At 39.6% G+C, this 115,343-nt stretch carries 105 protein-coding genes and 1 tRNA gene (1 of these 106 running past the window's edge); 41 read left to right on the plus strand and 65 right to left on the minus strand.

From position 1 onward, the window contains the following. Positions 1 to 84: 84 nt before the first annotated feature. From R2Q94_RS10365 to R2Q94_RS10430, 14 genes are all read right to left on the minus strand, one after another. Positions 85 to 164 (minus strand) — tRNA-Leu (locus tag R2Q94_RS10365). A gap of 60 nt (positions 165 to 224) precedes the next feature. Further along, positions 225 to 509, minus strand: coding sequence for a DUF3817 domain-containing protein (locus R2Q94_RS10370; protein ID WP_316821385.1), 285 nt, complete (start codon positions 507 to 509; stop codon positions 225 to 227). A gap of 81 nt (positions 510 to 590) precedes the next feature. Next, positions 591 to 1,127: a Fe-S protein assembly co-chaperone HscB gene (gene hscB, locus R2Q94_RS10375; RefSeq protein ID WP_316821386.1), complete on the minus strand. Its 537-nt coding sequence runs from the start codon at positions 1,125 to 1,127 to the stop codon at positions 591 to 593. 4 nt (positions 1,128 to 1,131) lie between these two features. Beyond that, on the minus strand, positions 1,132 to 2,466 hold the full coding sequence (rseP, locus tag R2Q94_RS10380; protein ID WP_316821387.1) for an RIP metalloprotease RseP: 1,335 nt from the start codon (positions 2,464 to 2,466) through the stop codon (positions 1,132 to 1,134). Positions 2,467 to 2,503: 37 nt separating this feature from the next. Further along, positions 2,504 to 3,655, minus strand: coding sequence for a 1-deoxy-D-xylulose-5-phosphate reductoisomerase (locus R2Q94_RS10385; protein ID WP_316821388.1), 1,152 nt, complete (start codon positions 3,653 to 3,655; stop codon positions 2,504 to 2,506). Then, entirely contained in the window at positions 3,656 to 5,185 is a 1,530-nt protein-coding gene (locus R2Q94_RS10390; RefSeq protein WP_316821389.1) for a GH3 auxin-responsive promoter family protein, read from the minus strand. Positions 5,186 to 5,194: 9 nt separating this feature from the next. Continuing rightward, a complete protein-coding gene (locus tag R2Q94_RS10395; protein WP_316821390.1) occupies positions 5,195 to 6,073 on the minus strand; it encodes a hypothetical protein in 879 nt (292 codons plus the stop codon). Continuing rightward, a complete protein-coding gene (locus R2Q94_RS10400; RefSeq protein ID WP_316821392.1) occupies positions 6,070 to 7,038 on the minus strand; it encodes a glycosyltransferase in 969 nt (322 codons plus the stop codon). The genes R2Q94_RS10395 and R2Q94_RS10400 overlap by 4 nt, the downstream gene beginning before the upstream one ends. Before the next feature lie 3 nt (positions 7,039 to 7,041). After that, a complete protein-coding gene (locus R2Q94_RS10405; RefSeq protein ID WP_316821393.1) occupies positions 7,042 to 7,995 on the minus strand; it encodes a glycosyltransferase family 2 protein in 954 nt (317 codons plus the stop codon). A gap of 99 nt (positions 7,996 to 8,094) precedes the next feature. Next, positions 8,095 to 8,637 carry a DUF4199 domain-containing protein gene (locus tag R2Q94_RS10410; protein ID WP_316821394.1) on the minus strand — a complete coding sequence of 181 codons (543 nt, stop codon included), beginning with the start codon at positions 8,635 to 8,637 and terminating at the stop codon, positions 8,095 to 8,097. 17 nt (positions 8,638 to 8,654) lie between these two features. Next, positions 8,655 to 9,326 carry a hypothetical protein gene (locus tag R2Q94_RS10415; RefSeq protein WP_316821395.1) on the minus strand — a complete coding sequence of 224 codons (672 nt, stop codon included), beginning with the start codon at positions 9,324 to 9,326 and terminating at the stop codon, positions 8,655 to 8,657. Then, positions 9,319 to 10,578 (minus strand): dihydroorotase, encoded by a 1,260-nt coding sequence (locus tag R2Q94_RS10420; RefSeq protein ID WP_316821396.1) that lies wholly within the window; start codon positions 10,576 to 10,578, stop codon positions 9,319 to 9,321. The genes R2Q94_RS10415 and R2Q94_RS10420 overlap by 8 nt, the downstream gene beginning before the upstream one ends. After that, entirely contained in the window at positions 10,575 to 12,623 is a 2,049-nt protein-coding gene (locus R2Q94_RS10425) for a BatA domain-containing protein (RefSeq protein ID WP_316821397.1), read from the minus strand. The genes R2Q94_RS10420 and R2Q94_RS10425 overlap by 4 nt, the downstream gene beginning before the upstream one ends. Positions 12,624 to 12,644: 21 nt before the next feature. Continuing rightward, positions 12,645 to 14,222, minus strand: coding sequence for a L,D-transpeptidase family protein (locus R2Q94_RS10430; RefSeq protein WP_316821398.1), 1,578 nt, complete (start codon positions 14,220 to 14,222; stop codon positions 12,645 to 12,647). A 293-nt stretch (positions 14,223 to 14,515) separates the two neighbouring features. Between R2Q94_RS10430 and hisG the strand changes: the two genes are divergently transcribed. The 10 genes from hisG to R2Q94_RS10480 all read left to right on the plus strand — a co-directional run bounded on the left by hisG (position 14,516) and on the right by R2Q94_RS10480 (position 23,064). Next, positions 14,516 to 15,367, plus strand: a complete 852-nt coding sequence (gene hisG, locus R2Q94_RS10435; protein ID WP_316821399.1) for an ATP phosphoribosyltransferase — start codon at positions 14,516 to 14,518, stop codon at positions 15,365 to 15,367. Between the two features lie 22 nt (positions 15,368 to 15,389). After that, a complete protein-coding gene (gene hisD / locus R2Q94_RS10440) occupies positions 15,390 to 16,676 on the plus strand; it encodes a histidinol dehydrogenase (protein WP_316821400.1) in 1,287 nt (428 codons plus the stop codon). 2 nt (positions 16,677 to 16,678) lie between these two features. After that, a complete protein-coding gene (gene hisC, locus R2Q94_RS10445; protein WP_316821401.1) occupies positions 16,679 to 17,725 on the plus strand; it encodes a histidinol-phosphate transaminase in 1,047 nt (348 codons plus the stop codon). A gap of 28 nt (positions 17,726 to 17,753) precedes the next feature. Then, the gene (gene hisB, locus R2Q94_RS10450) at positions 17,754 to 18,887 is read left to right on the plus strand and encodes a bifunctional histidinol-phosphatase/imidazoleglycerol-phosphate dehydratase HisB (RefSeq protein ID WP_316821402.1); all 1,134 of its coding nucleotides are present in this window, start codon (positions 17,754 to 17,756) and stop codon (positions 18,885 to 18,887) included. Then, positions 18,887 to 19,480 carry an imidazole glycerol phosphate synthase subunit HisH gene (gene hisH / locus R2Q94_RS10455; RefSeq protein ID WP_316821403.1) on the plus strand — a complete coding sequence of 198 codons (594 nt, stop codon included), beginning with the start codon at positions 18,887 to 18,889 and terminating at the stop codon, positions 19,478 to 19,480. The genes hisB and hisH overlap by 1 nt, the downstream gene beginning before the upstream one ends. Before the next feature lies 1 nt (position 19,481). Then, entirely contained in the window at positions 19,482 to 20,231 is a 750-nt protein-coding gene (gene hisA, locus R2Q94_RS10460) for a 1-(5-phosphoribosyl)-5-[(5-phosphoribosylamino)methylideneamino]imidazole-4-carboxamide isomerase (RefSeq protein WP_316821404.1), read from the plus strand. A 3-nt stretch (positions 20,232 to 20,234) separates the two neighbouring features. Continuing rightward, entirely contained in the window at positions 20,235 to 20,990 is a 756-nt protein-coding gene (gene hisF, locus R2Q94_RS10465; RefSeq protein WP_316821405.1) for an imidazole glycerol phosphate synthase subunit HisF, read from the plus strand. Continuing rightward, entirely contained in the window at positions 20,987 to 21,577 is a 591-nt protein-coding gene (hisIE, locus tag R2Q94_RS10470) for a bifunctional phosphoribosyl-AMP cyclohydrolase/phosphoribosyl-ATP diphosphatase HisIE (RefSeq protein ID WP_316821406.1), read from the plus strand. Before hisF ends, hisIE begins: the two co-directional genes overlap by 4 nt. Positions 21,578 to 21,603: 26 nt before the next feature. Further along, positions 21,604 to 22,500, plus strand: coding sequence for a WD40 repeat domain-containing protein (locus tag R2Q94_RS10475; RefSeq protein WP_316821407.1), 897 nt, complete (start codon positions 21,604 to 21,606; stop codon positions 22,498 to 22,500). Between the two features lie 87 nt (positions 22,501 to 22,587). After that, a complete protein-coding gene (locus tag R2Q94_RS10480; RefSeq protein WP_316821408.1) occupies positions 22,588 to 23,064 on the plus strand; it encodes an OsmC family protein in 477 nt (158 codons plus the stop codon). A 36-nt stretch (positions 23,065 to 23,100) separates the two neighbouring features. Here the strand turns inward: R2Q94_RS10480 and R2Q94_RS10485 are convergent, their stop codons facing one another. Continuing rightward, complete coding sequence (locus R2Q94_RS10485; RefSeq protein WP_316821409.1) at positions 23,101 to 23,883, minus strand: C40 family peptidase; 783 nt, start codon at positions 23,881 to 23,883, stop codon at positions 23,101 to 23,103. A gap of 227 nt (positions 23,884 to 24,110) precedes the next feature. On the opposite strand from R2Q94_RS10485, the gene R2Q94_RS10490 reads away from it, so the two are divergent. Continuing rightward, a complete protein-coding gene (locus R2Q94_RS10490) occupies positions 24,111 to 24,566 on the plus strand; it encodes a universal stress protein (RefSeq protein WP_316821410.1) in 456 nt (151 codons plus the stop codon). 85 nt (positions 24,567 to 24,651) lie between these two features. Here the strand turns inward: R2Q94_RS10490 and R2Q94_RS10495 are convergent, their stop codons facing one another. Continuing rightward, complete coding sequence (locus R2Q94_RS10495; protein ID WP_187667603.1) at positions 24,652 to 25,002, minus strand: 4Fe-4S dicluster domain-containing protein; 351 nt, start codon at positions 25,000 to 25,002, stop codon at positions 24,652 to 24,654. 75 nt (positions 25,003 to 25,077) lie between these two features. On the opposite strand from R2Q94_RS10495, the gene R2Q94_RS10500 reads away from it, so the two are divergent. Beyond that, the gene (locus R2Q94_RS10500; protein WP_316821411.1) at positions 25,078 to 26,097 is read left to right on the plus strand and encodes an acyl-CoA reductase; all 1,020 of its coding nucleotides are present in this window, start codon (positions 25,078 to 25,080) and stop codon (positions 26,095 to 26,097) included. A 120-nt stretch (positions 26,098 to 26,217) separates the two neighbouring features. Here R2Q94_RS10500 and R2Q94_RS10505 read toward each other — a convergent pair whose 3' ends face one another. Genes R2Q94_RS10505 through R2Q94_RS10520 form a run of 4 tightly spaced genes read right to left on the minus strand, consistent with a single transcriptional unit; the run spans position 26,218 to position 32,766 of the window. Next, complete coding sequence (locus R2Q94_RS10505; RefSeq protein ID WP_316821412.1) at positions 26,218 to 27,267, minus strand: DUF5007 domain-containing protein; 1,050 nt, start codon at positions 27,265 to 27,267, stop codon at positions 26,218 to 26,220. Between the two features lie 36 nt (positions 27,268 to 27,303). Continuing rightward, the gene (locus R2Q94_RS10510; RefSeq protein ID WP_316821413.1) at positions 27,304 to 28,005 is read right to left on the minus strand and encodes a fasciclin domain-containing protein; all 702 of its coding nucleotides are present in this window, start codon (positions 28,003 to 28,005) and stop codon (positions 27,304 to 27,306) included. Between the two features lie 25 nt (positions 28,006 to 28,030). Next, entirely contained in the window at positions 28,031 to 29,524 is a 1,494-nt protein-coding gene (locus R2Q94_RS10515) for a RagB/SusD family nutrient uptake outer membrane protein (RefSeq protein ID WP_316821414.1), read from the minus strand. Positions 29,525 to 29,544: 20 nt separating this feature from the next. Next, positions 29,545 to 32,766 carry a SusC/RagA family TonB-linked outer membrane protein gene (locus tag R2Q94_RS10520; RefSeq protein WP_316821415.1) on the minus strand — a complete coding sequence of 1,074 codons (3,222 nt, stop codon included), beginning with the start codon at positions 32,764 to 32,766 and terminating at the stop codon, positions 29,545 to 29,547. 879 nt (positions 32,767 to 33,645) lie between these two features. On the opposite strand from R2Q94_RS10520, the gene R2Q94_RS10525 reads away from it, so the two are divergent. The 7 genes from R2Q94_RS10525 to R2Q94_RS10555 all read left to right on the plus strand — a co-directional run bounded on the left by R2Q94_RS10525 (position 33,646) and on the right by R2Q94_RS10555 (position 39,747). Next, positions 33,646 to 33,849 (plus strand): fructose-6-phosphate aldolase, encoded by a 204-nt coding sequence (locus R2Q94_RS10525; protein WP_316821416.1) that lies wholly within the window; start codon positions 33,646 to 33,648, stop codon positions 33,847 to 33,849. Between the two features lie 2 nt (positions 33,850 to 33,851). After that, entirely contained in the window at positions 33,852 to 34,535 is a 684-nt protein-coding gene (locus R2Q94_RS10530; protein ID WP_316821417.1) for a cell division ATP-binding protein FtsE, read from the plus strand. A gap of 126 nt (positions 34,536 to 34,661) precedes the next feature. Then, complete coding sequence (locus R2Q94_RS10535; RefSeq protein WP_316821418.1) at positions 34,662 to 35,243, plus strand: nucleotide exchange factor GrpE; 582 nt, start codon at positions 34,662 to 34,664, stop codon at positions 35,241 to 35,243. 6 nt (positions 35,244 to 35,249) lie between these two features. After that, positions 35,250 to 36,419, plus strand: coding sequence for a molecular chaperone DnaJ (gene dnaJ / locus R2Q94_RS10540; RefSeq protein WP_316821419.1), 1,170 nt, complete (start codon positions 35,250 to 35,252; stop codon positions 36,417 to 36,419). 139 nt (positions 36,420 to 36,558) lie between these two features. Beyond that, positions 36,559 to 37,464 (plus strand): ATP-binding cassette domain-containing protein, encoded by a 906-nt coding sequence (locus tag R2Q94_RS10545; RefSeq protein WP_316821420.1) that lies wholly within the window; start codon positions 36,559 to 36,561, stop codon positions 37,462 to 37,464. 4 nt (positions 37,465 to 37,468) lie between these two features. Beyond that, positions 37,469 to 38,803, plus strand: coding sequence for an ABC transporter permease (locus R2Q94_RS10550; protein ID WP_316821421.1), 1,335 nt, complete (start codon positions 37,469 to 37,471; stop codon positions 38,801 to 38,803). Between the two features lie 5 nt (positions 38,804 to 38,808). After that, on the plus strand, positions 38,809 to 39,747 hold the full coding sequence (locus tag R2Q94_RS10555; RefSeq protein ID WP_316821422.1) for an exopolyphosphatase: 939 nt from the start codon (positions 38,809 to 38,811) through the stop codon (positions 39,745 to 39,747). Here the strand turns inward: R2Q94_RS10555 and R2Q94_RS10560 are convergent. The 14 genes from R2Q94_RS10560 to R2Q94_RS10625 all read right to left on the minus strand — a co-directional run bounded on the left by R2Q94_RS10560 (position 39,711) and on the right by R2Q94_RS10625 (position 50,526). Continuing rightward, complete coding sequence (locus tag R2Q94_RS10560) at positions 39,711 to 40,292, minus strand: Maf family nucleotide pyrophosphatase (RefSeq protein ID WP_316821423.1); 582 nt, start codon at positions 40,290 to 40,292, stop codon at positions 39,711 to 39,713. The two genes, R2Q94_RS10555 and R2Q94_RS10560, sit on opposite strands and share 37 nt — an antisense overlap. A 64-nt stretch (positions 40,293 to 40,356) precedes the next feature. Next, the gene (locus R2Q94_RS10565; RefSeq protein ID WP_316821424.1) at positions 40,357 to 40,755 is read right to left on the minus strand and encodes a hypothetical protein; all 399 of its coding nucleotides are present in this window, start codon (positions 40,753 to 40,755) and stop codon (positions 40,357 to 40,359) included. A 171-nt stretch (positions 40,756 to 40,926) separates the two neighbouring features. Next, positions 40,927 to 41,454, minus strand: a complete 528-nt coding sequence (locus tag R2Q94_RS10570) for an HAD-IIIA family hydrolase (RefSeq protein WP_316821425.1) — start codon at positions 41,452 to 41,454, stop codon at positions 40,927 to 40,929. 5 nt (positions 41,455 to 41,459) lie between these two features. Next, positions 41,460 to 41,702, minus strand: coding sequence for a Fe-S cluster assembly protein IscX (gene iscX / locus R2Q94_RS10575; protein ID WP_062547208.1), 243 nt, complete (start codon positions 41,700 to 41,702; stop codon positions 41,460 to 41,462). A 19-nt stretch (positions 41,703 to 41,721) separates the two neighbouring features. Continuing rightward, entirely contained in the window at positions 41,722 to 42,054 is a 333-nt protein-coding gene (locus R2Q94_RS10580) for a 2Fe-2S iron-sulfur cluster-binding protein (protein WP_316821426.1), read from the minus strand. A gap of 44 nt (positions 42,055 to 42,098) precedes the next feature. Next, on the minus strand, positions 42,099 to 42,860 hold the full coding sequence (locus R2Q94_RS10585; protein ID WP_316821427.1) for a Rossmann-like and DUF2520 domain-containing protein: 762 nt from the start codon (positions 42,858 to 42,860) through the stop codon (positions 42,099 to 42,101). 70 nt (positions 42,861 to 42,930) lie between these two features. Continuing rightward, positions 42,931 to 45,387, minus strand: coding sequence for a heme lyase CcmF/NrfE family subunit (locus R2Q94_RS10590; protein WP_316821428.1), 2,457 nt, complete (start codon positions 45,385 to 45,387; stop codon positions 42,931 to 42,933). 5 nt (positions 45,388 to 45,392) lie between these two features. Beyond that, entirely contained in the window at positions 45,393 to 45,803 is a 411-nt protein-coding gene (locus tag R2Q94_RS10595) for a cytochrome c maturation protein CcmE (RefSeq protein WP_316821429.1), read from the minus strand. A gap of 158 nt (positions 45,804 to 45,961) precedes the next feature. Further along, positions 45,962 to 46,630, minus strand: a complete 669-nt coding sequence (msrA, locus tag R2Q94_RS10600; RefSeq protein WP_316821430.1) for a peptide-methionine (S)-S-oxide reductase MsrA — start codon at positions 46,628 to 46,630, stop codon at positions 45,962 to 45,964. A 139-nt stretch (positions 46,631 to 46,769) separates the two neighbouring features. Beyond that, the gene (locus R2Q94_RS10605) at positions 46,770 to 48,191 is read right to left on the minus strand and encodes a Glu/Leu/Phe/Val dehydrogenase (RefSeq protein WP_316821431.1); all 1,422 of its coding nucleotides are present in this window, start codon (positions 48,189 to 48,191) and stop codon (positions 46,770 to 46,772) included. A 167-nt stretch (positions 48,192 to 48,358) separates the two neighbouring features. Then, on the minus strand, positions 48,359 to 48,562 hold the full coding sequence (locus R2Q94_RS10610) for a CcmD family protein (protein WP_316821432.1): 204 nt from the start codon (positions 48,560 to 48,562) through the stop codon (positions 48,359 to 48,361). Positions 48,563 to 48,610: 48 nt separating this feature from the next. Then, positions 48,611 to 49,273: a cytochrome c biogenesis protein CcsA gene (ccsA, locus tag R2Q94_RS10615; RefSeq protein ID WP_316821433.1), complete on the minus strand. Its 663-nt coding sequence runs from the start codon at positions 49,271 to 49,273 to the stop codon at positions 48,611 to 48,613. Positions 49,274 to 49,388: 115 nt separating this feature from the next. Continuing rightward, positions 49,389 to 50,048, minus strand: coding sequence for a heme exporter protein CcmB (locus R2Q94_RS10620; protein WP_316821434.1), 660 nt, complete (start codon positions 50,046 to 50,048; stop codon positions 49,389 to 49,391). A 133-nt stretch (positions 50,049 to 50,181) separates the two neighbouring features. Continuing rightward, entirely contained in the window at positions 50,182 to 50,526 is a 345-nt protein-coding gene (locus tag R2Q94_RS10625) for a hypothetical protein (protein WP_316821435.1), read from the minus strand. A gap of 80 nt (positions 50,527 to 50,606) precedes the next feature. Between R2Q94_RS10625 and R2Q94_RS10630 the strand changes: the two genes are divergently transcribed. Beyond that, positions 50,607 to 51,104, plus strand: a complete 498-nt coding sequence (locus R2Q94_RS10630) for a methylated-DNA--[protein]-cysteine S-methyltransferase (RefSeq protein ID WP_316821436.1) — start codon at positions 50,607 to 50,609, stop codon at positions 51,102 to 51,104. A gap of 4 nt (positions 51,105 to 51,108) precedes the next feature. Beyond that, on the plus strand, positions 51,109 to 51,624 hold the full coding sequence (locus tag R2Q94_RS10635; RefSeq protein WP_316821437.1) for a DUF421 domain-containing protein: 516 nt from the start codon (positions 51,109 to 51,111) through the stop codon (positions 51,622 to 51,624). A gap of 72 nt (positions 51,625 to 51,696) precedes the next feature. On the opposite strand, the gene R2Q94_RS10640 is transcribed toward R2Q94_RS10635, so the two are convergent. Genes R2Q94_RS10640 through R2Q94_RS10655 form a run of 4 tightly spaced genes read right to left on the minus strand, consistent with a single transcriptional unit; the run spans position 51,697 to position 54,096 of the window. Then, positions 51,697 to 52,116: a hypothetical protein gene (locus R2Q94_RS10640; protein WP_316821438.1), complete on the minus strand. Its 420-nt coding sequence runs from the start codon at positions 52,114 to 52,116 to the stop codon at positions 51,697 to 51,699. Positions 52,117 to 52,122: 6 nt separating this feature from the next. Beyond that, complete coding sequence (gldC, locus tag R2Q94_RS10645; protein ID WP_316821439.1) at positions 52,123 to 52,458, minus strand: gliding motility protein GldC; 336 nt, start codon at positions 52,456 to 52,458, stop codon at positions 52,123 to 52,125. Continuing rightward, on the minus strand, positions 52,459 to 52,737 hold the full coding sequence (locus tag R2Q94_RS10650) for a hypothetical protein (protein ID WP_316821440.1): 279 nt from the start codon (positions 52,735 to 52,737) through the stop codon (positions 52,459 to 52,461). 27 nt (positions 52,738 to 52,764) lie between these two features. Next, positions 52,765 to 54,096 (minus strand): DEAD/DEAH box helicase, encoded by a 1,332-nt coding sequence (locus R2Q94_RS10655; RefSeq protein ID WP_316821441.1) that lies wholly within the window; start codon positions 54,094 to 54,096, stop codon positions 52,765 to 52,767. Positions 54,097 to 54,188: 92 nt separating this feature from the next. Here R2Q94_RS10655 and R2Q94_RS10660 point away from each other — a divergent pair, with 92 nt between their 5' ends. From R2Q94_RS10660 to R2Q94_RS10680, 5 genes are read left to right on the plus strand one after another with little or no spacing between them, the layout of a single operon-like run. Next, positions 54,189 to 56,093 carry a M1 family metallopeptidase gene (locus R2Q94_RS10660; protein ID WP_316821442.1) on the plus strand — a complete coding sequence of 635 codons (1,905 nt, stop codon included), beginning with the start codon at positions 54,189 to 54,191 and terminating at the stop codon, positions 56,091 to 56,093. A gap of 26 nt (positions 56,094 to 56,119) precedes the next feature. Beyond that, positions 56,120 to 57,454, plus strand: a complete 1,335-nt coding sequence (locus R2Q94_RS10665; protein ID WP_316821443.1) for a dihydroorotase — start codon at positions 56,120 to 56,122, stop codon at positions 57,452 to 57,454. Between the two features lie 55 nt (positions 57,455 to 57,509). Continuing rightward, the gene (locus tag R2Q94_RS10670; RefSeq protein ID WP_316821444.1) at positions 57,510 to 58,601 is read left to right on the plus strand and encodes a DUF3810 domain-containing protein; all 1,092 of its coding nucleotides are present in this window, start codon (positions 57,510 to 57,512) and stop codon (positions 58,599 to 58,601) included. A gap of 39 nt (positions 58,602 to 58,640) precedes the next feature. Then, positions 58,641 to 60,500: a Fe-S protein assembly chaperone HscA gene (hscA, locus tag R2Q94_RS10675; protein ID WP_316821445.1), complete on the plus strand. Its 1,860-nt coding sequence runs from the start codon at positions 58,641 to 58,643 to the stop codon at positions 60,498 to 60,500. Between the two features lie 35 nt (positions 60,501 to 60,535). Then, positions 60,536 to 61,495: a zinc dependent phospholipase C family protein gene (locus tag R2Q94_RS10680; protein WP_316821446.1), complete on the plus strand. Its 960-nt coding sequence runs from the start codon at positions 60,536 to 60,538 to the stop codon at positions 61,493 to 61,495. Here R2Q94_RS10680 and R2Q94_RS10685 read toward each other — a convergent pair. The 10 genes from R2Q94_RS10685 to R2Q94_RS10730 form a co-directional block, all read right to left on the minus strand. Beyond that, positions 61,492 to 62,151 carry a VTT domain-containing protein gene (locus R2Q94_RS10685; RefSeq protein WP_316821447.1) on the minus strand — a complete coding sequence of 220 codons (660 nt, stop codon included), beginning with the start codon at positions 62,149 to 62,151 and terminating at the stop codon, positions 61,492 to 61,494. The two genes, R2Q94_RS10680 and R2Q94_RS10685, sit on opposite strands and share 4 nt — an antisense overlap. 177 nt (positions 62,152 to 62,328) lie before the next feature. After that, a complete protein-coding gene (dnaN, locus tag R2Q94_RS10690; RefSeq protein ID WP_316821448.1) occupies positions 62,329 to 63,453 on the minus strand; it encodes a DNA polymerase III subunit beta in 1,125 nt (374 codons plus the stop codon). 34 nt (positions 63,454 to 63,487) lie between these two features. Further along, positions 63,488 to 65,164, minus strand: coding sequence for a gliding motility-associated ABC transporter substrate-binding protein GldG (gene gldG / locus R2Q94_RS10695; protein WP_316821449.1), 1,677 nt, complete (start codon positions 65,162 to 65,164; stop codon positions 63,488 to 63,490). Then, the gene (gene gldF, locus R2Q94_RS10700; protein WP_316821450.1) at positions 65,158 to 65,886 is read right to left on the minus strand and encodes a gliding motility-associated ABC transporter permease subunit GldF; all 729 of its coding nucleotides are present in this window, start codon (positions 65,884 to 65,886) and stop codon (positions 65,158 to 65,160) included. The genes gldG and gldF overlap by 7 nt, the downstream gene beginning before the upstream one ends. A 100-nt stretch (positions 65,887 to 65,986) precedes the next feature. Beyond that, positions 65,987 to 67,792 (minus strand): SusD/RagB family nutrient-binding outer membrane lipoprotein, encoded by a 1,806-nt coding sequence (locus R2Q94_RS10705; protein ID WP_316821451.1) that lies wholly within the window; start codon positions 67,790 to 67,792, stop codon positions 65,987 to 65,989. An 18-nt stretch (positions 67,793 to 67,810) separates the two neighbouring features. Continuing rightward, on the minus strand, positions 67,811 to 71,233 hold the full coding sequence (locus tag R2Q94_RS10710) for a SusC/RagA family TonB-linked outer membrane protein (RefSeq protein WP_316821452.1): 3,423 nt from the start codon (positions 71,231 to 71,233) through the stop codon (positions 67,811 to 67,813). A 65-nt stretch (positions 71,234 to 71,298) separates the two neighbouring features. Then, complete coding sequence (locus tag R2Q94_RS10715) at positions 71,299 to 72,489, minus strand: ROK family protein (protein WP_316821453.1); 1,191 nt, start codon at positions 72,487 to 72,489, stop codon at positions 71,299 to 71,301. A gap of 743 nt (positions 72,490 to 73,232) precedes the next feature. After that, positions 73,233 to 73,763: an outer membrane protein gene (locus R2Q94_RS10720; protein ID WP_316821454.1), complete on the minus strand. Its 531-nt coding sequence runs from the start codon at positions 73,761 to 73,763 to the stop codon at positions 73,233 to 73,235. A 91-nt stretch (positions 73,764 to 73,854) separates the two neighbouring features. After that, on the minus strand, positions 73,855 to 74,562 hold the full coding sequence (locus R2Q94_RS10725; RefSeq protein ID WP_316821455.1) for an ATP-binding cassette domain-containing protein: 708 nt from the start codon (positions 74,560 to 74,562) through the stop codon (positions 73,855 to 73,857). A 1-nt stretch (position 74,563) separates the two neighbouring features. Next, on the minus strand, positions 74,564 to 75,484 hold the full coding sequence (locus tag R2Q94_RS10730; protein ID WP_316821456.1) for a glycerophosphodiester phosphodiesterase family protein: 921 nt from the start codon (positions 75,482 to 75,484) through the stop codon (positions 74,564 to 74,566). A gap of 60 nt (positions 75,485 to 75,544) precedes the next feature. Here R2Q94_RS10730 and R2Q94_RS10735 point away from each other — a divergent pair, with 60 nt between their 5' ends. Further along, positions 75,545 to 77,026: a glycine--tRNA ligase gene (locus R2Q94_RS10735; RefSeq protein WP_316821457.1), complete on the plus strand. Its 1,482-nt coding sequence runs from the start codon at positions 75,545 to 75,547 to the stop codon at positions 77,024 to 77,026. Positions 77,027 to 77,106: 80 nt separating this feature from the next. Here R2Q94_RS10735 and R2Q94_RS10740 read toward each other — a convergent pair whose 3' ends face one another. From R2Q94_RS10740 to R2Q94_RS10795, 12 genes are all read right to left on the minus strand, one after another. Beyond that, the gene (locus R2Q94_RS10740) at positions 77,107 to 78,270 is read right to left on the minus strand and encodes an ABC transporter permease (RefSeq protein WP_316821458.1); all 1,164 of its coding nucleotides are present in this window, start codon (positions 78,268 to 78,270) and stop codon (positions 77,107 to 77,109) included. After that, complete coding sequence (locus R2Q94_RS10745) at positions 78,239 to 79,423, minus strand: ABC transporter permease (RefSeq protein WP_316821459.1); 1,185 nt, start codon at positions 79,421 to 79,423, stop codon at positions 78,239 to 78,241. Before R2Q94_RS10745 ends, R2Q94_RS10740 begins: the two co-directional genes overlap by 32 nt. Beyond that, positions 79,423 to 80,412: an HlyD family secretion protein gene (locus R2Q94_RS10750; RefSeq protein ID WP_316821460.1), complete on the minus strand. Its 990-nt coding sequence runs from the start codon at positions 80,410 to 80,412 to the stop codon at positions 79,423 to 79,425. The genes R2Q94_RS10745 and R2Q94_RS10750 overlap by 1 nt, the downstream gene beginning before the upstream one ends. A 43-nt stretch (positions 80,413 to 80,455) precedes the next feature. After that, entirely contained in the window at positions 80,456 to 81,913 is a 1,458-nt protein-coding gene (locus R2Q94_RS10755) for a TolC family protein (protein ID WP_316821461.1), read from the minus strand. 1 nt (position 81,914) lies between these two features. Continuing rightward, a complete protein-coding gene (locus tag R2Q94_RS10760; RefSeq protein WP_316821462.1) occupies positions 81,915 to 82,661 on the minus strand; it encodes a succinate dehydrogenase/fumarate reductase iron-sulfur subunit in 747 nt (248 codons plus the stop codon). A gap of 10 nt (positions 82,662 to 82,671) precedes the next feature. Then, entirely contained in the window at positions 82,672 to 84,588 is a 1,917-nt protein-coding gene (locus R2Q94_RS10765) for a fumarate reductase/succinate dehydrogenase flavoprotein subunit (RefSeq protein WP_316821463.1), read from the minus strand. Next, positions 84,579 to 85,262: a succinate dehydrogenase cytochrome b subunit gene (locus tag R2Q94_RS10770; protein ID WP_316821464.1), complete on the minus strand. Its 684-nt coding sequence runs from the start codon at positions 85,260 to 85,262 to the stop codon at positions 84,579 to 84,581. Before R2Q94_RS10770 ends, R2Q94_RS10765 begins: the two co-directional genes overlap by 10 nt. A 9-nt stretch (positions 85,263 to 85,271) precedes the next feature. Then, positions 85,272 to 86,702 (minus strand): anion permease, encoded by a 1,431-nt coding sequence (locus R2Q94_RS10775; RefSeq protein ID WP_316821465.1) that lies wholly within the window; start codon positions 86,700 to 86,702, stop codon positions 85,272 to 85,274. Positions 86,703 to 86,783: 81 nt separating this feature from the next. Then, complete coding sequence (locus R2Q94_RS10780; RefSeq protein ID WP_316821466.1) at positions 86,784 to 87,899, minus strand: porin; 1,116 nt, start codon at positions 87,897 to 87,899, stop codon at positions 86,784 to 86,786. A gap of 12 nt (positions 87,900 to 87,911) precedes the next feature. Then, positions 87,912 to 88,499, minus strand: coding sequence for a helix-turn-helix domain-containing protein (locus tag R2Q94_RS10785; protein WP_316821467.1), 588 nt, complete (start codon positions 88,497 to 88,499; stop codon positions 87,912 to 87,914). Between the two features lie 375 nt (positions 88,500 to 88,874). After that, on the minus strand, positions 88,875 to 90,143 hold the full coding sequence (locus R2Q94_RS10790) for a DcaP family trimeric outer membrane transporter (RefSeq protein WP_316821468.1): 1,269 nt from the start codon (positions 90,141 to 90,143) through the stop codon (positions 88,875 to 88,877). Between the two features lie 26 nt (positions 90,144 to 90,169). After that, entirely contained in the window at positions 90,170 to 91,075 is a 906-nt protein-coding gene (locus R2Q94_RS10795) for a cation diffusion facilitator family transporter (RefSeq protein ID WP_316821469.1), read from the minus strand. Between the two features lie 160 nt (positions 91,076 to 91,235). Here R2Q94_RS10795 and adiC point away from each other — a divergent pair, with 160 nt between their 5' ends. The 10 genes from adiC to R2Q94_RS10845 all read left to right on the plus strand — a co-directional run bounded on the left by adiC (position 91,236) and on the right by R2Q94_RS10845 (position 106,463). Continuing rightward, a complete protein-coding gene (gene adiC / locus R2Q94_RS10800; RefSeq protein WP_316821470.1) occupies positions 91,236 to 92,555 on the plus strand; it encodes an arginine/agmatine antiporter in 1,320 nt (439 codons plus the stop codon). A 12-nt stretch (positions 92,556 to 92,567) separates the two neighbouring features. After that, a complete protein-coding gene (locus R2Q94_RS10805; protein ID WP_316821471.1) occupies positions 92,568 to 94,874 on the plus strand; it encodes an Orn/Lys/Arg decarboxylase N-terminal domain-containing protein in 2,307 nt (768 codons plus the stop codon). A gap of 274 nt (positions 94,875 to 95,148) precedes the next feature. Then, entirely contained in the window at positions 95,149 to 97,626 is a 2,478-nt protein-coding gene (locus R2Q94_RS10810; protein ID WP_316821472.1) for a TonB-dependent receptor, read from the plus strand. Positions 97,627 to 98,179: 553 nt separating this feature from the next. Then, on the plus strand, positions 98,180 to 98,875 hold the full coding sequence (locus R2Q94_RS10815) for a CAP domain-containing protein (RefSeq protein ID WP_316821473.1): 696 nt from the start codon (positions 98,180 to 98,182) through the stop codon (positions 98,873 to 98,875). Between the two features lie 324 nt (positions 98,876 to 99,199). Further along, a complete protein-coding gene (locus tag R2Q94_RS10820; RefSeq protein ID WP_316821474.1) occupies positions 99,200 to 100,723 on the plus strand; it encodes an FMN-binding glutamate synthase family protein in 1,524 nt (507 codons plus the stop codon). Between the two features lie 132 nt (positions 100,724 to 100,855). Further along, positions 100,856 to 102,781 carry an LTA synthase family protein gene (locus R2Q94_RS10825; protein WP_316821475.1) on the plus strand — a complete coding sequence of 642 codons (1,926 nt, stop codon included), beginning with the start codon at positions 100,856 to 100,858 and terminating at the stop codon, positions 102,779 to 102,781. 2 nt (positions 102,782 to 102,783) lie between these two features. Then, a complete protein-coding gene (locus R2Q94_RS10830; RefSeq protein ID WP_316821476.1) occupies positions 102,784 to 103,269 on the plus strand; it encodes a GtrA family protein in 486 nt (161 codons plus the stop codon). Positions 103,270 to 103,385: 116 nt separating this feature from the next. Next, positions 103,386 to 105,164 carry an aromatic amino acid hydroxylase gene (locus R2Q94_RS10835; RefSeq protein ID WP_316821477.1) on the plus strand — a complete coding sequence of 593 codons (1,779 nt, stop codon included), beginning with the start codon at positions 103,386 to 103,388 and terminating at the stop codon, positions 105,162 to 105,164. Then, on the plus strand, positions 105,165 to 105,866 hold the full coding sequence (locus R2Q94_RS10840; protein WP_316821478.1) for an SDR family oxidoreductase: 702 nt from the start codon (positions 105,165 to 105,167) through the stop codon (positions 105,864 to 105,866). A gap of 63 nt (positions 105,867 to 105,929) precedes the next feature. Then, entirely contained in the window at positions 105,930 to 106,463 is a 534-nt protein-coding gene (locus tag R2Q94_RS10845; protein ID WP_316821479.1) for a C40 family peptidase, read from the plus strand. Positions 106,464 to 106,493: 30 nt separating this feature from the next. On the opposite strand, the gene R2Q94_RS10850 is transcribed toward R2Q94_RS10845, so the two are convergent. Both R2Q94_RS10850 and R2Q94_RS10855 read right to left on the minus strand, forming a co-directional pair. Next, positions 106,494 to 107,381, minus strand: coding sequence for a flavin reductase family protein (locus R2Q94_RS10850; RefSeq protein WP_316821480.1), 888 nt, complete (start codon positions 107,379 to 107,381; stop codon positions 106,494 to 106,496). Between the two features lie 253 nt (positions 107,382 to 107,634). Further along, entirely contained in the window at positions 107,635 to 108,633 is a 999-nt protein-coding gene (locus R2Q94_RS10855; RefSeq protein WP_316821481.1) for a fumarylacetoacetate hydrolase family protein, read from the minus strand. Positions 108,634 to 108,961: 328 nt separating this feature from the next. On the opposite strand from R2Q94_RS10855, the gene R2Q94_RS10860 reads away from it, so the two are divergent. The 3 genes from R2Q94_RS10860 (at position 108,962) to R2Q94_RS10870 (ending at position 112,332) form a co-directional block, all read left to right on the plus strand. Further along, complete coding sequence (locus R2Q94_RS10860; protein WP_316821482.1) at positions 108,962 to 110,128, plus strand: homogentisate 1,2-dioxygenase; 1,167 nt, start codon at positions 108,962 to 108,964, stop codon at positions 110,126 to 110,128. A gap of 29 nt (positions 110,129 to 110,157) precedes the next feature. Further along, the gene (gene hppD, locus R2Q94_RS10865; protein ID WP_316821483.1) at positions 110,158 to 111,288 is read left to right on the plus strand and encodes a 4-hydroxyphenylpyruvate dioxygenase; all 1,131 of its coding nucleotides are present in this window, start codon (positions 110,158 to 110,160) and stop codon (positions 111,286 to 111,288) included. A 123-nt stretch (positions 111,289 to 111,411) separates the two neighbouring features. Next, a complete protein-coding gene (locus R2Q94_RS10870) occupies positions 111,412 to 112,332 on the plus strand; it encodes a YihY/virulence factor BrkB family protein (protein ID WP_316821484.1) in 921 nt (306 codons plus the stop codon). A 5-nt stretch (positions 112,333 to 112,337) separates the two neighbouring features. On the opposite strand, the gene R2Q94_RS10875 is transcribed toward R2Q94_RS10870, so the two are convergent. Together R2Q94_RS10875 and R2Q94_RS10880 are read right to left on the minus strand one after the other, a co-directional pair. Further along, the gene (locus tag R2Q94_RS10875; RefSeq protein WP_316821485.1) at positions 112,338 to 112,610 is read right to left on the minus strand and encodes a hypothetical protein; all 273 of its coding nucleotides are present in this window, start codon (positions 112,608 to 112,610) and stop codon (positions 112,338 to 112,340) included. Between the two features lie 108 nt (positions 112,611 to 112,718). Continuing rightward, positions 112,719 to 113,306 (minus strand): porin family protein, encoded by a 588-nt coding sequence (locus tag R2Q94_RS10880; RefSeq protein ID WP_316821486.1) that lies wholly within the window; start codon positions 113,304 to 113,306, stop codon positions 112,719 to 112,721. Between the two features lie 149 nt (positions 113,307 to 113,455). Between R2Q94_RS10880 and R2Q94_RS10885 the strand changes: the two genes are divergently transcribed. Further along, positions 113,456 to 115,246, plus strand: a complete 1,791-nt coding sequence (locus tag R2Q94_RS10885; RefSeq protein ID WP_316821487.1) for a histidine kinase N-terminal 7TM domain-containing protein — start codon at positions 113,456 to 113,458, stop codon at positions 115,244 to 115,246. 86 nt (positions 115,247 to 115,332) lie between these two features. Here R2Q94_RS10885 and R2Q94_RS10890 read toward each other — a convergent pair whose 3' ends face one another. After that, positions 115,333 to 115,343 carry the 3' end of a hypothetical protein gene (locus R2Q94_RS10890; RefSeq protein ID WP_316821488.1) on the minus strand. 289 nt of this gene lie beyond the right edge of the window, so only the last 11 of its 300 coding nucleotides appear in the window; its start codon lies off the right edge, out of view; the stop codon is at positions 115,333 to 115,335.

A 115,343-nucleotide genomic window follows, 5' to 3' on the forward strand; every position in this document is an offset into this window, starting at 1 on the left:
AATAATTCCACTTGAACCAACGTAACCCAATCGTAACTATAAATAAAAAAATCGCCTTTAAATTTAATTAAAGGCGATTTTATGTACCCGGAGCCGGAGTCGAACCGGCACGGTTTCCCACAGGTGTTTGAGACCAGCGCGTCTACCAATTCCGCCATCCGGGCATTTGCTTTGTTAGCGGGCTGCAAATATAGGAACTACTTCTATAAATGCAAATTTTTAATTTAATTTTCTTCTTTTAGTTTTTTGTCAACGATAAATGGTGCAAAAGGAAGCAGTGAAGCAGCCCCAATCATAGCCGTTTTTTTGAAACTCCATTTATACTCCATCCAGGCCATAATTAAGATCACGATATACAGTACAAAAAGCAAACCGTGTGCCCAGCCAGTATATTTCACTGCAAGTGGCATATCAGCCCAGTATTTCAATGGCATTGCTATAAATAACAACAACAGGTAAGAGAGCCCTTCAGCTACAGCGATTTTTCTAAAAATGGATAATGTGTTCATAAAAATGGGTTTGATTCCAAAAATAGCTCAAACAAACATTGTAAAAAAGCCCTGTTGGGCTTTTTTACAATGCATTAACACCTATACGGCAGATTCTGCCTTTTTAATACTTTCCCGGATTCGGTATAAGTACTTATTGCGGTAATATAAATCTTTAATCGCAGTCAGGATGCGCAACTGAGCTTCCTTATCCTTGTTTTCAAATGAAGTCGTTAGGGAAGCGATCTGATCACTTAAGCCCTTTTCTATTTCATCCACCTCTACTTTTAAAGCCGCTAAACGTTCGGCATCCGGATCAAACTGCAAATCCATCAGTGCCTCATTCACGTCCATCATCTCCATTAGAAAAGACTGGGGAAGCGAATAATTTTCACCCTCGATCAACTGTCCTTTTAAATCCAGGATATAATGCACTCTTTTTTGAGGGTCGCTTAATACCTGATACGCTTTATTGTTGATCGTACTTAATTCTAAAACTTCCGTCTGTTTCTCTTCCGATTCATTGATATAAAAATCAGGATGATACTTTTTGCTCAGCTCATAAAATTTACGCTTGATCTCTGCAGTATCCGGATGAAAAGTGACTGGTATTCCGTAAAACTCAAAGTAATCTACCATCGTCTTAAGGCTTGAAGAAGACTTTGAATAAATCATTCCCCAATACAAAAACCATCAAGGCCAACAACATGACGAAACCCACCATTTGTGCACGTTCCATAAATTTATCCCCCAATGGTTTTCCTTTTACCATCTCAATAAGCAGGAACACGACGTGTCCACCGTCCAAGGCAGGAATAGGTAATAGATTCATAAATGCCAACGCAATTGAAATAAAACCTGTTGAAGCCCAAAATCTAGCCCAGATCCACTCACCACCATAAACTTTACGTGCAATCTCTACAGGGCCTGAAAATGCTTTATTCGCATTGATTTTCCCAGTCAATACTTTCCAGATACCTTTGGCATTATCACTAAATGTCTTCCAAGCCTGGTCTACCCCAATTGGAAAAGCAGCAAGTAAACCATACTTAATGGTTTCTTGTTTAATCTCATTCGGGTTAAAAGCAAAGCCAATTGTACCGGCAGTATCCACAGGAATATTCAGGTCTAGTACTTTACCAGTACGATTGATCGTAAAATCAGTTAGCTTACCTTTGTTTTTCGCAATGGCTTCACGAACATCTATATCATTTTTTACCGGCTGTTTGTTAATGGCAATAATCTGATCTCCTTTTAATACTCCAGAATTTGCAGCTGGTTTCCCGGCAATCACACTATCTATTGTCGCCGTTCTCAATGGCACACGACTGATAAATGCCTCGATTCCCATATCAGAAACCTTATTCAAAATATTGTCAGGAACTTTAATATCTAAAGTTTTATTACCACGGACAATCGTTAAAGTTGTATTTCCAAGTAGTACTTTAGAACTAATCAATTCCTCAAAGCGGATAACTTTCTTCCCATTTACTGCAATCACACGGTCTCCTCTTTCCAATCCGATTTCCTTACCAATCTCCCCAGGATTAATTCCTACCAACACAGAACTGTTCGGAATATACGTTTCTCCATACTTAAAGGTCATCATCCAAAAGATGAAAATACCTACGATAATATTTACAATTACCCCACCTAACATTACAATGAGACGTTGCCAGGCAGGTTTCCCTCTGAATTCCCAGGGTTGAACAGGTTGTTTCAACTGCTCTGTATCCATCGATTCATCGATCATTCCTGCAATTTTCACGTAGCCACCTAAAGGCAACCATCCTATCCCGTATTCACAGTCGCCGCGCTTGAAGCTAAATAATTTGAAACCCCAGGCATCAAAAAACAAGTAAAACTTCTCTACTTTAATCCCAAAGGCACGTGCCGCCAGAAAATGTCCTAATTCGTGTAAAATCACTAGTATCGATAACCCTAAAAGCAACTGGGCCGCCATAATCAATCCGCTCATATCTTATATTAAATTTTTAATTTTGATTCGTTAATTTCTATTTTGTTACTAGTTGATTCGCAAATATACGTGTATGATGATCCGTTTCTAAATAATTATTCAGTCCTGGTTTCTCAATGAACCTGATATCTTCCATACACCTTTCAATCACATCACTCATTTCTAAAAAGCCTATTTTATCGTTTAAAAATGCGTTTACGACTACCTCATTTGCCGCATTGATGATACATGGCATATTCCCTCCTTTTCTCAAAGCAGTATAAGCCAGATCAAGATTTCTAAAGGTTTTATTATCCGCAGGGTAAAAGGTCAGTTCAGGGTATTCCAGAAAGTTAAAACGCTTAAAGTCCGTACTTATTCTCTCTGGGTATGCTAATGCGTAATGAATAGGTAATTTCATGTCAGGAACCCCCATTTGTGCCTTCATCGATCCATCCTTAAATTGTGCAATAGAATGAATGATCGACTGAGGATGAACAATTACATCAATCTGATCTACCTCCAGGTCAAACAACCATTTCGCTTCAATTACTTCCAGGCCTTTATTCATTAAAGAGGCAGAATCAATCGTGATTTTGGCTCCCATAACCCAATTGGGGTGTTTTAGCGCTTGTGATTTGGTTACACTGGCCAGGAAGCCTTGATCTTTTCCCCTAAATGGGCCACCAGATGCGGTCAGATAGATCTTTTCCAGCGAATCATTTCCCTCACCTACCAGGCATTGGAAAATCGCAGAATGCTCTGAATCCACAGGAATAATACTTACTCCGTGTTTTTTAGCTAGTTTGGTGATCAGATCACCAGCTACAACCAAAGTTTCTTTGTTCGCCAGTGCAATGTCTTTTCCCGCCTCAATCGCAGCAATGGTTGGTTTTAAACCTGCTGAACCGACTACTGCGGTAAGCACCAGATCAACTTCTGTTAAAGCGGCAGCTTCACATAAACCCTCTTCTCCCGCCGAAACCCGAATTGCCGTGCCAGCCAGGGCAGATTTTACACTTAAAAATTGACTTTCATCACCAATTACCACAAGGGCAGGTTGGAATGTTAAAGCCTGACTAATGAGTAAATCTGCGTTGCATTGAGCCGTTAATGCCAAAACTTTGTATAATCCAGGATTTGCCTGAACCACAGCTAAGGCCTGCGTGCCTACAGATCCTGTAGACCCAAGTATTGCTATATTCTTCAATTAAAATTCTCCCTGTTCTTCGTCTTCTTGACGAATTGTAAAACTACTTAAAACCTCTGCAATCTTCCTGTCATTTGATAAACGCGGGACTTTATTTTGTCCACCTAATTTACCTTCGGCCCTCATATAGTTCACAAAAGCGTCTTTTTGAAGGGAACGAATGATTAAAGGTTGTAATATTTTGCCTTCAATTAGGTCAAAATAGTAAATATTCTTCTTTTGTAAAGCCTTGTCTACCTTTTTACTAAATGCAAGTAGATCTTCAGGCTCGACAGTAAATTCAACAAACCACTCATGATAAGGCAATTCTCCATGTGGTGTGTTTACTTGTGGCGCCACTGTAAATTCGGTAATGCCTACCCCCTCTTCGTTTGCTACCGTTAAAAGTGCATGCTCTACCTCTTCTCCTATCACATGCTCACCAAAAGCAGAAATAAAGTGCTTGATCCTTCCCGTAACCATGATTTTGTAAGGGTCTTTGGAAACAAACTTAATGGTATCACCAATACTATAGCCCCACAAACCAGCATTGGTATTTAGTATTAAAGCATAATTCTTTTCCAGTTCAACCTCAGCTAAACTTAAACGCGTAGGATTTTCATTGTAATATTCATCAGCTGGAACGAACTCATAAAAGATTCCTGCCTTTGCCAATAGCAACAGACTTTTATCTTTTTGGCTATCCTGATATGCGATAAATCCTTCTGATGCCGGGTAAGTTTCTATGGCATCAATTTTTCTACCGATGCTTTCTTCAATTTTAGAGCGGTATGGTTCGTAATTCACTCCTCCATAAACAAAAAGGCTGAAGTCAGGAAAAATATCCTTGATCTTCTTACCTCCGGATTTTTCACTCAGCTTATCAAAATACATTTGTACCCATGGCGGAATGCCCGAGATCAAAGTCATGTTTTCATGAATAGTTTCCTCAACGATCGCATCTACTTTCTCCTCCCAATCTTCAATGCAATTGGTTTTATAAGATGGAAGTCTGTTTTTTTGTAAATATTTAGGCACAAGATGCGCCACAATTCCAGACAACCTACCTACATTAATGCCATTTTTCCTGGTCATCACAGGACTTCCCTGCAGGAAAATCATCTTTCCATTGATGAACTTCACATTACCCGTCTCATGAATATAGGTTAATAGTGCGTTTCTTGCGGCCTTAATATGTTCAGGCATCGATTCTTTGGAAATAGGAATGTATTTTACGCCTGAAGTAGTGCCGGAAGTTTTAGCGAAATATTGTGGTTTTCCCTTCCACATCACATGGGCTTCACCTGCCACTACACGATCAATATAAGGCCTCAAGGCCTCATAATCCCTTAATGGAACCCTTTTCTTGAAGTCTTCATAACTATGGATTTCCCCGAAATGATGGTCCTTACCAAAAGCTGTATTTTTCGCGGAATCAATGAGCTGTGCGAGAATTGTTTGTTGCGCAGTTACTGCATTTTTTTTCCATTTATTGATGCCTCTGACTACCAGGGCAGCAAACGGTTTACTTAATGCCGCTTTTAATCCCATAAATTATTTTTAAACGATGTTGTGTAAAATATCAGGATGTTCGTCTCCTTTATATTCTTTTACCATTCTACGGTAAGCAACAGTAACTAATGCTGTAGAGAATGGTACGACAATAAAGGAACTAAAAATAGCTGTAAATAAAGAAACGTAAGAGTAAATCTCGTAGTTGAAGATTAAGCTGATCAATTGAAAACCACTTACAACAACGATATAGAAAAACCCGAATACAATCGCCTGGATCAATACAAAACCACCAAAAATAAATAGCAGCTTAATGAAGTTTCCTTTGGTAGTGGCCAGACTCAGTTTAATGGATTCAAAGGGGTGTACATGTTTATCAATGATAAAGAAGGGAAAGAAAATTATCCTGATGAAAGTGAAAAAGATGCTTAAAATTGCAATTGCGACTGCAATATTAACGATCACCTTCCCTGCAGCAGTAAAATTCCCAATCAATCCCTGGCTCACTGCAAACTTTAAAATCAGGTCCAAAACGTACAATACAGGCAATAACAGGATACCTACAAGAAAAATACTAATCCCAAAATATAGTGTACCAACTAAGAAACGAATGATTTCCGTTCTCGTTGGTAAAGTTTCAATGATCTGAATATCCATGTCGTCTTCTTTATCCAGCAGGTGGAAAATATATTTCAGCAAGGAAAGGTTAACTATACAATACAATAGCACAAAGATCAATAGCATCACTACCCTCACCCCTGTAGGGAGTTCACCCATAAAAAAGGCCATAAAAGTAGAAGTGGAAACGGTTATAAAAACCAGAAAACATAGGGTGGCAATAGAGAAATAATGATCACGCGTAACGATCCAGGCCTGCATGATCACATCCTTCACCGTAAACGTACTCTCCTTTAAAAAATTTATCATGGTTGTTTAAATACTACACGCTTAAAAAAATCCTGCATAAACCCTAACCCATAAGCAGTGAGTTGGATGAATGATGCAATGATACTAAAAAAAGCAACTTTTAAAGATTTGTTGACTTGCCAGGAATGAAAAAAGATCATCACAAAGTATAGCAACAGTATAAAGTTACCGATAAAAGCCAATGGTGGCCAAATGATATTCATCAATAAAGTGAAGATCACAAAACAAGTAAAAGCTGCTGGAAAAAAATGTACAATTTTCAATTCCGAAGGGAAATGTTTATAGATATTGATCCTTGCTCTTCCAAAAAAATGAAGCTGTTTATAAAATTGTCCGAAGCTGGTTCTACGCTTATGAAAAACTTTTGCCGCAGGGATCAGGCCAATTTTAAAGCCACTTTCATGAATTCGGATACTGTACTCAATATCCTCCCCTAAGCGGGTCAGGATAAATCCACCTACTTTTTCCCATACTTCCCTGGAAACGCCCATATTAAAGCTTCTTGGATGAAATTGGCCGATGTGCTTCTTATTTCCCCTGATGCCTCCGGTAGTAAATGGCGAAGTCATTGCGTAACTAATCGCTTTTTGTACTGGGGTAAAAGTTTCATGCGCGGCATCCGGACCACCATAGGCATCCAGATGGTGTTCAAAAAGGTAGTTTTTAACCGTTTCCAGGTAATCATCAGGAATCAGACAATCTGAATCAAAAATTACAAAGTAATCACCTTTGGCACGCTCAAAACCATAGTTTCTTGCAAAACCTTGTCCTGCATTCGGTTTAAAGAAATATTTAATATCCAGCTGATTTTCGTATTTCGCTACAATTGCTTTCGCATCATTCGTAGATCCGTCCTCTATCACCAATACCTCAAACTGAGGATAGCTCTGCTGTGTTAAAGTCTCCAACAACTCATCAATTTCCTGCGGACGGTTGTATAGAGGAATAATTATTGAAAAAAACATGTATTAAGAGATTTCCTTTTCAATCAGATAAGCATTTCTTTCAGGTGCGTTTCTGGTCACCAGTTCTGCCACAAATCCAGTAAGAAAAAGTTGAGAACCCAAAATAATAGCCACTAAAGCAATATAGAATAAGGGCTGGTCCGTCACTTCCCTTTTATAAGGGATCAACATCGCAATATGGTACAACTTTACACCGATCATCCATAAAGCCATTATCGTTCCTAAAAGGAAACTCAATACGCCTAATGAACCAAAAAAGTGCATAGGTCTTTTACCAAACTTACCTACAAAGAAGATGGACAATAAATCCAAAAAACCATTGATAAATCTGCTCAATCCGAATTTAGTAACGCCATATTTTCTGGCTCTATGCTCTACGACCTGCTCACCAATCTTTTTGAAACCTGCCCATTTGGCTATTACGGGGATATAACGATGCATTTCTCCGTAAACTTCAATGGTTTTGACTACTTCTTTACGGTACGCTTTTAAACCACAATTAAAATCGTTCAACTGAATACCAGACATTTTTCTGGTCGCCGCATTGAATAATTTTGTAGGAATAGTTTTTGAAATCGGATCGTAACGTTTTTTCTTCCAACCGGAGATGATGTCCAGCTTTTCCTCTTTGATCCTACGGAATAATTCCGGAATTTCATCAGGGCTGTCTTGTAAATCCGCATCCATTGTGATGATCACATCACCCTGGGCTGCTTCGAAAGCAACATTGAGTGCTGCTGATTTACCATAATTCCTCCTGAATTTAATGCCTTTCACCGCATCAAACTGAGTTTTCAAATCTTCAATCACCGCCCAGGAAGTATCTGTACTGCCATCGTCCACAAACAGGATTTCGTAAGAGAAGTTATTCGCTTCCATTACTTTAGCAATCCAGGAAGTTAACTCCGGAAGTGACTCTTCTTCATTATATAAAGGAACTACAATAGAAATATCCATGACTTAATAACGTGCTAAAAAAAAGCAACGTGCAAATTTCATCAAATAAAATGACAAAATTGCACGTTGTATACTTATAAATACATAGGTTAAATTACGCTAATCTATGTCCAATGGTCTTTCCTTTTTGAAAACTGCTGCTCCAATCAGACTTGCAACCAAACCAATAATGGTATAAGTAATTGCAGTTCCAAAACCAACAAACAGTCCCATATAAGGGCGCATCATTTCTACGCCTTTAACCTTTTGTTCATCGCCATCTGCCTGCTCAATTGCAGCAGAAAGCAATTCATCAGTCGCCGATTTATCCACAAAATAATAAATGACCTGAACCAGGAACAGCAACAATCCAGCATAAGCAGCCACTTTGAATCCCGCAGAAAAACCACGATTAAAGCTCATGTATCCACCCAATTCTTTTTTATGATTGGACTGCACATACACGATGGCCAAAAAGAAAGGTACATAAGACAATAACTGACTAACGATCTTAGAACCCGTAGACAAATTCGTATTCGCAGGACTGATGTTTAGAAACTTAAAAACAAAAATCAATACAAAGAAGTAAACTGCGAAAGCAATAGCCGCTTGAAAGGCCAATTTGTTTGGTTTCTTTTCTAACTCAATTAAGTTTTGGTGCATATATTAAGGTTTAAGTATTAGTTCTTGTTAAAATTAGCAATTAACGTATAAACTGCAACGTCAAATTCCTTATTAGGGCTAAATTCCTGTAAATCTTTGATTACTTCTTCACTTTCTTTTGGCTGGTGGAAGAAACACATGAAAGGAATAAATAAATCTTCCATTTCTTCACCTAATTCAATCATGCCCACGTGGCTGCAAATATCTTCTACACTACTTTCCACCAGGTTTTGGTTGGTGATCAGATCTTCATAGATATGAAACTCGTCCTGGAATTCATCCTCTTCAACCAATAAGAATTCTTTAAGGAAATCGCCAAGCTCCGGCTTAATGCGCTCATCATGACATTCATTGATGTACAACAACAGGTTTAAAAGTTCCGTACCACGATCGATGGTTTCTTCTTCAATATCTGCCCACTCATCTGTTTCCAGGTAATCTTCTTCTAATTTTTTTACATCATTAGCGAAGAAATTAATCATTAACAAATCGAAGAAAACCTCTCTTAATTCCTCAAATGCTGGGTATTCATCAAATACCTCATCAAATTCTTCTACTTTTTCAAGGAAGCCAAGGTCTTTACTGAATACTTCGATCAGGCCCTCTTCTAATTTGATGGAATCTATTCCAGATACCGCGGCAAATTTATCTAACGACGCAATTAGCGCTGTTCTTACATGATTATCCATATTGTATTTGTTTGTTGTTATATACCAGTTGAACTTTACCGGTTAATTTTTTATTTAAAAGCGGTGAATTCGCCGATTTTGATTGATTGTTTGTGGCATTGTATTCCCATTCCTGTGTTGGATGATATACGGTGAAATTCGCAATCTCATTTTCTGCGATCACAGGAACTGCAAGATTTAACAATTTACGTGGGTTAATGGCTAGCTTTTCTGCAATTTGTGTAGCGTCCAATCCAGCCTTAAGCATCAAAGGTAATACAGTTTGCAAGGCGATGATACCATAGGCAGCAATTTCAAACTCTACCGCCTTAAATTCTATTTCCTGAGGACGGTGTTGAGAACATACCGCATCAATGGTCCCGTCTTTTAAACCGTTAATTAAAGCTTTTACATCTGATTTTCCGCGCAAGGGTGGCTTTACCTTATAATTGCTATCGAAGTCATTCAATAGCTCTTCTGTAAATACCAGATGGTGCGCAGCAACATCACAGCTAATCTTTAAGCCATCCTTTTTAGCTTTTTTAATCAATGCGACAGAACCTGCAGTGGAGATATTACTGATGTGTAAGGGAGCTTCATGGTAAGTAGCCAGGAAAATATCTCTGCTGATGTGCATCTCTTCTGCTAATGCAGGAACGCCCTTCATCCCCAGTAAAACGCTGGTTTTACTTTCATGAATCTGTGATTTTCCGGAGATGGATTTATTTTCCGGGTGCACCATCATCAGTCCGTTAAAGCCTTTAACGTATTGCAAAGCCCGGCTCATGAATCCATCATCACAAATCGCCTTATTGCCATCAGAAAAAGCAACAGCACCTGCCTGTTGCATATCATACATTTCCGCGAGTTCTTTGCCTTCCAAATCACGACTAACTGCCCCTATTGGTAATACGTCTACCAGATTTCCAGCTGCTTTGTTGATGATATAAGCAATTTCGCCTTTAGAATGAACTATAGGTTTGGTATGTGGCAAAACAGCCAATCCTGTAAAACCTCCAGCCATAGCAGCTCGTGTTCCAGTTTCAATATCTTCTTTGGTTTCAAAACCAGGATCTCCTATAGAGCAGTTCAGGTCAAAAAATCCTGGTGATAATATGGCACCTGCTCCGTCAAACACTTCTTCCTTACCGGAAGAATGCAGGTTACTGCCAATAGCAGTAATCTTGCCCTGTTCTACACGTACATCACAAGTTTTTTGATGGAACTGGCTATTTGGGTCGGCAATGGTTACCCCAGTGATGAGAAGATTCATGTTTTTTGTATGTTTTTTGTTTTATTAAAAAATCGGATCAATAGTATTTCGATGGCTAAAAAAACAACAGCCAAAATTAGGCAAAGTTTCCATAACTCTATACTGCTATTTTTCGCCTGTATATTCAACGACAAGGCATCTTTCTGTGAATTGTGCAGCGCAATCTGTTGTCTGCCGAATAAATCCTTCAAGTTTTGATCACTCGCGTAACTCATATCGGACTCTTTTCTGTCATCATTAAAGGCCAATACCGCGAGCACTGAATCTGTTCTCTTCAGATCGTAAAAACCGGACTTCTTCACCTGATCTGCAATGTATAGCAGAGTTTGCCCGGGTGTTTGACGGATTTCCGGAATCACCTCAGTTCCATCAGCTGATTTTAACAATAGTGATTGATTGGCGCCAACGCTTATTTTTTGCTGGGCTAATAAATCATCTTTTCCGGAAGTATAGTACATTGGTTGTTCTTTAGCACTGCTAAAAGCAACTTTGAACAACAGCGGCACAAAAACCGGATGTCTGGATAAGTTTCCATCTTCCGTTGTCAAAGTGCTGGCCGACAAATATATTTTGCCAGACCCCAATGGGTATCTGGCAAAAAGACTTTGGTTTAAAGGCAATTGAAGAATACGCTCTCTCCCTCCTGTACTTCTTTCCAGATAACTGAAATATCTGTTTACTACAGGAAGATCCATATTTGCAGGAACCTGATCAAATACATCCCTAAACAATGGATCTTTAAGGTCGATGCTACTGGTTACAGGACTACCAGCATTTAATTGCTTAACTGCTGGCAAGGTCAGTGCCGTTAAAAAAGAAGTATAAACTCTGGCACCAGCGTCCAGATCCGGAAAAATCACTAAACTCCCTCCTTTTTGCACAAAGCTTTTAAGCTGTTGTGCCAATCCTGAGGAAGGTTGCTTTAAACCGTTAAGAACAATCAGACTATATTCCGGGAAGCTCGAATATTTGATATTTGCCTCCGTCATTTCCGTCAGTTTAAAATACGGATCAGCTGCAAATAATGATTTTAAGAATTGTTGTGTAGGATCTCCTGAGATACTTAGCACTTTCATTTCGTTATTTACAGGGAAACTAAAATTCAATTCATCATCAAAAGTGATGGGAAAATCTTTAATACTCAACACCCCTTTCTGCCATCCTTGATTTAAACCGCTAAAAGCTAATGTATCTTTAATCGATTTCCCGGCGGGGACTTTAACATTGCTGATTGCCTTTTGTTGCTGATTGATGAGAAGCTTCAATGGAACATCTACCGCATCTTCCGAACTATAATTATGAAGCTGCACGACCAATTGTTCTGCTTGCTTAGGTTGATGAACCGGGGATAAACTCCAGACACTATCGACTGCTATATTTGGAAGCGCATTCGCGTTCAATTTAATGAAGGAATACCTGATCAACGAATCAGATTTAATTTTTTCCCTGCCGGTAAAATTTTGCTGAAAATCTGAAAGCAGGTAAGCGATTTGATTTTTCCTGGAATCCCCCTCCTGGTTTAGCCTATTGACAATCTGCTGCAAGGTCCTGCTGGCTGGAGATATTTTCACATCTTCCAGCATCTGAACAAAAGCTTCCTTATTTAATCTTCGCTGATGTTTTCCTTCAAAGTCATTAGTAAGCAACTGAAACTGGTCGTTCAACTCGTAAGCCGCAGCAATTTCTTTCGCCTTACGCTTGGCCTCATCCAATAAATTCCCCTCCTTATTTACCGTTTCCATACTATAGGAATTATCGATATAAACACTAATCAGGTTTCCTTTTTTAGGGTCTGCTCCAGTATCCAGTGGAATATATGGCCTTGCAAAGGCAAATACCAGGAAGATGATCGCGAGAATTCTACAGCACAATACCAATAAATGGAGAAACTTATCCCTGGAAGAATTCTGCTCTTTCGCTTCCTTAAGAAACTGTACATTACTAAAATATACCTTCTTAAATTTTCTAAAATTAAATAAGTGAATTACAATAGGAATGGCTATTGCCAGCAGTGCGAAAAGAAAACCTGGGTATAGGAAATTCATTAAAAACCAAAGGTAGAACTTTTACATGAATTTCCTCATAGCTGACCATAAAGTTTCATCCAAACCATAAACATCTGCTCTATATTGCATTGAACCATTCTCTGACCAGGCAGTAATATAATTGATAATCAATGGCACCTGTTTTTTTGTTCCAAACCAGGTTGGTTTTAGCTTAAATAAATTAACAGTATCTGCTTTCTTTGCCAGTTTTTTGCGATAGAGTGCCATTTTAGTCGTATCCAATGGTGGAAGGTTAACTTCCATTCTAAGCTGATCATAACGGCTTTTATCCTTCACCAGATTTTCTGCAAATTCTAAAGGTTTTTCGACGCGGATACAACCGTGACTGATTGCACGGTTGGCTCTTGTAAAACCACTCTTATTATTGGTATCGTGTAGGTAAATACTGGAACCATTATCGAAGATAAATTTAAACTTACCCAAAGCATTACCATCACCGGATCCCTGTTTAAACTGATAAGGCAGTTTTTCTCTGGAATAATTACTCCATTGAATGGTATCGGGTTCGCCAATCAACTTCCCATTTCTGTACACATTGATATTACTATTAGAAAGATAATAAGGGTCTTTCCTTGCCATCCAGTAGATCTCATTTCTGGCAATACTCACCGGAATATTCCAGATTGGATTTACCTGGATAGAATTTAGTTTACTATATAAAATGGGCGTTTCATGGTTTTTAGGTTTATCATCCAGGTTACCGCTTTTCGCGTATCTGGCAATTTTTTCTGCATATTCATCCTCCCTCTTTCCTCCTACACATACTTTCATGTGGCTTACTGTATCCTCTTTATTGAACCAGGTCAATGAAAAATCTGGTATATTTACCTCTACATATTCATTTCCCATCTCTGGCATCTGCCACCTCAAACGTTCCATATTTACCAGAATCGTTTTTGCCTGATCACTTTTACCTAAACCAGCTTGTTTTAAACTGGCTAGTTTGGCTTGCATTGCTAAATACTGCTTAGAACGAGGTTGGATTTCTTTAAGTAAAGCCTGAATATCTTTTGTAGCCAAAACTTTAGAAATGCTTAAGCTATCCGGGCGCTTTATAGGAACATAATAACGGGAAAACAATTTGCGTGGATTCACACTTCCATAGCTCACAAAATTATCATACTTGGTTAAGCTTTCCGCAGCATTCAACTCTAGATCTGCAATCACCGGATAAACCTCCTGGATCGATTTAAATTTATTAGCAGAAAGCGCCTGTAAAGCTTTTTTCAATTCTTCCAATCGGAAAAGTTCAGGGTTATAACCATGCGCATCAACTCTCGTAATATAAGCAGTCAGCGTATCTAAACCTCCATTTATGAAAAACTGTGAGACTAAACGTGGTTCTTCCTCATGGCTTGCATAAAAATTTTCAATAGTATTCGGATTGGTCAATTTTCCCTTTAAAGCATCAAAGCGTTGCTTAAAGACTACATTATATTCAGTAGTATCAAAATCTTTGTAGAGTTTGTTATCAAAATGTTTAGATAGCAATAAACCAATTTCAGGGGTATCTTTAAACCAGGAACAGGCGTTTAACAGTAAACAGAACGGTAATAAAAGGAACAGAACTTTTTTCAATGTGGTATTTTTTTTACAAAACTAGACGTTAAATGTCATTATCAAATGGAATTAGGCAAATTAAATGCCATATATATTTTGTTTTATGCTTTCAATCTATATATTTGCAGTTCCACAGCATGCTAATACTTGTTGATTAAGGACTTAAAAATAATTATGACTCAAATTTTGAACCATCACTTACATTTACACCATCGCCTGTCGGCGATGTATATGTAATGTTTTGTACTTCAAAACTTGTTTCCGAAATATTTTCTTGTCCAATACTCAATAAATTCAATCTAGCATAATCATTGAAAACACTTAAAATAGCTATCCAGAAGTCTGGTAGATTAAACGAAAAATCTGTAGAAATTCTTAAAAATTGTGGTTTATCATTCGAAAACTACAAAAGCTCACTAATCTCTACCGTTACCAATTTTCCATTAGAAATTCTCTTCCTAAGAGACGATGATATTCCAGAATATGTTCAGGATGGTATTGCCGACATAGGTATTGTAGGTGAAAATGTGATTGTAGAATCCGGTGCAGAGGTCTCTTATCTTCAAAGACTTGGATTCGGAAAATGCACTTTAAAAATTGCTATTCCCAATGAAAGTCGGATTACCGAGATTGCACAATTAGAAGGTAAAGCCATTGCCACTTCTTACCCGGTAATTTTAGAAAAATACCTGAAAGAAAATCATGTTAATGCTGAAGTGAGAACCATTTCTGGTTCTGTAGAAATCGGACCTGGTTTAGGTTTGAGTGACGCCATTTGTGATATTGTTTCTACTGGAGGTACATTAAAAAGTAATGGACTAAAACCATTCTCAGAAGTAATGAAATCTGAAGCCATTCTGATTGGAAGCAAAGGCTCAGACCTACTCCCTGAAGTACAGGAACTTTTACAAAGAATCCTTTCTGTATTGCGTGCTAAAGAAACCAAATATGTGGTATTAAATGTGGCTAAAGTCAATTTAAAGAAAGTAGTCGATTTATTACCAGGTGTAAAAAGTCCGACAGTTGTTCCTTTATTTGATGAAGAATGGGTTGCTGTTCATTCAGTAATCGCAGAACACGATTTTTGGGAAAAGATCAACAGCCTGAAAGCTGCAGGTGCGCAAGGAATTGTAGTCATGCCAATAGAGAAAATCATCGCCTAAGTTTCACTTAAAAAACAACACATTGAAAACCTACAGTTATAAAGAGTTGAGTAAAGAAGAGATCACTAAACTCTGCTTAAGACAACTCGAAGATGATAGTAGTATCCTGGATCGTGTAACTCAGATTGTTGAAGAGGTAAAAACACGCGGAGATGCTGCATTAGTAGCCTATGCAAATCAGTTTGATCAGGTTTCCTTAACAAAATTATACCTGTCGGAAGCAGAGATTGAAAGCATTGCAGCAAAGATTCCAGCAGCAGAAAAAGCAGCAATTGATACTGCTTATGCCAACATACATACCTTTCATGCGGCACAAGCCCATACAGAATCAAAATTGGAAACCATGCCTGGCGTTACTTGCTGGCGGGAAAGCAGAGCGATCAGCCGCGTAGGTCTGTATATTCCTGGAGGATCAGCGGTTTTACCCAGCACCTTTCTGATGCTCGGTATTCCTGCCGTATTGGCTGGATGTAAAGATATCGTGGTCTGCTCCCCTCCTCAAAAAGATGGAAAGACCAATTGCTACCTTGCTTATTGTGCTTTAAAGCTTGGCATCAAAAGAATTTATATGATTGGCGGCGCTCAAGCTATTGCTGCAATGGCTTATGGAACGGAAAGTGTACCTAAAGTCTATAAGATTTTTGGACCGGGCAACCGTTATGTAACTCAGGCCAAACAGCTGATTCAGTCGAGCAGTATGACGGCTATAGATATGCCAGCTGGTCCCTCAGAAGTTTTAATAATTGCTGATGAAAGTGCAAATCCGGCATTTATTGCCTCCGATTTACTCGCCCAGGCAGAACATGGTGCCGATAGTCAGGCAATTTTAGTTGCTACTTCTCAGCGCATTATTACCGAAACATTAAAACAAATCGAGGCCCAGATTGCTGTACTTCCTAGAAAAGAAGTCACAGAGAAAGCAATCGCCAATTCATATGTTGTATTGGTGGACAATCTGGAAGAGGCCATGGAATTTAGCAATGAATATGCTCCGGAGCACCTGATATTAGCTACGGCTAAGTTTGAACAACTCATCCCTTTAATTGAGAATGCCGGATCTGTGTTTCTAGGTAATCTTACTCCGGAAAGTGCGGGTGATTATGCCTCCGGAACCAATCACACCTTACCTACCAGTGGCTTTGCAAAAGCATACTCTGGGGTATCTCTCGATTCATTTCTAAAAAAAATAACCTTTCAGCACATCACAGCACAAGGTTTAGAAAATATTGGCAGCACAGTTGAAGTGTTGGCCGCTGCAGAAGGTCTGCAAGCACACAAAAATGCAATCACTATTCGTTTAAAATCATAAAGATGGATATCAATAACTTACAAAGAGAAAATATCAAAAACCTGAGACCATATTCAACCGCCAGAGACGAATATAAAGGCCAGGCCAGTGTATATTTAGATGCAAATGAGAATGGATATGGTTCTCCTTTGGATGTCAACTTTAACAGATACCCTGATCCATTACAATTGGACCTTAAAGATGCGCTAAGTAAAATCAAGGGTGTCCCAATTGAAAATACTTTCCTGGGCAATGGTAGTGATGAAGCCATCGATTTATTATTCCGTGCTTTTTGCGAACCCGGAAAAGACAATGTGATTATTCTTCCACCAACTTATGGAATGTATCAGGTTTCCGCTCAGATCAATAATGTAGAGACCAGAAAAGTCAATCTTTTACCCAACTACCAATTGGACCTGGAGAAAATAGCAGAAGCAATTGATGAAAATACAAAATTAATCTTCATTTGCTCTCCAAATAATCCAACTGGAAATTCTATTATCCGCACGGATATTGAAACAGTACTGGCTAATTTCAATGGCTTGGTCATCATTGATGAGGCCTATATCAATTATGCCAAACAACGTACCTTTATTAAGGAACTGACGGAATACCCGAACCTGGTAGTCTTACAAACCTTTTCTAAAGCTTGGGGCCTTGCTGCTTTGCGATTAGGCATGGCCTTTGCAGCCCGTCCGGTGATCGATATCCTAAATAAGGTAAAACCTCCTTATAATATCAATCAAGCCACACAAGACCTTGCTTTAAAAGCACTGGAAAACATTGCACAGGTAAACGAATGGATCAAACTTACCGTTGCTGAAAGGGAAAACCTAAGCGAAGCTTTAAGGACTTTAGCAATCGTTAAAAAAGTTCATGCCTCTGACGCGAATTTCATACTAATTGAAGTGATTGATGCGTTGAAAACTTATGATGCCTTAGTCGAACAGGGTATTATTGTCAGGGATCGTTCTAAAGTAACATTATGTGAAGGCTGCCTACGAATCACCATTGGAACTCCACAAGAAAACGAAATCCTCCTAGCGGCCTTAAAAGCGCTGAATTCTTAATCAAACATGAAACCATTATAGCATACTAATGAAAAAAGTACTATTTATTGACAGAGATGGCACGCTCATTAATGAACCACCTGATGAACAAATCGACTCTTTTGAAAAACTGGAATTCTATCCAAGAGCTCTATATTATCTTTCAAAAATAGCTAAAGAGCTGGATTACGAATTGGTCATGGTAACCAATCAGGATGGACTAGGCACAGATGCTCATCCGGAAGCCAACTTCTGGCCCGTGCACAACTTTGTGATGAACACCTTCGCCAATGAAGGTGTAGTTTTCGATGAAGTGATCATCGATAAAACTTTTGCCCATGAAAATGCACCAACACGAAAACCTAACATCGGTTTATTACAGCATTTTTTAAGTCCTGATTATGATCTTGAAAACTCTTTTGTAATCGGTGACCGCATCAATGATATTATACTAGCAAAAAATTTAGGCGCAAAGGCCATTTGGATTTGCAACAATCTACAATTAGGTGCGAATGAAAATTTAGAAAAGATAGAGGCACTTCATGATGATATCGCCTTAAAAACCCAAAATTGGGAAAATATTTACACCATGCTGAAAGCCGGAAGCCGGACAATTCACCATGAAAGAAACACCAATGAAACCAAGATCAGCATAGACATTGACTTGGATGGGACTGGGAAAGCAGAAATATCTACAGGATTAAACTTCTTTGACCACATGTTGGATCAAATTGCCCGCCATGGAAGTATTGACCTGAAAATTAAGACGAATGGCGACCTACATATCGACGAGCACCATACTATTGAAGATACAGGAATCGCCCTTGGTGAAGCATTTTCAAAAGCAATTGGCAATAAATTAGGACTGGAACGCTATGGCTTCTGCCTGCCTATGGACGATTGTTTAGCACAGGTAGCTATTGATTTTGGTGGCAGAAACTGGATCGTTTGGGATGCAGATTTTAAACGTGAGAAAGTTGGAGATATGCCAACAGAAATGTTTTATCACTTCTTCAAATCCTTCAGTGATGCCGCAAAATGCAACCTGAATATTAAAGCTGAAGGCGACAATGAACATCATAAAATTGAAGCTATATTTAAAGCATTTGCAAAAGCTATAAAAATGGCCATTAAACGCGATGCAGAAAAGTTAGTCTTACCAAGTACTAAAGGCGTATTGTAATGATTGGAATTGTAAATTACGGAGCAGGTAATATCTTTTCGCTGACTTCAGCATTAGAAAGACAGCACCTGAACTACGGCATGGTCGACAGGGAAGCAGATTTGGATAAATATACCCATATCATTATCCCCGGAGTAGGCCATGCAGCTGCTGCAATGCAAAAACTGGAACAAACCGGATTGGTAGCGCCAATTAAAAACCTTAAAAAACCAGTATTAGGCATTTGCGTAGGCATGCAACTGCTTACCAATCATTCTGAAGAAGGAGATTCCAGTTTAATGGGTATTTTTCCTTTAAAAACCTGCTTATTCGACAAAAATAATGGTATTAAAATCCCTCACATGGGTTGGAATAATATCGAACATAAAAACAATCCTTTATTTGAGGGAGTAGCGAATGGTGCACAATTTTACTTTGTTCATTCTTACTTTATTGAATATAACCCTATTTTTGATATTGCCACTGCGAATTATGGCACGCCATTTTCTGCAGCTATACAAAAAGATAATTTCTACGGCGTTCAGTTCCACCCGGAAAAATCCGGTGCCGCCGGAGAACATATATTAAAGAATTTCTCAACCTTAACACAATAAAATGTACATAATACCTGCTATTGATATTTTAGATGGAAAAGTAGTTCGCCTTAGAGAAGGTGACTATAACCAGAAAACTGAATATGACGTTTCCATCGCCGAAATGATCGAGACTTACCGTTCTAACGGTACAGAATTCATACATATTATTGACTTAAACGGTGCAAAAGGAGATTTCAGTAACCAAAAAGCATTGTTTGAAATCATCAGTAAAACAGATATGCGTGTACAATACGGAGGCGGAATCCGCACAATTCAACAGGTTACAGACCTATTGGATGCAGGAGTTCACCGCGTAATTGTTGGTACACAAGCCATCACCAACCCAGATTTCCTTGCAGAATTAAGTCAGGAAGTAGGCAAAAAATATGATTATGCCAACAGAATCGTTATCGCAATTGACGTATTGGATGAAGTCATTAAATATTCCGGATGGATGGAAAGCTCACCTGTAAAATTAATGGATTATGTAGATAAATGCCTGCAATTGGGCTTTTTCAGATTCCTATGTACAGACATCAACAAAGATGGTAAATTAGGAGGCGCTGCCGTAGATCTTTATAAAAAACTATTGGAACACTCTCCATTTATTAAGCTAATTGCTTCGGGTGGCGTAAGTTCTATGGCTGACATTGAAGAACTCGCTAAATTAGACGTTAGATCGGTAGTTGTAGGTAAAGCTATTTATGAAAATAGAATTACTATCGAAGAGATTAAAGAATGGAATTTAAAGCAAATGACTTCTCTTTAAGCTATGCTAAGTAAGCGTATCATTCCCTGCCTGGATGTTAAAGATGGCAGGACAGTAAAGGGAGTTAATTTTGTAGACCTAAAAGATGCCGGAGATCCGGTAGAACTGGCCTGGCAATATGCACAGCAAGGTGCTGATGAACTTGTATTTCTAGACATTACCGCTACCCATGAGCGACGTAAAACGATGATAGAAATGGTAAAATCAGTGGCCCGTCAGCTGAACATTCCTTTTACCATTGGTGGGGGAATTACGACCATTCAGGATGCAGAAGCCTTGCTAAATGCAGGAGCCGATAAAATTAGTATCAATTCTGCTGCCGTTAAAAATCCTGTTTTGATTGAAGAACTCGCGGCCGCATTTGGTGTTCAGTTTGTAGTGGTTGCCGTAGACACCAAATTCGTGGAAGGCAAAAACCGTGTTCACCTTAATGGCGGCAGACTCATCACTGAACTAGAAACTGAAAACTGGATCCGTCAGGCAGAAAGTATGGGTGCCGGGGAGATTCTACTGACCTCAATGGACCATGATGGCACAAAACAAGGTTTTGATTGCGGTTTATTGAATACCATTTCACAAATGATCAACATTCCTGTGATTGCCTCAGGAGGTGCTGGAAAAATGGAACATTTCATTGAAGTCTTTGAAAAAACAGGTGTAGACGCCGCTCTTGCGGCTTCGGTATTTCATTTCGGTGAGATTCCTATACCCGACCTGAAACAAAAATTAAAATACCACAATATACCTGTAAGGTTATGAATATAGATTTTGAAAAAACAGAGGGACTGGTTCCTGTGATCATTCAGGACGACCAGACGCTGGAAGTTTTAATGTTGGGTTACATGAACCAGGAAGCCTGGACAAAAACACAGGAAGAAGGGAAAGTTACCTTCTTTTCCAGGTCTAAAAACCGCCTATGGACCAAAGGTGAAGAGAGTGGTCATTTCCTTTTCGTGAAAGATACACATATTGATTGCGATCGCGATACCATTTTGATTAAAGCCAGTCCGGTAGGCCCAACCTGTCATACCGGAAGCAGAAGCTGCTTTAAAACAGATTACAATCAAAACTTCCTCTTTGAATTAGAAAGCATTATTTCTCAGAGGTATGAAAACCCTTCCGAAGAATCCTATGTTAACAAACTCCGCGAAAAAGGGCTGAACAAGATTGCACAAAAAGTAGGTGAAGAAGGTGTTGAGACCGTAATTGCCGCCCTGAATGAAACGGATGAAGATTTTGTCAATGAAAGTTCTGACCTTATTTTCCACCTTTTAGTCCTGTTAAAAGAAAAAGGAAAAAGCTTAACAGAGATCGCACAAAATCTGGAAAAAAGACACCGTAAATAGAAATTAAAATTACCGATTAAAATATCATGCTGAAACATTTTCATACCCTTAACGGACACCAGAATCCAATCTACGCCTTAGCTAACGCACCTGAAAAAAATACTTTTTTCAGTGCTGGAAACGACAAGGGCGTCGTAAAATGGTCTCTGGAAACGATGGGTTTTGTAAAAGTTCTTGTGCCAGTGCAAAGTTCAGTCTATGCTTTGCACTGCTTCGGCAACCTATTATTCATTGCACAACGCAGTGGCTCAATCCTGGTTTTTAACCTGGATGAGGAAAAGGTAATTGCTACTTTAAGTTTTCACCAGAAAGGAGTATTTGATCTAAAAACCATCAGCCATAAGAATGAGCTGATCAGCACAGGAGAAGACGGCATGCTTGCTGTATGGTCATTAGCAGATTTTTCTTTATTGTACCATTTCAAGGTGATTCCACAAACAGTCAGAGTAATCGCCTTGAGTAAAGATCAAAAGCAAATGGCATTAGGAGGGAAAGATGGTATCATCAGGATCTATAATTCTGAGGATTATAGCTTACTCCATCAACTCAACAGCCATACGTTACCCATCACCTCTTTACAATATGCTCCTACTGGAGATTACCTGATTTCTGGAAGCAGAGATGCACAGTTAAAAATATGGAGTCTTCCAGACTATGAACTCATCAATAGCATCGCTGCACATATGTTCAGTATTTATGCGATTGCATTTCATCCTACACAACCTTATTACGCCACCTGCAGCCAGGATAAAGGCATAAAAATATGGGGCAGCCAGGATTTTAGGCTTTACAAAATCTTAAGTTTGGAAAAAAACACAGAAGGTCATTCCCATTCCATCAATAAATTGATTTGGAGTACGGATGGAGCCTACCTGATTTCGACTGGTGACGACCGACAAGTCATGGTCTGGAAATTTAACTAACAGGTTATCAGAACACTGCCATTTACTTTTAAAAAACTAAGGAAAGAAAAGTAAGAATGTTTAAATTGGTATAAAATAGTACCGATCATGGCAAAAGAACATCAATATAAAACCGCAGTTATCTGGACAGGAAATAAAGGTTCAGGAACAATGGACTATCGCTCTTATGACAGAAGCTATGTGATTTCCGTTGAGCATAAAGCAGACATTGCCGGCTCTTCAGATTCGGCCTTTTTAGGCGACAAAACCAAGCATAACCCAGAGGACTTACTCGTCTCTTCATTGTCCTCGTGTCATATGCTCTGGTACCTTCATCTCTGCTCCCAAAATGATATTATTGTGATGGATTACAAAGACAATGCTGTTGGTACAATGCTAGAGAATGCAGACGGTAGTGGCCATTTTTCAGAAGTGACCTTATATCCAGTAGTTACCATTACCAGAGCTGAAGATCAGGATAAGGCAAACGCATTGCATGAACAAGCGCACAAAATGTGTTTCATCGCCAATTCCTGCAATTTCCCGGTTAAATGTGAGCCAAGCTGTATTGTTGAAGGCAATTAATAAAAGAAACCTCTCCCAAAATGGATAAATTGGATATTATATAAAGCGTTTGATGATTCTAAGTTTGTGGCTGTAACGCCCTAGCTCCGCATTGTAAATTCCCTGGTCATCTATCGGATCAATTCTCACCTTCCCGGAAGCATGGATGATACGATCATTGCTGAGCATAATTCCTACATGAATAATCTTTCCATCTGCATTATCAAAAAATGCAACATCTCCGGCTTTCACCTCAGGTAAAAAGTCAACAACATGCCCTTGCTCGGCCTGCTGCCAGGCATCACGCTTCAACTGTATACCATTCATTTTAAAGACTACCTGTATAAATCCAGAGCAGTCTATTCCAAATAAATTCCTTCCACCCCATAAATACGGAGCATTCAGAAAGAAAAGTGCATGTCGAAGCAATTCTTCATTGGTATGGTAGGCGGTAATTTTCAGAGGGGTAAACATCACTTTAAACTTTTCTTTTCCGAGATAACAGAAGCCATTTTCCAGCATCGGGAGATTACTCCCGGGAGATAAGTAATACTTAGTGCCTTCTTCATCTATAACCGTTCCCAGCAGCTCAGCTGGCACTACATGGTCACAGTCATGGTTATGAACATATTGTTCCAGGGAAAGCATGGTTAATTGTTTAAAATCCATCCATCCTTCATAGCCATCATATGCATTATAGATCAACCACCAGTTTTCCTTCTTTTCCAGAATTTCCACATGGTCACCAAAAAGCAATTGAGAACTAATTTCGGCCTTATCCGAGGCTTCCGTTCTTATAGGGGCGATGGCCACCCTGCAAATTCCATATTCTTGTTCCATATTTTTGCTTTTCTGAGGGTATAAAAATAACAATATCTCTATCATTTTCTCACAATAGCACTAAGAATAGAAATTACCGATTAGATTTCCGTAAAACCACTGAAAATCTATATATTAGACAAATGGAATAGCCTTTTCAAGAAAGACATATTTGAATATCGCATTCGACAATCAAACAATTCACTTTGAAAGATGTCTTAATAGTATAACCACTAAATTGTAAGATCATGAACCTGAAAAAGATTTTAATTGCTGTCGACAACAGTACCTGCTCCGAAAAGGCGGCCAAGACAGGGTATGAAATCGCAAAAACATTTGGTGCAGAAGTAGCGCTGGTCAATATTATTGAACCTATTCCAGCCAACATCAATCCAGATCTAACCCTTGCCCCTGTCTTTTTGGAGACTTACGACAACAGCGAAGAGAATAGCAATATGCTATTGAAAGAAATAGAAGCAAAATATAGTTTAGGCATTCCAACTACCTATCTAAGTGTGATTGATAATGCCGCACATGGCATCATCCAACAATCTGATGAATGGGGTTCTAACCTGATTGTTATTGGTACCTATGGCCGTACTGGTCTGTACCATTTCTTAATGGGTAGTGTTGCTGAACACGTAGCCAGAAAATCGGCTTGTCCTGTTTTAATCGTACCAAATAAATTTGAAGATAAGGATTAAGAGGAACACAGAAATTTTCAGAAAAATAGTTTAAACAAAAAAGGACGCCAAAAGCGTCCTTTATATTTTTTCAATAAATCTGTTCTTAGTTTTCCTGATGTAACCAGGCCTTTTTAGCCAATAATTCTTCTTCAGTTTCACGCACGTCTTCATCATCAACACAACAATCTACCGGGCAAACTGCCGCACATTGAGGTTCATCATGAAAACCTTTACACTCTGTACATTTATCGGAAACGATATAATAAACTTCGTCAGAGCCTGCTTCCATCGAAGCCTCAGCGTCTACTTCTTTACCTCCGAAATCAATGATGCCATTTAAATTGGTTCCATCAGAGAATCTCCAGGCTGTGCCTGCGTCATAAATCGCATTATTTGGGCATTCAGGCTCACATGCTCCACAGTTAATACATTCGTCTGTTATTTTAATAGCCATGTCTTCGTCTAATTCTAATGCTAAGGTTACCTTTGCAAGGCAAATATAACACATAAACTTTAAAATAATTGGAATATGGCAATCCTTACTGCTGAAAAACTCATAATTGCATTCAAAAAGCTCGGTCAATTTACTGCCAATCCCGATCCTGACTTTAAAAATTTAATTTTATCAGCACCAAACAGCAATGCATGGTTCACCGTTGAGGAAGTAGAAAAATCCCTTAATGCCTTGCATCATATGCTCAATGAACAGGATATTGAAACCTGGTTCAAATCCATTAAGGTGACCGAAACGCCTAAAAAAGTAGGATTGATTCTCGCTGGAAATATTCCAATGGTGGGTTTTCACGATGTCCTATCCGTATTGGCTACGGGAAATATTGCATTGATCAAACTTTCCTCTTCAGACGACAAACTACTGCCTGCCTTATTGAAAAGATTGGTGGAAATAGAGCCATTACTGGCAAATCATATTGTCTATGTAGAAAGACTAAAAGATTTCGATGCAGTAATTGCCACCGGTAGCAACAATACTTCCAGATATTTTGAATATTATTTCGGCAAAGTGCCCAACATCATTAGAAAAAACAGAAATAGTGTGGCTGTATTGACTGGGGAAGAAAGCAAGGATGAAGTCGCATTGCTAGGACATGACATCTTCGATTACTTTGGATTAGGATGTAGAAATGTATCAAAAATTTTCATTCCGGAAGACTACGACATCAAAAATTTCTATGAGCCGATAGCATCTTTTCAGAACATCATCAACCACTTCAAATACAACAACAACTACGATTATAACAAATCTATCTACCTGGTCAATGCAGCGGCGCATTTCGACAACGGATTTTTGTTATTGAAAGAAGATGTAAATATGGTATCACCACTGGCGGTAATATTTTATGAGCGCTACAAGAACCTCGAAGAAGTTCAGGAAAGATTGGCTAAAGAAGAAGAGAACATTCAATGTATCGTTTCTAAAGCGGATTTAAAACTAAAAACTACTGTACTTGCACCTGGACAAAGTCAGGCACCAAAACTCTGGGATTATGCGGATAATGTAAACACCATCGAGTTCCTGAACATCATTTAAAGTTCAAGAAAATCAAGTCAAAATACCAATCCAATAAAAAGGTCGAATCCCCTGAAATCAGGATCCGACCTTTTAAATTAAATGCTCTTGAAAATGCCGAATGAACGGCCTGATCTCATTTTATTTCTTAGTGAGCTTTAACCTTAATTCATAGATATACTTACCTGGCTTATTCAATTTTGTACTAAACCTGATATTCGCATTCACAGGACTTTCATTCCATGTTTTATACGTAGTTAGCGTTGGCGGAAACCAACTAGTAGGATCTGCAATCTCCGTTGAGGCTATGTATTGATTATACATCCTGTAATAACATAAAATGTTATTGGTTTTATCATCCCAGTAAGGGTCAGGAAACCTTGTCGTAGGAAAATAGTCATATATTATAGCTGTATCAGTTACCGTAGTTTTATATGTGAATGTTTTTAGATTATTCAAAAAAGTACTTCCACTTGGTCTGCTTTCCATAGCTTTCCCAGGAAAAACGGCACCATTCTTATCTAAAACTTTCAAAACAATTTGATTGGGAAAATCCGCAACCCTTTTGATGTTTAGTTCTACACTAGTTCCTTTTCCTATTTCTGAATCTACCCACTGGTCGTCATATGGAAATCTCAATGCAGTCTCTGTACCAGTCTTAACTGGTGTAAAATAAGGTACTGTAGTATATTCAAAAGCAATAGGTTCGTTTAACTTAATGGTACAAATCCCCATATAAGTCTTTACTCCATTTGGATTTTCTACCTGTACATCTACAAGGTAGTACCCTGCAGGCACATTTGTGGTCGAACCATTGATCACCATCTGCCCACTACTAGATAATATCGAGATCGGCGTTTTCAACACGCTATCTCTCTTTGCCATCAACAAGGCTAGGGTGGTGTCCGTTTTAGGGTCAAATGCAGATTTCCAAATCCCCACCTTATATTCCTTAAAGAAAGCTTCTTCTCTCTGTCCCGTTGCTTTGTTTCTGATGTTTAACAAAGTTACTTTTAATGGAGGCGTGGAATTGTCTAAGACAATACCATTGGTGGTGATCGTTTGCCCCTGACTAATCACTAAGGTATCTGCCATGTACCTTAAGTTTTCACTTAAATAACCTACCGGTGTTTTCTTGCAGCCCATAAAAGTCAATGTCGCTAGGACAATTAACAACAAGGCTAAATTCATATATTTTTTCATTTTAACTTCTTTATATCTTAAAAATTATTGCATAAAGGCCCAGCGGTGCTGGTTCCCTAAGACATGCACAACACCTGTATTGGTCAGAATTCCAGTGGTCTGGCAAATGACCTTAATATCTAATAAATTCTTATTTCCTGAAGGATCAACCCGTTCAGCATTCACCATAATATCTTTCGCTCCCATCACTTTGGTGACATAAACGTATTTAGGTTTATTATTAATGATCCCGTCAACCTGATAGTCATTAGAAACCTCCAGCGAGATATCCAATAGTTGATTAGGTGTAGACGTCTGATATGACGTTCCATTTTCGTTTAAATCTTCGCGAACGATCTCCTTAGGAAAGAAATAAATCCCCATAGAGTCCTTTAACATTTTCGGCGTAAATTTTTTGAATAAAGAATCCAGGTTGTAATTCAATCTTTCATCAGTCTTTCTTGCCTCATCTCTTTTAGCGTTCAAAAAATTCCTGATCGCGTAATTATTTGGCACAAAAAAGGTACCCGGACTGTTAATAAGATCTTTCAATCCTGCCTTGTCGATAATCAATAATGTCGTATCGAATTTCTTACTTGGGTGTGTTTTCAAGAAATCATAAGTTGTCATATCAACTTTTGCTATGCTCTTACCACCGTCTATTACACCATCTTTTTTACATGACATCATCAATGCTACCATAGTAAAGGCAGTCATCATCAGATAGGTTATTTTTATCTTTTTCATCTTTTTAAATACTATTTTGATTGTATTAATTATTCTGCCACCATTGATTCTGACCAATAAGTCTGTTGGCATTTACCACAGCATCATCAATAGGCCATAAATACCCCTTGTTTCGGTAACGGTCTTTAGTCATCCATGGAGGGAAAAAAGTAACACCTGTGGATAGTATATTTCTACTATTTCTAACCATGTCAAAATAGATATGGCCTTCTCCAATCAGCTCTCTCTCTCTTTCCAAAAAGATGTCACGCTGAAGTAACACCCCAGTACTAGAGATATCAGCAACCCCCGCTCTGGCGCGAATTTTATTTAATTCCGTAGCTGCCTCACCATCTCTATGTAAGGCATTCAAAGCTTCTGCTTTTAAAAGAATCATATCAGCCAATCTGAATACAACCAGATTACTTTCAGCGCGCATGTCAAAACTACCGCCTGAACCTACATTTAAAATATCACGGTATTTGACCATATTTGGTTTTTGATCCGTAGTATTTTTATAGGCAACAAATTCTTTTAAACGGGTATCATCCTTACTATAAAGGCCATCAATCATTGCTGGAGCAAGCCAGTAGGTAGGAATAGAATTTGGCATTCCTTTAATGATATCGCTACTAATGGTGATGTATGCAATAGAATTCGAAATATTTGGATCATAAGAACTCGCTTCATTATTGCTGTATTTATTAGTAATCACGAAGATATTCTCTTCTGCATTGTTGTCAGAGAAAACTTTCCTGATCTGACCGGTAGGTTGTAAAGAGATTAGATCTGTTCTATTTTGAAGAGAATCCGTATATAAAATAGTTTTCTGATAATCACCTGCCCATGCTGAGGCATGAGCTAATAAAGCAAGTGCCGAGGCTTTACTTGCTCTAAAACGCTGATTCTCATCCAAACCTTCCCATGTCAATAATGCTGAAGCTTTAGCCGCATCGCTCATAATTTGAGTCATAATGGCCTTGGAATCAGTTCTAGGAATCAATTTCGCTTGATCAGCTGTGGTAATTGCTTCCAATTGCAATGGCAGATCTCCCCATACCCTAGTCATATAAAAATAAGACAAGGCTCTCAGAAAGTAAGCCTCACCTCGCAGGTAATTCTTTCTACCTGCCTCAAATTTATCATCCGAAATTGTTGGGATTTTTTCCAAAATTAGATTTGACAAGCCAACCACCTGATACCAGTTGGTCCAATTTTGTGTTCCATTTTCTTTGTAAGGTATTCTAAATTTCCCCCCGTCATATGGATATTTATCATTGGCACTATCTGAATTAAACAAACCGGAAGGTGCGTCACCCCATAAAAAGAAAGAGTTTTGGTTGAACATACTTTTTCTGAAAAGCGCATATGCACCCAAAGTTGCACCATTTACATCTGACTCTTTCTTCCAGAATGCACCTTCATAAGTTGCATTTCTAAGGTCATTATCTAGTGCTTTCTTGCAGGAAACACTAAAGCAGCTCAACAAACCAACCAGTCCGACTGCCAATACATTATATCTATTATTAAATACTTTCATTTCTTGTTGTTGCGATAAGTTTAAAATCCAATTTGTACGCCAAGTGTGAACTTTGAAGGTAATGGATAACCATCTCCATAATCATAGCCTCTACCGTCTACCTGTTCTGCATCATTACCTCTGAATTTTTGGAAAATATGAACGTTATCCATTGTTCCATACAGACGAAGGTTATCGATCTTAGCTCCCCTTAACCAGGCAATATTCTTGGTATCGAAAGTATAATTCAGGTTGATGTTTTTGATACGGATATACCATCCTGGCTCCACAAACAGTGTCTGTCCGGCTCTCCATGCATATAAGCCCATGAATGGATTTAAAGCTGGGAAAGTCGCCTGATCACCCGGTTGACGCCAGTAATTATACTGACTAATATCAGTAATAGAAGACATCGCAAAATTCTGAGGATCACCATAAAACAAACCATTAGACAATTTTCTCGCTAGGGTATTATTGACGATGGTTCGACCAAAAGTAAAGGTGGTTAAGATTTGTAAGCCCCAACCTTTGTATTTGAAATAGTTGGTAAAACCACCTGTTACTTTTGGATTTGGATCACCATAAAAAGTCTGGTCATCTCTTCCTTGTGCGTCAGAGATCATATAGTCACCGTTGGTATCACGCCAGTTTGGATATCCCAAAACCAGGGATCCCCATTTAGTTGCACCAATTGCCCCTGTTAATGGATTTACAATTAAGTCACTAGCATTATTGATTACCCCATCAGTGATGTACATTTTATACATATTCAAAGGTTTTCCAACAACATAAACTGCATCTCCATAATATAAATCACGGTTTCCATTTGGTAAGGCAGTTACCATATTTTTGTTGAAAGATAAATTCAGTGAAGGCATCCAACTGAAATCTTTACTTCTGATCGCGGTACCACCCAAATTGATCTCCACACCAGAATTCCTTACTCCTGCAGCGTTGGTAAATGTATTTAGGTATCCAGAATACTCAGGAATAACGACACTCAGCATCTGTCCTGTAGTATTTCTACTATACACATCAATATTTGCATTCAGCCTGTTTTTAAACAAGACCAGGTCTAATCCAAGATTCCAGGCATCAGATTGTTGCCAGGTAATATTATCGTTTGTAATACCACGATAATCAGGAATAACCACCGTAGCACCGCCATAACTTACCGCATTTGAACCGCTGTATCCACCATTTGAAGTGTACGAATTATAACGCGAATTGTCATCAATACTGCTCTCATCACCTGTACGACCCCAACTAGCTCTGACTTTTAACTCATCAATCCAGCTGAATTTCTTAAGGAATTGCTCTTCAGAAGCCAACCAACCCAAACCAATAGAAGGGAAACGTCCCCATTTGTTATTTTTACCAAATCTGGAAGAAGCATCAGCTCTAAAAACTACATCAAGAAGGTACTTACTATCATAATCATAGTGTAACGCTCCTAAAAAGGATAACTTTGCATAAGTAGTTAGATCTGTAGAACCACGCAGGTTTCCATTAGGAATACCAGAAACCACCTGTATGTTATCATTAGGCACTCCTAAACCGCTGATGCTGGTTTTATCATTTTGTCTTTGCTCAAATTCCTGAACAAAATTGGCGGTGATATTATGACGTTTCGCAATGGTTTTTATCCATAATAAATTATTCGTGATGATGTATTTTTGTCTTTGTGTAGCAAACGACTCTGCATAAGCTAAACCACTCTCCTCCAAATAGGAAGGAGAAGAATAATCTAATTTAGAAGTCGAATAACTAACTGCTGCACGGGTACTGATTCTAAAATCATTCAGAAAAGAATATCTTAATTCTGCACTACCATTTAAGTCATTGTTCACATTATCATTCCTTCTATGGTTGTAAGGATTGGTTACAGCATCCTTATTTAGGCCATCAAAAAGTAATAAAGAACTAGGCATATCCACCGGATTAATCCTAAATACGTTTCTGTAATTGTTAGGATCTGGCCTTTCTGAACCCACTAATCGCTTACCATGTGAAGCGCGTAAGCTGGTAATCAACTCAAGGTTTTTACCAAAATTAACACCTACATTACTATTAAAAGAGTAGCGTTTAAATCCAGTATTGATCACCACCCCTTTTTCATCATATAAACCTCCGCTCAGACGATAGTTAAAAACCTCTGATCCACCGGAAGCAGAGACGTCATAATTATGCACTGCACCTGCCTGATAAAAAATGTCCTGATAATCATTGTTGTTGTTAAATGCGGGATTCAAACTATCAGTTAACATGATAGGGATGTTATTCTGAATTTTAGCATCAGTCCCGTAATTGTAAAACAAATCCATTTTTTGTCTTCGTTCTGCAGCGCCAATCAAAGTCGATACCTTTTGTGGTTTCTGTACAATTCCGTGATAAGTATTGAAACTAATTCTCGGTGCACCAATTTTCCCACGCTTTGTTTTAATCAGAATTACACCATTTGCTGCTCTGGATCCGTAAAGTGCCGCAGCTGCCGCATCCTTTAACACGTCAATAGATTCAACATCATTTGGATTCAAAGAAGCCAAAAAGTTTGTACCTGTAGCATCAAAAGCCCTAATTTCATCTTCACCTAAAGGAATTCCATCCATTACATAGAGTGGACTACTGTACAACATATCTGAATTATAGGTGTCTGCAGAACGCGGAATATTCGTATTCCCACGAACTACCAAAGAGGTTCTCACCCCAGGTTGTCCACTAAAATTCTGAACATTTACTCCAGGAAGCTTTCCTTGTAACAAAATGTCCACACTCGCAGCAGGCAAATTTTCAATATCCTTGGCTGTAATACTGTTCATGGCATTCGTTGATTTCTTACGACTGAAACTGGTGTATCCAGTGACTACCACTTCATTCAGGTCGTTCAAATCTTCTTTCAGCGTTACCGATAACTTTGTTTTGCCACTCACAGAAACCTCTTTGGTTACGAAGCCAATCATCCTGAAAACAAGTACCGCATCATCGCTTACCTTAATTTTAAAGGCACCATTACCATCTGTACTCGACAAAGATCCTTTTTGCCCTTTAATCGATACAGTTACACCAGGCATCGGTATTCCCTTATCATCCTTCACTACACCAGTCACCTCTATTGGTGCCATGGCCTTTACCGATTGTAGCCCCGGGACAGCTATCAACCGATAATTGGATGCATACACAGACTTGCTATCTGCAAGCATACCGACCCCCTGGAGCATCAGCAGCATCATACAAGTCCTTTTAACAAGTAATTTTTTCTTCATAAAGTGTTTTTTTGTTGTTATTGAATTCTATCAGAATTCGATTTGGTTATAATTAGGGTAGGGACTAAAACTTTTGGTTCTTGACAATTCAAGCACAGGATCTGAGGATAGCAGAAAAAAAAGCAAAAGCCTCCCCCGTTAAGTTTTTTACAAACTTTTTAATTGTACTCAGTCAAGAAAATTGCTGGCCATGGAAAATTACTTTCCTTGCTTAAGGATCCTTTATTGCTTCAGATGTGAATAAGCTGTTGGTGATAGGTAATGGTGGTTCAAGTTTTTTTAGGTTTGGTTGAGGGTTCTGGTTAATTTTTTAGTTTTTTAGCATTGATCATTAAATCCCACATGGTCAGTAGGCTTATCATTAATAATTTGCTAGTCCGAATGTATTGTAATTAAAAAGTCAATCTACTAAGCAATAGAACGCAAACGTTTGCGCTATAGCTACGTTAAGAAATTATCTGTTTTACTATTTTATGAGAACAAGTCGTTACTTTTGAATAGTATAAGCATAAGCAAATAATAGGTTATTATATCTATTAAAACGTTACAGGAGCATCTTAAAAGCATAAACTATTTTATTAAATTTTACACAAACGTTTGATTTAATTATTAAAACATAAAATTATCTATATAATACTAATAAATATTTTATTACAATTATTGAAAAACATTAAAAAGAAAAATAGCACTCAAAAAATCGACCTTAAATTAACAAAAGAACATTTCAGAATCAGTTTTAAACAAAAAGTGCAGAAAAACCAGAACTAAAGCAGTAATTGTTACTCTCAAAAAATCTTTTCCATTCATCCCAATCCGAGATGTCTCTAAAATTCGACTGAGCGCTTCATTTCTCATTTTGAAATACTATTTTTGAACGAAATGTATGTAATCAAAGTTAAAGGCATTGCCAAAATCCCAGACTATGTACAGTTAAGGGATGATAAATTCACGCTATTAGCGTACTTTAGGGTAGATAGACCAGAAAAGTCCTTAGAGAAACTAGGTCTGGGCGAGAAATCGTCCGATATAATGAATTTTGTGAACGATTTGCCTTTCGGACAAATTGCTAAATTAGATATTTAAACATGACAGAAAACGCAGTTATAAACTTAAAGAACGTAGATGTGTTCCAACAAAAACACCTGGTTTTATCTAATGTAAATCTGAATGTAGACAAGGGAGAGTTCGTTTTTCTAATTGGTCAGACTGGATCTGGTAAAAGTAGTTTACTAAAAATCATTTACGGAGACCTGCATATTGGAAACGGTGAAGGACAGATTGCTGGATTCGATTTAAAGAACCTTGCGATTAAAGACGTACCTTATTTACGTAGAAAACTAGGTATTGTTTTCCAGGATTTTCAACTGCTAACGGATAGAACTGTAGAAAAAAACCTAGAGTTTGTGTTAAAAGCAACCGGCTGGAAAGATGCAACCTTAATTCAGGAACGCATTAAAGACGTACTGGAAAAAGTAGGATTACGTTCTAAAATCAGAAAAATGCCTCATGAGCTTTCGGGTGGAGAGCAGCAACGTGTCGTAATTGCCCGTGCATTATTGAACAATCCGGAAATTATCCTTGCCGACGAACCAACAGGTAATCTGGATCCGGATACTTCCGAAGAAATCGTGATGTTACTGAAGCAAATCAGTCAGGGTGGAACAGCAGTATTAATGGCTACCCACGACTACCATATCATCCGTACTCTACCTTCTAGAATCATAAAATGTGAAGGTGGCATCGTACATGAGGATGCACAAATTGTGTAACTAAATTCTGACAAAATCATATTATTCAGCCATTCTAGTCAGTGTTTTCATTTGAAAACTGACAGTATGGCTGATATCATTCATTGGCAAACCTTTTGAGTTTGAATCCAAAAATTCTACTATACCATGTTTAGCAAGAAGAAAAAAAACGACATCGAAGATCCTATTATGGAAAATACTGCTGATGAGCAGGTAACCAACGTGCAAGCCGAAGAAAGTGCAGATGCCGCTTCAACAGCAGAAGTTCAACCAGAACTGTCAGTTGAAGAAAAGCTACAACAAGAAGTTGCTGCATTAAATGATAAATACCTGCGCTTATTTGCAGAGTTCGACAACTATAAACGTCGTACTCAAAAAGAGCGTGTGGAACTTTTACAAACTGCAGGTAAAGACGTAATTGTCTCTATGCTTCCGGTATTGGACGATTTTGACCGTGCCAACAAAGCAATGCAAGGTGCTACAGACGTAGCTCCAATCCTTGAAGGACTGGCATTGGTTCACCACAAATTAAAAACTACATTAGGCCAAAAAGGACTGAAAGAAATGGAAACATTACATACCCCATTTGATACAGACCTACATGAGGCAATAACTAATATTCCTGCTCCAAATGAGGAGTTAAAAGGAAAAGTGATGGACGAATTAGAAAAAGGATACACTTTAAACGACAAGGTAATACGCTTTGCTAAAGTCGTTGTAGGGAGTTAATATTTTATGAGCAAGAGAGATTATTATGATGTACTTGGCGTGTCCAAGAGTTCATCTGCTGAAGAAATTAAAAAGGCTTACCGAAAGTTAGCCATTAAATTCCATCCGGATAAAAACCCGGATGATAAATCAGCAGAGGATAAGTTTAAGGAAGCTGCCGAAGCTTATGAGATTTTAAGTAATCCTGAGAAAAAACAACGTTATGACCATTACGGACATGCGGGTGTTGGCGGTGCTTCTGGTGGCGGCGGCTATGGCGGTGGCGGCATGAACATGGAGGATATCTTCAGCCAATTTGGAGATATTTTCGGTGGTGGTGGCGGCAGCCCATTTGATAGCTTCTTTGGCGGCGGTGGTCAACAATCTCGTGGTGGCCGACGTGTAGCAAAAGGTACCAACCTGCGCATCAAAGTAAAACTCACCCTGGAAGAAATCGCCAACGGTGTAGAAAAGAAAATCAAAGTCAATAAACAAATAAGTTGCAAAACCTGTGATGGTTCAGGTGCTAAAGACCGTAACTCGGTAAGTACTTGTCAGACTTGTGGTGGAAGCGGTGCGGTACGCAGAGTTACCAATACCATTTTGGGACAAATGCAAACCACCTCTACCTGCCCTACTTGTAATGGTAGCGGCTCGCAGATTACTGCTAAATGTACCTCCTGCCATGGTGAGGGTATCACACGTGGTGAAGAAACCATTACCATAAATATCCCAGCTGGGGTAAGCGACGGTATGCAACTAAGCATGAGCGGTAAAGGTAATGCGGCACCTCAAGGTGGAATTCCAGGTGATTTAATCATCCTGATTGAAGAAATCCCTCATGAATCTCTAAAACGTGAAGGAAACAATGTGGTTTACGACTTACACGTTTCTATCGTTGATGCAGCTTTAGGTTACAGTGCGGAAGTTCCTACCATTGATGGTAAAGCAAAAATCAAAATTGAACCAGGTACACAAAGCGGCAAACTTTTACGTTTGAAAGGCAAAGGTATTCCGGAAATCAATTCTTACCACCGAGGTGATGAGATTATCCATGTCAACATCTGGACCCCAAAAGCATTAAGCTCGGAAGAAAGAAGTATGCTGGAGAAACTTAGGGAATCTCCTAACTTCAAACCTCAGCCAGGAAAAAATGACAAGAGTTTCTTTGAAAAAATGAAAGAATACTTTGACTAATTTATATTAGTCAGCATGCTGAAAAGCCACCCAAATGGGTGGCTTTTTTTATGTCTCATTTTTATTGTATTAAAAAAAATAAACTCAAAATCAGTAACATTTTAATAAGTTAGAGTACTAAACTATTAAAAACTAAAAAATGCTGATAATAAACAACATTGTGAAACAGTATGCTGCCCATCGCGCATTAGATGATGTCAGTTTACACGTAGAAAAAGGAAAAATATTTGGCCTTTTAGGGCCAAATGGAGCAGGAAAAACTTCACTGATACGAATCATTACCCAAATTACGGCCCCTGATAGTGGAGAAGTCATTTTTAACGGAGAAAGACTCAATGTTCAGCACATTGCTCAAATCGGTTATTTGCCAGAAGAGCGGGGCTTATATAAAAAAATGGAAATCGGGGAACAGGTATTATACCTCGCCAGACTTAAAGGACTCAGCACTCCAGAAGCCACCAAAAGAATCAGATATTGGTTTGAAAAACTGAACATGGCAGATTGGTGGAACAAAAAAGTAGAAGATCTTAGTAAGGGTATGCAACAAAAAGTGCAGTTTGTGGCTACTGTTTTACATAAACCAGAATTGATCATTCTCGACGAGCCATTTTCAGGATTCGATCCTGTAAATGCTGATGTCATCAAAAACGAAATTTTAGAACTCAATAAAGAAGGAGCCACCTTTATTTTCTCTACCCATAGAATGGAATCCGTAGAACAGCTCTGCGACAATATTGCCCTCATTCACCGTTCTAAGAAAATACTGGATGGGCCGGTAAAGGAAATTAAAGAAAAATACCGCAACAATACCTATTTACTGGAATACCAGGGAGCTTATGATCTTGAAAATGGAAAGGATCTCTTTGAAGTACTGGAAAACAATACCACTGATGGACATACCAAACTCAAAATTAAAATCAGAGAACAACAAACCGCAAATCAGGTACTATCCTCATTACTTCCTTATGTTTCTATTAACAGATTAGATGAAGTGATCCCAACTATGAACGATATTTTCATTGAAAAAGTAACACAAAAAAGCTAACATCATGAACAAAATTCTACTCATTATACAAAGAGAATACTTATCAAGGGTAAAGAAAAAGTCGTTCATTGTGATGACTTTACTCACACCAATCATCATTGCCCTGTTTTATGGATTAATCATTTATTTCTCTATTCAAGGCGTAAAAGGAACGCATAGTAAAGTCGCAGTACTTAATGAGAATAAAGTGTTAACAGAGCAACTCAACTCCAATAAAAACATTACTTACACTTATGTAAATCAATCTTTGGAGGAGATGAAAGCCTCTATTAAGAAGTCTGATTACGACTATATCCTATACATCCCTGCTTTTGAATTGAATAAGCCTGCCGGAATCCAACTCTTAGGTACCAAACAAGCCGGATTATCCCTCAATGGAAAGATCTCCGGAGACGTAGAAAACATCATCCGAAATCAGAAATTAAAAGCATCTGGAATTTCCCAGACCGATCTGGACGGTTTGAAAACGAATATCGAAATCGACAATAAAAAAATTGCTGAAGATGGTAAAGAAGAAAATTCAAGCGCAGGAGCCAATACCATTATCGGAACCATTGCCGGTATCCTCATGTTTATGTTTATCATGTTATATGGCATCCAGGTCATGCGCGGCATTATTGAAGAAAAAACAAGTAGAATCATAGAAATCATGATCTCTTCTGTAAAACCTTTTCAATTGATGATGGGAAAAATTATTGGTATTGCATTAGTAGGCCTCACACAATTCATCTTATGGATTGTACTCACCGCCTCCATCTCTACAGTTGCATTGACAACATTAGTCGGAAAAGACCAACTGAAACAAAGCAGTAGTATGGCCCTAAAAGCTAAAGATGGGGCTTACGTCAACAACTCCTCTACAACTGCCATGGACAGTCCGGTTTTATCCATGCAGAAAAGCCTATCTAGTTTACCGCTGACGAAGATCATTCTAGTATTTATATTTTTCTTTATTGGTGGATATTTATTCTATAGTGCGCTTTATGCGGCCATAGGATCGGCCGTCGACAGTGAAACGGAAACTCAGCAATTTATGATGCCCGTTATGATGCCTTTCCTTGTTGGCTATGCCTTGTCTTTAAGTATCGTACCTAATGATCCTTATGGTCCTGTTGCTTTTTGGATGTCAATGATCCCATTTACATCCCCTATTGCCATGGTAGTTCGTTTACCTTATGGCGTACCAGATTGGCAATTGGCATTGTCAATGTTTATTTTAGTGGTCGGATTTATAGGCACCGTATGGCTAGCCTCCAGAATCTATAGAGTAGGAATTTTAATGTATGGTAAGAAAACCAGTCTGAAAGAAATGATCAAATGGTTTGCTTATAAAAATTAATCACAATGAGGGTTGCAGCAATAGACTTAGGCACGAATACTTTTCATCTGATCATCGCAGATCTGAACGGGCCAGAGCCGGAAATTATCCTGAAAACCAATCTGCCTGTCAGACTTGGTGAAGGAAAAATTAATGACAATCTGATCATCCAGGAGGCCTTTGAGAGAGGCCTCCTGGCTCTGGAAGAGTTCAGCCTGCTGACCACTGAACATCAGGTTGAACTCATTAAAGCCACCGCTACCTCGGCGGTCAGGAGTGCTGCCAATGGCGCCGACTTTGTCAAGGCTGCCAAAAGCTATGCAGGAATTGACATTACGGTAATTAGTGGTGAAGAAGAAGCTGACTATATTTTCCAGGGAGTAAAAGCTACAGGACTTATTCAGGAACGCTGTCTAATCATGGACATTGGAGGTGGAAGCACAGAATTTATCATTTGTGATTCGGAGCAAGTCTTTTGGAAGAAAAGTTACAACATTGGTGCAGCAAGATTAATGCAGGCCTATTTTCATTCCGATCCAATCAATGCTGTAGATAAATCTACGGTTAGGCAGCATTTAACAACCGAACTAATCGATTTAAAAGAAAAGTTAGACTTATATCAGCCAAATCATTTGATTGGCTCAGCGGGCGCATTTGAGACCTTTACAGGAATGCTCTACCCAGACCTGGACTTGAAAGCAATCAAATCACATTTGATTCCAGTTTCAGATTACCGGCAGCTATCAGCAACTTTCATCGCATCCAGTCATGCGGAAAGAGAGAAAATGCCAGGACTGATTAAATTAAGAGTGGATATGATTGTGATGGCAGCCCTACTCACAGATTACATCCTTGAGCTGGGCCACCCTCAAAAAATGAGTTTATCTACTTACGACCTGAAAATGGGCGTCCTGGCAAGTTTAAAAGATCAGACAGACCAGTTACCTTCAGCTAAAGCCTTATAAAGTCTTTCTGTGGGTAGCCCCATCACATTGGTGTAAGAGCCTATAATTTTCGATACAGCGATTAAACCGATCCAGTCTTGAATACCATATGAACCGGCCTTATCCATAGGCTTGTAATTTTTAATGTAATATTGAATTTGTGCTGGTGTCAAAATATTGAAAAATACTTCTGTAGTATCATAAAAGGATCGCATTTCTCCATTATAGGTTAAACTCACACCTGTATAAACCTGGTGGTTGGTTCCCGATAACTTAGTTAGCATTTCCGTGGCATGATGTGCATCTTCTGGTTTCCCCAGAATTTCACCATTGTAAGCAACAATAGTATCGGCAGTAATAATTATGCTCCCTTTGCTATCTTCATCAAACGCTTTAGCTTTTTTCTCTGCGATATAAACCGCAATTTCTGCTGGAAGCAGATCTTTCGGGTAAGTCTCATCCACCTCTTTCAAGACGACCTTAAAATCAAGATTCATTGCATTCATTAGCTCTTGTCTGCGGGGAGATTTAGAGGCCAGGATAATGGGAATTTTTTGCTGATACATAAAATATATTTGTGCAAAAATAACAAAAGCGGCCAATGGCCGCCTTTATCTGCAATAAAATAATTTATTGCTCCCCCCCTGCTTTGGGTTCTTGACCCATCCTATTTCCTTTCATGCGCTCTTTACGCTCTGCTTTCCAGGTTTCATACGTTTTTTTCTGGTCGACAGTTAGAATCGCAGCAATCTTTGTATCTGTATCTTCTGACAATTTCATCATCTCTGCTCTTCTCGCTTCTTTATCCGCATTACCAGCGGCACGGGCTTTATCCATCGCATTTGCCTGATCTAAAAATATCGCCGTAGCTTTATTTTTTTGATCATCATTCAGGCCTAACCGCTTAGTCAAACCATCTGCGCTTTTTTGAGCTCTTTCTTCAGGTGTCATTTTTTGGCGACCACCTTGTGCCTGTGCGAATGTAATTACACTGAATAACAGTCCGCAGATCAATAATAATTTCTTCATGTGTTTCTTTTTAGTTCTAAAAGTTCTCAGTCCAAAACGCTGATCCCACCAATTCGGTACAGCCTTAAAGGCCCGGTTTTTATGAATTAGAGGAAAACAAAGGCACATGGTTTAATATCACTAATGTAACATATTTATTACACAACCAAAAATGAAATAAGCGTAGAATTATTATTTGCCAGAATCGGCTGCAGCAGGATTTTCATCAAACCATTTTCCCTGCACACGCATGACTTTTTCAATGATCTCTCTCACAGCGGTCTTTCCACCGGTATAAGGAGAAATATATTGAGAAATGGCTTTAATTTCAGGAACGGCATCTGCCGGACAAGTAGGGAGCCCTACCAGTTTCATGACTTTTAGATCTGGGATGTCATCTCCCATATAAGTTACCTCAGCCATACTTAGCTGATTCTTTTCCAGATAACTGCTCAGTACCTGAACTTTATCAGAAACACCGAGAAAAACCGCAGTAATCCCCAGTCCTTCAAAACGTTTCTGCATCGCCAGACCTTTACCTCCGGAGATGATACAAACATGGTAGCCCTTTTTAACAGCAAGCTGTAGGGCATAACCATCTTTAATATTAAATGTCCGCAAAAACTCCCCCGAATCCGAGGCCAGAATATCACCATTAGTCAGAACACCATCCACATCAAAAATGAATGTGGTAATCTCTTTAAGTTTTTGCAGAAACATGAGGTTTAATTTTGGTTATCTCTCCATTCATAAACCCAGGCCGACTGGATTTGCTCCAGGTGACCTTCAGAACTTTCTTCCTTGGTTCCCTTAAAATTAGGTAGAGAAAGTACCCATTCTAATAATTCAGTAAACCTGATACGGTATATTTTGGCTTCATTGAAATCGTCCCCAAATTTCTCATATAATTCCTGAGCAATGTCTTCGTGGTCGTTCCAATAAATTGGTAAAGCAAATTTATCTTGCATAATGCTGTTTGTTTGTTAATTAATGGCCTAAAAATTCGGATTGATCAGGGATAGTCACTTCGATATCTCCGCTGATTACTACACATTGGCAGCCCAATCTGGAAGTAATTCTAGGACGAACAGCACGGTCAATAAAGTCTTCTTCCTTATCGGAGATCTCCTGTATATTATCCATACCCTTAGTCACGTAAACATGACAAGTACTACATCCACAAACACCACCGCAGTTGTGTTGTAATTCTATTCCGTGATCATGGCATACATCAAGAACCGATTCACCTCCAGCAATTGGAAGTTCAATAGATTCTTTACCCTGCTCTTCAAAATTTATCTTTAATTTAAAAATACTCATAATTTATGTGTCAAAAATAAGCACCAAAAACGGCAATTATGTGATTAATGTTTTTTTTTAATGCTTTTACTTAAAGTTTCATAGAGATCCTGCAATTCAGGCATCCCTGTTAACAATTCTTTATGTTTAATTAATGTTTGTTCATCATTTCGGATGGCCGGTCCGGTTTGTACATCGCGTGGAAAAGCATGTTGTACTTTTTCCGCCGTTTCCAGGATTAAAGGCCGTAAAATCTCAAATTCGAGCTCGTTATTCTCCAGAATATCCTGACCAATTGCATACAAGTGATTGCTGAAATTACAAGCAAAAACAGCCGCTAAATGTAAAATTCTTCTTTGTGCAGAACTCACCTCATAAACCAGTGGGCTTAAAGCTAAGGCTACCTTTTTTAAAACAAGCATTACTGCTTCATTTTTTGCTTCCAGACAAAGGGGTACTTTTGAAAAATCGAGTGCTTTACTTCGCGAGAAGGTTTGTAATGGATACAAAACTCCATAGTTTTCCATTGAAGCAGGAAATACATTCAAATCAGTCGCGCCAGAAGTATGCAGCACCAAACCCCTTACCTCTTTCAACACCTCCAGCATTTCCGCAATCGCATCGTCCTTTATTGCAATCAGGTATAAATCAGCGGCTAAATTAATATCCGCCTTAACAGAACCCCCCTGCGCGTTTACCTGATTTGCCAGCAAAGCAGCGTGGTCCGGATTTTTACTCCATACCTGTATCAATTCAAATCCTGCTGCAACAAATGCAGTAGAAAAATGTGTGGCCACATTACCTGAACCTATACAAACTACTTTCATTTTCAGAACCAAATTAAAAGCCTGAGCTTCCCAATGACGAATTCATTTGGAAAGCTCAGGCCATTTATAATTAAACTACTTTAGCTTCTTTTTGTCTTCTAAAGATCGATAATAAAAATCCGATCACCATTACTATCGTCCCCGCCCAATATAAATTGATATAAGGGAACTCAATAGATTTAAATACCACCCAATCCTTAACTTGCTGAGGTTTTTCGAAAACCTGCAATTCCACTTTCCCCTGATCAGGCAGGATTTTCGTAAACCTGAATCTCAATCCAAGATCATCAATATTACGTGCAAAATCAAAGGTATTGTTTCCTTTAACGAGGAAGATTGGCTCTGTTTTATAAACTTTACCGTTCACTTCCACTTGCAATGGCAGACCTACAGCAAGGTCATTTTCTGCCAATACCAGACTTTTTGCTTCAGGTTTATTGTTTAATCCCTTAATGGTGATCACACCACTACTGGTATGTAAGGTATCACCCGCTTTAACGATGGCAATTCTTGGAGCTTTATAATTTTCTTCCGGACTATGATCTTCATGCGTTTCTTTTTTATCAGGTGCGCTGGTGATGTGGGTATACACATCATAAGTCAGGTAATGTTTGGTATCCGGAGAAGCAATCAATCCCATTTTCCCATTCGCCTGAACATGTGGATTCAATTCAAAATCTTCTTTCAGTTTTCCTGTTTTCTCATCATACACCTTAAAATTTAGTGTATAAATTGTATTTGGAGCAACAGTGGTATCTCTTGTATAAGTAACCGTATACCTGCCCATTTTCTTGGGCTCATTTTTATACAATACAATATTTTCTCCTGGTTTCTCTGCTTTCTCAAAATCTTTTACCGGAATAAAGTTAGTAGCATTGATAGAGATTGGTTTATTGGTTGCAGCGGCTACTAAAGCACCAATCAGCAACAAAGCAAAACCCATATGCGCTACAGCAGCTCCTACCAATTTACGTTTTCCACCAAGTCCTTGTCCCAATACCCTTGCATTGGCAAGAATGGCAAATACACAGCTGAACGTAAGCAGGATGTACATTAAATTGGTATAAATATCTGTCAAGTATACAAAACCTGCAGTAATCACAATTGCAAAAACGATCGAAGCAATTAAGCTGCTATAGAATTTACGAATGTCTGTTCTCTTGTATTTCATAAATTGAGAGAAACCAGAAATCACAGTAACTAGAATGGCAAAAGGTGCCTGCCATTGATTGTAATATTTAATGGCATCAATCGGTGGCGCAAATTTAGTTCCAAATGCCGCATTGAATACCGGTACGGAAGTAGAGAAAATTACCTGGATACAGGCAACAGTGATCACTAAAGCACCAATAAACATCCAGAATTCTCTGGAATAAGTTTCTTCATCTTTATTGGTGATTGGTAATTCTTTCCACCGTAGGATCAGCAAAACTGTTGGTATTGCTAAAAACACCACATTGTAAAGGATCAGGTGACCAAACATACCCAAATCAGTAAATGAGTGTACTGAAGTTTCTCCAAGAATACCACTCCTGGTCAGGAAAGAAGCATACAATACCAGCACAAAACTGATAAATATTAAAACAATCGCAGTAAAGAAAGAATGTCCTGTATTCTTAAAAGCAATCATCACATGGACACCTGCAATCAGGGTTAACCATGGAATGATGGAAGCATTTTCTACCGGGTCCCATGCCCAGAATCCACCAAAGTTTAATGCCTCATAAGCCCAGAATGACCCCATGATAATTCCAGTTCCCAATATCATTACGGCAAATAAAGCCCATGGCATCGCTGGTTTAACCCATTCTTTGTATTTCTTCTGCCATAAACCAGTTACTGCATAAGCGAAAGGAACAATCATACTAGCAAACCCTAAAAATAAGGTTGGCGGGTGAATCACCATCCAATAGTTCTGTAACAATGGATTTAATCCTCTACCATCAGTAATGAATTTCAAATAGTTTTTATAATTTTCAGGATCAGCAAATATTGGTGCTGTTGCCTTTAAGTCTAATGCTTCCCTTAACAGGATAAATGGTGAGCTTCCAATTCTTTCCCCAAAAATTTCCACTCCCAGTAACATAGAAGTTAAAAACACCTGTGAAAAAGCAACAATCGTCATCACGCCATTCTCCCATGATTTAGCTTTCCAGATCAGAATTGCACCCAACAGAGATTGCCAGAAAGCCCATAACCAGAAACTCCCTTCCTGTCCTTCCCAGAATGCAGAAACGATATAATAAACCGGAAGTTCCTTAGAAGAATGCGAATAAACGTAGTAATACTCGTTATTATGATTTAAAATGAGATAAAATAAAGTAACTCCAATTCCCAGGATACTAACCCAGTTGATGAGAAATGAAATCCGACCTAGGCGTGTCCATGATTGATCTCCAAGGTCTTTATTCTTAGTCGCAAAATAGTAAGCTATCGTAGAAAGAAGTGAAGCAGCAAATGCTAAAACAATAAAGAATTGACCGATTTTACCGGGCAGGAGGTGCTCTCCAAAAAATTGTATATCCATTAAGATTAGTTGTATTTTATTACCTGACCATCCTCTTTTACCTCAACAAGGTCATTGTTGTATTTAGAAGGACATTTCATTAATATTTTTGAAGCAAAAAAGGTATCATCTTTCATTCTACCGATTAAAACTAATTTTTCTGAACGTTCAAAATCCTGTGGTTTGGTACCTTTATAAACTACTTTATTCACCATCCCTTTTTCGTCTTTCATAAAGAAAGTAAAACGATTAGCATCTATTTGAGCATCATAGTGCATCCCTTTTGATTTTTCCCAGTACCCCATCACATGGAATTCTCTGGAATCTTTGGCAGCTTCAGTAAAGGTCGAATAGTTACTGGTACCGGCATTCAAACTGATTAAGAACCCTACACAGATTGCTATTGTGATCAAACCAATAATTGCACTTTTTCTCATGATGCTAATAAAATTTTAGATTGAACACAAAGATAAAAAATATAGTTACCTAAAATCTTTTAGAGCCCTGCAATTCACTTTGATGTCGATTTATTGATAGTTCTCTGACAAAAACAATGTAATTATGGGAACAATCATCGAAAAAGAAATTATTTCCCTTATTTTAAGTACTCAGATTTAATAAATTCAGGCATTTTCGCCCTCAGTTTCATCACTTTCGGCATAGAAACCTTTCTAATGTAAGACTCAGTCTGATTTCGCTGGTAGTAATCCTGATGTTCAGTTTCTGCCGGATAAATCATCTCGAATGGCAACAATTCAGTCGCTATTGTTTTTCCTTTAAAATCAGTTAATTCGAGATGACGAATGAGTGAAGAAAGAATGTGATACTCTTCCGGCGAACGAAAGAAGGCGATAGACCTGTATTCAGGGCCGATATCAGGACCTTGTCCATCTAGCTGCGTTGGATCATGCGCATAGAAGAATGCTTTACCTAGCGTTTCAAAAGAAATTACGGCCGGATCATAATAAACCTGCACAGCTTCGGCATATCCTGTGGTTTGCGACTGTAAATCCTGATAGTTTGGATTTGGCTTTGTTCCTCCGGCATAACCGCTGATGACTTTATGCACTCCTTTTAATTCCATCATCGCCTCCTGGGTTGCCCAAAAGCAACCTCCTGCAAAAGTAGCCAGTTTTTCATTCGATGCAGGAGCAACCATCACAGCGAAGCCGTTTTTACTTTCTAAATGTTGCAATTTCTCATCCCGGGCACAAGCCGACAGTAAAAACAGTACTGCAACAGTGATCAAATGCATACTCCTCATGATTCAGCGCTTTAGTTCAAGATACGTGAAAGATCAAAAAAAGGATGTTGCAGATTAGAAAGTGCTACAGTAAAATGACAAAAAACGAAAAAAAAAGAGGTGGGGATGGCCCACCTCTTTTGATAGATTGGATAAACGCTTATGGCCAAATACCAAGGTTCATATAAGAAATTGCAATTTTATCTATAGAGCCTACAAATGCAGCCGTTCTTAAAGTCTGAATACCTGGTTTACTCATTAATGTTTCTCTGATTTCATGGTAAGAATGAATCATGGTATCTTCCAAACCTGAGTTCACTAATTCTAATTCAGAAGCACCTTTAACGATCATTAAACGGTGTTCAGCAGGAATGCTCTTACCAGTTAAGCCTTCTAAAGTATTGATCAGATTTCTGTTTGAATTTTCAGCATAACGATTTTCCATACGGCCAAAGGCAACGTGAGAAAGGTTTTTCAACCACTCAAAATAGGATACAGTTACCCCACCAGCATTACAATACATATCAGGAATGATGATTCCACCCATTTCAGTGAAGATTTCTTCTGCTTCAGGAGTACAAGGACCATTCGCACCTTCAGCAATAATTTTCGCCTGGATGCTTCTGATATTGTCAGAAGTAATCTGATTTTCTAAAGCTGCAGGAACCAGAATATCACATGGTTGTTCCAGACCTTCCATCGAATTTTTAAATTCTTTAGCACCTGGGAAACCTAAGATTGAACCAGTTAATTTACGGTGTGCAAACACTTCATCAATGTTCAATCCATTCTCATTGTAAATGGCACCTTCAAATTCACAAAGACCAACGATAGTTGCGCCAAATTCAGCTAAAAATTTAGCAGAATGGTAACCTACGTTTCCTAAACCTTGTACGATCACTCTTTTATCACCTAAACCAGCTTTAAAACCGATTTTAGCCATATCTTCAGCTACACTAACGCATTCTCTGATGGCATAGGCTACCCCACGACCGGTTGCTTCTTTACGTCCGCGAATTCCGTGTAAAGCGATTGGCTTTCCCGTAACGCAACCTAAAGCGTCTAGCTGACCTGGGTTCATGGTCATATAAGTATCTGCGATCCAACTCATTTCACGCTCACCTGATCCGTAATCCGGAGCAGGAACATCAATACCAGGACCGATAAAATTCTTTTTGATTAATTCTGTGGTATAACGACGGGTGATGTTTTCCAGCTCTCCTACCGTGTAGTTTTTAGGGGTAATTTTAATCCCACCTTTAGCACCACCGAAAGGAACATTTACAATCGCACATTTGTACGTCATTAATGCGGCTAAGGCCATTACCTCATCTTCATTTACCATCTCACTGTAGCGGATACCTCCTTTAGTGGGACTCATGTGGTGAGAATGCTCCACACGCCATGCATCGATCACTTCAAAACCATTTCCTCTGCGGATAGGGAATTGAAAACGATACACACTGTTACAAGCTTTAATTTGGGTTAACAGACCTTCTGGATGAGAAGTAAATTGTGCGGCACTGTCAAAGTTTTTGCATACATCTGCAAAAAAATTTGTCTCGTTTGCTGTATTAGCCATTCTTTGTTTTTTATGAATTGAATATAAGTTCTTATACTAATTACCTGCAAAATTGCAGTAAAAAAAAACATTTATGCAAATGGTAAATCACTTAGTGTAAGGCACACACTACGTCAAAACAAAGGCCAAAACAGCGCTTAAACGATTTAAAAATAGATTTTAACCGATTATTTCTTTTCTAACTTTTTTATTCTTTTTTCTATTGTAAACAGAAAGAAAAGCAAGCCCAGCAGAATTACCAATACACAAGCTACCACTACGTATATTTTATCAGATGCATAAAGGCTGTCGCTAATTGAAGAACCGGTTCCTTGTGCAAACAATTGCAACGTCAATAGAAACATTAAAAAGGTTGCTGTAAATTTTTTCATTAGAATATTTTTTGATGATTAAATTGGTAAAATAACCTTGCCCAGGTCTTAATTTAACTGTTTATTTCTTTCTAAATTTCGGAGCCTGTAAATCAGGTTATAAATCCAGCAACCGATTAGAATCCAACCCAGACACGCAGGGTAAAAAACCATTCTCATACGGCTATCCAGATCGTAAGCGTTGAAACCTGGGTTTCCACCGTTACCCGGATGTAGGGAATCCGACAAACGTGGCAATACAAATAATAGCACTACCATGATCGGAAAAGCGAAAATATTGTAGATCGCAGAGATCTTTGCTCTCTTTTGTTCTTCATCAATCGCATTACGTAGCACCAGATAAGCGAAATATAGTAAAATGGCAATTGCCGCGAAGTTCTGTTTCACGTCGAAACTCCAGGCTTGTCCCCAGGTAAATTTAGCCCAGATGGCACCAGTTACAATCCCAAGAAGTCCGAATATCACGCCTGCATTTACACTTTCTACAGCCTTGATATCATCCATAGGATCATTAGTTCTCAATGATTTGATACTATAAAAAACAGAAATACTGAACAATACAATCATGGCAAACCACATTGGCACATGAAAATAAAGGTTTCGGATACTCTCCCGAATAATCGGCAATTCAGGAGTTTTCATTAGAAAACCTGCAACAGTAGAATAAATTACTAAAATTGCACCTAATACTTTCCACCAGTTCTTATACATTGACATTAAAATTTGATCTTTTTTGTGCTGTTAATCGGCAAATGTAGCTAGAAATTTTATAAACGGTAGTTCTTCCCGGCAAAAACAAGGTAAATGACCCGGTGCTTACTTAATTCTAATCTCTCCATAGATAAGGAAAGAGTAAAACCGATACCGACATCACCAGGGCATTGATGATTAACAATAAACCGATCTCATCCATGCTCACACTTCTGTCTAAGCCATCCATTGCATTTTTTGTAAGTTTGATCAATACCACCAATACAGGAATAATGATCGGAAAACTCAATATGGCCATCAACATCCCCCCATTTCCGGCTTTAGATGCTATCGCGGAAACCATAGTGAAAATTGTGGAAAAGCTTAAGCTCCCCAAAATGGCTGCCAGTAAATACAAGCCTAAATCCTCCGGACCAAAATCAAAGACCACAATATAAAAACCCAATGCAATCACGGTAAGCACCATCATCAGCAAAGCATTATAAATGGTTTTGGAAATGATGAGCGCCAGAGGACTCGCAATCGTATAAATATATACTTGTCGGCCTCTACTCTCCTGCAGAAAACTCTTTGAGACTGCATTGATCGAAGCGAAAAGCATGATGATCCAGAACAAAGCATTTAAAGTGACCTTATCTGTACTCACAAATGATAAAAAGCAGACAAATACTGTAGACACAACGTACAAAAGCACTCCGTTTAAAGCGTATTTGGAACGCCACTCTAACAATAATTCCTTTTTTATTAAATGTTTGATCTGTTCTGCTAAATTCATTCGGTGACAAAGATAATTCTTAATCGTTCCATTTACTAATGAGCGTTAGAATTTAGTTAAATACCAAGAATTGTAGCGCATACCTATAAGAAAGCAACTTAAATTGAATTGGAACGATAATCGCTCTTAAATTTTAAACCTGGTAGGTAATATACTTTTGAAAACTTCTTCCTTTTAGAAGGAAGATAAAATGAAGTCCATATTGAGGAATACCCCAGGTGTTAAGGTAACCCGTGATTGGTTCATCCAAGCGGTCAATAAATTTCAGACAATAATGTTCAAAATTATGGTCAATAAACTTGTATTGGTATTCTGGACTAAAATGATTCAGGTTAATGCGCAAATTGCCATTACCCAGCAGGATCAACAAATGATGTACAGTCATCGCCCTCATAATGTGTGGATTCTTTTTCACCCACCTGGCCATGCTTCTGTTGAAGTCCAGCTCATCAATATCAACAAACTCTTGCGCTTCCATATTATAAATCAGAGCAATACTAGCAAAAAAAACTAAAGCGCTAAAATTTTATACATTTGAAAAGCAAATTTTACCTGGTTATGCTTATGACTCCTATCTTCTCCAGTATTTTACAAAGTCCGATTGGTCCTCTCTATATTTATGCCAGTGAAACAGCATTGATCAGCATTACCTTCAAAGCTACACAGTCCAAAATCCTTTCAGAAAACCAGATTAGTAAACAAGCAGCAATCCAACTAAATGACTATTTTGAAGGAAAATTAACCCGTTTCAGTTTACCCCTGGAACAAAGCGGGACTGAGTTCCAGCAAGGAGTATGGACCGCATTACAAAATATTGAATATGGGGATACCTGTTCCTATTTGGAATTTTCAAAGCAACAAAATAACGTACTGGCCATTCGTGCAATTGCCGCAGCAAATGGTAAAAACAAACTGGCCATAGTAGTACCCTGCCATAGGGTGATTGGCAGTAATGGAAAGCTGGTGGGCTATGCAGAAGAACTATGGCGAAAGAAATGGCTCCTGGATCATGAAAAATCCGTCAGTAAAAAAGGACAAATGACATTTAATTTTTAAGCTTATGAACCCATACCTGGATATCATTCTGAGAAGTCTCGCGGTTTACGCCTTTATGCTGGTCGCCATCCGTTTAACAGGAAAAAAGGAACTTTCTCAGCTAAACACTACCGATGTAGTGTTGATTTTACTGATCAGTAATGCTGTACAAAATGCCATGGTAGGTAATAATACCAGTCTGCAGGGAGGCTTAATCGCTGCAGCAGTACTATTTGCGCTCAACTTTGGACTGAAAAAACTCATGTACAGCAACAAGAAATTCAGAGAACTTCTTTCTGAAAAACCAGAAATCCTCATCCATAATGGTAAATTGGATTTTGAAAAGCTGGCCAGACTGGACATTACCGATGATGAATTGAGGGAAGCGATGAGAGAGCATGGGGTAGAAAAATTCAAAGAGGTGAAGCTGGCAATTTTCGAAGTGGATGGAAACATCAGCATCATCACCGGTACAGACACCCTGAAACACACCCATTTCAAACGTAAAAGAAAACAAAAAGCACTGGGTGGATTAAACTAAAATTCAGTGGTAAAAAAAATGAGCTGATCTATTCCGATCGGCTCATTTATATTTTTAAAGACAATTTAAAACCTAAGCTGCCTGATTTGGTATAGCGCTTTGCAGTAACACCACTTTTGGTCTTCTGATCGTAATCAGTACGAGAGCACCAGCTACAATCACATACCAACCCCATTTCAACTTCACCATTCCTGATGCCAGATTCACCATCTTTTTAAAGTGAAGAAAGCCAAAAGAATCCTGCACTTTGAAATAGATACCAGCTAATGAAATCGCTACCAATGCGATTCCTGCCCAACCGGCAAACTTAATGAGGCCAATTTTATGAGTAAAAGAACCTAATAAAGCAAGCAATACCAGTACATAGAAAGTAATGGCTAATGTAGTGTCAATATCAAAATAGTTCCAGTTTCCAATAATAGGTAATCGCATTAAAGGACATAATCCTCCTGCAGCCATAATTGCTGCACCAATAACTCCCTGAATTTTCATCCTGACTTACTGCTGTGTGTTGATCCCCATTTTATCGGCAAAATGCGCGCAATAGTCGCGTAAATCTTCGACGATTAATGTCTCTCCTGTAGCTTTCAGAAAGCTATCTCCCATGGTTTGCAAAGTTTCATAAAAGAATCTTTTCATCTCATCTACAGGCATATCTTTAGTCCATAAATCGATACGCATAGAATTCTTATAATTATGATCCCAAAGTGCCAACATCATCGATTTCACAGGTACCTGCTCTTTAGTAGCGGCATCTGTAGATTCCCAAAGGATGTTCTCAGGTACGTTACTGTCGTCTAACTCAACGGTAATTTTAATTTCTGCTTGTTTCATTTATTTTAATACTGAATTTATAATAAAAAATAAGAGAACGGTAAAAAGGATCACAGTAGACTCTACAATCCAGAGCTTTTTCAGTTGAGGGATAAACTTCCTGAAAATCTGATCAGACACAAAAGCAACTACAGAAATGAGCACACTAAAGCCGATCAGAATCGGATATAGATTGATGCTCTTTTCATTTACCGGCGGCCTTTTTTCGAATAACAATACCGCTGCAATCGTTAAAAAGATAGCTGAAATGATGTTCAGTGGTGTCAGTTTTATCTTCAATTTCCTTAGTTTTACCTTGCTCTTGTATTATTTTTTGTTTTTGAACTTCTTGGACTTCCAGGAAGGAATTTTATTTTTCATTTTCTCTCTTTCTGAAGCCGCAATTGCTGCTGCATGTTTCTTTTCATGGAAAGCACCTTTAAAATCAGGATCTTCCTTGCGCTTTTGATCGTCAATTGCCCTGGCAATCGCCTGACGCTCTTCAAATGGCGTCTCTTCCACAAAAACTTCCGCTGGCAAAGGTACTACAGGAATCTGTTGTCTGATCAACTTCTCTATTTTCTCAATGTAATATTTTTCAGAAGGTGTAGCAAAAGTTAAGGCATCCCCTTTGGCATAAGCTCTACCCGTACGACCTATACGATGTACATAATCTTCAATAATAATCGGCACATCGAAATTGATCACATGGCTCACCTCAGAAACATCAATTCCACGGGAAGCCACATCCGTAGCCACCAATACCCTGATGTTGCCTTCTTTAAAACTGTTGATCGAGTTGATTCTCGTATTCTGACCCTTATTGGCATGGATTACCCTTACCGCATCTTCACCAAATCTGCGCACGATAAAACTAAAGATGTTATCAGCAACCGTTTTGGTCTTACAGAAAATAATCAATCTTTTAAACTCTTCATCATTTTTCAGCAGGTGCTGTAATAAGTTGATCTTTGTTTTGAAATTGGGTACTTCATACAAGCTCTGCGTCACAGTCTGAGCAGGTGTTGCCTGCATCCCCACCTCAATTATAGTCGGGTGCTTTAAGAAATCACCGGCAATTTTTTGAACCAGATCACTCATGGTTGCAGAAAACAATAAGTTCTGACGACGGCGCGGCACTACTTCTAAAATACGATGAATAGAGCCGATAAAGCCCATGTCCATCATTTTATCCGCTTCATCCAATACCAAAAATTTCAAATATTGAGTATTGATATGTCCAGCCAGATAAATATCTAAAAATCTTCCAGGAGTAGCTACAATGATGTCTACACCTGCTTTAATTTGCTCGATTTGCGTTTTTGGACCAATACCGCCGAAAACAACAACGGTACGTAAGTCTGTATATTTAGAGAAAATTTTAATATGTTCAGTGATTTGCATCGCCAACTCTCTGGTTGGGGCTAAAATCAAGGCTCTTGGCGCATCACCCTGAGCGTATTTCAATTGCATCAGAATCGGCAATACATAAGCAGCTGTTTTTCCGGTTCCAGTCTCGGCAATACCAAATATATCCTGACCTGATAAAACAGGCGCAATTGCTTTTTCTTGTATAGGTGTGGCAACAGTAAAGCCTGCATCAGCTACAGCATTTAAAATCTGTCGATTAAGGTTAAACTCTTCAAATGTTTTGGGCATTTTGCAAAGATACTATTATTTATAGGATCAACAGCTCAAGGGATTATTTATGATGAAATAATGTATTTTTATAAGTTTAACGAATGAACCACATGCAAAATCAACAAAACAAATGGTTAAAGGCCATATTTCCTGTTGCCTTTAGTGTACTGCTCAGCGTAACTACAACTACCTCTGCTCAGGATTTATACCTGCCAAGAAATATTAAAATGGCCTACGAAAAAGGAACCAGGTCTAAAGATGGAAAACCAGGAAAACAATACTGGCAGAATAAAGGGAAATACGACATGACCATTAGTGTAGATCCCAATAGCAAAATTGTGAGCGGATCAGAAACTATTAAATATACCAATCACAGCCCGGATACCTTACAGCACATCGCCATCAGGTTTGTCAACAACCTGCATAAACCAAACGCTCCACGTGCCAATTATGTCAGTAAAGACTTCTTAAGCGAGGGGTTGACGATCAGCGATCTTCAAATTGACGGACAAAAATATAATGCAAAATCAGAAAACTGGGAGACTGTAGAAAGTCTCAAACTTAAAAAACCGCTATATCCGGGACAAACTGCTGAGCTGAACATCAGTTGGTCTTATCCCTTATCAAAAGAGAGTGGCCGGGAGGGTCAGTTAGACAACAGTACATTTTTTGTCGCCTATGCTTTCCCAAGAGTTTCCGTCTATGACGATTACAATGGCTGGGATTTGATTCCTCATACCGACAGAACCGAGTTTTACAACGATTTTAATGATTACAAACTGATGGTCAGGGCTCCTAAAAACTATGTAGTATGGGCTACCGGAGATTTCCAAAATCCGGATGAAGTTTTAAACCCGGTTTTTGCAGAACGACTAAAAAAATCTTATAGCACTGAGGCTATTGCTCCGATTGCCAATGCGGAGGAAATGGCAAAAGGGCTCGTTACACAGCAAAAAGATTGGAACAGCTGGGTGTTTACTGCGGATCATATCCCAGATATGACTTTTGCCTTGAGCAACCATTATTTATGGGATGCGGGCAGCGTGGTGGTGGATTCAAAAACCGGTAGAAGAGCAAGTGCACAGGCGGCTTATGATGCTAAAGCTACCGATTTCCCACATGCTGTAGACTGGACTAAACAGTCTTTATCCTGGTTCTCCAACAATTGGCCGGGCGTAGCCTATCCTTATTCAAAGATGACCGCAGTTCGGGGATTTGCGGATATGGAATATCCAATGATGATCAACGACTCTACTACTCCAGACCTGGAATTCTCGCAGTTTGTGCTAAACCACGAAGTTGCCCATACCTATTTCCCTTTCTATATGGGAACCAATGAAACCAGATATGCACATATGGACGAAGGCTGGGCCACCACTTTTGAATACCTGATTTCTACGGCGCAACTTGGAAAAGAGAAAGCAGATGAGAACTTTAAACAATTCCGCGTGAGCAGATGGATCAACGACCCTTCTACAGAAGAAGATCAGCCGATCATCAGCCTTTCTACTCAGGTTTCGGGCCCTGGCTACAGCAATAATGCCTATGGAAAACCGGCCCTCGCCTACCTTGCTTTAAAAGATATGCTGGGAGATCTCCAGTTTAAAAAATACCTACACGCCTATATGGAGCGCTGGAACGGCAAACATCCAATTCCCTGGGACTTCTTTTATACTTTTAACAATGTATCCGGGCAAAACCTCAACTGGTATTGGAACAACTGGTTCTTCAGTAACCACTACATTGACCTGTCCATTAAACAAGTATCCAACAAAGGACTGGCTTACCAGATTCAACTCCAAAACATCGGCGGATTTGCCATCCCTTTTGATGTCAGATTGAAGTATAAAAATGGAACTATAGCTGTATTTCATCAAAGTCCTGCAATTTGGAAAGACAATCAAAGATCTACTATCATTAAGCTGAATGCAAAACAAGCAATTGCAGAAATTCTTATCGATGGTGGCATATTTATGGATGCGAGCCCTGCAGATAACATCTGGAAGGACAAATAACATTTTTTTTATTTAAGTTTGAAGGCATGAACACCATTCTGATAAAAGCGGCCACAGTGGTAAACGAAGGCCAAATATTTGTTGCTGACGTACTGATTAAAGAGGGATTTATTGAAAAAATTGCACCGAATATCCAGGCGGAAGGCGCAAAAGAAATCAATGCAGAGGGCTTACACCTCTTCCCTGGAATGATCGATGACCAGGTACATTTTAGAGAACCGGGACTAACGGATAAAGCGGATATATTTACGGAAAGTATGGCTGCCGTTGCAGGTGGAATCACTTCCTTCATGGAAATGCCTAATACCGTTCCCAATACTTTGAGTCAGCAATTACTGGCCGATAAATACAAAATTGCTTCTGAGGTTTCTTTAGCGAATTACTCCTTTTTCATGGGAGCTTCCAATGACAACCTGGACGAAGTCCTGAAAACTGATCCTAAAAACGTTTGTGGGATTAAAGTATTCATGGGCTCATCTACTGGAAATATGCTGGTAGACAACTCAACAGTCTTAGAAAATATCTTCAAGGATGCCCCGATGTTGGTGGCTACGCATTGCGAAGATGAAAAGACCATCAGAGAGAATATGGCACGTTACAAGGCACAATATGGCGATAACATCACCATAGACATGCACCCGCTCATCAGAAGCGCGGAAGCTTGTTATATTTCTTCCTCTATGGCAGTGGAGCTGGCAAAAAAACACCAGACACGTCTACACATTCTGCATATCTCTACGGCTAAGGAAGTCGCATTATTTGACAATATTACGCCATTAAAAGATAAAAAAATCACCGCTGAAGCCTGTGTGCATCACCTGTGGTTCGACGACAGAGATTATGCAACAAAAGGCAACTGGATCAAATGGAATCCGGCAGTAAAAACTGAGCAGGATAAAGATGCCATCTTAAAAGGCGTACTGGATGGTCACATCGACATCATTGCAACAGACCATGCCCCTCATACCATTGCCGAAAAAGAGCAACCTTACCTGCAGGCCCCATCTGGTGGCCCTCTGGTACAGCACGCACTCTCTGCATTACTGGAAATGTACCATCAAAAGAAAATTACGCTGGAACAGATTGCAGAAAAAACTGCACATAATGTAGCCACTTGCTTCCAGGTAGATAGACGAGGTTTCATTAGAGAAGGTTACTGGGCAGATTTAGTATTGGTGAACCTGAATGATCCGGTTAAAGTAACCAGAGCAAACCTTTGGTACAAATGCGGATGGTCGCCTTTTGAAGGTCAGACTTTCCAGTCAGAAATTACCCATACCTTCATTTCGGGTAACCTGGCTTATCAAAAAGGAAATTTCATGACCAATGAAAAAGGGAAAAGGTTGACGTTTAACCGATAAAACAGAGATTGTCTACATTTAACTTCAAATTGGTAACCTATAAATTATGAGCTTAATGGACAAACCCAGATTTAAACAGTTTGTCCTGCTGTTCAGTCTGTCGGGAATTGTGTTTCTCGCCGGACTGAACAGTAATTTCATAGAAAAATACTATTCTAATGGCCTCTACCTGGTCAGCTCACTGATCCAACGTTGGATCAGTTCTCTCTTCCCCTTCCCTGTCGGAGATTTTATTTATCTTTTTCTGATTCTATTCATCCTAAGAAGCCTGTATATATTTTTCAAAAAACTGGTTCAGAAGAAATTGAAAAAGACAGATCGGATCAATATACCTTTGCAATTGCTGAATTTCGGATTGATCTTATACCTGGTATTTAAAATTCTATGGGGTTTGAATTATTCACGTCCTACCATTACCAAAGAACTGGGGATTTCAAATGAGAAATACAGTACTGCCGATTTGGTATTACTCGGGGAATATTTCATCAGCAGGCTGAACAATTTACAATCGATCAAGAAAGAAAGGTACAACCTGGATCAGCTGGAGCGTAAAGCAAAACTCTCATATGATAGCTTAAAGCAAAGCAATCCTTTTTTCAACTATCCAATTCCCTCTGTAAAAGCAGTACTAAACAGTTGGATCGTCACCAAAATTGGCATTGAAGGCTATTACAATCCCGTGTCTGGCGAAGCGAATGTCAATATGCGCTTACCAACTACCTCATTACCATTCGTCACCTGTCATGAAATAGCCCATCAACTAGGCATTGGTCGCGAAGATGAAGCCAATCTGATTGGTTACCTCGTAGCCACCAACAGCAGCGATAAAAACTTCCAGTATTCGGCGGCCTACAACATGCTCAGAAGTATTCTTTTTGAGATCAAAATCAAATCACCGGAAGACTACCAGCGATTATATGCGACTATAAATCCGGTTACTCTGAACGATTTTAAAATAGAAAGGGCGTTCTGGAGAAAATACAATAGTGATATGTATGGCTATATGGATGTCGCACTGGATAGCTTTTTAAAGCTGAATAATCAGAAAAAAGGAACAGACAGCTACCAGGATATCGTATTATGGTTGTATAATATTCATAAAAAAGAGCTGATTCAGGCGCAGAAGGTTAAAACATTACAACCTTAAAACAAAAAAAGAACAAAACATTCCTAAATTTGCCTCACTATGGCAAAGATATCCATTAACCTGGCAACAGGTTCACTACAGAAAGAAGAAATCATCGTCGGTATTGACCTTGGTACCACCAACAGTCTGGTGGCCTTTATCAACCCAGATAAAGATCCTATGGTCATTAATGACACAGGAAAAGGTGTATTGGTCCCATCAATCGTGCATTTTAATGCAAATGGCGATGCTGTCGTAGGAAATGAAGCCAAAGAATTTTTAATCAGCGATCCCGCAAACACTATATTTTCTGTTAAAAGACTATTAGGCAGATCTTATAAAGATGTTGCCGCTCATCAGGATACTTTCTCTTACAAAATCATAGATGACGAAAACGATTCTTTGGTAAAGATCAAAGCTGGTGATAAATTCTACACACCGATAGAACTTTCTGCGCAAATACTGAAAGAACTGAAGGCAAGAGCAGAACACGCTTTAAAAACACCAGTAAACCGTGCTGTAATTACCGTTCCGGCTTACTTTAATGATAGTCAGCGCCAGGCCACCCGTGATGCGGGTAGATTAGCCGGACTTGACGTATTGAGAATTGTTAACGAACCTACTGCAGCCAGTTTAGCTTACGGTATCGGTCTGGATCCTACTCAACAAAAAACAATTGCCGTATATGACCTTGGTGGTGGAACCTTTGATGTTTCCATTCTGGCCATTCAAAACGGAATCTTTGAAGTATTGGCCACCAACGGAAATACTTTCCTTGGCGGTGATGATTTTGACCGTGCCATTGTTCACTACTGGATCGAAAAAAATAATTTAGATGCAGCTGCATTATCCGCAGATCAGGGTTTAATGCAGTCCTTAAGACTAAAAGCAGAAGAAGCTAAAAAAGCACTAAGTGCTCAAAATCTTTTCAATGAAAAAATTGGAGAGATCTTCTGCACTTTAGATAAACAAACTTTTGAAGAGTTGATTTCGGCTAAGGTTGCTGAAACATTGAATGCCTGTAAACAAGCTTTAAGTGATGCCAACCTCAGCGTAAATGAAATCGACGAAGTGGTATTGGTAGGTGGCTCTACCCGTACACCTTATGTAAAAACAAAAGTGGCTGAATTTTTCAATTCTACTCCACATGACCAGATTAACCCGGATGAAGTAGTTGCATTGGGTGCGGCAATTCAAGCCGATATCCTTGCAGGAAACCGCTCAGACATTCTATTATTGGACGTAACCCCATTATCTCTTGGTATTGAAACCATGGGCGGATTAATGGACGTGATCATTCCAAGAAATGCAAAAGTACCTACCAAGGCCGGCCGACAATACACCACATCTATCGACGGACAGGTTAACATGAAGATCTCTGTATTTCAGGGAGAGCGTGACCTGGTTAAAGAAAACAGGAAACTGGCAGAATTTGACCTGAAAGGAATCCCGGCAATGCCGGCAGGATTACCAAAAGTAGACATCAACTTTATGTTGAATGCGGATGGGATTCTAACGGTTCAGGCAATAGAACTGCGTTCTGGGGTAAAACAGGAAATCGATATTACCCCAAGTTATGGACTAACCGATGATACTGTAGAAAAAATGCTGATCGATAGTATCACCCATGCAAAGAGTGATGTGGAACAACGGATGTTAATTGAAGCAAGAAGTGAAGGCGAGCAGTTGGTGTATACTGCAGAACGCTTTATTGAAAAACATGGTAACTTCTTAACCGAACAAGAAATCACAGACACTAAAACTTATATTGAGGCGCTTAAAACCGCATTGGCCACGGCAGATAAAGATACCATTTTGAAAAAAGCGGATGAGCTAAATGAGTTCACCCGTCCATTTGCGGAAAGAGTGATGGACATGGCTGTTTCTTCAGCTATGAAAGGAAAAAGCATAGAAGAATAACCACTCAATAGGTTAAAATATAGAACTTAACAGGGATGAATCGTGAATTTATCCCTGTTTTGCTTTTAGGCATATTGTTGTTGTGTTCCTCCTGGGGATTTTACGCACATCAACGCATCAATTATCTGGCTGTTTTTACGCTCCATAATGGCCTGAATACTTTTTATAAGGCAAATATCGAATACCTGAGTGATCATGCTGTAGATGCTGATAAACGACGATATGCAGACTCGGCAGAGGCCTCCAGGCATTTCATAGATATTGAATGCTATGAGCAGCATATCGACAGCATTCCCAGAAAATGGAATGATGCAGTACAAAGATATGGTATGAATAAACTCCAGACCAATGGCCTCCTCCCCTGGCAGATTCAAAAATCCTATTATAAACTCGTCAGGGCTTTTGCAGAACGGGATTCCCTGAAAATATTGATTTATTCTGCCTACCTCGGTCATTATGTTTCAGATGCACATGTACCGCTCCATACCACACAAAACCACAATGGCCAGCTGACTAACCAACATGGCATCCATGCCTTCTGGGAAAGTCGTTTACCGGAATTATTCGCCAGTCAATACAATTTTCAGGTTGGAAAAGCAATCTATATCAACGACCCATTAAAAACAGCCTGGAAAATCGTCAGTCATAGTCACCATTTACTGGACAGTGTACTAGCTATGGAATTAAAAGTAAGTTTAAGCACCTCGGCCCGAAAGAAATACAGTTTTTCCAAGCGGCAACAATCGTTGCTCCGACAATATTCCTTACATTATTCAAGGGCTTATCATCAAGAAATGAACCATATGGTAGAGCGACAAATGCGGGCAGCCATACATGCTACCGGAAGTTTTTGGTACACCGCCTGGATCGATGCCGGGCAACCAGATTTAAAAAATATGCCTAAAAAAAACGCAGCTTCAAATCCCGATAAGGAAATTGAAGCTGCGCCATTGCCCAATGAAAAAGGGCGTATCATTGGTAGAGAACCAAATTAGTCCTTTAAAATATCTTTAGGTTTGATTCTGCTTTTAATCGCTGCATAAATCACCGGACCAAAAGTCACCACCGCAATCGTAATGATAACAATTGAAAAGTTGTCTCTGATGATTGGAATTTGTCCCAATAAGAAACCAGCAAACAACAAACTGAAAATCCAGCCAATACCACCCACAACGTTGTAATAGGTAAATCTGCCGAAAGGCATTTTTGCTACACCAGCAACGAAAGGTGCAATCGTTCTGAAAATCGGCAGGAAGCGGCTAAAAATAATCGCTTTACCCCCATGTTTTTCAAAAAACTCATGAGACTTAGTATAGTACTCCAGTTTAAGAATCTTATTTCCTTCCTTAAACACCTTAATACCAAAATAACTACCTAAGCGGTAATTCAGGCTGTTACCAGCAATCGCAGCAATGGTGAGCAGGAGGAACATGATCCAAATGTCCAGGCCGGTTCCGCCTTTAGCGATCAATGCACCTACAGCAAACAGCATCGAGTCGCCAGGTAAAAATGGCGTTACTACAAATCCGGTTTCCGCGAAAATAATCAAGAATAAAATAAGGTAAGTCCATGTTTTATAATCGCTTACCAACTGCACTAAAGCTTTATCGGTATGCAATATAAAATCTACTAGTTGTGATAAAAGTTCCAAATCGTATAGTTTAAGCTCCAAAACTAAGAATAACCTGTTAATAAACCTGCTATTTTAAATTTTAGTCGTCAATAATTAGTTAGCTGTGACAGAATAAATTCCGTGGTTCATTTGGGGATTAGGCAAAAAGAAGGCCTGATAAAAATACCAGGCCTCATATTATAGTTTAAGATAATTCTAGTTGTAGTTGTTCAGCATTACTGGCATCACCAACATCAATACATCTTCATTCTCGTCATTTGTATGTGGAATCAGTAATCCTGCACGGTTAGGTGTAGAAAGTTCTAAAGTCACTTCTTCACCACTCAGGTTGCTCAACATCTCGATCAGGAAGCGAGCGTTGAAACCAATTTCCAAATCTTCACCTTCATACTGGCAGCTCAAACGCTCATGCGCTTCATTGGCAAAATCTAAATCCTCAGAAGAGATATTTAATTCACTGCCATTGATTTTTAAACGTACCTGGTGTGTAGTTTTATTGGCAAAAATCACCACCCTACGTAAAGTGTTTAAAAACAAAGCGCGATCAATGATCAGTTTATTAGGGTTATTTGCAGGAATTACCGCTTCATAATCCGGGTAACGCTCATCAATCAGGCGACAAACCAGGTTGATGTTTTCAAATTTAAAGAAAGCGCTGGTCGCATTATAATCCACAGAAACATTCACGTCAGTAGAAGGAAGTGCTGCTTTTAATAATGTCAATGCTTTTTTAGGAAGGATGAACGAAGAAGCTTTATCGCCTTTGCTGTCCATTCTTCTGTATCTTACCAATTTATGCGCATCAGTAGCCACAAAAGTGATATGTTGCTCAGATAACTGGCAATATACCCCTGTCATTGCCGGACGCAACTCATCACTGCTTACTGCAAAAATGGTTTTGGTAATCGCTTCAGTCAATACAGAGGCAGGAAGATTTACCGATGAAGCATTTTCTACTACCGGAATTTTCGGGAAATCATCCCCATTTTCTCCGCTTAGTTTATATTTACCATCACCTGCGCTGATTTCAATAGAGAAAGTGTTGTCGTCAATATTGAAAGAGATCGGCTGATCTGGTAATGTTTTTAAGGTGTCTAAAAGTATTTTTGCTGGCACAGCTACTTTTCCGCCTTCCTTTGACTCAACCGGTAAAGAGGTGGTCATGCTGGTTTGTAAATCAGTAGCAGAGATGGTTAAACTTCCATCTTTAATTTCAAAAAGGAAATTCTCCAATATCGGCAAAACAGTACTGCTGCTTGAGGCACCATTTACTGTTTGCAAATGTTTTAATAACGTTGATGTGGATACAATAAATCTCATAGTATGATCTTGTCAGTTCTCAAAAATATAAAAATTACCTTGCATACTTATGCTTGCGGTAATAATGTTGAAAAATCGCGAACGATATTAACAATAATAAGGGCAATACCATATTGATCAATTGCCATTGTAGTTTTTCTGTGCGGAGTTTTGCTTTATCCAACAGCCTGACCTTAACCTCTTTATTTCTCAAATCGATTAAATGATCGTCATTGGTCAGGTAATCTGCGATATTTAAGAGCAAAGCTTTATTTCCGTAATTTTTTTGCGTGTATCTGTCGAAGCCCAATGGAAATGCAGAACCGTCCTTGCTACTGATTTGATTTTTGAAGACATCTCCATCTCCAATTACCACCATCCTGGTCGGTTTGCTCAGTACAGGAAGCGAATAGTTCCCGGTAATTCCGGCAGGTATCGAACGGTTCAAAAACACCGAAGGAAAAGTCCCTTCGATCAATACCCCTAATGCCTGCGCTTTGCTCGCATAATCACGGGGATCTGGTTGCTCGGCCACCATTTGCAGCGACAATAACTTTGGAGTGTTAAAAATCTTATTGAACGGAGAAGAATGAAGGATCACCGTTTTCTTTAGTCCTTTTACAGCGATGGTGTCTACTGTACTCACAAACTCCCCTTTCAGCACATCAATGTTCTTCACCAGGTTGTGGGAGGTGTCTGGTTGCATCAGTGGATAATAAACCCATGGAGCCATTTCTATCTGCCCATTGCTGCCCATACTCAATGGTATTTCGGCACAATTGGCATCCGCAATCAGGTTATAATTCACTCTGGCACCATACATAAACAGCATGTCATCCAGGTTCAGTTTTTTATTGAAGGCTAGTTGTTCTCCTGAGCCTTTCAGACTATCCAGATCGGCACTCACCTGATCAATAGCCCAGACTACACGACCTCCCTTCATCACGAAGTAATTGATTTTAAACTTCTCAGCTTCTGTGAATTCCAGCTGAGGTTTGGCAATCACCAATGTTTTCAATTTGTCCAGTCCTGAAGCATCGATTGTATTCAGGTTTACCCTACCCACTTCATAACTATCAGATAAACTGGTAATGGCATCATTCAACTGGAGATCTGATAATTCACCATTACCTTCCGTAAAACCAATTCTTGGATGCGCTGCTGAAAGCAGCTTCTGAATGGCAGAAGTAAACAAATACTCCAGGTTTTGAATGGAATTGTTGATGTTCTCTTCATAACCACCGGTAGCGCCTAAATTTTGTAATAATTTTACTGGTAATTGCCGGTCAGGATGCTCCAACATGGCCATTGGAAAGACAATTTTCTGCGCAAAACCCGCATCATTTTTAATATTTACCGTAGTGGGTTCAATTCCCGCACTATACAAATGATTCATCACGGTATCCTGGTCAGCGATAGAAAGTCCGGAAAGCGGATCTTTAAAAATCACTTTGATTTCCTGTCCGGCAACAGCCTTGTAATCCGCCAACAAATCTTTTGTCGCATTTCTCAGTCTTTTAAAAGGAGCTGGTAAATCCCCATCTAAAAACACCGTAATGGTGATCGGCTGTTTAATTTGTTTTAAGATTTCCTTAGATTTAGGCGTTAAAGTATATCGCTTTTCTTTGGTAAAGTCGATGCGGGTGTAGACATATTGTGCCAGCACGTTGACCAAAACCAGGGCAACCAGGAATATTAAAACGCGAAGGGTTTTACCTTTTTTAATTACCATTTCCTACCTCCGATCACGAGTTTGGTCAGGCCTAAAAAAACAGCCATAAAACTGAGAAAATAAACCAGATCTCTGGTATCTAACACCCCCCTGCTCATCGATTGATAATGTTCGTTGACACTTAAATTGAGTAACATATTTTCAATGGCACGAAAGCTAAAAATCTGGCTCATGGCTTCAAATCCGCTATAAGCGAAAAAACAAAGAAACACTGACAATGCAAATGCAACCACCTGATTTTTAGTCAACGACGAAGCAAAAATACCAATGGAGACAAAAGCTGCACCTAATAATAATAAACCAATGTATGATCCGATAATTGCTCCGGTATCGATGTTTCCTTTTGGCAAAGCCAGTTCAGCAATCGTATACGAATAGATCAAGGTAGGGAGTAAAGCGAAGACCACCAATACCAAACAAGCCAGGTATTTGGCTGCAATAATCTGCCAATCGCTTAGTGGACGTGTAGCCAGTAAGATGTAAGTCCCTTCCCTTCTCTCCTCCGCAAAAGACCTCATGGTGATGGCGGGAATCAAAAAAAGAAATAAAAAAGGAGCCAGTCCAAAGAAGCCAGTCAACTCCGCATATCCGTATTCCAGGATCGAAGTATCCGGGAAAAACCACAACAATAAGCCGGAAGCCAACAAAAAAACACCGATGGTAATATAAGCCATCAATGAGTTCAATAAACTAAATAACTCTCTTTTAAATACCGCGTACATTCATTTGGATTAACGATGCCGAAGTTAGAAAATTTAAAAGACAAAAAAGGGTGCCCAATAAAATCGGACACCCAAAACACTAACTATCCACCTATATTTATTATTGTTTATCCCACCAGATTCTGCCTTTGGTTTCGTTAATATCGACACCATAAGCCGGATCTTTGGCTTTCATATCATTCGCTGCTTTCAATTGATTCGCTCTGTTTAAATCAGCTCCTGGTAATACACCTCTTCTTGGTCTGATCAGGTTGGCACTACCATTCCATAGGTTTTCCAGATAGGCAACACCAGTACCATCACCAATATTTCCAGGCGTAGTTGGTTGTCCGGCTCTGTAATCTACAGCCTGAGGATATCCAGTTCTTTTCCACATTGCCCATGCCTCTTCAGGTTGCGCCAGAAAATGCACCCAGGATTGAGAATAAATGCTCACCAATCCGTTGTAAGGGAAACGGGTTAAATAATCACCCATAGCCAATGTTGAGGCAAAAGGTACTTTGATATCGATTCCAACTTTTTTGTATTGATCAAAAGAAGCAGTTACACCTTCATTGTACCAGGTCGCTGCATCTTTACCCATTACACTAGCACTTTTTTTAGCCGCAATTTCAGCCATCATAAAACAGGTTTCTGCATAGCTCAGGAACAAAGATTTGTATTTTAAAGAACCACCAGCAACTACCTCTTCATTGGTATTCAACAATGGATCTGGAATTCCCTCCTTAAAACCACCATTTTTCACAAAATAACGTCCTTGAATCAGCGACTGATAGGTTAAATTAACCGATGCAGCAGTTGTGGAAAAAGTCTGAAAACGACCAGCTCCTGTTGGCCCATAGGAAGCATCCTGAGAAGCAGGAAATGTATGCTTGCCATAATAGCGTTGTTGATACTCAGGAGTGGCGAGCAGCGCAAGGGTAGCTGGAGTGGCAGTAGTTAATAAACTGCTGTACGCCGGATTATTCGTACCCAGTTGATTCTGACGTACCATCACTGCCAGTCTAGGATCCCTGGCAGATTTAAGGTATTCTACAAAAGGGTAAGCTGCATTAAAACTCGTTTTAATGGAATTGATGTCATCCACATTGTTGTTCCAGTCTCTGGAATTATTAATCCCAAAAGACTCGTCATAAGTAGCAATCAACTGTCCGCCAAAATTAGTTTGAACATCTGTAAGAATTGCATCCAGATTGGCCGGGTCTCTTTTCTCATAACGCTGTGCGATTTTGATACGCAGGGTATTCGCAAATTTCAACCAATTGGTCATCGCGCCTTTGTAAAAGAAATCGTTAGCAGTAAGCTCCATCTGACCAGCAGGTAAGTTTTTAATGGTATTTGCTGCTTCTTTTAATTTTGTATCGAATGTTTTATACAGGTCGTAATCATAATCATATGCAGGTAACGGATAAGTAACATCCTGAAATGCCTGTGCGTATGGCATTGCCCCAAACACATCAACAGATCTCCAGGCCTGGTAAACATCAACGATCTGACTGATGGCCTTTAAATTTGTATAAGTCGCCTTTTGAGCATCAGGCATCTGATCAATCTTGGCAATGATTCTGCTGAGTCCTACTCCTACCTTTTGGTAATAATCATTATAATATTGACTTAAGCCTGGATTCCCTCCTTTTATAGCAGCTGGCGCCCAATAGTTGGCGGAGAGATCAGCGCTGGCACCATCCTGAACAATATACTGCATATAGGTCATAATGGTATATCTATTCTGCACCTTAAAGCGCTCATTATAATTGATATCGTTAATCGCCGTAGAGAACAAATACCTTGGATCAACATCTGGAAGGGCATCAGGCCTTGTATTGAGCTCAATCATCTCTTTCTTACAGGACTGCCCAAATGCAGCCATGACAATCAGTCCCAGTATATATAATTTCTTTTTCATTTCTTTAGTTTTTAGAATTTAGAACTTAACGTTTAAGGAAACAGCATAATTCCTTGAAAAAGGAACACCACCGGTAATCCAAGGGTTAAATGGATCATTACTTTGTAGAGATTCAGGGTTCTGACCACCAGTTAAACTGTTATATAAATAACCCAGATTTCTAGCTGTAAAGCTGATACGTGCTCCTTTGATTTTTACCTTATCCAGAATCTGGTAAGGAATCTGGTACCCTAAAGTTACTTCGCGCAACATCAACCAGGACATTTTAGAAATTGCACCGGAGGTATTCAATGCGTTCTGCCATCCTTTGGTATAAGTATAATAAACTGAGGCCTTCCAAGGTTCCACTAACCCCTGGTCGTAAGCTGCTTTAAAGGTCATTCCAGCAATCGATTTAGTTGGATCAATTAAACTCATTTCTCCCGCAGCGAAAACAGCATCAGGAATAGCACCATCAAAAACAGTTTGTCCGGTATAAGAATCTATACGGGCTACACCGCCATGAGCCTGGTCACGAAACTTCAAAGAAGCCAATGGTATACCATTTCCCATGGAATAGGCATAAGTCTCTGAATAAACATAACCGCCAAAACGGGCATCCATTTGTGTAAATAAGCTAAAGTTTTTATACCTCATATTTACAGAGAAACCACCAGTTAGGCTAGGCTCTACTCTACCCACCGCTAATCTGCCGTTTGGCAAATCAGAATCTGAGTTATCCACCAGGTTGTAATTGGCAACATTATATTTTACATCTGCATTTGGATTCGACAGTCTAGGCGCATTTACAATTAATGGGAAGCCAGTAGCAGGATCAATTTTCACAGTGGTATTGGCACGCATTTCCAAAATTCCAAAATCGCCGCCTTCATAAGCCCAAACTTGTCCACCTTCATAGTCTCCTGTGATGTTCCAGGCTGTAATTCCTCCACCAAATTTGATGATCTTACTTTTGTTGTGTGCCAGGTTAAGGGATAAATCTAAGCCCCAGTCTTTAGTTCTGATTGGAGAACCCATAATCGAAGCCTCAAATCCTTTATTCTGAATATTTCCAGCATTAAAAAAAGTTTGTTTATAACCCGTTTCCGGTACACCGTTCAATTTCAGCAGCTGATCATAAGTATTACCTTTATACCAGGCAAAATCTACATCAATTCTGTTTTTCAGGAAGGATAAGGTAGTACCAAATTCAATTTCTCTTTGTCTCTGAGGTTTCAAATCATAATTTGGTTTAACATCCCCATTAATTTGAGTCGCAGCAGGCACGGTTTGTCCATTTTGGTCAATAATAACCGATGGAGAGTAGCCCGCACCAGTATCGTATGGTCTTGCAATCCCCGCACTTCCTACATAGGCAACGGAAGCTCTGATTTTTCCGAACGACAACCAGGATGGCATATCATCTTTAAAGTGATCCGAGAAAATGTAGGAAAGGTTTGCAGAAGGATAGAATACAGAATTGTTGTTCTTTCCAGGAACAATTGTTGGATAAGTAAGTGTAGAAATCCAGTCGTTACGTCCTGACAACTCTAAGTTCAGGTATTTCTTATAAGCGAAATTCACCACACCCGCCAGACCAATCGTTTTTCTGGAAGGTCTTAACAATGAATACTTTCTGGTAGTCAGGTTTACTGCATCACCCTGAACAGGTTTAACCGAATTATCCAGGAAGAAGAAATTAGGCACTGCTAAACCTCCATTGGTATTTGCACTATAGGTTTCTCCAAGTTTATCTCCATAAATCTCATTGATCAACCTAAAATCTATATTCAGGTCGTCATTGATGTTTTTATTGGCATGAGCCATGAATAATAAAGTGTAGTCAGTGGAGTATCCACCCCCAACACCATAGTAGCCGCCTTTATTATCTTTATCATTACCATAATCCTTGGATTCTGCAAAGTTCTTCTGGTAGTTAAAATTACCTCTTGCACTCAAATCTAACCAGGGATTTACCTGAGCTTTCAACTGAAGGTATCCCAATAAAGAGTTCTCATGATTGGTATAGTTCTTTTTGTCAATTCTTGAAAATGTATTGGTTACCGCATTAAAGTTTCCACCCGGATAGCTATAAGTATAAATTTCATTATTTGCAGGGTTTCTATATCCGGCATACCAATCTGCGAGATCCAGGTTCCTTGGCAAATAATAGGTACTAAAAGCCAATGCATTATCACCATAGGTAGAATATCTACTTTGGTTAAAATAGTTACTGGTTCTGGTATTTGCATAACTTATACCCATATCAGTAGAAAAGATCTTATTAATTTCGCCACCAACTTTGACATCAATTGCATCTCTTTTCAATCCGTTATTTGGCAAAATACCTTTGTTACTGGTATTAGAATAAGAAACACGGTAATTAAACTTGTCGGTACTTCCACCTAATGCTACGTTATTATTGATGTAATTTCCATTGCGATAAAAAGTTTTCCAGTTATCTGGTTGCGCAACATAGGGAACCAATTTGGATGGATTGTAAATTGCAGGAGTTAATCTTCCATCGAATTTTGGTCCCCAGCTTCCTGTGGTTAAACTCTGCGTACCATCTGGTCTGAAGTTACCTTCTCTGGTGATGTAACTTCCCATACCGTAATCATTCTGAAGATCCATGAAATTTTTGTATACCTCAGTAGTTTGGTAAGTACTATTCACCTCAATTCCTAAACCCGGGCCACTTTTTCCTCGTTTTGTGTTGATCACTACTGCACCATTCAATCCTCTTGAACCGTACAATGTAGTGGCTGCCGCACCTTTAAGAATCGTAATCGACTCATAATCATCAGGGTTCAGGTTTTTAAGCTGAGAACCACCATCCGCAGCATCCCCACCTACAATGTTATTATTGAGCACCTGACCATCAATAACAAAGATCGGCTGGTTATTTGCCTGCCTATCGCTGCTACCTAAAACCTTGGCACCCCTGATTTGAATGTAAGGTGAGGTTTGCACACCTGCAGTTCCCACCACATTGATGTTCACTCCGGCTACTTTACCTTGTAAACCCGTAATCGGGTTGACTGTATTGGTCCTAGTAATGTCTTCCCCCTTAATTTTGGTTACAGAATATCCCAGGTTTCGGTCTATCTTTTTTACCCCGAGTGCCCCTTCTACTGTTACTTCTTTCAAATCACTGTTACTAGGGACTAAACTTACATTTACCACCCGGTCAGCACCTACAACCGCTTCTTTAGTCGCATAGCCAAGGTACCTGAACTCTAAAGTATTCCCAGCAACCGCCTCAATTGAAAATTTCCCATCAGAATTTGTACTGGTTGATTTTTTCGATTCTTTCACCCGTACACTTACTGCAGGCAGGGGATTGCCTGTCTCATCTTTTACCGTACCGCTTACAGTACGACCATTCTGGGCAAAGACTCCGATGCTCCAGAATAACGCAGCAAAGCTGAGCCACGTCATTTTTAGTAGTTGTTTAGTCATAGTTTGTTTTTTAGTTTTGGTTTATATTAATTGGCTAAAGGATGGTTCTCTTTTAAGTTTTTCGGTTACAAAAACTCCGTTCGTTCAATCACCATATTGGCAGCACCAACCAGTTCTGCATCATTGGCGATTTCAGAAACTTCTATTTGGGTAGACTCTGCAATTCTTGGGATACAAAATTCATTAATGGCTTGTTGAATGGAAGGCATGAACATTTTACCGGCAACAGCTGCCCTTCCACTCAATACAATTTTTTCAGGATTCATGATATGGATCAAAGTGGCTACTCCTTTCCCAAGATGAAATGAAGCATCAGACAGGATGGAAATCGCCAGGGGGTCACCGGAATTTGCTGCGGTTAAGAAATGATCCCCTGCATGTTTCGTCTGGTCTAAAAACAAGCGTTTCATACTGGACTCAACACCTGCTTCTACCTGGGCTTTAGCTTTTCTTGCCATCACCAGTAAAGAAGTTTCTACTTCAAGGCAACCACGTTTACCACAGGAGCACAATTGGTGGTTACCCGACAGGGGAATATGACTAAATTCACCTGCGAAGCCACTATGTCCTCTAAATATTTTTCCATCTATGATCATCCCAAGGCCAGTTCCCCAACCCACATTGATCACCATAACATCCTGCTTTCCCTTGGCCTTACCAAATTTTAATTCTGCCATGGCAATTAAACTGGAATCATTGTCGATGAACACTGGAAGGTTTAATTGTCTAGTCAGGTAGTCTTTTAGACTTTCCCCATCAGCAGTTGGAAATAACGTGTAGTTAATCCCCTTTTCAATATTTACGAATCCCGGCATCCCGATACCTACGCCCAGCAGATGATCCGGATGAAGTCCTGATTTCTCAATATTTGCCTTGATAAAATTGACTAATTTCTCTAATGCATCTACATCTGTATAAGTATCAATTTCAATCACTTGCAATGGAAGTTGAATACTATGGGTTAAATTATAGATCAGCATCCTGGTCACCATTTGATCCACGGCAACAGAAACAATAAAACGTTCCTTTTTAGGATTCAGGAGAAACATGGAAGGTCTTCTTCCTCCACTTGAGGGCGCAAGTCCTTCACTGATGATAAATTCTTCAACAATTAATTCATTGACGACTGTAGTTACATTAGGAAGACTTTTCTGGGTCAGCTTGCTAAGTTCATTTAGAGAAAGAGAGGAACCAGCGTATAAATTCCTAAGAATTTCTTTTCGTAATTGAGCGCTCTTTTTTATTGTGGCGGACATATGTAGCGTTTGTTTTACATAAACATATATAATCTTAATTTAAGAATACAATACTTTTGAATTATTTTAAAAAGTCAAAAGGCATTGTAAATAAAATAGATAAGTTAAGCACTTACATTCCCTTTCATAAAAGCCCTAAAACGGACTTCCAGACAGCCCTAAAAAAAAATCAAATTAGTTTAATAAATAACCTTATTGGAAAACATCGGCTTTGTAACAAATATGTTGAGGAGAATATTATCTTTTTACTTTAAATTGACAAAGATAAGTTGTAAAGCCAATTGAGCTCATTTTTAACTAGTTAGTGTTATAAGTACACATCAGAAATCAGTCGGAAAAAAAGTAAAAATATTTTTCATTTACTTCAAAAAGTAGCCTTTTTAGGCTCAAAATTTCTCAAAAACAGGCTGTTTTGGCTGCTAAAAATGATTGCAAAAACTCAAATTCTTCCTAAAACCAATCAAGTCATACATAATCCTGATAAAAATCATTCCCAATTAGCCGGAAAAACCAGGCAAAAATGAAGCAATTTCTGAGGTTTTTTAGCCCCAAAATAAACGCAATAATGCAAGAAATGTAAAGTTGATTTTCTTGTTTTAATTCCAGCTCCTTTCGAGGGCTTTAAGATCAGTTGATTTGACTATCAACCCGATAATGATGGATTAAAAAAAGCAAAGCCCTCCTGTAAAACAGGAAGGCTTTGAGCATGTGCTGATATCGCACAGAAATTAAATGAAATGGGCTTATAAACCGAAATTAAATGCCGCACGTAAACCAATAAAAGAAGCTGTACCATGATTAGACCAGCCTTCATAACGACCACCTAAATCAATAGAAGCTTTATCCGACACAGGGAATTCAACCCCTACACCTGGAGAATATACGAAAGCTGTTCCATCATTAAAATCACCTGTTCCAAATGAAGCACCCACTTCACCATTTACATAAAAGTTCTCAGCAAGGAAATACCTGGCTCCAACTTTAACAGGAATATATCCGGTATTCACTTTACCAACAAAAGGAATTTCCTTTGACTGAAAGTTAAGGTATCCTGCACTAGCAGTTAAGTTTAAATTCGGAGCAACAGGATGTTGATAATTCAGTGATCCGCCATAGCCAAAGTTCCAGGCATCACCAAAATTTCCCATTGGAAATGCAAACTCTGCACCTACGCCAAATTTAGGGCCATTCATAGCTGGATCTTTTGTTTGAGCATTGACATTTGAGAAAGCGAAAATACCTGCGATCGCTGTTAGTAAAAATAATTTTTTCATGTGTTTAAGTTTAATTCTTATTTGTGATATAAAATCACCAGAGAAATACAAAAACTTGGCCAATGCACATAAACACTTAAAAAAAATTAAATCAGGATGTCAATTTTCTAAAAATATCCTCTAAAGAAGTCAGTTGGTGTTCTTTTTTAAGTTCAATTATCGGGGAATTAGCTGCGATACGGCCTTTATCAATGATAATCACCTCATCACAAAGTGCCTCCACTTCCTGCATAATATGCGTGGAGATGATCACTGTTTTGTTTTTCCCCAGCGCTTTGATCAGTTCCCTGATCTCTACCAACTGATTCGGATCCAATCCTGATGTCGGTTCATCAAGAATCAATACCTGTGGATCATGAATGATTGCCTGAGCCAATCCTACCCTTTGTTTATATCCTTTAGAAAGCATCGCAATCTTCTTATGCTGCTCAGCGCTCAGGCCTACCTTTTGAATAGTTTCCTTTACTTTCTGTTTTGCATCTTTCAATTGATAAGTATTGGCCACAAACAATAAAAACTCCTGCACATACATATCTGTATACAATGGCGTATTTTCGGGAAGATAGCCCATGATCTTTTTCAACTCAATAGCTTGTGTCTGCACATCATAACCACACAAGCTCGCAGTCCCCGAACTTGGCTTCAAATAACCCGTCAACATTCGCATGGTGGTTGACTTCCCGGCACCATTTGGACCAAGAAAACCCAAGATCTTACCGGGCTTAGCTTCAAAGCTAATCCCATCAACCGCCTTTTGCTGGTCGAAATGTTTGCTGAGTGAATTTACCAGGATGCTCAATTTACTTTACCTTTTTAACGTTTGAAGAACGAATCTTTTTATCTTTTCTATATTGATTGAACTCTTTTCCAGCCAATTCTAAATTATCAGTCGAAATCATATCTGCACCAGCTTCCAGGTACTGGTAATAATATTTACCATTTGGTCTGGCCAAAGAACGTTTGTCTAAGTTACCCATTGTGCCCATGATACAGGTAATCCCATTTTCATGTAAGCCATCAAACACTTTTTGTTCTGGAACTGAGGTGCCCACAAAAGCGACAATCCTGTTGTTAGGTACTCCTTTTCCATTTAGTCTCTTTAAATCCGTATCATACTTAACAGAAGCAGAAATCATCAGGTCAGGCGCCAGACGATGCAGCTCTACAGCCTGATTGTCATTATAAGTAATCACAATCGAATTGGATTCTGATTTCGTTTTACGTACTTCCTCAATGATTTTAGCAAAAGGTACGCCCTTTTTAATATCTATTGTAAATAGTACTTTTCCCTTTCCCCAGGTCAGCACCTCATTCAAAGTCGGGATTTTATATGGAGTTAGAGTTCCGAAATCATCTTTTAACTGGAGCTTCTGCAATTCTGCATAAGTATAGCTACCGATCATACCAGTACCATTACTAGTTCTCTCCAGTCGGTCGTCGTGCATGATCACCAATACCGAATCTTTACTCAAGGCCACATCAAATTCAATCACTACCGGCTGATATTTTGTCGCATTCTCGAATGTTGCAATACAATTTTCAGGAAAACCTTTCATGGGCCCTCCTCTATGTGCCGAAATCAGTGGATATCCAGGTGTTTTTCTATTTAAAAATGACCTTAATTCTTCACTATTATTGAAAGAAATATAGTTTTTCGTTTGCCCTGTGCAGGATATGGCAAGCATTAACAAGCCTACCAGAAGCAGATTAAATTGTTTCATGGTCAAAAGTAGGAATTTAGGTCCTATATATATTTGTTAATCTTCTATATTTGCATCATTATGGCAAAGAACACTAACGACGAACAATTTAAAAATGTAATATCACATGCCAAGGAATACGGTTTTGTATTTCAAAGTAGCGAGATTTATGACGGACTAAGTGCGGTATATGACTACGGACAATTAGGCTCGGAATTAAAGAATAACATTAAAACTTATTGGTGGAAATCCATGGTTCAGATGCATGAGAACATTGTAGGAATTGATTCTGCAATTTTTATGCACCCGAAAGTATGGAAAGCCAGCGGACACGTAGACGGGTTTAACGATCCTATGATCGATAACAAAGACTCGAAAAAGCGCTACCGTGCAGACCAGTTGTTAGAAGACAAAATTGCCCGTTACGAGAAAGACGGTAAAACTGATAAAGCTGCGAAATTGCAGGCTGATATGGATGATGCTTTACAAGCTGAAGATCTTCCACGCTTAAAACTACTGATCGAAGAGCATGAAATAGCTTGTCCGGTAAGTGGCACTAAAAACTGGACCGATGTACGCCAGTTTAACCTTATGTTCAGCACTCAGTTTGGTGCAATGGCAGAAGGTTCCGATGAAGTATACCTACGTCCGGAAACCGCACAAGGTATCTTTGTCAACTTCTTAAACGTACAGAAATCCGGAAGAATGAAAATTCCTTTCGGTATTGCACAAATCGGAAAAGCATTCAGAAATGAGGTAATTGCTCGTCAGTTCATCATGAGAATGCGTGAATTCGAACAAATGGAGATGCAATTCTTTGTTCGTCCGGGTGAAGATGCAAAATGGTTCGCCTACTGGAAAGAAGCGCGTCTGAAATGGCACCAGGCTTTAGGTACTTCTCCGGAAAAATACCGCTTCCACGACCATGTTAAATTAGCACACTATGCGAACGCCGCTACTGATATCGAATTTGAATTCCCATTCGGATTTAAAGAAGTAGAAGGTATCCATAGCCGTACTGATTTCGATTTAACACAACACCAGACTTTCTCTGGTAAGAAAATGCAATATTTCGATGCTGAACTAAATGAAGAAGGTAAACCTTACGGAAATTATGTTCCTTACGTGATCGAAACTTCTATTGGTTTAGACCGCATGTTCCTGTTAACCATGATCAATGCTTTCGAAGAGCAGGATTTAAGTACAGAAGAAAAACAAGACAGCAGAACTTTATTACGCTTACACCCTTGCTTAGCACCGGTTAAAGTAGCAATCTTCCCATTAACAAAGAAAGATGGTTTACCAGAAAAAGCAAGAGAAATCATGGACAGCCTGAAATTTGATTTCAACTGTGTATATGAAGAAAAAGATGCAATTGGTAAACGTTACCGTCGACAAGATGCGATTGGTACACCATTCTGTTTAACAGTAGATCACCAGACTTTAGAAGACAATACCGTAACAATCCGTCACCGTGATTCGATGGAGCAGCAAAGGATTGACATTAAAGACCTGGAAGAATTGATCTCTAGCAGAGTAAGCTGGAAAAATCTTTTGAGATAAGCATTCCTATAAATCCATAAAAAACCCTGCCATCAAACGATGAGCAGGGTTTTTCTTTTAGAGATCCGGTCTGGGAGAAATTAAGCCAGTGTCCGCTTTCTCAAAGTATGTAATCTTGCATAGCAAATGCTACTGTAAAAAGCGCATAACAAAATAAGGTGTAACAATAATTTAGGATTCTCCCATATACTTGCCCCACTCTGTACTACTGCCGTATAGATCTGTATAAATGGTGTGGTAGGTAATAACATCGACAACCACTGTATCGGTAAGGGTAAAGATTCAAATGGCCAGGAATATCCGGTAATCAGGAAAATCGGGTAGGTTGAAAATGCCATCATCTGCAAACAAAGCAACTGAGATTTAAACAAAGAACCGATAAACTGTCCCATTGGAATTAAAGTCAACAGGAACAACAGCAACAATAAACTCAGTTCGAAACCATTGCCCCTCATGGGCAGGTTGAGTAGACTGTAATTTACATTTAGAAAGAAAAATGCATAGGCGGAAAAAAGAATAAGGTAAAATAATCCCTTACCCCAAATCGCCATCGAAGCTCCTCCCCTCAACCAGCCAGCAATGGTAGCGTGCTGTCTTTCTGCTGCCACACTTTCTGAAAGACCGATCAGCAAAGTTTGTTGTAGAATCAGCGCCAACAGACCTGGCAATAAGAAAGCCCCATAACTGGAACGTTCATTAAACAGTGGACGGTAATCCAGACTCACCGGCATCACATTCTGCATGGCAATGGCAGAAGTCATCCCCTCGCTCTTCTCAAAGAACTGGAGTCTAACCCCAGCCCCCACAGTTAAACAAATGGCCTGTACACTCGCCAATATATCACTGGAAGGCAAAAATCTGGCGGCATTTACAGCCAGAACCACATTACTCTGTTTTAAACTTAACAAATTCGTTTGTGTTCCTTTAGGGATATACATATACCCCTGACAAAGCCCCTCATACATTTGTTCTTTTGCATCTTCCAGATTGGAAAAATGAATCAGTTCTACCATTGGGGAATTGTCTATATTCTGTTGTAACAAACGGGATAAACGTGTCTGATCATCATCTACGATAGCCAGTTTCACATTTTCTTCTTCTTTATTGATATAGATACTCCCATAGAAAAAAGCATACAACAAGGGCGCGATCAGTAAAGTAAGGAGCAAACTATGGTCCTTTACCACCGATGCAGCCTCTCTCAGTAAAAGATTAATTAAGGACGGGTTCGGCTGCTGCTTCATTTTTACTTTGATTAAATTGACGTTGGAAAAGAATTAGGGCAGTTGGGAACATCACCGCTGGAAACAACAATAGTTTATATAAATCGGCCTGGGCATAATAGAATGGCAGATTCATATAGTAAATTTTGAAAAAAGTATCCAGAAAAGGCGTATAAGGCATAATCGTTGCATAGTACTGATCGTACCAGGGCATTGCCCACCTGGGAAAAGTAAAACCGCTGAAAACAAATGCTGGTGAAGTATAAAACAAGGCCACATCACCGGAAAGCATTACATCTTTAAATAAAGCCGAGATAAACATTCCTATCCCGATACAGGCTACAGAAAGCAAAGTATACAGTGCAAAAAACTTACCTGTTGCCGCTGGTACCCCAATATCAAAGAAAGGAAAAAGGATAAAGGCAATGATGACAAAATTAAACCAACTGATCACCAGATGGGCAATCGTTTTACCGGCAATTACGCGAAATGCCGATCCCTTTGCCAATTCGTATAATTGCGACATCGTATTGGTCTTGTATTCATAATTGAGTGCCAGCATACTGCTGATGATCAAAATCATTTGCATCCCTACGGTAATGAGTCCAGGAACCAGGTATTCCTGATAATTGTAGGTCGCATTGTACAGCTGATAAGTATCTAGTTTGATCGGGTTGGCCAGGGCCATGGCCCGGTCGGGTTCCATTCCGGTCTTGACCAGCTTCTTCAGCACAATTCCAGTACTTCCGGTAATGATGACCTGTGCCGCAGCCTTATACACCATTTTTGCGGGGACTAATGCCGCTGCATTGGTATATAAAGTCACCGTTGTAGGATGTCGGCTATAAATATCATTCTGCATGTGGTGAGGGAAATGTACTGCGCCCATGATCTCTCCCTTCTGGATTGCCTGCTGTACTTCAGCTTCACTAAACAACCTTTTGGTAATGTGTAAAGCATCCCGCTGCTCCAGCAAAAAAATCAGCTGCCGGCTTACCGGACTTTGATCGTCATCCCAAATAGCAAAAGGGAGATGTTTCGCTTCTTTCTCCTGGTAGATATACGCGTAAAAGGAAAATAACAGCGCAGGAACCACCAACATCACGAGGTAAAATACCTTTAGATGGAGAATCCTGTTCCATTCCCGAATGATGATCTGACAAGTCGAACGCATTATGGCAAAATTAAAGAAGCCGTCATACCAGCACGCAAGCCTTTAATTCCTGCAGGGTTTTCTGGTTTCAGCTCTATTGTAAACGTCCTCAATTCAAATTGTCCTTTATCTTTTGTAGGCACCCAGTTGGCAAACTCTAAAGTTGGTGCAATGGAAGTCACTTTTACTTGAAAAGTTTCAGGGTCACATCCAGGAACTTTTACTGATGCTATAGAACCTACTTTTAAAAGATTGGAGTCATCCTGACGAACATTGAACCTTAATAACTTGGAATTTTTCTTTTCAATCGTCATCATTGGATAACCTATGGAAACAATCTCCCCCTGATGTGTCACCAGACTGGAAATCACGCCATCTGCCGGTGCATGAACCCTGGTATTATCGCCTAATGATTTGGTGAGCTCGTAAGCCTGCTCTGCTTGTTTTACAATTGCATTCGCCGTTTTTATAATCTCCGGACGCGTACCATCTTTTAACATTTTCAGGTTCAGTTTCGCCATTTCCATCTCTTTCTTAGCCGCTTCATAACGGAAGTAAAACACATCCCTTTCCTGCCCTGAAATCACATCTGCGTTATATAGACGCTGCATCCTGTCGTTGGTAGCACTGAACAATTTATATTGATCCTCACTAATTTGATAAAGTTTGGAAGTCGCATCTATCAATTCTGGTCTTGCGCCTTTCAGCAATAACTCCTGCTGCCCTTTCGCAGCATCAATTGCTGCTAAAGCCTGCGCTTTTATCGCATCAATCTCATTGGATCGAAGAATGGCTACAATCTGCCCCTCTTTTACCGTATCGCCGAGCTCAACCAGTAAGGAATCCAATCGGCCCGGAAATTCTGCTGCCACATCTACGCTGGAAGCGTCTACCATACCAATGAAGTTATTGTCTTCTTTTTTATTCCCTGCCAGGAAAAAGAACAAAGCAGCGATGACCACTATAATAGGGATCAGTAAGGCCCAGTAATTTTTGATGATATCTTTCATGTATAGGTGTTTTATATCTTGAGTATTTTGGTTTATAATAAATTTATTTTAGGTATTGAGCCAGTTCTTTAGGCGTTCCTATGCTATTAAAATAAGCAGCAACAGCCAGATAATAGCCAAAAACGGCGGTATGATAACCTTTATCTATCTCTGTTTCTACCAACAGCGCATCATTTACATCTTTTGGAGAAGAGAGCTGATTTTTCATCCTTTCGCCAATAAGCATACTGGTGGTATGGGCCTCTTTCCGGGCATTATCTAAAGTGTTCACATCGTTTTGGAGCGACTTCATTTTATTTCTGGCCACCGTAGATTGCACCTGTAACGCTAATCCGGCACTTTGCTCTCCAAGCTTAGCTTCTTCTACCAGTTTTCTGGCAGCCTGGGTACGTTTACGCGTTTGTCCATTAAATAAACTCCATTGCATTTCTACCCCAATAAACCAATCCGGTATCGTTACGGGCAGGTCTTTCTGGTACAGGTTATAATTACCAATGGCAAAAATATTTGGCAAAGAAAAAGACTTACTGATTTTCTCTGCTGTTTTTGCATAATTGATTTTGCTCCCTGCTAATCTGTAAATAGGGTTTGTAACCCAGAAATCTTCTTTTGGAGGAGCAGGCGTTATATGCTGGTATTTTAAAGTATCCGCAATTACGATATTGGAATCCAAAGGGATACCCAAAAGTTTATTCAGCTCTACTTTCGCATTTTGCTGTTCTAATTTGATGTTGTTAAACTGGCTTTCTGCCTGGATCAAAACTACATTTGTCCAGCTTTTTTGATAAGGAGCAAGGATTTGGTTTTTCACCAATTCCTGCGCATAAGCCTTGTTCTTAGTCAGCGCATCTACCATAGTTTGCTGTTCACGCAGTAAAGTATTCAGGTATAAAATCCGGAGGTATTGTAAAGAAATCAGGAATTCAATTTCCTTCCCTACCAGATCTACATTGATGTCTGCTGATTTCACTAACGATTCTGCCAGATTCCCCGCTGCATCAAGTTTATAACCCAAAAAAATCGGTTGCCGGAAGCCAACGCCCGCTAAGAAATAAGATTGTTTACTCAAACTAGGATTGTAATCCGGGTAAATGGCACCAATTACGTTTTTCGATGTGTTATAAATCCGGTCCTGTACCGACTGTGGCAATGGATTTCCGGTAATTTCTTTGAATACTTCATTTGCGGTATTGACACTTTGCTGAGAAGATCCGTTCACTACGCCATCTCTCGCCTGTTGGAGGTTAATGGATAAAGGGCTGCTCAGGTAAGTATAACTCGACAAAAGATCTACTTTTGGCAAATAACTTTTGCTTTCCGCTCTGAGGTTGGATTCTGAGGAAGCCAATGTGGATTTCGCCTGTCTCAGGCTCAGGTTATTTTGCTGCGCGAGATTAAAACAATCCTCCAGAGAGGTATTCTGTGCGCTTGCAGCAATTCCCCAGGTCATCAGACCGCAGAGGAGGACGCGACTTTTATAGGTATGTATTTCTTTAAACATGCTACTTTTTTAAAACTTTACTCAGGGTATATTCCCAGTTCATTCTGGCGATATTCAGGACGGAAATGCTTTGTGGGCATTCCACTTCACAAGCTTCTGTATTGGTACAATGACCAAAATCTTCAAAATCCATTTGCGCCACCATCGATAGTACACGCTTATTCGATTCCATCTTTCCTTGTGGCAGTTTCGACAAATGCGAGATTTTAGCGGAGGTAAATAATGCGGCACTGGAATTTTTACAAGTGGCCACACAGGCGCCACATCCAATACATGCTGCGCTATCGAATGCAGATTCCGCTTGTTCATGGGTGATTGGAATTCCATTGGCTTCCGGAGCCTGTCCTGTATTTACAGATACAAAACCACCCGACTGGATGATCCTGTCGAAAGCAGAACGATCCACCCTCAAATCTCTTTTCACTGGAAATGCCGCAGCTCTAAAAGGTTCGATATAAATCGTATCCCCTTCTTTAAACTCCCGCATGTGTAGCTGACAAGTGGTTAAATGTGCAACAGGGCCGTGTACACGGCCATTGATCATCATGCCACATTGGCCACAAATCCCTTCCCTGCAATCATGGTCGAACTCCACAGGGCGATCCCCATTTAAGATCAATTGCTCATTCAGCGTATCCATCATCTCCAGAAAGGACATGTGTGGAATCACATTGTCCAATTCATAATCGACTAATTTCCCCGGACTACCCGCATCAGTTTGTCGCCATATTTTTAAATAGATGTTCATAGCCGGTATATTATTTATAACTCCTTACGGTTAATTCTACGTTTTCAAAATACAGTGGTTCCCGAACCAGTACTTCTTCCTGCATTCCCCCTTTGTATTCCCATGCAGATACGAAACAATACTCCTCATCATTCCTTAAGGCCTCTCCTTCCGGAGTCTGGTATTCTTCCCTGAAATGGGCCCCACAGGACTCCTCTCTCGTTAAAGCATCCTGACACATCAGCTCTGCAATTTCCAGGTAATCGCTAATGCGACCTGCTTTTTCCAGTTCTCCATTCATCTCTTCCTCTGTACCCGGTACTTTAAGGTGCTGATAGAAGTCTGCCCGCAAACTTTTAATTTCCTGTATTGCTTTCGTTAGTCCCTCCCTGCTTCTAGATAAACCACAATAGTCATACAGAAGTTTTCCTAATATTTTATGATAGTGATCGGCAGTTTTAGTACCGTTAATTTCTATTAATTTGCTCAGATGAGCTCTTACTCCAACTTCTGCATCTACAAACTCCTGTTCATCGGTGCTCAGTCTGGCAGATTTGATCTCTCCCGCCAGGTAATTAGAGATCGTATAGGGGGCAATAAAATAACCATCCACACAAGCCTGCAATAAAGAGTTGGCACCTAGACGGTTGGCACCATGATCAGCAAAATTAGCTTCGCCAAGTGCAAACAAGCCAGGTATTGTGGTCATCAGCTCATAATCTACCCATAAACCACCCATAGAAAAATGCGCCGCAGGTGAAATCATCATGGGTTCTTTATAGGCATCGATGTCTGTAATCTTACGATACATGTCAAACAGGTTTCCATATTTCTCCTTAATCTTTCCCTGCCCCTGCTCTTTGATCGCTTTTGAAAAATCAAGATAAACGGCATTCAGCTGGGGCCCTACTCCAAATCCTGCATCGATGCGTTCCTTTGCGGCACGGGAAGAAATGTCTCTGGGCGCAAGGTTTCCAAAAGCAGGATAACGACGTTCCAGATAATAATCCCTTTCTGTTTCGGGAATATCATTAGGTTTTCTGGTTTCTGGGTTTTTCAAAGACACCCAAATCCGACCATCATTTCTTAAAGATTCTGACATCAGGGTGAGTTTACTCTGGTAACTTCCTGATTGTGGTAAAGAGGTGGGATGCACTTGTGTCCAGCTTGGACAAGCCATAAAAGCTCCTTTTTTATGGGCACGCCAGATGGCGGAAGCGTTACAGCCCATCGCCAGGGTCGACAAATAATAAATCTTGCCGAAACCTCCGGTAGCCAACACCACTGTATGTGCACTGTGTCTTTCAATCTCTCCTGTATCGAGATTCCTCACAATAATCCCTCTTGCCTTTCCATCTACAATTACCAGATCCAACATTTCATGTCGGGTATATAAAGTAACTGTTTTGGCGGTCACCTGTCTCATGAGTGCCTGATATGCTCCCAACAACAATTGTTGTCCGGTTTGCCCTCTCGCATAAAAAGTCCGGCTCACCTGAACTCCTCCAAAAGAACGGTTGTTCAGGTATCCACCATATTCACGACCAAAAGGAACTCCCTGGGCTACTGCCTGATCAATCAATTGTGCAGAACATTCTGCAAGTCGGTATACGTTCGCTTCACGGGAGCGGAAATCTCCTCCTTTAATCGTATCGTAAAACATGCGATAAACACTATCGCCATCATTTTTGTAGTTTTTCATCGCATTCACCCCCCCCTGGGCAGCAACAGAATGTGCTCTTCGGGCAGAGTCCTGGAAGCAAAATGATTTTACATTATAGCCCATTTCTCCCAGAGAAGCAGCCGCAGCACTTCCTGAAAGGCCGGTTCCAACTACAATCACATCCATTTTCTTTCTATTGGCGGGATTCACCAGTCGCGCATGGTCCTTATAAAAACTCCATTTATCCTTTAAGGGTCCCGGTGGGATTTTAGCATTTAATTCCATACCACATGCTGAGTTAAATAAACATAAATTGGGATAATTGCGAAGCCAAACGTAATCGCATAACTGTAAACCTTTCCAAAATTCCTGACCCAGGTAACGTATTTAGGATGATAAAGTCCAAGCGAGCGTGCGGCACTAAAAAAGCCGTGTAAAAGATGATAACCCAGCGCAAACATGGAAAGCACATAAAACAACACATACCACCAATCCTGATAAGCAGCGATCACTATGGTATATAAATCCTTGTGTCCGGCCTCATCCATCGGTAAGGTTCCAAACTTATACTGGTACCAGAAATCTTTAAAATGGAAAACCAGGAAAATCAGGATCAATGTGCCCAGAATCCCCATATTGCGGGAATACCATTTACTTGTTGCCGCTCTTCCATCTATGGCGTATTTACCTGCTGTTTTCTTATTTTTGAGGGTAATGACTAAGGCATCTATTCCATGTATGATGATAGATGCATACAATACGTAAGAAATAATTTTAATAAATATATTGCCCGAAAGCAGTTGGGAATAACCGTTAAAACTTCCTTTTGCCTGTTCCGCAGGAAGCAGCAATTGCAGGTTACCAAGCAAATGAATCACCAGGAAAAAACAGAGGAATAAGCCCGTTAAAGCCATTAATGTTTTACGCATCAGCGTAGAAGTATTTGTTTTTCTATCCATAGCTTTAAATTAAAATACGCCAATTACTTTCCACCAAAGGCCGCCAATTCCTATCCAGATGATCAGAAAAATAATGCTGAGGATGAATCCCCTCGACCACCAATCTTTCACATCAACATAGGTGCTTCCAAAAAATACCGGTGCCGGCCCATGACCATAATGGGTTAAGGTGCCGAAAATCCCTCCACAAAAACCCAGAGAAAGCGCCAGTAACATTGGTGGGATTCCAATAATGACCCCTAGCCCTAACAATGCCGCATACATAGAAGCCACATGGGCCGTTGCACTGGCAAAAAGGTAATGGCTATAAAAATAAACCAGTATAATGATGGGGAAGGCTAAAGTCCAGCTGAGACCACCGATTTCATTTTTCACCAGATTGCTCAACCATGGGATCAGTCCGAGGGTATTAAGCGCAGAACCCATCATCACCAATGCGGAAAACCAAACTATGGTATCCCAGGCCCCCTTTTCACTTTTCACATCCTCCCAGGTCAGTACTCTGGAAAGCAGGAGGAAAACCAGTCCGATGAATGCAGTAGTAGTGGCATCGATCTTAAAAAAATCGCCACTTACCCATAATACCAGCAACAACACAAAAGCAATCAGCATCAGCCATTCATTTTTAGAGACAGCGCCCATTTCTTTCAATTGATCTGTAGCCATTTTTGTGGCTCCATTGGTGGCTTTAATCTCCGGCGGATAGATTTTATACAATACATAGGGAATCACCAACAGAGAAATGATGCCAGGAACAATCGCTGCCCACATCCATGACATCCAGGTAATCTGAATGCCCAGATCCGCAGCGAACTTCTGGCACATCGGGTTACTCGCCGTACCGGTCAGGAACATCGAAGAAGTAATCAAATTGACATTATAACTACTCAAACTCAGATAGGCACCTAACTTGCGGTGTGTTTCTGCTTTGTCCGGAAAAGAACCAAAATTGATGGCCATCGCCTTCATGATCGGATAAATAATTCCTCCCCCACGGGCGGTATTGCTGGGAATAGCAGGCGCCAACACTAAATCTGCCAATCCAAGACCATAACCTAATCCCAAAGAACTACGGCCAAATACACGGATAAAGAGATAGGCGATCCTGCTTCCCAAACCTGTTTTAATAAATCCACGGGCGATAAAAAAAGAGATCCCGATTAACCAGATAACCTTATCACCGAAACTACTTAAAGCTAAAGAGATTGCCTTTCCTGGATCACCAGGTGCAAGTACACCTGATACGGCTACCAAAGCAATCGCGGTCATAGACATTGTACCCATTGAAGCGGCTTTGAGTATAATTCCTAAAATGGTGGCCAGAAAAATGGCCAATAAATGCCAGGCTTCTGCCTTTACCCCCTCCGGCTCCGGAATAAACCAGATGATCAAGCCGAATACCAGGGTAATCAGGAGCATTTTATAGTTTATTTCTTGCATGTTTGGTTATACTATTAATTTTAAATGTGAGCCTGCTCTTTAGGAAATTTAATTCAGTACAGATAAGCGGGCTTTCTTTCGTTAAAAACGCGCTTGCACCTGGCAAATCACCCGATTGGTATTATACTGTGTGGTGTTCGGTATATTTCTTTCGTAACGGTCCATTTGCAGCCCCAATTGTACCCTAATCGCATAAGCTTCTGCAAAAGAAGCACTGAGCATTGGAATGTAAGTTTCTCTGGAATTCCCTGCCAACTTAAAATCAGCATCTAGGTATTCATAGCGAAAAGCAAATTCCAGATCTTTTAACCTTGTGTTTTTAAAACTGTAACTTACATTTGGCAATACATAAATCCCCCTCATCGCATATTTGCTAATTGGAATATTTGGGCTTTCCTGACCAAAGAACTCCTGACTGTTGATCCCTTGTTTGTATTCAGATACAAAAGACATTCCCCAGCGCTCAGTCAATTTTTTTGTATAATCTACATCTACGCCGTAAGCCCAGATGCGTTGCCCCAGGTTCTTACCTACTCCTACACTGCCTCCCAAATGAGTGTTCTTACTTAAACCCAACACTACACGTGCAGGGAAGATTTTTCCATCATCATTGTCGCTCAACTGATTTCGGTTATTCCCGTTAAATACGCCCACAGCATACTGAATAGGAATGGCGATGTCTTTGATCTGGCCGGAGAAACTTGCACCAATCTGAAAACTCTGCCAGCTATTGGCACCAAACAAATAATACTGATTAGAAAAATCAATAGACTTAACAAAGTCTACCGGATAATTATCTTCCTGTCCAAATTGCGGACGAAACTGACCGAATTGAAAATTCACATAATCATTGACACTATATTTGATAAAAGCATTTTCCAATACCTTGTTTTGTGGGTTTCCGGTAAAGTCGCCAAAGTTGACCAGAATAACTGCGTTGATCCGGTCGTTGATCGCCGCATTCAACTGTACCCTTGCTCTTTTTACAGAAAAGGAATTGTGGGAAAAATGTTCGTCACCAGAATGGTGTAAACCTTTAATGTCTACATCGCTGTCCAATGAGTAATTGAATTGACTTTGCAACATTCCGGATAAAGTAAGTTTCGTCTTGGAGGAAACTGGAATTTCTACACCTTGGGCCTTCAATAAAACAGGTGTACAAAACAGGACTAAAAACGTTAGAATTCTAAACTTCATTCAATTTGACAATTAGACCTTTTGATGAGTTTCACCTAAATAATAAGAGGGGGCTTTACCGGTGTTTTTAATAAAGGCCCTGAAAAAAGTGGTTCTAGAAGTAAATCCTGCCTGCCATGCCATGCCTTCCAGAGACAATTGCTTCCATTCTTCCAACTGGATCTGTGACTTCACGTACTCCACTCTTTGAAAGTTAATGAAATTCTGGAAATTCATTTGATACTCTTTGTTGATCAGGCAGGAAAGATGATGGGCAGGAATACCTGTATCATCCGAAAGATCTTTTATCGAATAACCTTTTGTGAGGAAAGGTTGTTCTTCAATCAGGATTTCCTCTAAAGTTTGCAGGTAAGCAATGCGCTTATCCTTATTGTATAAAAGCTGCCCCTGATCAGGACGCTCCTTTTCTAATATAGGCGCCATGGATTTTTCCATTGCCGGTATTCTATGCGCTCCAGACTTAAGTTCAGGAGAAAATTTCTTTTTAAGGGTATTGATGAATCGAAAAATGGGTTGTTTTACGACATGTGGAACGAAAAAAAGCAGATAAGCAGCGCTTACAAACGCATTATCATCAATTTGCGGGGAAAAATGTACCATTTAATGAGCATTTAGTATTTCAAGGATAGATAGGATGTATATGGGGTAACAGGCAGATTACCCCGGACGGAGGTACCTGTTAGCGTGAGGAGTATGTTTTTCCATAGGTGATGGATTTTGTAAGTTTTTTCCGCTAAGCAATTAATAATTTCACAACCTGTATCTCTACGAAAGGAGCCAAAACTTCCATTTCGAGTGACCAGGTTTTATAATAGTACATTATTAAGCGAAAAAGGTTTTATTTATTTTCAAATAAATAATTACCTAAATAGAGGATTATTATCAGGATAACTCTATGTAAACTCAGCTATATTTTATACTGACCATAGAAGAGCAATAAATAATTTCTTAACAAAAAATCAATCAAGAGAATAACTAGAATCTGAATTGCATCGTCAATTGAATCCGACTGTTATTGGCAGAATCGCCATTTATGTTCTTTCTGGTACCGTATAAATATTCAACCCCAGCTTTTATAAAGCTGTTGGGATAATAAATCAGGTTCAAAATACCATAATTTGAAGCTTTAAAATTCTGATCTGCAAGCACTCCCTTATTTTTCAGGTTTAAATATCCCCAACCGGCAGTAGAGCTAAATTGATCTGCCCACCAATGATCATAAGAAGCTGAAATTCCCCAAACGGCCAGAATTTCCAGGTTCTCAGTAGCTGGATTATAGATCCCATCATAATTATCCGGACCAATGTCGTTAATGTATTTACTGATTCCTTTACCATAAGTTGCCTGAAACACGAAATTATCCTTGTTCCCCGGTTGTTGTAAAACTCCACTTGCACTGAGGCCATATCCAATCTTACTTTCTCTCTTTTGCGCAGCGTTTTCGTACACTATAGGATGCAATACCGAGGAGAAACGCAGGTGGCTCCCATTCTTACTATACTGAATACTGCCAGTAATATCAGGTACTTGCTTCAGCGTTTTAAATCCCGATGCTTCGGGAAGTGTAAGAAAACTTACCGGATCCTCTAACGCGAAGACCACATCAGTAGTTTTACTTACCGGAAGGGTTAATCTGAACTGCACCTGCCTGCCTGAAGTCATCGCATTGGGACCATTGTAATCCAAAGTATTTGGATAGGCATCTACATCCATAAAATTAGACCAGTACATCCCGACCAAAATTTTACCATATTCGGCATATGCCATTCTTAAATTTGGACTAAACGAACTATTAAAAAGATCGAATTCCAAAACCGTTTTCAATGCTTTCTTATCTATAGGAATCTGTCCGCTTAGGTTAAAACGACTGGCGGCAACACTATATGTCGTATTGCTTTTTTTATCGTTAGGAATCGTGATCCCGGAGGAAAGAAAGCCCAAAGGACTGTTATTGTTGTGAAAATCATGAATCGCATCCGTCTGGATGAAACCTCCGATCTGCAGGGCAATACCCTCATCATCTGCCATCACAACACCGGTATATTTTCCGGATTCTACTGCACTTCTGGTTTGTGTTCTGGGTGGTGAAGCATTCTTTTTTAAGCGGATATCCAGGTAATTCAGTCGCGCTTCCAGACTATCCAGGCGTTTACGGATCAGCGAATCTGTTTGTGCATAGGCATTGATTCCCAGCATTTGAATAAAAAGTAAAGTCAGTGTCAGTTTAAAAAAGCTTCGTATCATTTAATCAGTTTTGAAAATATAAGAACTCAGAGCATCCACCTCCGTTGTGCCGTAAAGGAAATGGTAAGCCATAGGTTGTTGTTTTTATTTTTAATTCCATCATACACCTCTGCCCTGATGGCATCCAGTTCATCCACAGATTGGAGCGGGTATCCTTCAGGCAACAGGAAATCTATTTCAATCAGGTGATATTTTCCGGTCTTGGCAATATGACTCTTCACTTCCAAAAATTGCTTCTGGCTAACCATCTCCTGGACCAGGGCTTTCGTGGTCATTTCCACCTCATCTTCAGGGGCATACAGAAGCAGCTCTTTCAGGTTCCGGATTCCTGTTCTGATGGGTTCTACGAGAAAGATCAAAGAAGCCAAAATCACCAATGTAGGATCTACATAAGGTACCACAGCGTGGAAACCGAGCCAGTCCAGTACAAAGGCAATCATCATTCCTATCAGGATTGCAATGCTTAAAAAAGTCCCCAATTGCCATTCCAGTGCTTCAATTTTCACAAATTCTGAGTTAACGCGTTGCGCTTTTCTTCTGAAATACAACCAAATTGCCGTTGAGCCAAGAGCAGAAAAGATCAGGTAGAGAATAGCAACATTCAGATCTACGATCCTGCCTCCATGCATAAAATCGAGTGCTGCAGTAATTAAAGAATATAGACAGAGGAAAATGATCACCAGACACTGAATCAGAATGATGAAAGGTTCAAAATGTGCTCTTCCATATGGAAGCACCTGGTCTTCCGGTTTTCGGATAAAGCGGAGTGCAAAAATGGAGGCAATGGATAAAACCATCCCAATCAGACTAAAAAGTCCATCAAAAATAATGGCTTTTGCATCGCTGAACAAGCCAAAACAGATGCTTAAAAAAGCAAAAACACCTGTCAGATAAATAGATAGCTTAATCAGTCGGTTTTCAGTCAGCGCCATAAATATTTTTAATTCCTCAAAATACACAAAAGCCTTACTCCTAAATGCTCAACTATGTTCCACATTCTAAAGTGAAACGCATTGCATCAGGTCTTGCCCGGCTTTCTTAAAAGGGTATCAATAGCTTTGTTAATAAGGTCTATCTAAATCCTTAATTATTATGGCAGAAAACACTAAGAAAGTTGGTTTAATCCCTGTAATGCTGATGGTTGCGGGAAACATTATGGGTTCAGGAGTCTTCCTCTTGCCTGCAAATTTAGCCGCCACGGGTGGTATTGCCATATATGGCTGGCTGGTTACCATTGTTGGTGCCATTGCACTCTCTATCGTATATGCGAAAATTTCTTCGATAGACCGCAGTCCGGGTGGTTCTTATGCTTATGCAAGAAGAGCATTTGGTCCTTTTCTAGGGTACCAGACTAATATGTTGTATTGGGTGGCCGCCTGGGTAGGCAATATCGCTATTGTAGTGGTAGGTGTAGGTTACCTGGCTTTCTTCTTTCCATTTTTAAAAGAGCCCATTCCTGCCACGATCTGTTCTATTGGTATCCTCTGGGCTTTTGTGCTAATCAATATCTCCGGCCCGAATTTAATGACCAAGGTACAGGCATTTACCACTGTATTGGCCCTGATTCCTATTATTGGTGTAGCCGTATTTGGTTGGTTCTGGTTTAAAAGCAGCACCTATATGGAAGCCTGGAATGTGAGTGGAAAAGACTCACTTGGTGCTGTACAAAGTGTTCTTAACATTACGTTATGGGCCTTTATTGGAGTAGAAACTGCTTCGGTAGTCGCAGGGGTTGTAGAAAATCCTAAAAAGAATGTGCCAATTGCAACCGTTGGAGGTGTATTAATTGCCGCAGTCTCCTATATATTATCCAGTACTGCAATTATGGGTATGATTCCTAACGCACAATTACAGGTTTCTTCTTCTCCTTTCGGGGATGCTGTTGCGATGGCATTAGGAAAAACTGCAGGAGCAGTAGTGGCATTCTGTGCCATGCTAGGATGTCTGGGCTCTGTAGGAGGATGGACACTTGTAGCCGGACAAACGGCGAAAGCCGCAGCAGATGATGGATTATTCCCAAAAATATTCGGGAAAGTCAATAAAGCTGGGATACCGGTTACCGGACTGGTGATTGTCGGTATCCTGATGACCATCCTACAATTAACCACCATTTCTCCAAATGCAGCAAAACAATTCGGCGTAGTTTCTTCGATTACCGTAATCTTTACAGTGATTCCTTATATCTATACCTGTGCGGCATTGATGCTCATTGGCCATGGAAATCTTGGAGAGAAACGCAACGCCTACATCGTCATTATTGGCATTGCCTTTATCTACTGTATCTGGTCTGTGGTTAGCTCCGATTCAACAACCGTTTTAGGGGCTTTCGTTTCCGTACTGATCACCACTGCACTTTACGCTTTCAATTATAACCGTACCCATAAAGGTGCTTATCCACTTGATGCTAATTAAATAAATAAACCTATGATTCAACGTATCAATAAACTCAACAAAAGAAAAGTTCTCATCATTGATGATGAATTACTTAGCCTAAATACAGCCAATGGAAGAGCGGTTCGCGCCTTGGTTAATGAACTTATCGACCGTAATTTTGAAGTAATAGAAGCCATTTCCTACGACGATGCACTTTCTGTGATTACTTCTGATGCAGCAATCAGCTGTGTATTGCTGGACTGGACCTTAGGTGATAATGATGAGGCTACACATCAGCAAGGCACTGCCTTACTGGAAGAAATCAGGAAAAGAAATGCAAGCGTACCTGTATTCTTAATTGCGGAAAAAGGCGATCAGAATTCCTTCACTATAGAATCGATGAGTATGGCTAATGAATTCATCTGGATGCTGGAAGATACAGCCTCATTCCTTGGTGGAAGGATTGAGATTGCTATCCATCATTATTTTGAGAACTTATTACCTCCATTTACCAAAGCGCTGATTAATTATACAGAAAACTCGGCAGAGTACTCCTGGGCTGCTCCAGGACATCAGGGTGGAATTGCCTTTACAAAATCTCCGGTAGGAAGGGTATTTTTTGATTACTTTGGCGAGAACCTTTTCCGCACCGATACCGGAATTGAAAGAACGCCACTTGGCTCACTACTGGATCATGAAGGACCTGTAAAAGAATCTGAAGCTTATGTGGCCAAGGTATTTGGCTCCCACCTGAGTTACAACATGCTGAATGGAACTTCGGGTTCCAACAGGGCAGTATTTATAGCGGCAGTTTCAGATGGACAGTACGCCTTATGTGATCGAAATTGTCATAAATCTATAGAGCAATCCTTAACGATGACCAGTGCAATTCCGGTCTTCTTTATCCCTACCCGTAATCGCTTTGGGATTATCGGTCCGATTCCCGCGAAAGAATTTTCTCCGGAAGTGATTCAATCAAAGATAAAAAACCATCCACTTAAGGATCTGGCCGTACAGGATAAACCAGTATATGCTGTCGTTACCAACAGTACTTACGATGGGATGTGTTACAATTCAAAAGACCTTGAAGGGATACTTGCCAAAAGCGTAGACCAAATTCATTTGGATGAGGCCTGGTATGCTTATGCCCGTTTCAACCCATTATATAAAGACAGGTTTGGCTTACGTGGCAATGCGGAAGACCATTCAAAAGATGACCCTACAATTTTTGTTACCCATTCTACGCATAAATTATTGGCTGCACTTTCACAATCTTCTTACATCCATGTAAGAAACGGTAGAAAGCCAATTGAGCACAGTAGATTTAACGAATCTTACCTTTTACAATCGACCACTTCTCCATTGTACGCGATCATCGCTTCCAATGAGATTGGTGCTGCGATGATGGATGGTCCACAGGGAGAAATTCTGATTCAGGATGTAATTGATGAAGCGGTGGATTTCCGCCAGGCATTGGCACGTACCCAACGAGCTTTCCATAAGAAAAAAGACTGGTTCTTTGGTTCCTGGAATGCACCAACGGTAACCGATCCGGCAACTGGAAAAGAAATTGATTTTGCAGATGCGCCGAAGGAATTGCTCAGTCATGACCCGAAATGCTGGGTATTAAAGCCTGGAGATGCATGGCATGGTTTCGATCACATGACCGACAACTGGTGTATGCTGGATCCGATTAAAGCAGGAATATTATGTCCTGGGATGGAAGATAATGGTAAATTGAGTGAATGGGGAATCCCGGCAGCGGTATTGTCCTCTTTCTTATATGCAAAAGGCATCATCCCTTCCAGAACAACAGATTTCATGGTTCTTTGCCTCTTCTCTGTAGGAAATACCAAAGGAAAATGGGGTACATTGATCAATGCACTTTTAGAGTTCAAAAGAATGTACGATGAAAATGCGCCACTAACGGTAACGATTCCGGATCTGCCGGCAAGCTATCCAGACCGTTATGGTAAGATGGGATTAAAAGACCTTGCTGATGAAATGTTCCATAACATGAGAGAAAGCAATATGGATAAATGGCAGACTGCTGCTTTTAGTCAACTGCCAACACCTATCACTACACCAAGAGTGGGATTTCAAAAACTGATGTCAGGCGATGTGGAGCTATTGCCACTCGATAAATTGGCTGGCAGAACTTCCGCTGTAGGTGTTATCCCTTATCCTCCGGGAATTCCAATCATTATGCCTGGTGAAAGCTTTGGTCCGAATGATGGCCCCTGGTTAAGCTATATCCGCAGCCTTCAGGAATGGGGACGAAAATTCCCTGGCTTTGAAAAGGTAGTGGAAGGATCAGAAATGAAAGATGATACCTACCATGTCTGGTGTTTAAAATAAGCCTTTAAAGTAAAACGGGGAAGTTCCCTCCGAAACCTCCCCGTTTAAATTAACGCTCTCATATATATAGACGCTCGTCTATTCAGATTATTGTATCTGAACCAAAATATTTTTCAAATCCCCTTCTATTTCCTGTTTAATCGGTTTTTCATAGCTGGAATTTCCAGCTCATCCGCTCTTTATATTTATTTACAATTAATCTAAATAATGCTTGCACTTGTCAAAATCACAAAGTACATTTGCGCCTTCATAGAATTAATCTAAATAACACCATATGAAGAGATTTTACATCTTATTAAACATTACGCTACTCCTATTATTAACCAATACTACTTTTGCCCAACTGGCATCGGCTCCTGTGAGGGGATCGATCAGCGGAAAAGTGAGTACAAGTGATGGTAAACCTGCTGCTTATGTGAGCGTACAGATTGTAGAGAACAACAGAAAGTCGCTGACTAAAGAAGATGGTACGTTTATTTTCAATCACCTGAAATCCGGAACATATACTGTAAAAACTTCATATATCGGTTTAGAAGTACAAACTCAAATTGCTACAGTCATTGAAGGCCAGAACAGCAAACTATACTTTACATTGAATGAAAGTTCTTCTGAACTGAATGAAGTTAATATTGCAGCCAGCCTGAGCCCAAATTTGAAACCCGTTACCCTGGGTAAAGTATCTATTCCAGCAAGAGATCTTCCACAAGCGGTACAAATTATCAATAGCCAAACCATTACAGACCAACAAGCCAGCAGATTAAGTGATGTGCTAAAAAATGTAAATGGTGTTGCATTTGGTGCCAACCGTGGTGGTGTAAGTGGTGAAACATTTTATGCCCGTGGTTATGCACTAGGTACTAACAACATATTCAAAAATGGTGCGCGTACTACTACAGGAGGTATGCCGGAAACCAGCACACTAGAATCCGTAGAAGTACTAAAAGGTAGTGCTGCTTTATTATATGGTGGTGTTTCTGGCGGTGCTGTAGTAAACATGGTGACTAAAAAGCCACAGTTCAATTATGGTGGTGAAGTATCTATGCGTGCAGGAAGCTATGATTTATATAAGCCTACTGCTGATATTTATGGACCTATCAGTAAAGACCTTGCATTCCGTGTGATCGGCACCTATGAAGATGCTGGAAGTTACAGAGACCATGTTACCTCGAACAGAATCTATGTGAATCCCTCCCTATTATACAAACTGAGTGATAAAACAGAAATTTTGCTTCAAGGAGATTATCTGAAGAGTGATTTCACTCCAGATTTTGGAGTAGGAACTGTCGGTAACCAATTACCTGAGAACATCAGCAGACACATGTTTTTGAATACGCGTTGGGCATACAATAAAACAAATACAACAACCGCACAAGCAAACATTACCCATAGATTTAATGATAGCTGGAAACTAAATGTAGTTGCATCCCTACAATCATACAACAGAAATTATTTCTCTTCTGAACGTCCTGCAGCCGCTGCAGATGGATTATGGAACCGTGCTTTAACACGTTCTAAAACAGATGAAGCTACTTACAACCAACAGATCAATCTGACTGGTAACTTTAAAACTGCAGGTATTGCACATACTTTGTTAGTTGGTGCAGATGCTGATCAATCGATTACTAAAGCATATGGTTTCAGCGATCCAAACCTTTTGAAAGATTCAAAAAACGCCAAATATTATGACCAGGTAAATATTCTTGATCCTTCCAGCTTTAATATTCCAAGCAATTTTAATATGCCGGAAACCTCTTTAATTTCTGATACAAAAACTCCAATTTATAGAATGGGTGGTTTTGTACAGGACTTAATTGCATTAACGGATCAATTTAAAGTATTGGCTGGTCTTCGTTATAGCTTCCAAAGAACACCAAGATCTGTACTATCAAATTATACGACAGGTCAGCATACCATTTCCAGCAATGGCATTGGCAAAACAAAAACAGAAAGCGCTTTTTCTCCAAAATTAGGTTTCATTTACGAACCCTTTAAAACGACTTCAATCTATGTAAGTTACGCCAATAACTTCACTTCAAATGCCGGATTAAACATTGCTACAAATTCACCTATGGATCCTTCAATTATTGATCAATACGAAGCAGGCATTAAAAATGATTTCCTTGGTGGTCGTCTCTCAGTAAACCTTACTGCCTATAAAATCATCAACAACAAATTTGCTCAGACGGCGGAATTTAAACCCGATGGCAGTGTAAACGGTGATACCAATTTAAAAGAGTTTACTGGAAAAACTGCCAGTGATGGTGTAGAATTAGACATTACAGGTACCATCGCAGAGGGATTGACATTCCTTGCTGGCTACAGCTATAATTATATGCGCTATACACATACCCGTGAAGGTATTGTAGGTTCTGATGGTAAAGTCCTGGTAACCGGTGGTATCGTTGAAGGCGAACGTTTAGTGGGTACAACGAAAAACACTGCTAATGGTTCCCTGTTCTACACTTTACAGAATGGTAGCCTTAGAGGATTAAAACTAGGAGCTTCTGCTTATTATACTGGTGATCGTAACGGTGGAAGAAACACCAACAAATCGGGAACTTCTACTGGAATCATTCCTTTAAAAGCTTTCACTACAGTAGACCTTTCTGCAGGTTATAACTGGAAAAAACTTTCATTATTGACCAAAATAGCAAACATTACTAATGAATTAAACTACTTTGTTCATGAAAACTACAGTGTGAACCCAATTCCTCCAAGACAATTTGTGGCCACATTGAGCTATAGGTTCTAAGAATCGCCTGGAATAGTAACTATATAAAACATCATATGATACATAAAGAGTTGTCTGAAAATGACAACTCTTTTTATTTCCCCCCTGCTCATCGCTTAGGTAAATCATTCCCACAGCAAGGAAATATTAATATCATTTTAAGACCATACAAAATATGGTATGCCGGAGCTTAAATTTTGAGTATTCAGGAAAAGCAATCAAAATTTCAAGCAATTTCCACCTGATTTGAGCCCTATTTTAAACCAAGAAAAAAGACGCTTTCTGGCCTATTTGTTTTGCTCCTGTTTTGCTACTTTATTGATTTTCTCTTACTATACTTTTATCCAGGCAAAACAAAAGCAATATCTGGGCAGATCGAATGAAATGTAACACTAATGGCCATTATGGGCCTGTATCATGGTTAACGTATAATTAAACCAGGAAAGGATTAAAATCCAGTTGAAGCAAAGCCTGGCAAAAAAATCAGCAAGCACATATGATATGGCCTGTGTTTTGCGTTAATGCAACAAAAGAGATCCGCTAAAGCTTAAAAGATCCAAGAAAGAAAGATAAGATGAAGATAATTGCCCTTGCGCTCCTACTAATCCTGCCATTTACCTCCCCTCCGGTTCCATCCAATCCACGACAATCAGCAGATGACAGCTGGACCAGAGCAGAATTAAAAATGGCCAATACAGCTGGGAATGCCAGCTATCTGACCGCCGAAGAGAAAGACATGGTGATTTACATGAATCTGGCCAGAATGGATGGTGCCAGATTTTTTGACACTTACTTCCAGGACTTTGTAGATGCCTATAATATAAGGATGCAACAGTACGGGAATTATGAACAACTAAAGGTGAACAGAAACGACAATTATTACCGTACTTTAAGGAGAGATCTTGATCAAGTAAAGGATTTTCCCGTATTCTGGCCCGATCCTGCGCTCAGTAATGTAGCCAAAGCACATGCAAAAGACTTGAATAGAAACAATTATGCAGGCCATACTTCAAAGGATGGTCGTACACTAAACCAGCGGATTGCCACCGTATATCCCAAGAAATCCAATGGTGAATGTATCGCTTTTGGCTTCAACTCCGGACTGGAGAACGTATGTATGTTACTGCTGGACAAGGGTGTTCCAGACCTTGGCCACCGTAAACTGATCTTAAACAGATCATCGGAACTCAACACCGTTGGCTTAAGTATACAACCTCATCCCCGTTACCGTTACTGTGCTGTGATCGACTTTGTATCCCTTCCAGAATAATATTTACAATTAAATAACTTCAAATTCCTTTGAATTGAGGAAAAAGGTGCCGAGCTTTGCGCCAATGAAAACGACTGATAATAAGTACAACACCGCATATAGGCGCTTCGCGCGGTATGAGCGGGAGAACTACGCTTTCGGCTTCGCTTTCCAGAGTACCTGCAGAGATTTTATTCTCTTAGCCCCGAGTCCTTCACCTTAAGATTCTCGATTCAGGGGCCTATTCTATTCGAAAAATCATTATTTAAATTCATTTTGAAGGATTAAGATTCAAAAATCATATCCCTTTCAAATGTTCATTCTACTTTTATTTATCAGCACCTTATGAAACAAAAAGGATTTCGTTCCATACTTGGGACAGTATTTCTTTGGATCGCCTTAATTGGCATTATCGCGTTAATCGTGAATGCGTTTTATCAAAAATCCGCTTTCCACCTCCTGATTGCATTACCGGTGATCCTGGTTACTGCATTGGCTTACGATCGCTTTCAATCTAAACATGCCGTTCTACGTAATTATCCTGTAATTGGTCGTTTACGTTATTTCTTCGAATCAATCAGACCAGAGATGCGTCAGTATTTCTTTGAATCAGAGCTGGATGGGAAACCATTTAACCGTCGCCAGCGCTCTATTGTTTACCAAAGAGCAAAAAATGAAAGAGAAACTGTAGCCTTCGGGATGCAGGTAGACCCATACCAGGAAGGTTACGAATGGGTATCACACAGTATTTACCCTAAAAAAATCGCCAATATGGATTTAAGGGTAAAAGTGGGTGGTACTGGCTGTTTACAACCATACGACCTAAGTATCCTGAATATTGGTGCCATGAGTTTTGGGGCATTGAGTAAAACTGCGATTCAATCATTGAGTAATGGTGCCAATCTGAATAAATTTGCACACAATACCGGTGAAGGAGGAATCAGCCCATACCACGTAAAAGGTGGTGGTGATTTGATCTGGCAGGTAGGTACCGGATACTTTGGCTGTAGAGATGCAGAAGGTAAATTTGATGGCGCACTTTTTCAAAAGAACTCTAAAAGAGAGTATGTGAAAATGATTGAGCTTAAACTATCTCAGGGTGCAAAACCTGGTCATGGTGGTATCTTACCAGCAGCCAAAAATACGCCGGAGATTGCGGAGATCAGAAATGTTATTGCCGGAACAACAATTTTATCGCCTCCAGCACACAGCACTTTCTCTGATGCCCAGGGATTGATGCATTTCATCAAGCAAATGCGTGAGCTTTCGGGCGGTAAACCAATTGGTTTCAAATTATGTATTGGTAGTAAAGAAGAGTTTATCGACATCTGCGAAGCCATGATTGCGACTAAAATCTCTCCGGATTTCATCACCATTGACGGTGCAGAAGGTGGAACCGGTGCAGCTCCATTAGAATATACGGATTACGTAGGGATGCCATTATTGGATGCCCTTGCCTTTGTGAATACTACTTTGAAAAAATACGGACTAAGAAATGACATCAAAATCCTGGCTTCAGGAAAGATCATTACCGGATTTGACATTATGCGTGTAGTTGCACTTGGTGCAGATGCCTGCTATAGTGCAAGAGGAATGATGATGGCCCTGGGCTGTATCCAGGCATTGAAATGCGACAGCGGTAAATGTCCAGTTGGTATTGCCACCCAGGATAAGAGCTTATTTAAAGGAATTGATGTGACCGATAAAAAACATCGTGTAGCCAATTTCCATAAAAACACCGTTCATGCAACTATCGAACTGATGGAAGCCTGTGGTTTTGATACCTTAAATGAAATCAAACCAGAGCGTTTCAACAGAAGAATCGATACCACCAAATCGCTGAACTTTAAAGACATCTATTTCTCCTAGAGCATGATATTATAGAGAAATAGCTAACAATGATCAAAAAGGGCTGTCTTCCATAAGGAGACGGCCCTTTTGATGAATTTAACATTAATAAATCATTATCAATACTTAGCTTTGGAGCAAATATTCAAAACTTTGAAAATAAAAAACACCACTGGTCTCCAGCTTTATCTGGTATTGGCCTATAGATTTCTGATCTTATTATTCCTCTATACCCTATGTAGAATCGGATTCTACTTTTTCAATCAGGACCTCTTCCAGAACATTACCCTAACAAAGTACCTGTACATCCTTTGGGGTGGTTTAAAATTTGATGTTTCCGCATTACTCTATATCAATTCGGTATATATCCTCGCCCATCTGATTCCTTTTTCCTTCCGTTACAAGAAAGGTTATCAAAAGTTTTTCAAATGGTGGTTCATTGTGACCAACAGCTTGGGGATTATAGCCAATCTAATGGATTTTGTTTATTATAAATTCACTCTTAAAAGGACAACAGCAACGGTTTTCAGTCAGTTTAGCAATGAACAAAATAAACTAAAACTATTTGGCGATTTCCTGAAGGACTATTGGTATCTGCTGATTTTACTGGCCCTGTTCGTTTGGCTGTTCATTAAGCTGTATCAACTCGTTCAGGTAAAAAAAACGGTTTCCTTTACCTGGCCGATTTATCTTTTGCATACTGCATTAATGGGGCTGATCCTGATCATGTGTATCACCGGTATTCGTGGTGGCTGGGGTGCCCAAACCAGGCCAATCACCCTGAGCAATGCCGGAGATTATGTAGATACTCCTGATCAAATGAGTCTGGTTTTGAATACCCCTTTCTCGATCATCAGAACCTTAAAAGCCTCGAAATTAAAGCCACTTAATTTCTATGATGAACAAACTTTAAATTCATTATACAACCCAATATACCTGCCAAAAGACAGTGCCAAATTCAACAAGTTAAACGTGATGGTCATCATCGTAGAAAGTCTGGGAAAAGAGCACATTGGCAGTCTGAATAAAGACCTTGATGGGGGTAAGTATAAAGGTTACACGCCTTTTCTGGATTCTTTGATAGGCGAAAGTTATACTTTTAAAAGGAGCTATGCCAACGGCAGAAAATCTATCGATGCCCTGCCTTCTGTCATTACTGGTATCCCTTCGATCAACGAACCTTTTGTACTGTCGATTTATTCGGGCAACAAAACCACCAGTTTAGCGAAAATCCTGGGCGACGAAGGTTACGAAACCGCCTTTTTTCATGGTGCAGCAAATGGCTCTATGGGTTTCTCTTCTTATACCAACCTGGCAGGGGTCAGGAAATACTTTGGACTTAATGAATATGGTAAAACAGGCGATTCTGGTACCTGGGGAATTTGGGACGATCCGTTTTTACAATTCACCGCCAAAACCCTGAATACACTACAACAACCTTTCTTTGCCAGTGTGTTCACCTTATCATCACACCACCCTTTTAATGTGCCGGACCAGTATGCAGGGAAATTTCCTAAAGGTCCACTACCCGTTCAGGAGCCTCTAGGTTATACCGATATGGCTTTGCGCAATTTCTTCAAAACCGCCGCTACCATGCCCTGGTACAAGAATACGTTATTTGTGCTGTGTGCAGATCATGCGACCGTTTCTTATCACCCGGAGTATCAGACTACACCAGGTTATTTCTCCATCCCTATCATTTTTTACCGTCCGGATGGTTCCTTAAAAGGATTGTCGGATAAACTGGTACAACAAATGGACATCATGCCTACGGTATTGAACTACCTGCATTACGATAAGCCTTACTTCTCTCTGGGATTTGATGCTTTTGATCAGCAAACAGATAACTTTGTAGTGAACAATAATGATGGTTCTTTTAACTTTTATATGGGAGATTATTACCTGGTAAACGATGGCAAGGAGAACCTGGCGCTATACAACCTGAAAAAAGACCGCCTCACAAAAAATAACATTCTGAAACAGGAGCCAGCTGTAGCTGAGGCCATGGAAAGGAAGTTGAAAGCCTTCCGACAACAATATAACAATAGAATGATCGCAAATCAGTTAACCTATAAATAAGTATGCGCAAAGCTTTGTTAAAGCTCATAGACTTTTTCTATCCTCCTTTTTCGAAATACATTTCCTTACATACTTTCAGGTACATCGCCTCCGGGGGCACCACCTTCGTCTCCGGCATTGTGATTTATTATATTGCCTATAACTGGATTTTAAAGCAACAGGATGTCCATCTGGATTTTCCAATGTTGCCAAAACTCATTACCGCACCAGTTGCAGCGCTTTGTATTGAAACCCTGATTACTTTTTTTATCGGTTTTATCTTAAATAAATACCTGGTCTTCACCAAATCTACTTTAAAAGGCCGTATCCAATTGTTCAGATATGGCTCCGTAGTGGCCACCAATATCCTGATCAATTATGCCTTACTAAAAGTCATGGTGGAAGCTTTTTCATTTTATCCTACAGTTTCCAAAATCATCATTTCATTCTTACTGGCCATATTTAGTTATTTCTCTCAAAAACACTTCTCTTTTAAAGTGAAGAAATAGCGTAGGACATCCCTAATAATGTCTACTTTCCGTTATTTTTCATAAATGAAGGCAGGTTTTGTTTAGGAGAAGACGTAGATTTTCTTATATTGGGCTCGATATAAACCATATAGGTAATGAGTGATTTTAATGACTTTAACAATCCACGAGTAGCTAAGCTTCCAAAGCATTTAAGGCAATTTATTGTAGAGCAGCATTATGAAAAATATACGCCAATTGATCAGGCAGTTTGGCGCTATGTGATGCGCCAGAACTATAGCTACCTGAAAGAAGTGGCCTATTATCCCTATATTAAAGGTTTGCAACGTGCAGGTTTAAGCATCGAACAGATTCCAAACTTGCAAACCATGAACGACAATCTGGGCAAAATTGGCTGGGGTGCAGTCACTGTTGACGGTTTTATTCCACCCGCAGCCTTCATGGAATACCAGGCTTACCAGGTATTGGTGATTGCCGCAGATATCCGTCAGATTAACCATATTGAATATACACCAGCTCCGGATATCATCCATGAGTCGGCAGGGCATGCCCCGATTATCGCAGATGCAGATTACAACAGTTACCTGAGCTATTTTGGCTCTATTGGTGCTAAAGCCATGTTTTCTTCGAAGGATTTTGAACTTTATGAAGCCATTCGAAACCTGAGCATTTTAAAAGAATCAGCAAATACCCCTGAGCAGGAAATTGCAAAGGCTGAACAGCATTTACAGCAAGTGGCTGAAAATATGGGCGAGCCTTCTGAAATGGCCTTATTGGGTCGTTTGCATTGGTGGACGGTAGAATATGGTTTGATTGGTACATTGGAAAATCCAAAAATTTATGGGGCAGGCTTACTTTCCTCTATTGGCGAGAGTTCCAGCTGTATGAAAGAGGATGTGAAGAAATTATGGTACAATATTGACACCATCAATTACTCTTATGACATCACCAAACCGCAGCCACAGTTATTTGTAACAGAAACTTTCCAAAACCTGATTGACGTGTTGGAGCAGTTTGCAGACACCATGGCATTCAGACGCGGGGGCTCGGAAAGTATCGTGAAAGCCATTGAGTGTAAAAACCCAGCAACGGCAGTTTACAGTTCAGGCTTGCAGGTTACTGGTGTCTTCACAGACATGGGCTTAAATGCTGCTGATGAACTGACCTTCATTAAAACAACCGGACCTTCTGCATTGGCAGTAGATGACAAACAACTGGAAGGTCATAGTAAATTCTACCATAAAGATGGATTCTCCTCTCCTGTTGGCCGCTTAAATGGCCTGGTGTTAGAAGATTTGAGCCTTTCTGAATTACAAGCGCAAGGTATTGCCAGGGGCAGCAGAGCGGATATCACTTTCGATAGCGGCATCCATCTGAATGGTCTAGTGAAAGAAATCCTGCAACATAATGGTAAAACCATTCTGATTGTATTCGAAGATTGTACCGTTAAAGAAGACAATGGCAATGTTCTTTTCCAACCTGAATGGGGTATTTATGATATGGCTGTAGGAGAGAAAATCATCTCTGTATTTAATGGTGCAGCAGATAAAGATGCTTATGAAGAAATCACACACATCAGTGATAAACAAACGCATAAAGTAAGCTACGATCAAAAAACACAGGAGCTTCATGCCATCTACAAAGAGATTCGTACGATCAGGGAAGAAAAGAGAAATTATGCGCAGGTAATTGCGCTATTTGAAGCTTTAAAAACAGAACACAGATACGACTGGCTGGCTGCTTTAGAGATTCTGGAGATCCTTTACCATAAGAATCTGGATCCGCAGCTGGAAAAAGAAGTCCGCATTTACCTGGAGCTGAAAGCAGCAAATGAACCAGATCATTATAAATTAATTACCGACGGTTTACATGTGATTGAAAATCCCGTGAGCCAATTGATTACAGAAGAAGATTAAATGAATATAGTATTAACAGGTGCGAGTAGTGGAATTGGTTTTGAGGCAGCATTAGAATTCGCACTTCACAAAGAAAACAAAATCGTATGTATTGCCCGTTCGGCAGATAAACTGCGTAAACTTTTAGAAATTGCCAGAGGTATAAATCCGGATTGCGTCTTACTTCCGGTTGAATTTGACATTGTAAACGATGATTATGCCGCATTACTTCCTTTTTTAAAGGAAAGACTGGGCAATGTAGATATTTTAATAAATAATGCCGGCGCTTTACTGAACAAACCTTTCCTGGAAACCAGTAAAGAGGATATGTACCAGATGTTTGAAAGTAATGTATTGGGTCATTTTAATATGATTCAAAACCTTTTGCCATTGATGACCACTGGTAGTCATATTGTCAACATTGGCAGTATGGGCGGCTATCAGGGTAGCGTGAAATTCCCTGGCCTGGCAGCTTATTCTTCGAGCAAATCAGCCTTGCATACTTTAACGGAATGCCTGGCTTTTGAATTGGCAGAAAGTGGGATTAAGATCAATTGTCTGGCACTAGGTTCCGCACAAACTGAAATGCTGGAATTGGCCTTTCCTGGCTATCAATCGCCAGTAATGGCCTTTGAAATGGGGAAATATGTGGCCGACTTCGCGAAGACTGGTCACAAGTTTTTTAATGGAAAAGTGATTCCAGTATCAGTAAGCACCCCTTAATCAATTAGTTATCAACATTACTTTTGGCTAAAGATTTTTTGATATATCTTTAGCCCAATCCCTATGAAGAAAAGCATAATAATTGTCCTGTTTTTATCCATGAGTACTTTTGCGGCAAAGTCGCAAGGATTGACACCTATCCCATACCAGGATATGGTTTTCAAGCTGATGGAACATCTACCGGCACTCCCTGCCAGTAAACTTCAACCGAGTCATCTTTTATCTTTTGCGAAATCCATGATTGGTACACGTTACCGTTATGCATCCAGCAATCCGAAAAATGGTTTCGATTGCTCTGGATTCGTCAACTACGTATTCAGGAACTTTGGGATCAATGCCCCACGTTCCTCAAGAGATTTTGCTACTAAAGGCCAGGATAAGAAGCTTGCTGATGCACAAGTTGGAGATGTGATCATCTTTACCGGTACCAACAGTCGCGTTCGTCGTGTAGGTCATGTAGGTATTATCTCTGCTGTGGATGGTGATGAAATCAAATTCATCCATTCTTCTTCAGGAGCCGCTAAAGGCGTAACCATCACCAGTTTAAATGACAGTTTCTACAAGAAACGCTTTATGAAAGTGGTTAGCATTTTATAAGTAATCCTATAAAATGCTTTTGACCTTATATTAAAGCAAGACGACTTTTAAAGCAGCCATGACATTGCCTTCTGCCAGGAATTGCTTCGCCAATTCATGAAGTTCACGTTCGCGGTTATGGGCATCACCAATGGTCGCATCTAAAACTTCTTTCACCACACTGTTTCCATACATTTCATCAATATCATCTGCTGAAGGCAGCTGTTCGATATTGCCTAACCTGCCCAGGTCATTTCCAGATAACACATGAGAATGACGTACAGCTTTAGGTAAAGCATCTACACCAATACCTAATGTGGTCAAAGGTTTGGCCACTTTAAATAAACTATCTGGTGTAACACGACAATACCAATCGCCACCTAAACGCGCCACAAGATCTATCTTTTCCTGATCGATTTTACCATCGGCATCTAAAATATTTTCCTGAATATGGATCAGCTTTACTTCTGCCAGAATTAAATTACCAGCACCGGGTTGATCTCCCAGATGAATGACTTCCCTGACTACACATTCCAATTGCACCGGTGCTTCAGCTACTCTTGGTGGCTTCACCAAATGAGAAGGTAACATCGTAAAACCAGCTTTTTCAAATTCGTTCACCCCTTTAGCATATTCTGTACTGGCCAGGCTCATTTGCTGTACCATTGGGTAATTCACAATATTGATCACACATTCTTTTACTTCCAGCACATTTTCAAGCGTATGTTTGGTACTGCCGTCCCTCACCCTTCTCGATGGAGAAAAGATACATAAAGGTGGATTGGTGCTGAACATATTGAAAAAACTGAATGGGCTCAGGTTGATATTGCCCTCCTGATCGATCGTACTTGCAAAACAAATGGGTCTGGGTGCAATCGCATATTGCAGGTAATTTTGTAATTGAACAGCGGGAATGGTGGTTACATCGATAGTCAGCATATAGGTTTGAGCTTGTTTAGAGCCAAAGTTACTGTCAAAATGTAGTTTAAAAAAGGCTCTGCCAAATTTTAATTTAAGGGGAAATTGAAACCGGAAATAGAGATACCGCAATAAGTTTTAGGACCAAAATCAAAACGTTTCAGGAATGAAAAATTCCAGGAATAGGAGTCCAGGAGGAAGGAAACCCGGATTTTTCCAATTAAGACCCGAAGGTATTTACAGGAAAAATCCGGGTAAATATTGAAGGCGCTGATTACTTCTTCTTCAGTGCAAGAATAGAGAAATCAGTATCTACTTTTTTGATGACATTGCTCAGGTGTCCAAGACCAGTGATTTCCATCTCCACCACATCTTCAGCTTGTAACCATTGTGGTTTAAAATCAGGATTGTTCAATAATCCGGTTCCATTTAGCTCCAGAAAACATCCGGTGCCTACGGTACCTGATCCGATCACATCACCAGGTAAAATATCCACGCCATAAGCACAACGTTCAATGATTTCGGCGAAAGTCCAGTCCATATCTGCCATATTTCCGCCAGATACCTGTATCCCATTTACGGTACAAGTCATTTCCAGATTGTAGGCTTTTCCGGTATGACCAGGTTTAGCTTCGCAAAGGTATTCTTCCAGTTCATCAGGAGTAACCAACCATGGGCCAATTACTGTAGAGAAGTCTTTTCCTTTTGCAGGCCCTAAGTTCAGTAACATTTCTTCCATTTGCAGGGTTCTTGCGCTCATGTCGTTCATGATCATATAACCGGCAATGTAATTGTCGGCTTCCGAAGCAGGAATATTACGTCCTTTTGTACCAATCACAATGGCAACTTCCAGTTCAAAGTCAAGCTTTTGGAAATGATCCGGCATACATTCAATGTCACCAGACCCCTGAATGGCATTGTGGTTGGTGAAATAGAAAATTGGATACTGATCAAATTCAGCAATCATGTCTACTTTACGGTTTCTACGTGCCGCAGCCACATGCTGACGAAAAGCATAACCATCTCTGCAAGAGCTTGGATGCGGTACTGGTGCCAGCAATTCAAAAAAAGCCTCCTCTTTAGGTTCGATTTCGCCAGATTTAATCTGTGCGTCTACCTTTTTAGCGCGATCCATCAGATCTACCCCACCCTGTAGGAAAGCATTCATTTCATCCGGCAACAGCTTGTCGCAAGAATTCAGGTTATAAATATGTCCGTTTACAAAAACACCCAGGTGTTCTCTGTCTTCTGTCTTATAGGATACCAGCTTCATATGTGCAGTTTTTTATCAAGTTATTCAAAGCTATATAAAAATACAGCATCAGTGGTTAAATATATTTTATCTACATATAATTGGACTGATTGTTTGTTCTTTACTATAATTATTCATTAATTTAGCTCCGCAAACAAAATGATCTTACAACAAACATATCAAAATCAGGTAGCCAAACAAGCCTTGGCCGCATTCCGGTATGCGATGCTTTCGAAGATCATCTTTGCTCAATATTCCAAATAGCCTTCCCCTTGCTTTTGAATAAAACGTTTTCCACGTTTTACTGTTATTAACACATATATAATTCTAACCAAATTAACCTACTGTTATGCCTATTTATCATACCTTAGGAACTATTCCTGCGAAACGTCATACCGTTTTTAGAAAGCCAGATGGCAATTTATATGCAGAAGAATTGGTTTCTACTGAAGGCTTTTCCAGCTTGTACTCACTCGTTTACCATTGTCACCCGCCAACCATTGTAAAATCACTTGGAGAACCCTATTCTGTGGAGCCAAAGATTGCACGTGAAAAGCACCTGCGTCATACCAGTCTGATTGGTTTTAACATCAAACCGGAAGATGATTACCTGAAAAGCAGGAAAGCAGTCCTGGTAAATAGCGACTTACACATTTCCCTGGCAGCGCCAAGAAAGTCTATGACCGACTATTTTTATAAGAATAGTCAGGCAGATGAAGTGATCTTCATCCATGAAGGAACGGGAACACTAAAAACAGGCTTTGGAAAAATCCGTTTTTCCTACGGTGATTACCTGGTTGTACCCAGAGGTACCATTTACCAAATGGAATTCGACGATGAGAAAAACCGACTGTTTATCATTGAAAGTTTTAGTCCAATCCGCTCTCCAAAGCGCTACAGAAATGAATACGGTCAGTTGATGGAGCATGCTCCGTACTGCGAGCGCGACATCAGACGTCCTCAGGATCTGGAGACGATTGATGAATATGGTGATTTCAAAGTGCTGATCAAGAAACAAGGTTTAATGTATCCATATACTTATGGCACACATCCTTTTGATTTTGTGGGCTGGGACGGTTTTCACTATCCATGGGCATTTTCTATCCATGATTTTGAACCGATTACAGGCCGTTTACATCAGCCACCTCCGGTACACCAGACTTTTGAAGGGCATAATTTCGTGATTTGCTCATTTGTACCAAGAAAATATGATTACCATCCCCTATCTATTCCTGCGCCATACAACCACAGTAATGTAGATAGTGATGAGGTATTGTATTATGTAGATGGTGATTTCATGAGCAGAAAAAGTGTGGTTAAAGGTCAGATTACCTTACATCCTGGTGGAATTCCACATGGACCACATCCTGGAACTGTAGAGAAATCCATCGGTAAAGAAAGCACGGAAGAATTAGCGGTAATGGTTGATCCTTTCCGCCCTTTGATGTTAACAGAAGATGCCATTAACATTGAGGATGAAAATTACCACAAAAGCTGGCAGGAAAACGTAGAATAATCAGATAATTTTTAAAATATTATACCATCATGAGTACACAGACATTTGCAGAAAAGATCGCAAAAGCGCCTGATTTTCTTCCAATTAATGGAACGGATTACATAGAATTCTATGTAGGCAATGCAAAACAAGCTGCACATTACTATAAAACTGCGTTTGGATTCCAATCACTGGCTTATGCCGGACCAGAAACAGGAGTTCGCGACCGCGCTTCCTATGTATTGACACAAGGGAAAATCAAGTTAATCTTAACTACTGCCTTAAAATCGGATAGCCCGATTGCAGAACATGTAAAGAAACATGGAGATGGGGTAAAAGTGTTGGCATTATGGGTGGATGATGCATACAGCGCATTCGAAGAGACGACAAAACGTGGTGCAAAACCATACCTGGAGCCTGTTACCCTGACAGATGAGTCTGGAGAGCTGAAAATGTCAGGCATTTATACTTATGGAGAGACCATCCATATGTTTGTAGAGCGCAAAAACTACAAGGGTACATTTATGCCGGGTTACCGCGAGTGGAAAAGCGACTATGCACCAACAGAGGCTGGTTTATTGTACATCGACCACTGCGTGGGTAATGTTGGATGGAACAGAATGAACGAGACCGTTAAATGGTATGAAGAAGTGATGGGATTTGTCAATATCCTGTCTTTTGACGACAAGCAGATCAACACGGAATACTCGGCCCTGATGAGTAAGGTAATGAGCAATGGGAATGGTTTTTCGAAATTCCCGATCAATGAGCCTGCAGAAGGAAAGAAAAAATCACAGATTGAAGAATATTTAGAATTTTATGAAGGCGAAGGGGTGCAACACATTGCGGTAGCTACAAAAGATATTTTGACTACCGTAAGGGAATTAAAAGCTCGAGGGGTTGAGTTTTTAAGTGCACCCCCTGATGCCTATTACAGCATGATGCCAAACCGTGTGGGTGAGATTGATGAAGAGATTGCACAATTGAAAGAACTGGGTATTCTGGTAGATTGCGATGAAGAAGGGTATCTATTACAAATTTTCACTAAACCGGTAGAAGACCGTCCGACTTTGTTCTTTGAAATCATCCAAAGAAAAGGAGCGCAATCTTTTGGTGCCGGTAATTTCAAAGCCTTGTTTGAATCCCTGGAACGTGAGCAGGAATTGAGAGGCAACTTATAAAAAACTGATCATTATTATTCATAAAACTAAAGCCAGTCTGGAAACAGTACTGGCTTTTTTATGTTACAGAAGCAAGAATTAGGAAAAATTAGTTAATTTCGGCCTTCTAGGCAACCTGCGAGAATGGACATTAACATCATCGGAAGCATCTCATTATTCTTTACACGCTTTGGCGCGGCTTTTAAATTATTCCAAAAGAATGATCCACTGCGTCTTGCCGGTGCAACTGCTTTCTTTGCCAATTTTGCCTTGCCTCCCATTCTGATTATTTTAATTCGCTTATTTGGTTTTTTCATGGATCGGAAAGAACTGGCGAATACCTTGTTTGAGCGACTAGGGACAGTCTTAGATGACAGCAGTACGACTCAAATCAGACAGGTTTTAAAAAACATCAGAGGCGTAGATCATCAATGGTATGCCACCATTCTGAGTTTTATATTCTTCATATTTGTAGCCACTACCCTTTTCGCAGTCATCAAAAACTCCATGGATCAGATCTGGTCTATTGGCATCAAAGAAAAGGTAGGCTTTGTATTTAAAATGAAACTCAGGGCGCGTTCTTTTGTAATTATCTTATTAGCCGGACTGTTGTTTTTTGTTGGAATCATGACGGATAGTATGCAGGCGATCATTGGCACTTATGTCAACAATGCTGCCCCAACTTTCGGAAGGTTTTTTCTATTGATGCTGAACCAGGTATTGTTTATCGTGATTGTGACCACCTGGTTTTCTGTCTTATTCAAATTCCTCACCAACGGCCGTCCCAGTTGGAAATCGGCCATACATGGTGGTATTCTAACTGGTATCCTGTTTACCATTGGCAAGTCCATTCTTAGAATTATGCTGCCTTTAAGTGGCATTGGAAATATCTATGGTACCTCAGGATCAATTGTTCTGATTATGCTTTTTGTATTTTACTCTTCTTTCATTTTTTACTTTGGTGCTTGTTATGTAAAAGTATTGAGTGACGACAAAAACCGTCCTATACGCCCTATAAAGGGCGCGTTTACTTATGAAATCAAAGAAATAATAAAAGAGGCCTAAACAATTTAAGCGGTTGCGATTTTCTCAAATCCTTGCATTTCAAATACCGCTAGTTTATTGAACAGGTTATAATGAAGGGTTCCAAAAAGGTTGACAATCCCTTCTTTATTTTTTCCTTCAATACAGATACTTTCTTTAAAAATATCTTTGTGTCGCAAAATCTGGTCAGACAAGATCAGCTCTTCATCCTGAATTTTAACATCATCTGCTTCGATAGAGAATTGTTTGAGCAGCTCAGAGAAGCCTTTTCCATTCAATAATAGTTCTTTGATATTCATGGTCTTCTTATTTAAGTTAGGGAAGATTTTAACGTCAATTTTAGCGCCAAAAAAAAGGGCAAAACCCTAAAGTTCAGCCCTTTTCCACAAATGTTGAGAAATTGTATTTTAGAATAAACGGTAAGCCAGTCCTAATGTGAACAGACCCAGTTTTTTACCACTAAAATCGTCTTTGCCAATTTTTGATAAACCTTGTTCATATCTCAGATCGATGCCTAATTTACTGACATCCAGTCCGGCACCAAACTGCCATGCAAAATTCTGATCTTTAAAATTGCCCTTAAATGCCTCTCCAATTGCCTGATTCACCTTTTGGTCTTTATTTAGGACAAAGGAAACTACCGGCCCAGTGTTTAAGCGGAAACCTATACCTGCAGCACCGATTTTGGTACCAATTAAAACTGGAATATCTAAACTGGTGAAGTCTACTTTATTTTCAAAGCCGTTACCGTCTTTTAAAGTTGTGTTCTTGCCCGAAATATACATCTCTGGTTGCAAGTGAATTCCTGCCGCACCAATACGTGCCCAGATACCACCATAATATCCTGCTCTATTATCGCTTTTTAAAGTACCTTCCGTACTTAGTTTAGTCATATTGACCCCACCTTTTAAGCCGAATTGAAAGCTAGGCAGAATTTGACTGAAGCCCATCATACTTGAACAGACGAATAACGCAGATAAAATTATTTTTTTCATAATGTAACGTATAGGTTGATATAAAAACTGTTATGTAAAACTAAGAATATTTTTAATTCATCAGTATATTACGTAATTTTATATTTACAATCGCCTATTTGAAACCGAGTTAGAATTCTAGGCTGAGCGCTTATCATCACCTATTTTAGATGGATTTTACATTCAATGCATACTCCTATTTCTTAATTTTTTTTGGGATCATCACCCTTTTCTTATCCTGGTATGCCTACCGTAAAGAACATGGTGCCGTAAGGCTTTTTGGTCTGGTCATGCTATCTAATGCCATCTGGTCATTAGGATATGGCTTTGAACTTGCTTCACATGAATTGACACAGGCAAAACTGCTGATCGATATTGAATATATTGGCATCAGTACCCTCCCAATGTCCTGGTTACTATTTTGTTTAAAGCTCTCTGGAAAGGAGTACTGGTACAAACGGCCCTTAAACCTAACCTTGTTGATTTCGATCACTGCGCTCACTTCCATATTGGTTTGGACCAATGATTACCACCAACTATATTACAAGCATTATCTTATGGATAGCACTGGTCCCTTTCCAACGGTATCCATTGAACCAGGGATCGCTTACAAACTCTTTACTGGCTATTTTTACCTCTTACTGGCTATCGGTAGCTACCAACTCATCTCTACATTCCGCAAATCCGATCCCATTTATAAAAGACAAAACTACAGCATTATCCTTGCCGCATTAATTCCATGGATCACCAATATCGCTTACATTTTGGGCTTTCGTCCAATTAACAACCTCGACCTGACTCCTTTCGCTTTTGCCGGTACCATTACATTTGTACTCATTGCCATTTACCGTTTTAAGCTGTTTGATGTCTTACCCGTGGCCAGAGAAAAAGTACTTGAATTAATCCAGGATGGTTTTTTGGTGATTGATAAGCAATTTCGGGTGATTGATTACAATCATGCTTTAAGAAAATACCTGAATGAGCCCAACAATAAAAAGATCATAGGAACTTCAATTGAATCTTTATTTCCACAACAGGAGAATTTTTTTCAGTTCCTAAAAAACCATCAATCAGGAAAAGTGGAGTTACGCGCGGAGAGCCCATTGGGCCAGCATGATCTGGAGGCAAACATCCTGTATCTGAATCAAAATCAGCTCAGTAATACGGCCACAATAATTAAATTTCAGGACCTCACTAATTTTAAACAGGAAGCCTTAAAATCCCAGCAACAAACGGAAGAACTAAAAAAGCTAAACCAATTAAAGGACCGTATTTTCTCTATCATTGCGCATGACCTTCGCGGCCCACTGGTGAACCTCTCTGAGGTACTCAAAATGATTTCCAATGATCAGATCACGATTGAGGAATTTAAAATGTTATCGCCGACCTTAAACAAGGATATCTTATATACTACTGAGCTCCTTGAAAACATATTACATTGGTCTAGAAGTCAATTGAAAGGATACGGTATCAATAAAGAATTTTTTGATCTGAGGGGTATGATCATCAATGAGGTCAATTACCACCTGCCTTCCGCAACTTCTAAAAACATCACGATCATTCAGGATGTTTTTCCGGGAATCCTGGTTTATGCAGACATGCTAATGATCCAGATTGTAGTCCGGAATTTATTGAGTAATGCGATCAAATTCTGCTTCGAAGGTTGTGAGATCGACATTTCCTCCGTTTATACCAAAGGCCAGATGATGCTTTCCATACACGACAATGGGGTGGGCATTAAAGCAGAAACTGTTGAAAAACTATTTAGTGGGGAAAACCAATCGACCAGAGGGACTTTAAATGAAAAAGGAACCGGTCTGGGTTTAGTGGTATGCAGAGAGTTTATGGAACGCAATGAGGGTACTATTAATGTTGAAAGTGAATTGGGCATAGGTACCAAATTCAATTTATTTATCCCTGTTGCCCCGGAAAATGATGATTTTAATGTAAAAAACCGATAAGCAAATCAATGCTTACCGGCTTTTTCAGGCTTCATAAAAATCCTCTGCATGCATCAGATCCTGTTTTTCTTTTTATCATTCAAAGCTTAATGGCCTG

The organism is Pedobacter gandavensis, from assembly GCF_032678465.1.
In the GTDB taxonomy this organism is placed as follows: Bacteria; Bacteroidota; Bacteroidia; order Sphingobacteriales; family Sphingobacteriaceae; genus Pedobacter; species Pedobacter gandavensis_B.

What these genes read in the sequence shown, in the direction of transcription:
- R2Q94_RS10475 (WP_316821407.1), top strand. Translation starts at nt 21,604, where the DNA reads ATGCTGAAACATTTTCATACCCTTAACGGACACCAGAATCCAATCTAC.
- R2Q94_RS10485 (WP_316821409.1), bottom strand. Translation starts at nt 23,883, where the DNA reads ATGGAACAAGAATATGGAATTTGCAGGGTGGCCATCGCCCCTATAAGA.
- R2Q94_RS10670 (WP_316821444.1), top strand. Translation starts at nt 57,510, where the DNA reads ATGGACAAACCCAGATTTAAACAGTTTGTCCTGCTGTTCAGTCTGTCG.
- R2Q94_RS10815 (WP_316821473.1), top strand. Translation starts at nt 98,180, where the DNA reads ATGAAGATAATTGCCCTTGCGCTCCTACTAATCCTGCCATTTACCTCC.
- R2Q94_RS10510 (WP_316821413.1), bottom strand. Translation starts at nt 28,005, where the DNA reads ATGAAAAAGATAAAAATAACCTATCTGATGATGACTGCCTTTACTATG.
- dnaN (WP_316821448.1), bottom strand. Translation starts at nt 63,453, where the DNA reads ATGAGATTTATTGTATCCACATCAACGTTATTAAAACATTTGCAAACA.
- R2Q94_RS10495 (WP_187667603.1), bottom strand. Translation starts at nt 25,002, where the DNA reads ATGGCTATTAAAATAACAGACGAATGTATTAACTGTGGAGCATGTGAG.
- gldG (WP_316821449.1), bottom strand. Translation starts at nt 65,164, where the DNA reads ATGGTAATTAAAAAAGGTAAAACCCTTCGCGTTTTAATATTCCTGGTT.
- hppD (WP_316821483.1), top strand. Translation starts at nt 110,158, where the DNA reads ATGAGTACACAGACATTTGCAGAAAAGATCGCAAAAGCGCCTGATTTT.
- R2Q94_RS10870 (WP_316821484.1), top strand. Translation starts at nt 111,412, where the DNA reads ATGGACATTAACATCATCGGAAGCATCTCATTATTCTTTACACGCTTT.
- R2Q94_RS10490 (WP_316821410.1), top strand. Translation starts at nt 24,111, where the DNA reads ATGAACCTGAAAAAGATTTTAATTGCTGTCGACAACAGTACCTGCTCC.
- R2Q94_RS10595 (WP_316821429.1), bottom strand. Translation starts at nt 45,803, where the DNA reads ATGAGAAAAAGTGCAATTATTGGTTTGATCACAATAGCAATCTGTGTA.
- R2Q94_RS10720 (WP_316821454.1), bottom strand. Translation starts at nt 73,763, where the DNA reads ATGAAAAAATTATTTTTACTAACAGCGATCGCAGGTATTTTCGCTTTC.
- R2Q94_RS10625 (WP_316821435.1), bottom strand. Translation starts at nt 50,526, where the DNA reads ATGGAAGCGCAAGAGTTTGTTGATATTGATGAGCTGGACTTCAACAGA.
- R2Q94_RS10755 (WP_316821461.1), bottom strand. Translation starts at nt 81,913, where the DNA reads ATGTTTAAAGAAATACATACCTATAAAAGTCGCGTCCTCCTCTGCGGT.
- R2Q94_RS10655 (WP_316821441.1), bottom strand. Translation starts at nt 54,096, where the DNA reads ATGCCCAAAACATTTGAAGAGTTTAACCTTAATCGACAGATTTTAAAT.
- R2Q94_RS10710 (WP_316821452.1), bottom strand. Translation starts at nt 71,233, where the DNA reads ATGACTAAACAACTACTAAAAATGACGTGGCTCAGCTTTGCTGCGTTA.
- R2Q94_RS10730 (WP_316821456.1), bottom strand. Translation starts at nt 75,484, where the DNA reads ATGAAACAATTTAATCTGCTTCTGGTAGGCTTGTTAATGCTTGCCATA.
- hisA (WP_316821404.1), top strand. Translation starts at nt 19,482, where the DNA reads ATGTACATAATACCTGCTATTGATATTTTAGATGGAAAAGTAGTTCGC.
- R2Q94_RS10585 (WP_316821427.1), bottom strand. Translation starts at nt 42,860, where the DNA reads ATGAAAGTAGTTTGTATAGGTTCAGGTAATGTGGCCACACATTTTTCT.
- R2Q94_RS10775 (WP_316821465.1), bottom strand. Translation starts at nt 86,702, where the DNA reads ATGCAAGAAATAAACTATAAAATGCTCCTGATTACCCTGGTATTCGGC.
- R2Q94_RS10425 (WP_316821397.1), bottom strand. Translation starts at nt 12,623, where the DNA reads ATGAATTTCCTATACCCAGGTTTTCTTTTCGCACTGCTGGCAATAGCC.
- R2Q94_RS10530 (WP_316821417.1), top strand. Translation starts at nt 33,852, where the DNA reads ATGACAGAAAACGCAGTTATAAACTTAAAGAACGTAGATGTGTTCCAA.
- R2Q94_RS10405 (WP_316821393.1), bottom strand. Translation starts at nt 7,995, where the DNA reads ATGGATATTTCTATTGTAGTTCCTTTATATAATGAAGAAGAGTCACTT.
- R2Q94_RS10745 (WP_316821459.1), bottom strand. Translation starts at nt 79,423, where the DNA reads ATGCGTTCGACTTGTCAGATCATCATTCGGGAATGGAACAGGATTCTC.
- R2Q94_RS10550 (WP_316821421.1), top strand. Translation starts at nt 37,469, where the DNA reads ATGAACAAAATTCTACTCATTATACAAAGAGAATACTTATCAAGGGTA.
- R2Q94_RS10765 (WP_316821463.1), bottom strand. Translation starts at nt 84,588, where the DNA reads ATGGAATTAAATGCTAAAATCCCACCGGGACCCTTAAAGGATAAATGG.
- R2Q94_RS10735 (WP_316821457.1), top strand. Translation starts at nt 75,545, where the DNA reads ATGGCAAAGAACACTAACGACGAACAATTTAAAAATGTAATATCACAT.
- R2Q94_RS10875 (WP_316821485.1), bottom strand. Translation starts at nt 112,610, where the DNA reads ATGAATATCAAAGAACTATTATTGAATGGAAAAGGCTTCTCTGAGCTG.
- R2Q94_RS10795 (WP_316821469.1), bottom strand. Translation starts at nt 91,075, where the DNA reads ATGGCGCTGACTGAAAACCGACTGATTAAGCTATCTATTTATCTGACA.
- R2Q94_RS10515 (WP_316821414.1), bottom strand. Translation starts at nt 29,524, where the DNA reads ATGAAAGTATTTAATAATAGATATAATGTATTGGCAGTCGGACTGGTT.
- R2Q94_RS10760 (WP_316821462.1), bottom strand. Translation starts at nt 82,661, where the DNA reads ATGAACATCTATTTAAAAATATGGCGACAAACTGATGCGGGTAGTCCG.
- hscA (WP_316821445.1), top strand. Translation starts at nt 58,641, where the DNA reads ATGGCAAAGATATCCATTAACCTGGCAACAGGTTCACTACAGAAAGAA.
- R2Q94_RS10605 (WP_316821431.1), bottom strand. Translation starts at nt 48,191, where the DNA reads ATGGCTAATACAGCAAACGAGACAAATTTTTTTGCAGATGTATGCAAA.
- R2Q94_RS10640 (WP_316821438.1), bottom strand. Translation starts at nt 52,116, where the DNA reads ATGAAAATTCAGGGAGTTATTGGTGCAGCAATTATGGCTGCAGGAGGA.
- R2Q94_RS10840 (WP_316821478.1), top strand. Translation starts at nt 105,165, where the DNA reads ATGAATATAGTATTAACAGGTGCGAGTAGTGGAATTGGTTTTGAGGCA.
- R2Q94_RS10715 (WP_316821453.1), bottom strand. Translation starts at nt 72,489, where the DNA reads ATGTCCGCCACAATAAAAAAGAGCGCTCAATTACGAAAAGAAATTCTT.
- adiC (WP_316821470.1), top strand. Translation starts at nt 91,236, where the DNA reads ATGGCAGAAAACACTAAGAAAGTTGGTTTAATCCCTGTAATGCTGATG.
- R2Q94_RS10525 (WP_316821416.1), top strand. Translation starts at nt 33,646, where the DNA reads ATGTATGTAATCAAAGTTAAAGGCATTGCCAAAATCCCAGACTATGTA.
- hscB (WP_316821386.1), bottom strand. Translation starts at nt 1,127, where the DNA reads ATGGTAGATTACTTTGAGTTTTACGGAATACCAGTCACTTTTCATCCG.
- R2Q94_RS10415 (WP_316821395.1), bottom strand. Translation starts at nt 9,326, where the DNA reads ATGGATAATCATGTAAGAACAGCGCTAATTGCGTCGTTAGATAAATTT.
- R2Q94_RS10845 (WP_316821479.1), top strand. Translation starts at nt 105,930, where the DNA reads ATGAAGAAAAGCATAATAATTGTCCTGTTTTTATCCATGAGTACTTTT.
- R2Q94_RS10770 (WP_316821464.1), bottom strand. Translation starts at nt 85,262, where the DNA reads ATGGATAGAAAAACAAATACTTCTACGCTGATGCGTAAAACATTAATG.
- R2Q94_RS10505 (WP_316821412.1), bottom strand. Translation starts at nt 27,267, where the DNA reads ATGAATTTAGCCTTGTTGTTAATTGTCCTAGCGACATTGACTTTTATG.
- R2Q94_RS10630 (WP_316821436.1), top strand. Translation starts at nt 50,607, where the DNA reads ATGCTTATGACTCCTATCTTCTCCAGTATTTTACAAAGTCCGATTGGT.
- R2Q94_RS10805 (WP_316821471.1), top strand. Translation starts at nt 92,568, where the DNA reads ATGATTCAACGTATCAATAAACTCAACAAAAGAAAAGTTCTCATCATT.
- hisH (WP_316821403.1), top strand. Translation starts at nt 18,887, where the DNA reads ATGATTGGAATTGTAAATTACGGAGCAGGTAATATCTTTTCGCTGACT.
- R2Q94_RS10370 (WP_316821385.1), bottom strand. Translation starts at nt 509, where the DNA reads ATGAACACATTATCCATTTTTAGAAAAATCGCTGTAGCTGAAGGGCTC.
- R2Q94_RS10885 (WP_316821487.1), top strand. Translation starts at nt 113,456, where the DNA reads ATGGATTTTACATTCAATGCATACTCCTATTTCTTAATTTTTTTTGGG.
- R2Q94_RS10790 (WP_316821468.1), bottom strand. Translation starts at nt 90,143, where the DNA reads ATGATACGAAGCTTTTTTAAACTGACACTGACTTTACTTTTTATTCAA.
- R2Q94_RS10410 (WP_316821394.1), bottom strand. Translation starts at nt 8,637, where the DNA reads ATGCACCAAAACTTAATTGAGTTAGAAAAGAAACCAAACAAATTGGCC.
- R2Q94_RS10580 (WP_316821426.1), bottom strand. Translation starts at nt 42,054, where the DNA reads ATGAGTATTTTTAAATTAAAGATAAATTTTGAAGAGCAGGGTAAAGAA.
- R2Q94_RS10855 (WP_316821481.1), bottom strand. Translation starts at nt 108,633, where the DNA reads ATGAAGCTGGTATCCTATAAGACAGAAGACAGAGAACACCTGGGTGTT.
- R2Q94_RS10395 (WP_316821390.1), bottom strand. Translation starts at nt 6,073, where the DNA reads ATGATAAATTTTTTAAAGGAGAGTACGTTTACGGTGAAGGATGTGATC.
- R2Q94_RS10555 (WP_316821422.1), top strand. Translation starts at nt 38,809, where the DNA reads ATGAGGGTTGCAGCAATAGACTTAGGCACGAATACTTTTCATCTGATC.
- R2Q94_RS10860 (WP_316821482.1), top strand. Translation starts at nt 108,962, where the DNA reads ATGCCTATTTATCATACCTTAGGAACTATTCCTGCGAAACGTCATACC.
- R2Q94_RS10560 (WP_316821423.1), bottom strand. Translation starts at nt 40,292, where the DNA reads ATGTATCAGCAAAAAATTCCCATTATCCTGGCCTCTAAATCTCCCCGC.
- R2Q94_RS10880 (WP_316821486.1), bottom strand. Translation starts at nt 113,306, where the DNA reads ATGAAAAAAATAATTTTATCTGCGTTATTCGTCTGTTCAAGTATGATG.
- R2Q94_RS10850 (WP_316821480.1), bottom strand. Translation starts at nt 107,381, where the DNA reads ATGCTGACTATCGATGTAACCACCATTCCCGCTGTTCAATTACAAAAT.
- R2Q94_RS10835 (WP_316821477.1), top strand. Translation starts at nt 103,386, where the DNA reads ATGAGTGATTTTAATGACTTTAACAATCCACGAGTAGCTAAGCTTCCA.
- ccsA (WP_316821433.1), bottom strand. Translation starts at nt 49,273, where the DNA reads ATGTATAAGAACTGGTGGAAAGTATTAGGTGCAATTTTAGTAATTTAT.
- R2Q94_RS10570 (WP_316821425.1), bottom strand. Translation starts at nt 41,454, where the DNA reads ATGTTTCTGCAAAAACTTAAAGAGATTACCACATTCATTTTTGATGTG.
- hisIE (WP_316821406.1), top strand. Translation starts at nt 20,987, where the DNA reads ATGAATATAGATTTTGAAAAAACAGAGGGACTGGTTCCTGTGATCATT.
- R2Q94_RS10820 (WP_316821474.1), top strand. Translation starts at nt 99,200, where the DNA reads ATGAAACAAAAAGGATTTCGTTCCATACTTGGGACAGTATTTCTTTGG.
- R2Q94_RS10635 (WP_316821437.1), top strand. Translation starts at nt 51,109, where the DNA reads ATGAACCCATACCTGGATATCATTCTGAGAAGTCTCGCGGTTTACGCC.
- R2Q94_RS10590 (WP_316821428.1), bottom strand. Translation starts at nt 45,387, where the DNA reads ATGGATATACAATTTTTTGGAGAGCACCTCCTGCCCGGTAAAATCGGT.
- R2Q94_RS10665 (WP_316821443.1), top strand. Translation starts at nt 56,120, where the DNA reads ATGAACACCATTCTGATAAAAGCGGCCACAGTGGTAAACGAAGGCCAA.
- R2Q94_RS10390 (WP_316821389.1), bottom strand. Translation starts at nt 5,185, where the DNA reads ATGGGATTAAAAGCGGCATTAAGTAAACCGTTTGCTGCCCTGGTAGTC.
- hisC (WP_316821401.1), top strand. Translation starts at nt 16,679, where the DNA reads ATGGATATCAATAACTTACAAAGAGAAAATATCAAAAACCTGAGACCA.
- R2Q94_RS10830 (WP_316821476.1), top strand. Translation starts at nt 102,784, where the DNA reads ATGCGCAAAGCTTTGTTAAAGCTCATAGACTTTTTCTATCCTCCTTTT.
- hisF (WP_316821405.1), top strand. Translation starts at nt 20,235, where the DNA reads ATGCTAAGTAAGCGTATCATTCCCTGCCTGGATGTTAAAGATGGCAGG.
- R2Q94_RS10785 (WP_316821467.1), bottom strand. Translation starts at nt 88,499, where the DNA reads ATGGTACATTTTTCCCCGCAAATTGATGATAATGCGTTTGTAAGCGCT.
- R2Q94_RS10780 (WP_316821466.1), bottom strand. Translation starts at nt 87,899, where the DNA reads ATGAAGTTTAGAATTCTAACGTTTTTAGTCCTGTTTTGTACACCTGTT.
- R2Q94_RS10400 (WP_316821392.1), bottom strand. Translation starts at nt 7,038, where the DNA reads ATGTTTTTTTCAATAATTATTCCTCTATACAACCGTCCGCAGGAAATT.
- gldF (WP_316821450.1), bottom strand. Translation starts at nt 65,886, where the DNA reads ATGTACGCGGTATTTAAAAGAGAGTTATTTAGTTTATTGAACTCATTG.
- R2Q94_RS10680 (WP_316821446.1), top strand. Translation starts at nt 60,536, where the DNA reads ATGAATCGTGAATTTATCCCTGTTTTGCTTTTAGGCATATTGTTGTTG.
- R2Q94_RS10810 (WP_316821472.1), top strand. Translation starts at nt 95,149, where the DNA reads ATGAAGAGATTTTACATCTTATTAAACATTACGCTACTCCTATTATTA.
- R2Q94_RS10750 (WP_316821460.1), bottom strand. Translation starts at nt 80,412, where the DNA reads ATGAAAGATATCATCAAAAATTACTGGGCCTTACTGATCCCTATTATA.
- R2Q94_RS10535 (WP_316821418.1), top strand. Translation starts at nt 34,662, where the DNA reads ATGTTTAGCAAGAAGAAAAAAAACGACATCGAAGATCCTATTATGGAA.
- msrA (WP_316821430.1), bottom strand. Translation starts at nt 46,630, where the DNA reads ATGAGGAGTATGCATTTGATCACTGTTGCAGTACTGTTTTTACTGTCG.
- R2Q94_RS10520 (WP_316821415.1), bottom strand. Translation starts at nt 32,766, where the DNA reads ATGAAGAAAAAATTACTTGTTAAAAGGACTTGTATGATGCTGCTGATG.
- R2Q94_RS10420 (WP_316821396.1), bottom strand. Translation starts at nt 10,578, where the DNA reads ATGAATCTTCTCATCACTGGGGTAACCATTGCCGACCCAAATAGCCAG.
- R2Q94_RS10660 (WP_316821442.1), top strand. Translation starts at nt 54,189, where the DNA reads ATGCAAAATCAACAAAACAAATGGTTAAAGGCCATATTTCCTGTTGCC.
- rseP (WP_316821387.1), bottom strand. Translation starts at nt 2,466, where the DNA reads ATGAGCGGATTGATTATGGCGGCCCAGTTGCTTTTAGGGTTATCGATA.
- R2Q94_RS10705 (WP_316821451.1), bottom strand. Translation starts at nt 67,792, where the DNA reads ATGAAAAAGAAATTATATATACTGGGACTGATTGTCATGGCTGCATTT.
- iscX (WP_062547208.1), bottom strand. Translation starts at nt 41,702, where the DNA reads ATGCAAGATAAATTTGCTTTACCAATTTATTGGAACGACCACGAAGAC.
- dnaJ (WP_316821419.1), top strand. Translation starts at nt 35,250, where the DNA reads ATGAGCAAGAGAGATTATTATGATGTACTTGGCGTGTCCAAGAGTTCA.
- R2Q94_RS10740 (WP_316821458.1), bottom strand. Translation starts at nt 78,270, where the DNA reads ATGAAGCAGCAGCCGAACCCGTCCTTAATTAATCTTTTACTGAGAGAG.
- R2Q94_RS10545 (WP_316821420.1), top strand. Translation starts at nt 36,559, where the DNA reads ATGCTGATAATAAACAACATTGTGAAACAGTATGCTGCCCATCGCGCA.
- R2Q94_RS10480 (WP_316821408.1), top strand. Translation starts at nt 22,588, where the DNA reads ATGGCAAAAGAACATCAATATAAAACCGCAGTTATCTGGACAGGAAAT.
- hisB (WP_316821402.1), top strand. Translation starts at nt 17,754, where the DNA reads ATGAAAAAAGTACTATTTATTGACAGAGATGGCACGCTCATTAATGAA.
- R2Q94_RS10610 (WP_316821432.1), bottom strand. Translation starts at nt 48,562, where the DNA reads ATGAAAAAATTTACAGCAACCTTTTTAATGTTTCTATTGACGTTGCAA.
- R2Q94_RS10565 (WP_316821424.1), bottom strand. Translation starts at nt 40,755, where the DNA reads ATGAAGAAATTATTATTGATCTGCGGACTGTTATTCAGTGTAATTACA.
- gldC (WP_316821439.1), bottom strand. Translation starts at nt 52,458, where the DNA reads ATGAAACAAGCAGAAATTAAAATTACCGTTGAGTTAGACGACAGTAAC.
- R2Q94_RS10500 (WP_316821411.1), top strand. Translation starts at nt 25,078, where the DNA reads ATGGCAATCCTTACTGCTGAAAAACTCATAATTGCATTCAAAAAGCTC.
- R2Q94_RS10620 (WP_316821434.1), bottom strand. Translation starts at nt 50,048, where the DNA reads ATGAATTTAGCAGAACAGATCAAACATTTAATAAAAAAGGAATTATTG.